Origin of the sequence: Cryobacterium zongtaii, assembly GCF_002909375.1 — a bacterium.
In the GTDB taxonomy this organism is placed as follows: Bacteria; Actinomycetota; Actinomycetes; order Actinomycetales; family Microbacteriaceae; genus Cryobacterium; species Cryobacterium zongtaii.
This window is the reverse complement of record NZ_PPXD01000021.1, coordinates 1-98,183: the sequence shown is the minus strand read 5'-3', so window position 1 is coordinate 98,183 and position 98,183 is coordinate 1. Positions and strand designations below refer to the sequence as shown.

89 protein-coding genes and 1 riboswitch are annotated in these 98,183 nt (G+C 68.4%); of the genes, 45 read left to right on the top strand and 44 right to left on the bottom strand.

The window, feature by feature from the left end; all coding sequences use genetic code 11:
* Together ribD and C3B61_RS13840 are read right to left on the bottom strand one after the other, a co-directional pair.
* Positions 1-642 (bottom strand): bifunctional diaminohydroxyphosphoribosylaminopyrimidine deaminase/5-amino-6-(5-phosphoribosylamino)uracil reductase RibD (ribD, locus tag C3B61_RS13845; RefSeq protein WP_244285940.1); only part of this gene is annotated, 642 nt, incomplete at its 3' end.
* A gap of 80 nt (positions 643-722) precedes the next feature.
* A riboswitch (FMN riboswitch) is annotated at positions 723-854 on the bottom strand.
* Between the two features lie 75 nt (positions 855-929).
* Entirely contained in the window at positions 930-1,832 is a 903-nt protein-coding gene (locus tag C3B61_RS13840) for a sugar-binding transcriptional regulator (RefSeq protein ID WP_088457859.1), read from the bottom strand.
* A 254-nt stretch (positions 1,833-2,086) separates the two neighbouring features.
* Here C3B61_RS13840 and C3B61_RS13835 point away from each other — a divergent pair, with 254 nt between their 5' ends.
* The 3 genes from C3B61_RS13835 (at position 2,087) to glpK (ending at position 6,266) form a co-directional block, all read left to right on the top strand.
* Complete coding sequence (locus tag C3B61_RS13835; RefSeq protein ID WP_103461217.1) at positions 2,087-3,808, top strand: glycerol-3-phosphate dehydrogenase/oxidase; 1,722 nt, start codon at positions 2,087-2,089, stop codon at positions 3,806-3,808.
* Between the two features lie 117 nt (positions 3,809-3,925).
* Complete coding sequence (locus C3B61_RS13830) at positions 3,926-4,675, top strand: MIP/aquaporin family protein (RefSeq protein ID WP_240632368.1); 750 nt, start codon at positions 3,926-3,928, stop codon at positions 4,673-4,675.
* 73 nt (positions 4,676-4,748) lie between these two features.
* Positions 4,749-6,266, top strand: a complete 1,518-nt coding sequence (glpK, locus tag C3B61_RS13825; RefSeq protein WP_088455236.1) for a glycerol kinase GlpK — start codon at positions 4,749-4,751, stop codon at positions 6,264-6,266.
* Positions 6,267-6,378: 112 nt separating this feature from the next.
* Here the strand turns inward: glpK and C3B61_RS13820 are convergent, their stop codons facing one another.
* The 10 genes from C3B61_RS13820 to C3B61_RS13775 all read right to left on the bottom strand — a co-directional run bounded on the left by C3B61_RS13820 (position 6,379) and on the right by C3B61_RS13775 (position 15,699).
* Positions 6,379-7,125, bottom strand: a complete 747-nt coding sequence (locus tag C3B61_RS13820; protein WP_103461216.1) for an HAD family hydrolase — start codon at positions 7,123-7,125, stop codon at positions 6,379-6,381.
* Positions 7,126-7,171: 46 nt separating this feature from the next.
* Positions 7,172-7,765, bottom strand: coding sequence for a GNAT family N-acetyltransferase (locus C3B61_RS13815; RefSeq protein ID WP_103461208.1), 594 nt, complete (start codon positions 7,763-7,765; stop codon positions 7,172-7,174).
* Complete coding sequence (gene trpS / locus C3B61_RS13810; protein ID WP_103461207.1) at positions 7,765-8,769, bottom strand: tryptophan--tRNA ligase; 1,005 nt, start codon at positions 8,767-8,769, stop codon at positions 7,765-7,767. Before trpS ends, C3B61_RS13815 begins: the two co-directional genes overlap by 1 nt.
* A gap of 52 nt (positions 8,770-8,821) precedes the next feature.
* Entirely contained in the window at positions 8,822-9,679 is an 858-nt protein-coding gene (locus C3B61_RS13805; RefSeq protein ID WP_088455239.1) for an exodeoxyribonuclease III, read from the bottom strand.
* 41 nt (positions 9,680-9,720) lie between these two features.
* Positions 9,721-10,794, bottom strand: coding sequence for a YihY/virulence factor BrkB family protein (locus C3B61_RS13800; protein ID WP_103461206.1), 1,074 nt, complete (start codon positions 10,792-10,794; stop codon positions 9,721-9,723).
* A 91-nt stretch (positions 10,795-10,885) separates the two neighbouring features.
* A complete protein-coding gene (locus C3B61_RS13795; RefSeq protein ID WP_088455241.1) occupies positions 10,886-11,647 on the bottom strand; it encodes a succinate dehydrogenase iron-sulfur subunit in 762 nt (253 codons plus the stop codon).
* Positions 11,647-13,461: a succinate dehydrogenase flavoprotein subunit gene (gene sdhA / locus C3B61_RS13790; protein WP_241990479.1), complete on the bottom strand. Its 1,815-nt coding sequence runs from the start codon at positions 13,459-13,461 to the stop codon at positions 11,647-11,649. Before sdhA ends, C3B61_RS13795 begins: the two co-directional genes overlap by 1 nt.
* A 26-nt stretch (positions 13,462-13,487) precedes the next feature.
* Positions 13,488-13,940 carry a succinate dehydrogenase hydrophobic membrane anchor subunit gene (locus C3B61_RS13785; RefSeq protein WP_088455242.1) on the bottom strand — a complete coding sequence of 151 codons (453 nt, stop codon included), beginning with the start codon at positions 13,938-13,940 and terminating at the stop codon, positions 13,488-13,490.
* Positions 13,941-13,953: 13 nt separating this feature from the next.
* On the bottom strand, positions 13,954-14,370 hold the full coding sequence (gene sdhC, locus C3B61_RS13780; RefSeq protein ID WP_088455243.1) for a succinate dehydrogenase, cytochrome b556 subunit: 417 nt from the start codon (positions 14,368-14,370) through the stop codon (positions 13,954-13,956).
* A 174-nt stretch (positions 14,371-14,544) separates the two neighbouring features.
* Complete coding sequence (locus C3B61_RS13775) at positions 14,545-15,699, bottom strand: glycosyltransferase family 4 protein (protein WP_103461205.1); 1,155 nt, start codon at positions 15,697-15,699, stop codon at positions 14,545-14,547.
* Between the two features lie 78 nt (positions 15,700-15,777).
* On the opposite strand from C3B61_RS13775, the gene C3B61_RS13770 reads away from it, so the two are divergent.
* From C3B61_RS13770 to C3B61_RS13740, 7 genes are all read left to right on the top strand, one after another.
* A complete protein-coding gene (locus tag C3B61_RS13770) occupies positions 15,778-16,899 on the top strand; it encodes a mannose-1-phosphate guanylyltransferase (RefSeq protein WP_088455245.1) in 1,122 nt (373 codons plus the stop codon).
* A gap of 206 nt (positions 16,900-17,105) precedes the next feature.
* Positions 17,106-18,206 carry a BMP family lipoprotein gene (locus C3B61_RS13765; RefSeq protein ID WP_103461204.1) on the top strand — a complete coding sequence of 367 codons (1,101 nt, stop codon included), beginning with the start codon at positions 17,106-17,108 and terminating at the stop codon, positions 18,204-18,206.
* A gap of 146 nt (positions 18,207-18,352) precedes the next feature.
* Positions 18,353-19,870 (top strand): ABC transporter ATP-binding protein, encoded by a 1,518-nt coding sequence (locus C3B61_RS13760; RefSeq protein ID WP_103430355.1) that lies wholly within the window; start codon positions 18,353-18,355, stop codon positions 19,868-19,870.
* Positions 19,867-21,135 (top strand): ABC transporter permease, encoded by a 1,269-nt coding sequence (locus C3B61_RS13755; RefSeq protein WP_103430354.1) that lies wholly within the window; start codon positions 19,867-19,869, stop codon positions 21,133-21,135. The genes C3B61_RS13760 and C3B61_RS13755 overlap by 4 nt, the downstream gene beginning before the upstream one ends.
* On the top strand, positions 21,132-22,430 hold the full coding sequence (locus tag C3B61_RS13750; protein WP_088455249.1) for an ABC transporter permease: 1,299 nt from the start codon (positions 21,132-21,134) through the stop codon (positions 22,428-22,430). Before C3B61_RS13755 ends, C3B61_RS13750 begins: the two co-directional genes overlap by 4 nt.
* The gene (locus C3B61_RS13745; RefSeq protein ID WP_103461203.1) at positions 22,427-22,879 is read left to right on the top strand and encodes a cytidine deaminase; all 453 of its coding nucleotides are present in this window, start codon (positions 22,427-22,429) and stop codon (positions 22,877-22,879) included. Before C3B61_RS13750 ends, C3B61_RS13745 begins: the two co-directional genes overlap by 4 nt.
* Positions 22,876-24,192, top strand: coding sequence for a thymidine phosphorylase (locus tag C3B61_RS13740; protein WP_103461202.1), 1,317 nt, complete (start codon positions 22,876-22,878; stop codon positions 24,190-24,192). The genes C3B61_RS13745 and C3B61_RS13740 overlap by 4 nt, the downstream gene beginning before the upstream one ends.
* A 171-nt stretch (positions 24,193-24,363) precedes the next feature.
* Here C3B61_RS13740 and C3B61_RS13735 read toward each other — a convergent pair whose 3' ends face one another.
* Positions 24,364-24,714, bottom strand: a complete 351-nt coding sequence (locus C3B61_RS13735) for a hypothetical protein (protein ID WP_103461201.1) — start codon at positions 24,712-24,714, stop codon at positions 24,364-24,366.
* On the bottom strand, positions 24,698-25,132 hold the full coding sequence (locus tag C3B61_RS19735; RefSeq protein WP_165791177.1) for a hypothetical protein: 435 nt from the start codon (positions 25,130-25,132) through the stop codon (positions 24,698-24,700). Before C3B61_RS19735 ends, C3B61_RS13735 begins: the two co-directional genes overlap by 17 nt.
* A gap of 260 nt (positions 25,133-25,392) precedes the next feature.
* Here C3B61_RS19735 and C3B61_RS13725 point away from each other — a divergent pair, with 260 nt between their 5' ends.
* Genes C3B61_RS13725 through C3B61_RS13715 form a run of 3 tightly spaced genes read left to right on the top strand, consistent with a single transcriptional unit; the run spans position 25,393 to position 27,289 of the window.
* Entirely contained in the window at positions 25,393-26,508 is a 1,116-nt protein-coding gene (locus C3B61_RS13725; RefSeq protein ID WP_370290221.1) for an adenosine deaminase, read from the top strand.
* Between the two features lie 29 nt (positions 26,509-26,537).
* The gene (locus C3B61_RS13720; protein WP_088455254.1) at positions 26,538-27,020 is read left to right on the top strand and encodes a PTS sugar transporter subunit IIA; all 483 of its coding nucleotides are present in this window, start codon (positions 26,538-26,540) and stop codon (positions 27,018-27,020) included.
* Positions 27,017-27,289, top strand: a complete 273-nt coding sequence (locus tag C3B61_RS13715; RefSeq protein WP_088455255.1) for a PTS sugar transporter subunit IIB — start codon at positions 27,017-27,019, stop codon at positions 27,287-27,289. Before C3B61_RS13720 ends, C3B61_RS13715 begins: the two co-directional genes overlap by 4 nt.
* Positions 27,290-27,333: 44 nt before the next feature.
* On the opposite strand, the gene C3B61_RS13710 is transcribed toward C3B61_RS13715, so the two are convergent.
* Both C3B61_RS13710 and C3B61_RS13705 read right to left on the bottom strand, forming a co-directional pair.
* Positions 27,334-29,055 carry a phospho-sugar mutase gene (locus C3B61_RS13710; RefSeq protein ID WP_241980300.1) on the bottom strand — a complete coding sequence of 574 codons (1,722 nt, stop codon included), beginning with the start codon at positions 29,053-29,055 and terminating at the stop codon, positions 27,334-27,336.
* 161 nt (positions 29,056-29,216) lie between these two features.
* Positions 29,217-30,050 (bottom strand): purine-nucleoside phosphorylase, encoded by an 834-nt coding sequence (locus tag C3B61_RS13705; protein ID WP_103461198.1) that lies wholly within the window; start codon positions 30,048-30,050, stop codon positions 29,217-29,219.
* A gap of 70 nt (positions 30,051-30,120) precedes the next feature.
* On the opposite strand from C3B61_RS13705, the gene C3B61_RS13700 reads away from it, so the two are divergent.
* Entirely contained in the window at positions 30,121-31,560 is a 1,440-nt protein-coding gene (locus C3B61_RS13700; RefSeq protein WP_088455257.1) for an NAD(P)H-quinone dehydrogenase, read from the top strand.
* Between the two features lie 110 nt (positions 31,561-31,670).
* Here the strand turns inward: C3B61_RS13700 and C3B61_RS13695 are convergent, their stop codons facing one another.
* Positions 31,671-33,434, bottom strand: a complete 1,764-nt coding sequence (locus C3B61_RS13695) for an acetyl/propionyl/methylcrotonyl-CoA carboxylase subunit alpha (protein WP_088455258.1) — start codon at positions 33,432-33,434, stop codon at positions 31,671-31,673.
* A 102-nt stretch (positions 33,435-33,536) separates the two neighbouring features.
* A complete protein-coding gene (locus C3B61_RS13690) occupies positions 33,537-34,196 on the bottom strand; it encodes a Maf family protein (RefSeq protein ID WP_103461197.1) in 660 nt (219 codons plus the stop codon).
* 41 nt (positions 34,197-34,237) lie between these two features.
* Between C3B61_RS13690 and C3B61_RS13685 the strand changes: the two genes are divergently transcribed.
* The 4 genes from C3B61_RS13685 to C3B61_RS13670 are packed head-to-tail and all read left to right on the top strand — an operon-like array spanning position 34,238 to position 38,648.
* Positions 34,238-35,551, top strand: a complete 1,314-nt coding sequence (locus tag C3B61_RS13685) for a class I SAM-dependent RNA methyltransferase (RefSeq protein WP_103461196.1) — start codon at positions 34,238-34,240, stop codon at positions 35,549-35,551.
* 31 nt (positions 35,552-35,582) lie between these two features.
* The gene (locus C3B61_RS13680) at positions 35,583-36,296 is read left to right on the top strand and encodes a response regulator transcription factor (protein ID WP_103430344.1); all 714 of its coding nucleotides are present in this window, start codon (positions 35,583-35,585) and stop codon (positions 36,294-36,296) included.
* Positions 36,283-37,590 (top strand): sensor histidine kinase, encoded by a 1,308-nt coding sequence (locus C3B61_RS13675; protein ID WP_244285939.1) that lies wholly within the window; start codon positions 36,283-36,285, stop codon positions 37,588-37,590. The genes C3B61_RS13680 and C3B61_RS13675 overlap by 14 nt, the downstream gene beginning before the upstream one ends.
* Positions 37,587-38,648 (top strand): hypothetical protein, encoded by a 1,062-nt coding sequence (locus C3B61_RS13670; RefSeq protein ID WP_103461195.1) that lies wholly within the window; start codon positions 37,587-37,589, stop codon positions 38,646-38,648. Before C3B61_RS13675 ends, C3B61_RS13670 begins: the two co-directional genes overlap by 4 nt.
* A gap of 238 nt (positions 38,649-38,886) precedes the next feature.
* Here the strand turns inward: C3B61_RS13670 and C3B61_RS13665 are convergent, their stop codons facing one another.
* Together C3B61_RS13665 and C3B61_RS13660 are read right to left on the bottom strand one after the other, a co-directional pair.
* Positions 38,887-39,126 carry an acyl-CoA carboxylase epsilon subunit gene (locus tag C3B61_RS13665; protein ID WP_103430341.1) on the bottom strand — a complete coding sequence of 80 codons (240 nt, stop codon included), beginning with the start codon at positions 39,124-39,126 and terminating at the stop codon, positions 38,887-38,889.
* 11 nt (positions 39,127-39,137) lie between these two features.
* The gene (locus C3B61_RS13660) at positions 39,138-40,673 is read right to left on the bottom strand and encodes an acyl-CoA carboxylase subunit beta (RefSeq protein WP_088457865.1); all 1,536 of its coding nucleotides are present in this window, start codon (positions 40,671-40,673) and stop codon (positions 39,138-39,140) included.
* A 185-nt stretch (positions 40,674-40,858) separates the two neighbouring features.
* On the opposite strand from C3B61_RS13660, the gene C3B61_RS13655 reads away from it, so the two are divergent.
* Together C3B61_RS13655 and C3B61_RS13650 are read left to right on the top strand one after the other, a co-directional pair.
* Entirely contained in the window at positions 40,859-41,692 is an 834-nt protein-coding gene (locus C3B61_RS13655; RefSeq protein ID WP_103461194.1) for a biotin--[acetyl-CoA-carboxylase] ligase, read from the top strand.
* A gap of 21 nt (positions 41,693-41,713) precedes the next feature.
* Entirely contained in the window at positions 41,714-42,271 is a 558-nt protein-coding gene (locus C3B61_RS13650) for a PH domain-containing protein (RefSeq protein WP_241990478.1), read from the top strand.
* Here C3B61_RS13650 and C3B61_RS13645 read toward each other — a convergent pair.
* Complete coding sequence (locus C3B61_RS13645) at positions 42,230-42,796, bottom strand: GtrA family protein (protein ID WP_088455265.1); 567 nt, start codon at positions 42,794-42,796, stop codon at positions 42,230-42,232. The genes C3B61_RS13650 and C3B61_RS13645 overlap by 42 nt on opposite strands.
* A 139-nt stretch (positions 42,797-42,935) precedes the next feature.
* On the opposite strand from C3B61_RS13645, the gene C3B61_RS13640 reads away from it, so the two are divergent.
* The 3 genes from C3B61_RS13640 to C3B61_RS13630 all read left to right on the top strand — a co-directional run bounded on the left by C3B61_RS13640 (position 42,936) and on the right by C3B61_RS13630 (position 45,987).
* Positions 42,936-44,072, top strand: a complete 1,137-nt coding sequence (locus C3B61_RS13640; protein WP_088455266.1) for a 5-(carboxyamino)imidazole ribonucleotide synthase — start codon at positions 42,936-42,938, stop codon at positions 44,070-44,072.
* A gap of 86 nt (positions 44,073-44,158) precedes the next feature.
* Complete coding sequence (gene purE, locus C3B61_RS13635) at positions 44,159-44,626, top strand: 5-(carboxyamino)imidazole ribonucleotide mutase (RefSeq protein ID WP_088457867.1); 468 nt, start codon at positions 44,159-44,161, stop codon at positions 44,624-44,626.
* Complete coding sequence (locus C3B61_RS13630; RefSeq protein ID WP_088455267.1) at positions 44,623-45,987, top strand: LCP family protein; 1,365 nt, start codon at positions 44,623-44,625, stop codon at positions 45,985-45,987. Before purE ends, C3B61_RS13630 begins: the two co-directional genes overlap by 4 nt.
* A gap of 23 nt (positions 45,988-46,010) precedes the next feature.
* On the opposite strand, the gene C3B61_RS13625 is transcribed toward C3B61_RS13630, so the two are convergent.
* From C3B61_RS13625 to rfbB, 3 genes are read right to left on the bottom strand one after another with little or no spacing between them, the layout of a single operon-like run.
* Positions 46,011-47,156 carry a glycosyltransferase family 4 protein gene (locus C3B61_RS13625; RefSeq protein ID WP_103461193.1) on the bottom strand — a complete coding sequence of 382 codons (1,146 nt, stop codon included), beginning with the start codon at positions 47,154-47,156 and terminating at the stop codon, positions 46,011-46,013.
* Positions 47,153-48,007, bottom strand: coding sequence for a dTDP-4-dehydrorhamnose reductase (gene rfbD / locus C3B61_RS13620; protein ID WP_103461192.1), 855 nt, complete (start codon positions 48,005-48,007; stop codon positions 47,153-47,155). The genes C3B61_RS13625 and rfbD overlap by 4 nt, the downstream gene beginning before the upstream one ends.
* Positions 48,008-48,017: 10 nt before the next feature.
* The gene (rfbB, locus tag C3B61_RS13615) at positions 48,018-49,004 is read right to left on the bottom strand and encodes a dTDP-glucose 4,6-dehydratase (protein ID WP_103461191.1); all 987 of its coding nucleotides are present in this window, start codon (positions 49,002-49,004) and stop codon (positions 48,018-48,020) included.
* A 76-nt stretch (positions 49,005-49,080) separates the two neighbouring features.
* Here rfbB and C3B61_RS13610 point away from each other — a divergent pair, with 76 nt between their 5' ends.
* Both C3B61_RS13610 and rfbA read left to right on the top strand, forming a co-directional pair.
* Positions 49,081-49,689, top strand: a complete 609-nt coding sequence (locus C3B61_RS13610) for a dTDP-4-dehydrorhamnose 3,5-epimerase family protein (RefSeq protein WP_103461190.1) — start codon at positions 49,081-49,083, stop codon at positions 49,687-49,689.
* A 3-nt stretch (positions 49,690-49,692) separates the two neighbouring features.
* Positions 49,693-50,559 (top strand): glucose-1-phosphate thymidylyltransferase RfbA, encoded by an 867-nt coding sequence (gene rfbA / locus C3B61_RS13605; RefSeq protein WP_103461189.1) that lies wholly within the window; start codon positions 49,693-49,695, stop codon positions 50,557-50,559.
* A gap of 75 nt (positions 50,560-50,634) precedes the next feature.
* Here rfbA and C3B61_RS13600 read toward each other — a convergent pair whose 3' ends face one another.
* Genes C3B61_RS13600 through C3B61_RS13590 form a run of 3 tightly spaced genes read right to left on the bottom strand, consistent with a single transcriptional unit; the run spans position 50,635 to position 53,544 of the window.
* Positions 50,635-51,603, bottom strand: coding sequence for an NAD-dependent epimerase/dehydratase family protein (locus C3B61_RS13600; protein WP_103461188.1), 969 nt, complete (start codon positions 51,601-51,603; stop codon positions 50,635-50,637).
* Entirely contained in the window at positions 51,600-52,616 is a 1,017-nt protein-coding gene (locus C3B61_RS13595) for a glycosyltransferase (RefSeq protein WP_241990477.1), read from the bottom strand. The genes C3B61_RS13600 and C3B61_RS13595 overlap by 4 nt, the downstream gene beginning before the upstream one ends.
* A gap of 40 nt (positions 52,617-52,656) precedes the next feature.
* On the bottom strand, positions 52,657-53,544 hold the full coding sequence (locus C3B61_RS13590) for a glycosyltransferase family 2 protein (RefSeq protein ID WP_103461187.1): 888 nt from the start codon (positions 53,542-53,544) through the stop codon (positions 52,657-52,659).
* A 323-nt stretch (positions 53,545-53,867) separates the two neighbouring features.
* Between C3B61_RS13590 and C3B61_RS13585 the strand changes: the two genes are divergently transcribed.
* The 6 genes from C3B61_RS13585 (at position 53,868) to C3B61_RS13560 (ending at position 61,905) form a co-directional block, all read left to right on the top strand.
* Entirely contained in the window at positions 53,868-56,030 is a 2,163-nt protein-coding gene (locus C3B61_RS13585) for a glycosyltransferase family protein (RefSeq protein ID WP_133160300.1), read from the top strand.
* A complete protein-coding gene (locus C3B61_RS13580) occupies positions 56,027-56,998 on the top strand; it encodes a glycosyltransferase (RefSeq protein ID WP_103461185.1) in 972 nt (323 codons plus the stop codon). The genes C3B61_RS13585 and C3B61_RS13580 overlap by 4 nt, the downstream gene beginning before the upstream one ends.
* Positions 56,995-57,840: a glycosyltransferase gene (locus tag C3B61_RS13575; RefSeq protein ID WP_103461184.1), complete on the top strand. Its 846-nt coding sequence runs from the start codon at positions 56,995-56,997 to the stop codon at positions 57,838-57,840. The genes C3B61_RS13580 and C3B61_RS13575 overlap by 4 nt, the downstream gene beginning before the upstream one ends.
* Positions 57,841-57,887: 47 nt before the next feature.
* Complete coding sequence (gene glf, locus C3B61_RS13570) at positions 57,888-59,054, top strand: UDP-galactopyranose mutase (protein ID WP_103461183.1); 1,167 nt, start codon at positions 57,888-57,890, stop codon at positions 59,052-59,054.
* 278 nt (positions 59,055-59,332) lie between these two features.
* Positions 59,333-61,015 (top strand): glycosyltransferase, encoded by a 1,683-nt coding sequence (locus C3B61_RS13565; RefSeq protein ID WP_165787879.1) that lies wholly within the window; start codon positions 59,333-59,335, stop codon positions 61,013-61,015.
* A complete protein-coding gene (locus tag C3B61_RS13560; protein ID WP_103461181.1) occupies positions 61,003-61,905 on the top strand; it encodes a glycosyltransferase family 2 protein in 903 nt (300 codons plus the stop codon). The genes C3B61_RS13565 and C3B61_RS13560 overlap by 13 nt, the downstream gene beginning before the upstream one ends.
* 718 nt (positions 61,906-62,623) lie before the next feature.
* On the opposite strand, the gene C3B61_RS13550 is transcribed toward C3B61_RS13560, so the two are convergent.
* Genes C3B61_RS13550 through C3B61_RS13535 form a run of 4 tightly spaced genes read right to left on the bottom strand, consistent with a single transcriptional unit; the run spans position 62,624 to position 67,802 of the window.
* Positions 62,624-64,864 carry a glycosyltransferase family protein gene (locus C3B61_RS13550; RefSeq protein ID WP_103461179.1) on the bottom strand — a complete coding sequence of 747 codons (2,241 nt, stop codon included), beginning with the start codon at positions 64,862-64,864 and terminating at the stop codon, positions 62,624-62,626.
* Between the two features lie 47 nt (positions 64,865-64,911).
* The gene (locus C3B61_RS13545; RefSeq protein WP_133160299.1) at positions 64,912-66,207 is read right to left on the bottom strand and encodes a hypothetical protein; all 1,296 of its coding nucleotides are present in this window, start codon (positions 66,205-66,207) and stop codon (positions 64,912-64,914) included.
* Positions 66,200-66,949 (bottom strand): ABC transporter ATP-binding protein, encoded by a 750-nt coding sequence (locus C3B61_RS13540; RefSeq protein WP_103461177.1) that lies wholly within the window; start codon positions 66,947-66,949, stop codon positions 66,200-66,202. Before C3B61_RS13540 ends, C3B61_RS13545 begins: the two co-directional genes overlap by 8 nt.
* Positions 66,933-67,802: an ABC transporter permease gene (locus C3B61_RS13535; protein ID WP_174776357.1), complete on the bottom strand. Its 870-nt coding sequence runs from the start codon at positions 67,800-67,802 to the stop codon at positions 66,933-66,935. The genes C3B61_RS13540 and C3B61_RS13535 overlap by 17 nt, the downstream gene beginning before the upstream one ends.
* A gap of 275 nt (positions 67,803-68,077) precedes the next feature.
* On the opposite strand from C3B61_RS13535, the gene C3B61_RS13530 reads away from it, so the two are divergent.
* A complete protein-coding gene (locus C3B61_RS13530; protein ID WP_133159725.1) occupies positions 68,078-69,859 on the top strand; it encodes a hypothetical protein in 1,782 nt (593 codons plus the stop codon).
* Between the two features lie 56 nt (positions 69,860-69,915).
* Here C3B61_RS13530 and C3B61_RS13525 read toward each other — a convergent pair whose 3' ends face one another.
* Together C3B61_RS13525 and C3B61_RS13520 are read right to left on the bottom strand one after the other, a co-directional pair.
* Complete coding sequence (locus C3B61_RS13525; protein WP_103461175.1) at positions 69,916-71,217, bottom strand: O-antigen ligase family protein; 1,302 nt, start codon at positions 71,215-71,217, stop codon at positions 69,916-69,918.
* Positions 71,214-72,527 (bottom strand): O-antigen ligase family protein, encoded by a 1,314-nt coding sequence (locus C3B61_RS13520; RefSeq protein WP_165787881.1) that lies wholly within the window; start codon positions 72,525-72,527, stop codon positions 71,214-71,216. The genes C3B61_RS13525 and C3B61_RS13520 overlap by 4 nt, the downstream gene beginning before the upstream one ends.
* Before the next feature lie 103 nt (positions 72,528-72,630).
* On the opposite strand from C3B61_RS13520, the gene C3B61_RS13515 reads away from it, so the two are divergent.
* Positions 72,631-72,942, top strand: coding sequence for a rhodanese-like domain-containing protein (locus tag C3B61_RS13515; RefSeq protein ID WP_088457870.1), 312 nt, complete (start codon positions 72,631-72,633; stop codon positions 72,940-72,942).
* The gene (locus tag C3B61_RS13510) at positions 72,939-73,238 is read left to right on the top strand and encodes a metal-sensitive transcriptional regulator (RefSeq protein WP_103461173.1); all 300 of its coding nucleotides are present in this window, start codon (positions 72,939-72,941) and stop codon (positions 73,236-73,238) included. The genes C3B61_RS13515 and C3B61_RS13510 overlap by 4 nt, the downstream gene beginning before the upstream one ends.
* 54 nt (positions 73,239-73,292) lie before the next feature.
* Here C3B61_RS13510 and C3B61_RS13505 read toward each other — a convergent pair whose 3' ends face one another.
* The 5 genes from C3B61_RS13505 to C3B61_RS13485 all read right to left on the bottom strand — a co-directional run bounded on the left by C3B61_RS13505 (position 73,293) and on the right by C3B61_RS13485 (position 79,230).
* On the bottom strand, positions 73,293-75,065 hold the full coding sequence (locus C3B61_RS13505) for an HNH endonuclease signature motif containing protein (RefSeq protein ID WP_103461172.1): 1,773 nt from the start codon (positions 75,063-75,065) through the stop codon (positions 73,293-73,295).
* 189 nt (positions 75,066-75,254) lie between these two features.
* Positions 75,255-75,698 (bottom strand): SRPBCC family protein, encoded by a 444-nt coding sequence (locus C3B61_RS13500; RefSeq protein WP_241990476.1) that lies wholly within the window; start codon positions 75,696-75,698, stop codon positions 75,255-75,257.
* Between the two features lie 8 nt (positions 75,699-75,706).
* On the bottom strand, positions 75,707-77,188 hold the full coding sequence (locus C3B61_RS13495; protein ID WP_103461170.1) for a phytoene desaturase family protein: 1,482 nt from the start codon (positions 77,186-77,188) through the stop codon (positions 75,707-75,709).
* Positions 77,189-77,974, bottom strand: coding sequence for a polyprenol monophosphomannose synthase (locus tag C3B61_RS13490; RefSeq protein ID WP_103461169.1), 786 nt, complete (start codon positions 77,972-77,974; stop codon positions 77,189-77,191). It lies immediately after the preceding gene.
* Positions 77,975-78,051: 77 nt separating this feature from the next.
* Positions 78,052-79,230 (bottom strand): acyl-CoA dehydrogenase family protein, encoded by a 1,179-nt coding sequence (locus tag C3B61_RS13485; protein WP_103461168.1) that lies wholly within the window; start codon positions 79,228-79,230, stop codon positions 78,052-78,054.
* A 127-nt stretch (positions 79,231-79,357) separates the two neighbouring features.
* Here C3B61_RS13485 and manA point away from each other — a divergent pair, with 127 nt between their 5' ends.
* Positions 79,358-80,641: a mannose-6-phosphate isomerase, class I gene (gene manA, locus C3B61_RS13480; protein WP_103461167.1), complete on the top strand. Its 1,284-nt coding sequence runs from the start codon at positions 79,358-79,360 to the stop codon at positions 80,639-80,641.
* Here the strand turns inward: manA and C3B61_RS13475 are convergent.
* A complete protein-coding gene (locus tag C3B61_RS13475) occupies positions 80,569-81,630 on the bottom strand; it encodes a GlxA family transcriptional regulator (RefSeq protein WP_103461166.1) in 1,062 nt (353 codons plus the stop codon). The genes manA and C3B61_RS13475 overlap by 73 nt on opposite strands.
* Before the next feature lie 89 nt (positions 81,631-81,719).
* Between C3B61_RS13475 and C3B61_RS19730 the strand changes: the two genes are divergently transcribed.
* From C3B61_RS19730 to C3B61_RS13450, 6 genes are all read left to right on the top strand, one after another.
* Entirely contained in the window at positions 81,720-81,863 is a 144-nt protein-coding gene (locus C3B61_RS19730; protein ID WP_165787882.1) for a hypothetical protein, read from the top strand.
* 51 nt (positions 81,864-81,914) lie between these two features.
* Positions 81,915-82,880 (top strand): UDP-glucose 4-epimerase GalE, encoded by a 966-nt coding sequence (gene galE / locus C3B61_RS13470; RefSeq protein WP_103461165.1) that lies wholly within the window; start codon positions 81,915-81,917, stop codon positions 82,878-82,880.
* Between the two features lie 147 nt (positions 82,881-83,027).
* Positions 83,028-83,363: a WhiB family transcriptional regulator gene (locus C3B61_RS13465; RefSeq protein ID WP_088455297.1), complete on the top strand. Its 336-nt coding sequence runs from the start codon at positions 83,028-83,030 to the stop codon at positions 83,361-83,363.
* Positions 83,364-83,458: 95 nt separating this feature from the next.
* A complete protein-coding gene (locus tag C3B61_RS13460; RefSeq protein WP_103461164.1) occupies positions 83,459-86,536 on the top strand; it encodes a glycosyltransferase family 2 protein in 3,078 nt (1,025 codons plus the stop codon).
* Positions 86,526-87,980 carry a DUF5719 family protein gene (locus C3B61_RS13455; protein ID WP_103461163.1) on the top strand — a complete coding sequence of 485 codons (1,455 nt, stop codon included), beginning with the start codon at positions 86,526-86,528 and terminating at the stop codon, positions 87,978-87,980. Before C3B61_RS13460 ends, C3B61_RS13455 begins: the two co-directional genes overlap by 11 nt.
* Positions 87,981-88,003: 23 nt before the next feature.
* Positions 88,004-89,104 carry an NAD-dependent epimerase/dehydratase family protein gene (locus tag C3B61_RS13450; RefSeq protein WP_088455300.1) on the top strand — a complete coding sequence of 367 codons (1,101 nt, stop codon included), beginning with the start codon at positions 88,004-88,006 and terminating at the stop codon, positions 89,102-89,104.
* Positions 89,105-89,133: 29 nt separating this feature from the next.
* On the opposite strand, the gene C3B61_RS13445 is transcribed toward C3B61_RS13450, so the two are convergent.
* Both C3B61_RS13445 and C3B61_RS13440 read right to left on the bottom strand, forming a co-directional pair.
* Positions 89,134-90,285, bottom strand: a complete 1,152-nt coding sequence (locus C3B61_RS13445) for a sensor histidine kinase (protein ID WP_103461162.1) — start codon at positions 90,283-90,285, stop codon at positions 89,134-89,136.
* On the bottom strand, positions 90,282-91,043 hold the full coding sequence (locus C3B61_RS13440; protein ID WP_208858825.1) for a response regulator transcription factor: 762 nt from the start codon (positions 91,041-91,043) through the stop codon (positions 90,282-90,284). The genes C3B61_RS13445 and C3B61_RS13440 overlap by 4 nt, the downstream gene beginning before the upstream one ends.
* A 109-nt stretch (positions 91,044-91,152) precedes the next feature.
* Here C3B61_RS13440 and C3B61_RS13435 point away from each other — a divergent pair, with 109 nt between their 5' ends.
* From C3B61_RS13435 to C3B61_RS13425, 3 genes are read left to right on the top strand one after another with little or no spacing between them, the layout of a single operon-like run.
* Entirely contained in the window at positions 91,153-91,821 is a 669-nt protein-coding gene (locus tag C3B61_RS13435; protein WP_208858824.1) for a glycosyltransferase family 2 protein, read from the top strand.
* Positions 91,818-92,459, top strand: a complete 642-nt coding sequence (locus C3B61_RS13430; protein ID WP_103461161.1) for a TIGR04282 family arsenosugar biosynthesis glycosyltransferase — start codon at positions 91,818-91,820, stop codon at positions 92,457-92,459. Before C3B61_RS13435 ends, C3B61_RS13430 begins: the two co-directional genes overlap by 4 nt.
* A complete protein-coding gene (locus C3B61_RS13425) occupies positions 92,456-93,148 on the top strand; it encodes a class I SAM-dependent methyltransferase (RefSeq protein WP_103461160.1) in 693 nt (230 codons plus the stop codon). Before C3B61_RS13430 ends, C3B61_RS13425 begins: the two co-directional genes overlap by 4 nt.
* Here the strand turns inward: C3B61_RS13425 and C3B61_RS13420 are convergent.
* Entirely contained in the window at positions 93,097-93,585 is a 489-nt protein-coding gene (locus C3B61_RS13420; protein WP_133160298.1) for a hypothetical protein, read from the bottom strand. The genes C3B61_RS13425 and C3B61_RS13420 overlap by 52 nt on opposite strands.
* Complete coding sequence (locus tag C3B61_RS13415; RefSeq protein ID WP_103461159.1) at positions 93,582-94,832, bottom strand: molybdopterin-dependent oxidoreductase; 1,251 nt, start codon at positions 94,830-94,832, stop codon at positions 93,582-93,584. Before C3B61_RS13415 ends, C3B61_RS13420 begins: the two co-directional genes overlap by 4 nt.
* A 111-nt stretch (positions 94,833-94,943) precedes the next feature.
* Between C3B61_RS13415 and C3B61_RS13410 the strand changes: the two genes are divergently transcribed.
* Positions 94,944-96,347: a glycosyltransferase family 87 protein gene (locus C3B61_RS13410; protein WP_165791176.1), complete on the top strand. Its 1,404-nt coding sequence runs from the start codon at positions 94,944-94,946 to the stop codon at positions 96,345-96,347.
* Here C3B61_RS13410 and C3B61_RS13405 read toward each other — a convergent pair.
* Positions 96,335-97,918, bottom strand: a complete 1,584-nt coding sequence (locus tag C3B61_RS13405) for a glycosyltransferase family 39 protein (protein WP_165791175.1) — start codon at positions 97,916-97,918, stop codon at positions 96,335-96,337. The genes C3B61_RS13410 and C3B61_RS13405 overlap by 13 nt on opposite strands.
* Positions 97,919-98,183 lie beyond the last annotated feature (265 nt).

The following is a 98,183-nucleotide window of genomic DNA, read 5'->3' as shown; positions in this document are numbered from 1 at the left end:
GTCGGCGGCGCGCGCGGTGAGCGACGGGTCGTCGGCCAGGGCGGTGCCGGTGCCCACCAGGATGGCGTCCGCGCGGGCGCGGCGCTCGTGCACGTCCCGCCGGGCGGCCGGGCCGGTGATCCACTGGCTGGTGCCGTCGGCGGCGGCGGCGCGGCCATCCAGGCTCGACGCCCACTTCACGGTCACGAACGGGCGGCCCAGGCGCGCAGAGACCAGCCAGTCGGCCAGGAAGGCCGCCACCTCGTCGGCGAGCAGGCCGCCGGCCACGTCGATGCCGGCCGCGCGCAGCCGGTCGCCGCCGCCCGACGAGTGCGGTCCGGGGTCGGCGACGGCGTAGACCACCCGGCCGATGCCGGCGTCGATGAGGGCCAGTGCGCACGGCCCGGTGCGGCCGGTGTGGTTGCAGGGTTCGAGGGTGACCACGGCGGTGGCGCCGCGGGCATCGGCCGGGTCGAGCCGGGCGAGGGCATCCACCTCGGCGTGGCAGGTGCCGGCGCCGCGGTGCCAGCCCTCGGCGATGATCTCGCCGGCCGGGCTGAGGATCACGCAGCCGACCCGGGGGTTGACCCCCTCGGCCGGGCCGTTGCCGGCCAGCTGCAGGGCTCGGCGCATCGCGCGCTCGAGCGTGTGCTGCTGGTGCATTCCCTGTCCCGTCGTTTGGGCGCTCCGGGAGGGGATTTCGCGTACGCGAAAACCGTCGACGGTCCACAACGAACCATCGACTCGTGCGCCTCCCATCCGGACTTTAACCGTCGGTGCTGGAATTTCACCAGCTCAACCGGGACCCGAAAAGCAGGTTCCAGCTCGCGGACTTTCACCGCCGGTTCGGATTCTCACCGACCCCGGAGCACGTATCTACTGTCAGTTATATCTCAACGCGTACCGGTCCGGCGTATTCCCGGCGTAACCCGACGACCTCCGCGGCTGGGTCAGGCGTTGGCGACCAGGGCCCGGGCGGTGCTCTCGTCCACGAACAAATCGGTGATCAGGTCGGCTTTCAACGCGCCGCGGAGGCTGGCAAGCTTGGCCGTTCCCGACACAACGCAGAGCCGTCGCGGGGTCTGCCTGAGTACCGTGAAGTCCGGGCCGGTGCCGCGGGCGTTCAGCTGGATGCCGTCGGTGGACCCGTCGGCCCGGTAGAAGATGGTGGCCACATCGCCCACTACCTCCGAGCGGCTGAGCGAGGCGTAGTCCGCCTCCTCGAGGTAGCCGCCGGCGTAGACGTGGCTGGGTACCTCGGAGAACGGCGAGCCGAGGCCGAACAGGGCCACGTCCATCCGGGACTGCATCTCGAGCAGCCGGCTCACGCTGCGTTCGCGCCAGAGGGCCTGCTTGGTGGCCGGGTTGTCGAAGAACGCCGGCACCGGGAACTGGTGGACGTGTGCGCCGAACGCGTAGCCGAACCGGCCGAGGATCTCGCTGGCGTAGCTGAGGCCGGTGGTGCGCATATTGCCGGCGCCGTTGAGCTGGATGATCTGCGACCCGTGGGTCTGCTTGGGTGTCACGTGACGGCTGATGGCGTTCATCGTGGACCCCCAGGCGATGCCCATCACCATGTTCGAGTCGAAGAACTGACCGAGAATCCGTGCAACCGAGAGGGCCACCCGCTCCAATCTGTCCACATCCGTGGCGTGATCGGGCACCGGAACGACGTGCGCGGTGATGTGGAAGCGCTCCTGGATGAGCAGTTCGAGGCGGCTCGGTGCGTCCAGCGGGGAGCGGATCTGGATGTCGACGAGGCCGGTCGCGCGGGCGTGACTGAGCAGGCGGGACACCGAGGAGCGGGAGGTGTGCAGCTCGTGGGCGATGGCATCCATGGTCAGGTCCTGCATGTAATACAGGTGCGCGGCCGTGAGGGCATCCCGCACCCGATCGGACTGCGCTGACTCGTCGACGAGGCTCACAGCCCCTCCTTGCACGTTTGTTCACCCGGCTTGACCGGATGTGATTGATCTACTCAAGCTTGATTAATCCATATGGAGGGCCCCCGCGCAAACCCGGCTGGGCCGTCCGCACCAATTCAGCCGAACAGCACAGGGTCATCCATCGGCCGAAGAACGAACAAAGGTAGTGAACAGTGCAGTCCATCCCCGTTTCCTCGCCCGCTGACTCCGCCCGATCCGCACTGGCCGCGCGTCCGTCGGCGAAGGTCCTCATCATCGGGGCCGGCATCAACGGCATCGCCACGTTCCGCGACCTGGCGCTGCAGGGCGTCGACGTCACCATCGTCGACAAGGGCGACTTCGTGTCCGGCGCCTCCGCGGCGTCCTCGCACATGATCCACGGCGGCATCCGTTACCTGGAGAACGGCGAATTCAGGCTCGTGAAGGAGTCGGTCACCGAGCGCAACGGGCTGCTCAAGATCGCCCCGCATTACGTCAAGCCGCTGAAGACCACGGTGCCGATGTTCTCCGCCCTGTCCGGGGTGCTCGCCGCGCCGCTGCGCTTCCTCACCCACAAGCAGGGCAAGGCGCAGGAGCGCGGCGCGCTGCTGATCAAGGTCGGCCTGGTGCTCTATGACTCCTTCTCCCGCGACGGCGGCTCGGTGCCCAAGCACGAGTTCCACGGCCGCAAGAAGTCGCTCGAACGCCTGCCGCGCCTGAACCCCGGCCTCAAGTACACCGCCACCTACTACGACGCGTCGATGCACGACCCGGAACGCCTCGCCCTTGACGTGCTCCGCGACGGTCTCGACACCGGCGCGCACGCCCGCGCCGCCAACTACGTCCAAGCTGTGGGCATGGATGCCGACGGCGTGCGCCTGCGCAACACCGTCACCGGCGAGGAATTCAGCTTCGCCGCCGACGTTGTCGTGAACACCTCCGGCCCGTGGACCGACCTGACCAACTCGGCGCTCGGCCAGGCCAGCACCTACATGGGCGGCACCAAGGGCTCGCACATCGTGCTCGACCACCCCGAACTGCTCGCCGCGACCGGCGGCGGGGAGATCTTCTTCGAGAACAACGACGGCCGCATCGTGCTGATCTACCCGCTCGCCGGCCGGGTGCTCATCGGCACCACCGATCTCGAGCACGACATGAGCCAGCCGATCCGCACCACCGAAGACGAGATCGACTACTTCTTCGACCTGGTCAAGCACGTCTTCCCCGACATCGTGGTGGACCGCTCGCACATCGTGTTCAGGTTCTCCGGGGTGCGTCCGCTGCCCCGGCACGATGACGAGGCGCCCGGCTTCGTGTCGCGGGACTACCGCATCGAGTCCAGCCCGTTGGGAGCGCGCCCCGGCACCCTGCTCAGCCTGGTCGGCGGCAAGTGGACCACCTTCCGCGCTCTGGCCGAACACCTCAGCGGTGACATCCTCACCCTGCTCGGCGTTCCGCGCACGGTGTCCACCGAGGGCCTCGCCATCGGCGGCGGCAAGGGCTACCCGGCCACCCCGGCCGCGCACACCGTCTGGCTCGCCGCCAACGGCGACGAGGTCGGCCGCCCCCGCGCCCAGGCCCTGCTCACCCGGTACGGCACCCGGGCCGGCGCGATCATCGACTTCCTGACCGAAGCCCCGGATGCGCCGCTTTCGCACAATCCGCTCTACACCCGCCGGGAGATCGAGTACCTGGCGCGCGAGGAGTCGGTCACCCACCTGATCGACCTGCTGCTGCGCCGCACCAGCCTGGCCTTCGTCGGCGGGCTCACCGTGGCGCTGCTCGACGAGCTGGCCGGGGTGCTCGCGCCCGTTCTGGGCTGGGATGCCGCCACCAGCGCCGACGAGGTGGCCCAGGCCAGCCGGGAGCTGCGTGAGGTGCACGGCGTCGACCTGGCCGCCACGGACGCGGTGAACGCGCTCTAGTTTTTCGAGGTGAGTTGCGGAGGACTTCTCCGCTCCTCACCGCTTGCTGCACGACGGTGTGCGCGGAACCTTCCGCGTGCGCTGAGAACACGAAAGGTCAATGTGGACAATCTCAGTGTGGTATTCCTCTCGGAGCTGGTGGGCACGGCCCTCCTGGTGCTCCTCGGCTGTGGCGTCGTCGCCAACGTCGCCCTCACGAAGACCAAGGGCTTCGGCGCCGGCTTCCTCATGGTCACCCTGGGGTGGGGCTTCGCGGTCTTCGCCGGTGTGATCGTCTCGTACAACTCCGGCGCCCACCTGAACCCGGCGGTGACGCTGGGCCTGGTGGCCTCTGGCGCGACCGAGTTCGGCTCCGGTGTGCCGGTGAACGTGCTGTCGGTGCTCGTGTACATCGCCGCCCAGATGCTCGGCGCGGTGCTCGGCGCTGTCGTGGTCTGGTTGGCGTACAAGCAGCACTTCGACCAGGAGCCCGACCCGGCGAACAAGCTCGGCGTGTTCGCCACCGGGCCGGCCATCCGTTCGTACGGCTGGAACCTGGTCACCGAGATCATCGGCACCTTCGTGCTGGTGCTGGTGATCATCGGCTTCAGTGACGGACGCCAGGGCGAAAACGGTGGCATGGCGGCGCTCGGTGCCCTGCCGGTGGCGTTCCTGGTGATTGTGATCGGCACCTCGCTGGGCGGGCCGACCGGCTACGCCATCAACCCGGCCCGTGACCTCGGCCCCCGCATCGCACACGCGCTGCTGCCGATCCCGGGCAAGCGCGGCTCCGACTGGGCCTACTCCTGGGTTCCCGTGGCCGGCCCGGTCATCGGCGGAGTGCTCGCCGGCTGGGCCTCGCTGGTGCTGCTGCCCATCCTCACCTGATCCTCCGGCATCCCGCCAGACCCTTTCCATCCCTCATCCCATTCCAACCACGTCCCGACACAGGAGTTCCGACATGAGTGACAAGTACATCTTCGCCATCGACCAGGGCACCACGAGCACCCGCGCCATCATCTTCGACCACGCCGGCTCGATCATCTCCACCGGCCAGCTCGAGCACGAACAGATCTTTCCCCGCGCCGGCTGGGTCGAGCACGACCCGATGGAGATCTGGGGCAACACCCGCCAGGTCATCGGCCAGGCCCTGTCCAAGGCCAACCTCACCCGGCACGACATCGAGGCCGTCGGCATCACCAACCAGCGCGAGACCGCCGTGGTCTGGGACCGCACCACCGGCCTTCCGGTCTACAACGCCATCGTCTGGCAGGACACCCGCACCCAGCCCATCGTCGACCGTCTCGCCGCGGATGGTGGCGGTGACAGGTTCAAGGCCACCGTGGGCCTGCCGCTGGCGACCTACTTCTCCGGCACCAAGATCGTCTGGATCCTGGAGAACGTGGAGGGCGCCCGTGAGAAGGCCGAGCGCGGCGACCTGATGTTCGGCACCACCGACTCCTGGGTGCTCTGGAACCTCACCGGCGGCCTGGAGGGCGGCGTGCACGCCACCGACGTCACCAACGCCAGCCGTACCCTGTTCATGAACCTCGAGACCCTCGAATGGGACGACGAAATCCTGGCTGCCTTTGGCGTTCCGCGCTCGATGATGCCGGAAATCCGCTCCTCCAGCGAGGTCTACGGCACCGTCAACGAGCACAGCCTGCTGCGTGAGGTGCCCATCGCGGGCATCCTCGGTGACCAGCAGGCCGCCACGTTCGGCCAGGCCGCCTTCGACCAGGGTGAGGCGAAGAACACCTACGGCACCGGTAACTTCCTGATCTTCAACACCGGCACCGACATCATCCACTCCAAGAACGGCCTGCTCACCACCCTGGGCTACAAGCTCGGCGACGCCGAACCGCACTACGCGCTGGAGGGGTCGATCGCCGTCACCGGGTCGCTCATCCAGTGGCTGCGCGACAACCTCGGGCTGATCAATTCGGCGAGCGAGATCGAGACCCTTGCCGCCACCGTGGACGACAACGGCGGCGCCTACTTCGTGCCGGCGTTCAGCGGCCTGTTCGCGCCGTACTGGCGCGCGGATGCCCGCGGCGCCCTGGTGGGACTGACCCGGTTCGTGAACAAGGGCCACATCGCCCGGGCGGCGCTGGAGGCCATCGCGTTCCAGACCCGTGAGGTCATCGACGCGGTCAACGCGGACTCCGGGGTGCCGCTGACCGAGCTCAAGGTCGACGGCGGCGCCACCGGCAACAACCTGCTGCTGCAGTTCCAGGCCGACATCCTCGGCGTGCCCGTGGTGCGCCCGGTCGTGGCCGAGACCACCGCGCTCGGCGCCGCGTACGCGGCCGGCCTGGCCGTGGGCTTCTGGAGCGGCCTGGGCGAACTGCGAGCCAACTGGCAGGAAGACGCCCGCTGGGAGCCCGACATGGAGGACGCCGAGCGCGAGCGCCTGCTGCGCAACTGGAAGAAGGCCGTCACCAAGACCCTCGACTGGGTCGACGAAGACGTCCTCTAGCCGACCGCCGCATCCGCCGCTCTTCCGAGCTGTGCGGGTGCGGCGCCGCTATGCGGGTGGCGCGCCACCCGCATAGCGGCGCCTGCCCCGCATATCGCGGCGCCGCCCCCGGCTAGCGCGGCGCGAGGAGCTGCGGCAGGGCGTCGAGGGTGGTGAGGCGGATGACGCCCAGCCGGCGGGCCTCGGCGAGGTCGTCCTCTGGCGGGCGAGGGCCGGCCGTGCCGACCCGGTCCAGCCACACGCCGGTCAGCCCAGCGGCGGCGGCGCCGATGGCATCGGTGCGCAGCCGGTCGCCCACGTACACGGAAGCGCCAGGGTCGGCGCCGAACAGGGCGCAGGCGTGCAGGAAGATCTCCGGCCGGGGTTTGCTCAGGCCGAACTCGGCCGAGGCCACCACGTGCTCCACCCGCGCGTCCAGGCCCGTGTCGGCCAGCTTGACGCTCTGGTAGGCGAGCTCCCCGTTGGTGATCAGGCCGAAGCCCACGCCGGGCATGCGCCGGGCCAGCTCGTCGAGACAGGGCAGTGCGTCTTCGTGCAACCGCCAGTGCGCCCGGTAGTGCACGAAATAGTCCTCGAACCAGGCACCGGCCTCTGCGTCGGTCAGAGTCACGCCGTGTGCGGCCGCGAAGTCGCGGGCCCTGGCGCTGCGCTGCCCCGCGAAGTCCAGATCGCCGGCGAGGTAGGCGTGATAGTGCTGCTCCTCGAGCGCGTTCCAGAGCGCCACGACGGCGTGCGGGTCGGCGGTCGCGCCCCGGCCGCCCTGCGCGGCGATGTGCCCGAGGATGCCGTCGGCCACGGCCGCCCGGTGCGCGAACAGGGTGTCGTCCAGGTCGAACAGCACCAGGGCGGGCACTGTCACGGCAGTCTCACCGGCCACAGGCGCCCCAGGGCGGGCACGGCGCCCGTCACGCGCCCACGACCTCGGCCGGCCAGCCCGCGGGCGGTGTGCGGTCGTCGGCGGCGCGGAGCGCACCCTTCCACGACGGCGGATGCGTCCCGTCGCGGTACGCGATTCCGGCGGGTCCCTGTCCGGTGTAACGGAACCCTGCCTTCCGGGCGGCCCGGGCCGACGCGAGATTGCCGGCGACGCACTCCCAGTGCACGCTGTCGCAGAGGCCGGTGCTGAAGCCCCAGTCCAGCACCAACCGTTGGGCCTCCACCATCATGCCCCGGCCACGGTGGGCTGCACCCAACCAGAACCCGATCGAACCGGCACGCTCCGCCGCATCCCCGGCCGGCACGCTCAGGCTGATCACGCCGAGAAGCTCCGGCGCCGCAGAACCGCGTACAGCCCAGGTGCATTCCTGGTCGTTCGCCCAGGCCGACGGCACGTACCCGCTGATGAAACCCGTCGCGTCCTCGAGCCGGTACGGCCAGGGCAGGCGGGCCAGATACTGCGGCATCACCTGGTCCTGGCAGTACTCGAACACCCGCTGGGCATCGTCCGGGCGCGGTTGGTCCAGCCGCAGCAACGGCGAGGACAGCTCGACGGGGTGCATCAGCGCCGCGCCAGGAAACCCATCCGGTCGAACGCGGTCGCCAGGGTGACATCGGCCACGGCGGCAGCCCGGTCGGCGTTGGCGGCGAGGATCCGGTCGAGTTCGGCCGGGTCGTCGAGCAGCTCGAGCACCCGGCCGCGGATCGTGCCGAAGGTCTCGGTGACCACCTCGGCCAGGCCCTTCTTGAAGTCGCCGTAACCGCGACCCGCGTACTCGTCCTCGAGGGACTGGATGGAGCGCTCCGCCATCACGGAGTAGATCGTGAGCAGGTTGGCGACCCCGGGCTTGTTCTCCCGGTCGAAGACCACACCGCCCTCGGCGTCGGTCACGGCCCGCATGATCTTCTTGGCCGTCACCGAAGGCTCGTCGAGCATCCAGATCACGCCGGCGTGCGACTCGGCTGACTTCGACATCTTCGCGGTCGGGTTCTGCAGGTCATAGATCTTCGCGGTGTCGCGGATGATGCTGGCCGTCGGCACCGTGAAGGTGTCGCCGAAGCGGGAGTTGAACCGGGCGGCCAGGTCGCGGGTGAGCTCGACGTGCTGGCGCTGGTCCTCACCCACCGGCACGATCTCGGTCTGGAACAGCAGGATGTCCGCGGCCATCAGCACCGGGTAGGCGAACAGGCCCACCGTGGTGGCGTCGGCGCCCTGCTTGATCGACTTGTCCTTGAACTGGGTCATCCGGCTGGCCTCGCCGAAGCCGGTGAGGGTGTTCAGCGCCCAGGCCAGCTGCGCGTGCGCGGCCACGTGCGACTGCACGTACAGCGTCGACGCGGACGGGTCGATTCCCGCCGCGATGTACTGCGCGGCCGTGGCGCGGGTGTTCTCCCTCAGCTTGGCCGGGTCCTGCGCCACGGTGATGGCGTGCAGGTCCACGATCGAGAAGAACGCGTCGTGGGTCTGCTGCAGTTTCTTCCAGTTCAGCAGCGCACCGATGTAGTTGCCGATCTGCAGCGAGTCTGCGGAGGGCTGCATGCCGGAGTAGAGGCGGGTCTTGGTCATGAGGGAGTGTCTTTCGTCAAAAATGAGGCCGCGCGAGCGGCGAAAAAGAGGATCAGATGGCGTAGTCGACGACCACGGGAGCGTGGTCGGACCAGCGCTGGTCGTAGGCATCCGCCCGGTCGACGGTGTAGTTGACGACGGATGCCGCCAGCGCGGGCGTCGCGAGCTGGTAGTCGATGCGCCAGCCGGTGTCGTTGTCGAACGCCTGGCCGCGCCAGGACCACCAGGTGAACGGCCCGTCCATCTCGCCGGCGGCCTTGCGGCCCACGTCGACCCAGCCCAGGCCCGCGCCGTTGTTGTAGTCGGCCTCGTCCTCGGCGCCGAGGATGCGGTCGAAGTAGGCGCGCTCCTCGGGCAGGAAGCCGGCCCGCTTGACGTTGCCCTTCCAGTTCTTGATGTCGAACTTGCGGTGCCCCACGTTGAGGTCGCCGAGCACGACGACCCTCTCGCTGTGCGCGGCCAGTTCGGGCAGCCGGGTGAGCATGGAGTCGAGGAAGGTGAACTTCTCCACCTGCTTGGGGGTGTCCACCTCGCCGGAGTGCACGTAGGTGCTCACCACGGTGACGATGGTGCCGTTGACCTCGTAGTCGGCCTCGAGCCAGCGGCCGGCGCTGTCGAAGTCGGGGTGGCCCAGTTCGACCCGGTGGATCGAGGCGGTCTTTCGGCTGGCGATGGCCACGCCGGCGCGGCCCTTGGCGGTGGCGGGGTCGTGCAGGATGTTCCAGTCCGGGCCGAGCAGACCCTCGATGTCTTCGGTCGAGGCGCGCACCTCCTGGATCGCGAGGATGTCGACGTCGCGGGTGGCGAGCCAGTCGCCCATGCCCTTGCGGAACGCGGCACGGATGCCGTTGGTGTTGATGCTGGCGATGCGCAAGGGGCGGGTGGTCTCGGATGCGGGAGAAGACGGCATGCGCCGATTCTACCGAGTGCAGCCGACCCGGGCCGGGGCGATTACCGTTCCGCGGGCTCGCTGACGCCGTATTTTTCGGCCCGCTGCTTGGCCTTCCGCAGCCGTCGGTTGCTGCCGGGTCGCTGCAACCAGGATGCGCTCTCCCGCGCCAGCCTGGCCTGCCGCAGCTCCACGGTGGCAGCCAGACGCAGCGCCTCCGCTTCCTTCTGGTCGGTCAGCTTCTTGGCCTCGTCGGCGCTCAGCGTGGACGGCGGGATGCCGGCGTCCTGCATGCCGACGGCGATCCAGGCCGCGGAGATCAGGGTGACCGTGGAGGTGAGGTTGAACCAAATCAGCAGACCGATGATCAGCGCGAAGCCGGCCAGCAGCGGGTTCCGGGCCGCGCCGCCGAGCAGGGCGGCGCCGAGTACCTTGAGCACACCCAGCGCCACGGCGCCGAGCACCGAGCCGACCAGCAGGTTCCGGAGCGGGATGCGCACCCTGGAGAGCACCCTGAACAGGGCGGCGAGGGTGATGGTGTCGATGATCAGCACGATCAGCAGGGCCACGGCCTGGCTCGACGCGACGAACCAGAACGAGTCGGTGCCCTGGCCGAGCAGGCGGAGGAACCCGCGGAGGAGTTCCGTGCTGATGATCGAGATGACGGCCGACACGACCAGGGCGAGGCCGAAGGCCAGGCCGAGGCCGAGTTCGCGCAGCTTGACCAGCACGAAGAAGGTGGTCTCCTGGCCCATCCCGAAGATGCCGCGAACGGCCTGGGAGGTGGTGTTCAGCCAGCCGAGGGTCGTCGCGAGCAGGCCGATGAGCGCGATGGCGCTGGCCCAGGTGAGGGCGCCGGTGTCGCCGAGGGTATCGGGGTCGATCACCCCACCCTCTTCAATCAGCCCGGGAACCGACTGGTTGATGATCACGAACAGTTGATCCATCAGGGCAGGATTGCTCGCCAACCAGATCCCGGCGACGGAGAAGACCAGCCACAGGGCGGCGAAGATCGCGAAGATCGCCTGGTAGGCCATGCCCGCGGCCAGCACCGGCCCGCGGCTCTGGTTGAAATGGGTGAACACTCGAACGGGGCGGGTGTTCGTGATGCGCGTGACGATGTCGCCGATCTTCATCGCTCCAGCCTAGCCAGCGCGCGCAGCCGCCCAGGGCGGTTAACGACGAACGGCGGCCCGTGGGCCGCCGTTCGTTAGGAGTCCGTAAGAGTTACGGCTTGCCACGCATGATGGCCTGTTTGACCTCGGCGATGGCCTGAGTCACCTGGATTCCGCGCGGGCAGGCCTCGGTGCAGTTGAAGGTCGTGCGGCAACGCCAGACGCCTTCCCTGTCGTTGAGGATGTCCAGGCGCACGGCGGCATTCTCGTCGCGGGAGTCGAAGATGAACCTGTGTGCGTTCACGATCGCGGCGGGCCCGAAGTACTGTCCGTCGGTCCAGAACACCGGGCAGCTCGACGTGCACGCGGCACAGAGGATGCACTTGGTGGTGTCGTCGAAGCGTTCACGCTGAGCGACGGTCTGGATGCGCTCCTTGCCGTCCTTGGGCGTGTTCTGTGCCATCAGGAACGGCTGCACCTCGCGGAAGGACGCGAAGAACGGCTCCATGTCCACGATCAGGTCCTTCTCCAGCGGCAGGCCCTTGATGGCCTCCACCGTCACCGGCTTGGTGATGTCGAGGTCCTTGATCAGGGTCTTGCAGGCCAAACGGTTCCGCCCGTTGATCCGCATCGCGTCGGACCCGCAGATGCCGTGCGCGCAGGACCGGCGGAAGCTCAAGCTACCGTCCTGTTCCCACTTGATCTTGTGCAGGGCGTCCAGGATGCGGTCCGTCGCGTACATTTCGACGTCGTAGTTCTCCCAGTGCGGGTCTTCGTCGATTTCGGGGTTGAAGCGTCGCACCGACAGGGTGACCGTGAACGAGGCGATCTCGTCGGGAACCGCGGGGGGCGATTCGAGGGTGGGGGTGCTCACTAGTACTTCCTCTCCATCGGCTGGTAGCGCGTAATGGTCACGGGCTTCCAGTCGAGCGAAATGTGGTCGGCAGCATCCGCGGACAGGGCGTCACCCGACAGGTAGGCCATGGTGTGCTGCAGGTAGTTGACGTCGTCGCGCAGGGGGTAGTCGTCGCGCATGTGGCCGCCGCGGCTCTCCTTGCGGTTGCGGGCGGAGTACACGACGACCTCGGCCAGGTCGAGCAGGAAGCCCAGCTCAACGGCCTCGAGCAGGTCGGTGTTGAACCGGCGGCCCTTGTCCTGCACGCCGATGTTCTTGTAGCGCTCGCGCAGGGTGTGGATGGTCTCGGTGACCTCACGGAGGGACTCGTCGGTGCGGAACACCTGCGCCTTCTCGTCCATGATCTCCTGCAGCTCCCGGCGGAGCACGGCGATGCGCTCGGTACCAGTGGAGGTGCGGATGGTGGTCAGGAGTTCGCGCACGAACTTGGCCGGGTCCTCGGGCAGCGGCACGAACTCGGCCGTCTTGACGTACTCGACGGCGTTGTTGCCGGCGCGCTTGCCGAACACGTTGATGTCCAGCAGCGAGTTGGTGCCGAGCCGGTTGGAGCCGTGCACCGAGACGCAGGCGCACTCGCCGGCGGCGTAGAGGCCGGGCACGACGGTGGTGTTATCGCGCAGCACCTCCGCCTTGACGTTGGTCGGGATGCCGCCCATGGCGTAGTGCGCGGTGGGCATCACCGGCACCGGCTCGGTGACGGGGTCCACGCCGAGGTAGGTGCGGGCGAACTCGGTGATGTCGGGCAGCTTGGTCTCGAGCACCTCAGCGCCCAGGTGGGTGCAGTCCAGGTACACGTAGTCCTTGTTGGGCCCGGCGCCGCGGCCCTCCGCGACCTCCTTGACCATGCAGCGGGCCACGATGTCACGCGGGGCGAGGTCCTTGATGGTGGGCGCGTAGCGCTCCATGAACCGCTCGCCGGAGGCGTTCCGCAGGATCGCGCCCTCACCGCGGGCACCCTCGGTGAGCAGGATGCCCAGGCCGGCCAGGCCGGTCGGGTGGAACTGGAAGAACTCCATGTCCTCCAGCGGCAGGCCCTTGCGCCAGATGATGCCCACACCGTCGCCGGTGAGGGTGTGCGCGTTGGACGTCGTCTTGTAGATCTTGCCGAAACCGCCGGTGGCGAAGATGAACGCCTTGCCGGAGAAGACGTGCAGCTCACCGGTGGACAGGTCGTAGGCGACCACGCCGGACGGCTGGTCGACGCCGTCGACGTTGGTCATGATCAGGTCGAGCACATAGAACTCGTTGAAGAAGTTGATGCCGCGTTTGACGCAGTTCTGGTACAGGGTCTGCAGGATCATGTGGCCGGTGCGGTCGGCGGCGTAGCAGGCGCGGCGCACCGGACTCTTACCGTGGTCGCGGGTGTGACCGCCGAAGCGGCGCTGGTCGATCTTTCCCTCAGGGGTGCGGTTGAACGGCAGGCCCATGTTCTCGAGGTCGATGACGGCGTCGATGGCTTCCCTGGCGAGGATCTCCGCGGCGTCCTGGTCGACGAGGTAGTCGCCGCCCTTGACGGTGTCGAATGTGTGCCACTCCCAGTTGTCTTCCTCCACGTTCGCCAGCGCGGCAGCCATGCCGCCCTGCGCTGCGCCGGTGTGCGACCGGGTGGGGTAGAGCTTGGAGATCACGGCGGTGGATGCGTTCGGTCCGGCCTCGATGGCGGCTCGCATGCCCGCCCCTCCAGCCCCGATGATCACGATGTCGAACTGGTGGTAGTGCACCCCGTCGACGATGGTGGACTCGGGCATGTTGGTCACAGGTGCATCCGTCATGAAAGTTTTTGCAGCTCCTCGAGGGCCTAAACGGCCTGGCAGAAAGTGGGCAGAAGGTCGGCGGGCTGGCCGGCCGGGCAGGCGTCGAAGGTGAACACCACGAGCGTGCCGAGAACGATCAGGATGACCACGGCGGCGAGGATCGACGATTTGAGGATGCCGCGGCTGATGCGCGTCGTGGCGTAGTCGTTCACGAGGGTGCGCATGCCGTTGCCGCCGTGGATCAGGGCGAGCCAGAGCATCGCCACGTCCCACCACTGCCAGAACGGGTTGGACAGCTTGCCGGCGACGAAGGCGAAGTTCAGCGCGCTGACGCCCTCGCCCACCATCAGGTTCACGAAGAGGTGGCCGAAGATCAGCACGATCAGCACGACGCCGGAGACGCGCATGTAGATCCAGCCCCACTTCTCCCAGTTCACGCCGTTCTTGCGGGGGCTGCGGGAGTACGGGCTGCGGGGGGCGACGATTGTCGAGGTCATTTTCGGTCGCCTCCTAGTGGCTGAACACGTTGATCAGGTGGCGGGGCAGGAAGGCGATCATGGTGATCACCCAGAGCCCGATCACGACGTAGAAGAGCACCCGCTGGTGCTTCGCGTTCCAGAAGTCGATGGCGATGATGCGCAGGCCGTTGAAGGCGTGGAACACGATCGCGGCGACCAGGCCGGCCTCGCCCAGCCCCATGATGGGGGTCTGGTACTGGCTGATCACGGCGTTGTACGCCTCGGGGCTGACCCGCACGAGGGCGGTGTCGAGGATGTGCACGAGGAGGAAGAAGAAGATCGCCACCCCGGTGATCCGGTGCAGGACCCAGGACCACATGCCCTCACGGCCGCGGTAAAGCGTTCCGGCCGGACGACGCGAGGTCGTCTTCCGCTGAGCTGTCAGGGCCTCTGCCGAATTCTGTGGCATGACCAACCCTCCCTGGCTGAGTCGTGACCCCTGCTGAACGAGGTGTCATCGTTGAACAAACACGTATCGTCAGTCTATATCTTGACGGCGAGATAAGTCTGGTTAGGGGTGCCTAACCGGGTGGGCAGCCGCCGGTGACCAGAGGCTTTATACCCGCATCAAGGCTAGTGCGGATCAGCGACGTTGCGCGGCCGGAACCAGGGTTTCCGCCCGCACGGCGAGGCTTTCGTCGATGACCTGCGTGTAGAACCCGAACAGCGTGGCGCAGACGGTTTCCCAGCTGCGGCCGAGCACCGCCCGCCGGCCCGCCTCGCCCATCCGGTGCCGCAGCGGAGCATCGGTGACCAGCGCGGCCACGTGCCGGCGCAGGTCCCTGTCGTCGTCCGGAGTGAACAGGAACCCGTCGGTGCCGTGCTCGATGAGGTCGATCGGGCCACCGGCGCGCGGCGCCACCACGGGCAGTCCGGCGGCGTGCGCCTCCTGCAGGGTCTGTCCGAAGGTCTCCTCTGTACCGGCGTGCAGGAACACGTCGAAGCTGGCGTACGCCGCCGCGAGCTCGGCGCCGGCGAGCCGGCCCAGCCAGGTCACCGGCATTCCCGCCAGAGCCTTGGCCACCAGGGGAGTGGACGGCCCGTCGCCGACCAGGGCGATGCTGATCCCGCGCAGGCCGCTGAGTGCCCGGAACCTTTCCACCTGCTTCTCCGGGGCGATCCGGCCGACGTACCCGATCACCACCTCGCCGTTGGGCGCCAGCCGCCGGCGCAACGCCGCCACCTCCGGGCCGTGCCGGGTGTTGGGGTGGTAGCTCTCCAGGTCCACGCCCCTGGTCCACCGGTCCAGGCGCTGCACGCCGATGCGGCGGAGGTCGCTCATCGACGCCGTGGACGGCACCAGGGTCAGGTCGGCGCCGTCGTGCACCCACTTCACGAACCGCCAGGCCAGCCCGGTCGCCTGGCCGAGGTGGTTGCGGCTGGCGTAACCGGCCACATCCGTCTGGAACACGGCAACGCTCGGCACGCCCAGGCGCCGGGCGGCCGCGATGCCCTGCGCGCCGAGGAGGAACGGTGACGCCGCGTGCAGCACGTCCGGCGCGAAGTCGGCCAGCAGCCCCAACACCCGCGGATTGGGCAGGCCGACGGGAAACTGCCGATAGGAGAGGGCGGGCACGGTGTGCACAGGAAAGCCGGCGTAACTCGGCGGGGCGCCGAACGGGGCGATCACCATGGCCTCGTGGCCCTGGCGGCGCAGCTCGTCGAGCACCTTGCAGACGCTCGTGGTGACCCCGCTGATGGTGGGGAGGAAGCTTTCGCTGACGACGGCAACCCTCATGCCGCCACAGTAGACAGCCCGCACGTCTGTGCGGTGAACCCTGGATGAACGGGGCCGACGGACCGGTAGTCTGGCGCAATGTCCCACTCCAGCGATGCCCTCGCCCGCTTCTACAGTGTGATCCCCGCCGGCGGGATCGGATCCAGGCTCTGGCCGCTGTCCCGCGCCGACGCGCCCAAGTTCCTGCACGACCTCACCGGCAGCGGGCAGACGCTGTTGCGCGCCACCTGGGACCGGCTCGCACCGCTGTCCGGCGACCAGCGCATCATGGTCGTCACCGGGCGGGCGCACCGGGCCGCCGTCGAGGAGCAGCTGCCGGAGCTCGGGGACCTGAACGTGGTCCTGGAGAGCGAACCGCGGGACTCCTCGGCCGCGATCGGCCTGGCCGCCGCGATCCTCGAACGCCGCGAACCCGGCGTGATCATCGGCTCCTTCGCCGCCGACCACGTCATCAAGGGCCCCGCGGCGTTCCGCCAGGCCGTCGTGGAGGCCATCGTCGCCGCCGACACCGGTCTGATCGTCACCATCGGCATCCAGCCCACCGAGCCGGCGATCGGTTTCGGTTACATCAAGACCGGCGCGGCCCTGTCCATCGACGGCGCCCCGAGCGCCCAGTCGGTCAATTCGTTCGTGGAGAAGCCCAGCCCGGCCACCGCCAAGCGCTACCTCTCCAGCGGGCAGTACCTCTGGAACGCCGGCATGTTCATCGCCCGCGCCGACAGGCTGCTCGAGGAGATCGGCGCGAGCGAGCCCGAGCTGCTCGCCGGGCTGCTCGAGCTGGCCGAGGCGTGGGACACCCCGCGCCGCGGCGCCGTCGTCGACCAGGTCTGGCCCAAGCTCAAGAAGATCGCCATCGACTACTCCGTGGCCGAGCCCGCCGCCGCGAAGGGCAAACTGGCCGTGATCCCCGGCCAGTTCGACTGGGATGACGTGGGAGACTTCGCGTCGATCGCCAAGATCCACGCCAACGGCCGCAAGCGCGACCTGGCGATCCTCGGTGAGGGCGCCCGGGTGCTGGCCGACTCCTCCAGCGGAATCGTCGTCAGCCACACCAAGCGCATGATCGCTCTGATCGGCGTCGACGACATCGTCGTCGTGGACACCCCCGACGCCCTGCTGGTGACGACAAGCGCCAACGCCCAGAAGGTCAAGGCCGTCGTCGACGCGCTGCGGCTCTCGGGCAGCTCAGACGTCCTGTAGCTGCGGGCGGCCTCGGCCGCGAGAGTTTCTCAGGAATAGGCCCGGTAGATGACCATTTGTGTCGGCGCGATTTCGAGAATGTCGCGGCTTGATAACCTTTTGGCTACAGTGTCGGTTTGCTCATCTGAGCAGGGCTCTTCTGGGTAACGTGTAGACCATATACCAGCCCGTGCGATCTCACGCCGGGCCTCATCTGGAGGTCAATCTTGACAATCACGACCCGCAAGGCAACGCTCGGCGGCCTTGCCTCACTCGGCGTTCTCGCTCTGCTCGCGGCGTGTGCGCCGGCCCCCACCGAGGACGGCGGCGGCGACGCTGCCACATCGGACTTCCTGCCCTGCATCGTCTCCGACTTCGGTGGCTTCGACGACAAGTCCTTCAACCAGTCCAGCTTCGAGGGCATCTCCCAGGCCTCCGAGGAACTCGGTGTCGAGTTCAAGCAGGCCGAGTCCACCTCTGAGGACCAGTACACCGGCAACGTGACCAGCATGGTCGACCAGGGTTGCAACTTCATCCTCACCGTCGGTTTCGCCCTGGCCAACGCCACCCGCGACGCGGCCCAGGAGAACAGCGATGTGCAGTTCGCCCTCATCGACTCCACCCTCTCCAACGATGACTTCAGCCCGCTGACGCTCGAGAACGTGAAGCCGGTCGTCTACGACACCGCGCAGGCCGCATTCCTGGCCGGCTACCTGGCCGCAGGAACCACCAAGACCGGCACCGTCGGCACCTTCGGTGGCATGCAGTACCCGTCGGTCACCATCTTCATGGACGGCTTCGCCGACGGCATCGCCTACTACAACACCGAAAAGGGCACCGACGTCAAGCTCACCGGCTGGTCGAAGGAATCCCAGGAGGGCCTGTTCGCCGGTGGCTTCGATGACATCAGCGCCGGCAAGACCCTCAGCCAGGGCCTGATCGACGCCGGTGCGGACATCATCCTCCCGGTCGCCGGCCCGCTCTTCCAGGGCACCGCACAGGCCATCGCCGAGTCCGGCAAGGACGTCGCCATCGTCGGTGTCGACAGCGACCTGTTCGAGACCACGCCCGAGTTCGCCGCGCTGTACCTCACCTCCATCATGAAGTCGATGACGGATGCGACCGACGCGATCATCACCGACGCGGCAAACGGCGAATTCAGCTCCGACCCGTACATCGGAACCCTCGAGAACGAGGGTGTCGGCCTGGCCCCGCTGCACGACTGGGAGTCCAAGGTCGACCCCGCCCTGGTCACCGAGATCGACGACCTCAAGGCACAGATCATCAGCGGCGACATCGTCGTGACCAGCGACGCCACGCCCAAGTAACACCCCGTTTCACCCAGCACCACCGTGTAGCAGTACCGCCCCACAGGGCACCGGGGAGGCCAGCCATGCTGGCCTCCCCGTTTCGTTGCGTGGTGTCGCCGGGGCGTAGAGCCACGCCCGGCCGGCACCTCAATAGAATCGACACTATGAAGCTCGAACTTCGCGGCATTACGAAGAGATTCGGTGCCCTTGTTGCCAATGACGACATCAACCTCACCATCGAGGAGGGAGAGATCCACGCCCTGCTCGGCGAGAACGGGGCCGGTAAATCAACGTTGATGAACGTTCTCTACGGCCTGTACCGGGCCGAAGAGGGCGAGATCCTCCTCGATGACGTGCCGCAGCACTTCGCCGGACCCGGCGACGCGATGGCCGCCGGCATCGGCATGGTGCACCAGCACTTCATGCTGATCCCCGTGTTCACCGTGGCCGAGAACGTGATGCTCGGCCACGAACAGGTCAAGGCCGGCGGCAGGCTCGACCTCGCCGCCGCGCGCACCCGGGTGCGGGAGATCTCGGAGCGTTTCGGGTTCGACGTCGATCCCGACGCCCTCGTGGAGTCCCTGCCCGTCGGTGTGCAGCAGCGGGTGGAGATCATCAAGGCGCTCTCCCGCGACGCGAAGGTGCTCGTCTTCGACGAACCGACCGCCGTGCTCACCCCGCAGGAAACCGACGAGCTGATGAACATCATGCGCCAGCTCAAGGCCGCGGGCACCTCCATCGTCTTCATCACGCACAAACTGCGGGAGGTGCGCGAGGTCGCCGACCGGATCACCGTCATCCGCCTGGGCAAGGTCGTCGGCACCGCCTCGCCGACCGCGAGCAACGAAGAACTCGCCACCCTGATGGTGGGCCGCGCCGTCGACCTGACCGTGGACAAGGCGCCCGCCACCCCCGGAGCTCCGGCGCTGGTGGTGACGAACCTCACCGTGATCGACCCTCTCGGCCAGATCCTCGTCAACGACGTCAGCTTCGACGTCAAGGCGGGCGAGATCCTCGCCATCGCCGGCGTGCAGGGCAACGGCCAGACCGAACTGACCGAGGCGCTGATGGGGCTGCAGCCCCGCGTCGTCGGCGAGATCAGCCTCGACGGCACGTCCCTCCGCGGCCACTCGGTTCGTCAGGTTCTCGACGCCGGGGTCGGCTTCGTGCCGGAGGACCGCACCAGGGACGGCCTCGTCGGCGGGTTCACCATCGCCGAGAACCTGATGCTGGACCGCGCCAACAAGCTCCCGTTCGTCAAGCGGTTCAACCTGCAGCTTTCCTACCTCGCCGACTTCGCCCGCACCAAGGTGGCGGAGTTCGACGTGCGGTCCCAAGGCATCGAGACGCCCGTCGGCCGCCTGTCCGGCGGCAACCAGCAGAAGGTCGTGCTCGCCCGCGAACTCAGCCGTGACCTGCGGCTCTTCGTCGCGGCTCAGCCCACCCGCGGCCTCGACGTCGGTTCGATCGAATTTGTGCACGAACGCATCGTGGCGACCCGCGACGGCGGCACCCCGGTCATCGTGATCTCCACCGAACTCGACGAGGTCGCCGCCCTCGCCGACCGGATCATGGTGATGTACCGCGGCCGCATTGTCGGCATCGTCCCCGGCGACACCCCCCGATCCGTTCTGGGTCTCATGATGGCGGGCGAAACCCCCGCAGAAGGAGCCGCAGCATGAGCGCCGCTCAGCAGCCCACCCCGACCCCGGCACCGGCGAAGTCGCCGGAACCGGACGAATCCTCCCGCTGGCACAACGTCTTCCGGGAGATCACCACCGGCAACGCCATCATCTCGGTGTTGGCCGTGCTGCTGGCCCTGCTCGTGGGCGCCGTGATGATCGCGTTCACGAACGCGAACGTGCAGGAGAGCGCGGGGTACTTCTTCTCCAGGCCCGGCGACATGCTCTCCGCCGCTTGGGATGCGGTGTCCGGGGCCTATTCCGCGCTGTTCCAAGGCTCGGTGTACAACTTCCGTCGTCCGAGCTTCGCCGACGGCATCCGGCCGTTCACCGAGACCCTCACCTACGCCACCCCGCTGATCGCGGCCGGCCTCGGTGTCGCGCTCGGTTTTCGGGTTGGCCTGTTCAACATCGGCGGTCGCGGCCAGATGCTCATCGCCGCGACCCTCGGCGGCTGGGTGGCCTTCGCGGTTGACCTGCCCGCCGGTATCCACCTGATCGCCGCACTCGTCGCCGGCGTGCTGGGCGGGGCCCTGTGGGGCGGCCTGGTCGGCCTGCTCAAGGCCCGCACCGGCGCGCACGAGGTGATCACCACGATCATGCTCAACTATGTGGCGTTCTACCTGGTCAGCTTCCTGCTGCGGGACGGGTTCCTCAAGACCCCGGGCTCGAACAACCCCAAGAGCCCGGCCAGCAAGGAGACCGCGGTCTACTTCGACCTGCTCGGCCCGGACTACAACCTGCACTTCGGCTTCATCCTGGTGATCGCCGCCACGGTGTTCACCTGGTGGCTGCTCGCCCGCTCCAACCTGGGCTTCAAGTTCCGCGCCGTCGGCGAGAACCCCAACGCCGCCAGGGTGGCCGGCATCAGCGTGCAGCGCATGTACGTCTACGCGATGCTGTTCTCCGGCGGTCTCGTCGGTCTGGCCGGCATCAACCAGGTGCTGGGCACCACCACCAGCGGCTTCGGTGCCGGCATCGACTCCGGGATCGGCTTCGACGCGATCACGGTGGCCCTGCTGGGCCGCTCCAAGCCGTGGGGCGTGTTCGCCGCGGGCATCCTGTTCGGCGCGTTCAAGGCCGGCAGCTTCTCGATGCAGGCCGCCGAGGGCGTGCCCATCGACATCGTGCTCGTTGTGCAGTCTCTCATCGTGCTCTTCATCGCCGCGCCGCCGTTGGTGCGCGCGATCTTCAGGCTCCCGGCGCCCGGAGCGCCCCGCCGCAGACCGGTTCCCAACGTTTCCCAGGAGGTGGCGGCGAAATGAGCACTATCGCTCCAGTGAACCAGCCCACCCAGCCCACCGGACCCGAGGAGGGTCCGGCGACCGCGGTCATCAAGAGCTGGAAGGTGCCGATCATCCTCGGCGTCTTCACGGTCCTCGGTTTCCTGCTGATGGTGGTCTTCGGCCGCACCGGTACCAGCACCATGGTGCTCTCCACCTCCAGCGACCTGATCCAGCTGCCCGACGTGCTGCTGCCCACCCTGCCGACCGGCATCGTGATCAGCATCCTGCTGGCCGCCATCACCGGGCTCAGCGCCTGGATGGTGCAGACCCGCCGCAAGGTTCCGCTCTGGCTGATCTCGGTGTTCGCCGTGCTGCTCCTGATCGGCTTCCTCACCTGGGCGTCCGCCGACGAACGCATCCCGGTGCCCGGCCTGCTGTTCGGCTCGCTGAGCCTGGCCGTCCCGCTGATCTTCGGCGCCCTCGGCGGCGTCATCTCCGAACGTGTCGGCGTGGTCAACGTGGCGATCGAGGGCCAGCTGCTGGCCGGTGCGTTCACCTCCGCGATCGTGGCCTCGATCACCCAGCAGCCGCTGCTCGGCCTGCTCGCGGCGATGGTGGCCGGTGTGCTGGTGTCGTTTGTGCTCGCGGCGTTCTCGATCAAGTACTTCGTCGACCAGGTCATCGTCGGTGTGGTGCTCAACGTCCTCGTCACCGGCCTCACCGGGTTCCTGTTCTCCGAGCTCCTCGCCCCGAACGCGGCCACGCTCAACCAGCCGCCCAAGTTCGAGCGCATCAACATCCCGCTGCTCAGTGAGATCCCGATCGTCGGGCCGGTCTTCTTCCGGCAGACCCTGATCGTGTACATCATGTACATCGCCGTCGCCGCGGTGTACTTCGGGATCTTCCACACCAAGTGGGGCCTCCGGCTCCGCGCGGTGGGCGAGCACCCGCAGGCCGCTGACACCGTGGGCATCAACGTCACCGGTACCCGGTTCTGGAACGTGTCCCTGGCCGGCGCCGTCGCCGGCCTCGGTGGCGCGTACTTCACCCTGGGGTCGGTGGGCGCGTTCGGTAAAGAAATGACCGCCGGTGCCGGCTTCATCGCCCTCGCGGCGGTGATCTTCGGCCGGTGGGACCCGATCCGGGCGACCCTCGCGGCGCTGCTGTTCGGCTTCGCCAGCAACCTGCAGAACGTGCTGAGCATCATCGGTTCGCCGGTGCCCAGCGAGTTCATGCTGATGCTGCCCTACCTGGTCACCATCTTCGCCGTGGCGGGCCTGGTGGGCCAGTCGCGGGGCCCGGCCGCATCCGGAAAGCCGTATATAAAATCATGACGAATCTGACTGCGAATTCCGGCGACACAACGCCCGAGTCCGGCGACATCGACTGGGGCGTGCTGCGCAGCGCTGCCACCGAAGCGATGACCCACGCCTACGTGCCCTACTCGAAGTTCCCGGTCGGGGCGGCCGCCCTCGTCTCCGACGGCCGGGTGATCAGCGGATGCAACGTGGAGAACGCCTCCTACGGGCTCACTCTCTGCGCGGAATGCGCGCTGGTGAGCGTGCTGCACCTCACCGGCGGCGGCCAGCTCGTCGCGTTCAGCTGCGTCGACGGCAACGGCAACACGCTGATGCCGTGCGGCCGCTGCCGCCAACTGCTCTACGAACACTCGGCACCAGGCATGCTGTTGGAGACCGTCTCCGGCGTGCGCACCATCGACGAGGTCCTGCCGGACGCCTTCGGGCCCCGCCAGCTCGCCGCCTACAGGGAAGACAACTCATGAGCTCCACCCCCGCCCGCACCATCGAAGCCTTCGACGCCGTCGACCTGATCCACGCCAAGCGTGACAAGGGCGAGCTGTCGACTCCACAGATCGACTGGCTGATCGACGCGTACACCCGCGGCTACGTCGGCGACGAGCAGATGGCCGCGATGACCATGGCGATCTTCCTCAACGGCATGTCCCGCCGGGAGATCCGCGACATGACCATGGCCATGATCAACTCCGGCGAGCGGATGAGCTTCACGGGCCTGGGCAAACCGACCACGGACAAGCACTCCACCGGCGGCGTCGGCGATAAGATCACCCTGCCGCTGATGCCCCTCGTCGCGGTCTTCGGCGCGGCCGTGCCGCAGCTCTCCGGCCGTGGCCTCGGTCACACCGGCGGAACCCTGGACAAGCTCGAGTCCATCCCGGGCTGGCGCGCAAACCTCAGCAACGAGGAAATGTTCCAGCAGCTGCAGGATGTCGGCGGCGTCATCTGCGCCGCAGGCAGCGGCCTGGCTCCGGCCGACGGCAAGCTGTATGCGCTCCGCGACACCACCGGCACCGTCGAAGCGATCCCGCTGATCGCCTCCTCGATCATGTCCAAGAAGATCGCCGAGGGTACCGGCGCGCTGGTGCTCGACGTGAAGTTCGGCTCCGGCGCGTTCCTGAAGGACATCGACCGGTCCCGCGAGCTGGCCCGCACCATGGTCGCCCTCGGCGAGGACGCCGGGGTGGCCACCTCCGCGCTGCTGACCAACATGAACGTGCCGCTCGGCCTGGCCATCGGAAACGCCAACGAGGTGCGCGAGTCCCTCGAGGTGCTCGCCGGCGGCGGCCCCGCCGATGTGGTGGAGCTCACCGTGGCCTTGGCCCGCGAGATGCTGGCCCTGGTCGGCCAGAAGGACGTCGACGTCGAGGCGGCCCTGAAGGACGGTCGCGCGATGGACAAGTGGCGGGCGGTCATCCGTGCGCAGGGCGGCGACCCCGATGCCGCGATGCCCGTGGCGCGCGAGACCCACGTGGTGCTCGCCGACCGTGACGGGGTGCTCGTCGAGCAGCAGGCTCTGCCGTTCGGTATCGGCGCCTGGCGCCTGGGCGCCGGCCGCGCCCGCAAGCAGGACCCGGTGCAGCACGCCGCCGGCATCGACCTGCACGCCAAGCCCGGCGACACCGTCCGCAAGGGCGAGCCACTGTTCACCCTCAGCGCCGACGAGCCGGAGCGCTTCGCCCGGGCCCTCGAGGCCGTCGAGGGCGCCTGGCGCATCGGCGACCCCGGCGAGCCCGTCCTCGACAGCGGCCCCCTGATCGCCGAGCGCATCGGTAACTAGCCCAGCACCCGCAGGCCCGGCCCCGCCGACTTGCCGCAAAAACCCCCTTCCGCCCCGCCGAAGGGGGTTTTTGGCGCAAGTCGCTGCCGGCGCATCCGCCGACGTGCCGCACATTGCCACTTCCCTCGCGGCGAAGCGCTCTTATGCGGCAAGTGGGTGAGTGCGCGCGCGTCACTCGGGGCGGCTGCCGGGGCGCCAGCCGCGGGAGCGCAGCGCCTGGTCGAGCCGGGAGAGGACTTCGGCATCCGGGGTTTCCTTGAGCACCCTGATGACCCGCCAGTCCTCGGCCATCACACCGTCCAACCTGTCGACGTCACGGGCGAACTGCACGTCGTCCGTACGGTGCTGCTCGCCGTCGTACTCGACAAGGACCCGGTACCGCAGGTAGACCAGATCGCCGCGCACCCGGCGCCGCTGGTATCGCAGCGGCAGGTATACGTTGGTCTCCGGTTCCGGCAGGCCCGCCCGCACGATCAGGAGCCGCAGCCGGGTCTCCTGCCGCGACTCAACTCGGGGTCTCACCCACTCCAGCGCGGCCCGTAGCCGACGGATGCCCCGGTGGCCGGGCCGCTCGGCCACCGCCGTCGGGTCGGCTGCAGACCGTGTGGCCCGCGATTCCGGCGCCCTGCGGCGCCCGGTCGGGGGCGATGACGCTCACATGCAGCCGGAGATCACGGGTGGCGTAGCGGGGCAGAGGCATCCCGAGCATCAGGGCAGCGGTGGCGTGGCTGAAGAAATGGCCGGTGGGCATCACCGCGGCGTAGGCCCTGGCCAGTTCCCGCACCCCGGTCGGGATGCCCGCGGCGACCCTCACGCCGTGGAACGGCGCCTGCAGGTCGGCCGCCTGCAACCTCCGAGGTGTCACCCCCGCCCGGCGCGCTTCCGCGACGGTGAACCCGTCGAGAGACAGGCTGCGGGGGAGCTCCGTTGGCTTGCGCATCCGCCCAAGATGTCATCCTTTGCCGCTGCCGGTCAGAGTTATCCACCGATGGCCCCTCCCGCGACGTGCGCCAAAGCTCCCCATGTGCGGATCTGAAGGGGCACTTTGGCCGAAGTGGGCGACCCGCGCTTCGCTGACTTGCGGCGAAGATGCGCTTGGAGTGCGCTGAAGGGGAATTTTGAGGCACGTCGGCGGGCCGGGGCGGATGTGGCGGCTTCGGGATACGCGCGGCGCGGGAGCGATAGATTGGGGGAGTGAATATCAGCTCCGAGGAATACCTGTTGCCCGGCAGCGGCGTGAGCATCAACGCCCTGCCCAAAGTCTCCCTGCACGACCACCTCGACGGCGGTCTGCGACCGGCCACGATCCTCGAGCTGGCCGCGCCGATCGGCCTGGAGCTGCCCGCCACGACCGAGTCCGGCCTCGCCGATTGGTTCGTCAGCCAGGCCACCTCCGGCTCGCTCGCGGACTACCTCAAGACCTTCGAGATCACCGTCGGCGTCATGCAAACCCACGACGCCCTCGTGCGGGTGGCCAGGGAGTTCGTTGAAGACCTCGCCCTGGACGGCGTGATCTACGCCGAGGTGCGCTGGGCCCCCGAGCAGCACCTGGCCGGCGGGCTCAGCCTGGACCAGGCCGTCGACGCCGTGCAGGAAGGCATCGCGGCGGGCATCGAGCGGGTCGCCCAGGCCGGCATCACCATCAAGATCGGTCAGCTGATCACCGCGATGCGGCACGCCGACAGGTCCCTCGAGGTCGCCGAACTCGCCGTGCGGCACCGCGACCTCGGCGTGGTCGGCTTCGACATCGCCGGCGCCGAGGAGGGCTTCCCAGCCGGCAACCACGCCGCCGCGTTCGACTACCTGGCCCGGAACCTCTTCCCGGTCACCGTGCACGCCGGCGAGGCCGACGGGCTGGACAGCATCCGCGGCGCCCTGTTCGACGGTCGCGCCCTGCGCCTGGGCCACGGCGTGCGCCTGGCCGAGGACATCGAAATCGGCCGGGAGGACCAGGAGAACACCTACGTGACCCTCGGCCCGCTGGCCCAGTGGGTGCGCGACAGGGAGATCCCTCTGGAGCTCAGCCCGTCGTCGAACCTCCAGACCGGCGCCATCGCCGCCTGGGGCGACGACATGCTCGACCACCCGTTCGACCTGCTCTACCAGCTCGGCTTCCGCGTCACCGTCAACACCGACAACCGGCTGATGAGCGCCACCACGCTCAGCCGCGAGCTGGCCCTGCTCACGGATGCCTTCGGCTACGACCTCGACGACCTCGAGGCCCTGCAGCTCAACGCGGCCTCCGCGGCATTCCTGCCGTTGGAGGAGCGCGAAGAACTCGCCGACGCCATCGTCGACGGTTTTGCCACCGCCTAGCCCGCCAACGCCCACGCTAGAAAGCAGCCATGTCCCTCCCACCACTTCCCCTTGACGCCATCGACGTCGGCCTGCACGTCCCCGACTGGCGGGCCGCCGTCGGCGCCGCCGGCGCGGCGCTGGAGCGATCCGGTTCCACCGCACCCGGCTACACCGAGCGCATGGTGGGCGTGATCGAGGAATTCGGCGCCTACGTGGTGATCGCGCCCGGGCTGGCCCTGGCGCACGCCCGGCCCGGCCCCGATGTGCTCACCGGGGGCCTGAGCGTCGTGACCCTCGCCGAGCCCGTGGCCTTCGGACACCCGCACAACGACCCCGTCAACGTGGTGCTTGGCCTGGCGGTGACCACGGGCGACGAGCACGTGCACTTCGTCGCCGAGCTCGCCAACGTGTTCAACGATTCGAGCATCATCCCGGCGCTGGCAGCGGCGCCGGACGCAGCATCCGTACGCTCGCTCCTGGGCATCGCGGCACCAACCGGCGCAGACGCCAGCACGGAGGAACACAAATGAAGATCGTCGCACTGTGCGGAGTCGGTATCGGCACATCCGCCATTCTCAAGGTCAACGCCGAACGCGCCCTCGAGCGCCTGGACATCGAGGCTGACGTCACCGCGGCCGACATCGCCAGCGTGAAGCTCGCCGCCGCGGACGCGCAGGTCATCCTCACCTCGTCCGAGCTGGTGCCGTCGATCGGCAAGACCAACGCCGACGTCATCATCATCGACAACTTCTTCGACCTCGACGAGCTGACCGCCAAGCTCGAGATCGCGCTCGGCTAGCCCGGCGCGGATGCCCGGCTGGGCATCCGCGTCCGCACCGCCGGTCAGCCGATCAGCGCTCGCATGCCCCTGTCGAGCTCGGCGAGGGCATCGGATGCGGCCTGCCGGCGTTCGGCGAGGCTGCCGACGCTGCTGTGCGTGTCGAGATACACCTTGAGCTTGGGTTCGGTGCCGCTGGGCCGCACCATCACCCGGGAGCCGTCGGCGAGCACGATCCGCAGCACATCGCTGGGCGGCAGGCCGTTGAAGCCGCCGGAGAGATCGTCGATGTGGTCCACCCGGCTGGTGCCGATCATGGCCGGCGGGCTCTCGCGCAAGCGTGCCATCACCCTCTCGATCTCGGTGAGGTCGGTGACGCGCACCGAGATCTGGCCCGAGGCGAAGTAGCCGAACTTCTCGGCGAACGCGTCGAGGTGGTCCGCTAGCGTCAAACCGTCGGCCTTGAGCTCGCTGACCAGCGAGAGCAGCGCCACGGCGGCGGAGATGCCGTCCTTGTCGCGCACGGTGCCGGGGTTAACCAGGTAGCCGAGGGCCTCTTCGAAACCGAAGATCAGGCCGGGAGCGCGGGAGACCCACTTGAACCCGGTGAGGGTGTCGGCGAACCGCAGGCCGTAGGCGTCGGCGACGGCCTTGAGCGCCGGCGTCGACACAATCGAGCAGGCCAGGGTGCCGTCGGCACCGCCGTCGCCCGGCGCGTTGGCGGCCAGCTCGGCGGCCCGCCAGCCCAGGATGGCGCCGACCTCGTTGCCGCTCAGGCGACGGTAGCCCTCCGGCGCGTCGGCGTCCGGGATGGCGATGGCGAGCCTGTCGGCATCCGGGTCGTTGGCGATGATCAGTTCGGCGTCGACCTCACGCGCGGTCTCGTAGGCGAGGTCCATCGCGCCGGGTTCCTCAGGGTTGGGGAACGCGACGGTGGGGAACGCCGAGTCGGGGGCGATCTGCGCGTCCACGAGGGTCGGCAGGGCGAACCCGGCGGCGTCGAGCACGCGGCGGGTGGTGTCCCACCCCACACCGTGCAAGGCCGTGTACACAACGCTCACCTGCGCGCGCGGCGACGCGCCGATGGCGGCGGTCGCATCCACGTAGGCCTGCACGACGGACTCCGGAGCGGTCTCGTACCCGGCCCGCGGCAGCTCGGTGACGAGCTGGGTGTCGGCGACGTGCTGGATCTGGGCGGCGATGGCGACGTCGTCGGGGGAGACGATCTGCGAGCCCTCATCGGAGTCGCCCAGGTAGACCTTGTAGCCGTTGTCGTTGGGCGGGTTGTGCGAGGCGGTGACCATCACACCGGCGCTGGCGCCGAGGTGGCGCACCGCGAAAGCCAGCACCGGGGTGGGCAGCAGGCGGGGCAGGAGCACGGCGCGCACGCCGGCGCCGGCCATGATCGCGGCGGTGTCGGTGGCGAAGACGTGCGAGTTGCGGCGGCCGTCGTAGCCGATGACTACGGACGGGATGCTGCCGGGCCGGCTGCTCGCCGCGGCGGCGAGGAGATAGGCGGCGAGTCCGGCGGCGGCCTGGCTGACCAGAACCCGGTTCATCCGGTTGGAGCCGGCGGCGATCTCGCCGCGGAGGCCCGCGGTGCCGAACGCGAGGCGCTCGTCGAAGCGGGAGTGCAGGTCGGCAACGGCGGCCGGGTCGCGATCCTGGGCCTGCTGGATCAGCACGCGCAGCTCCGCGCGGGTCTCCGGGTCCGGGTCCTGGGCGAGCCAGTCGGTCGCGGTGACCAGCAGCAGGTTGACCGGGTCGGTGGCCGTGGTGTCCAGCACTGCCGTGGCGGCTGGCACCTCTCCGGCCGTCTCGTCCGGTCCGTCGACGGTGTTCAGCACGGCGGTCTGCGGTTCGCGTTCGTCGTCGCCGGCGTGCGCGCCGCGTGGGAGGAGCGGCTCGGCGGGGGTGCCGGGCTGGGTCGGAGTCTCGTCGCCGTGGCTCACAGTGCGGCCACAATGCTGGCGAGGAGGGCGCTGATGGTGGCTTCGGCGGCCTGGCCGGCCTCGAGCACCTCGCCGTGACTGAGCGGGGTCTTTTGAATGCCGGCGGCGAGGTTGGTGATCAGCGACATGCCGAGTACCTCCATGCCGGCCTGGCGGGCGGCGATGGCCTCCAGCGCGGTGGACATGCCCACGATGTGGCCGCCGATGGCCTTGGCCATCTGCACCTCGGCGGGAGTCTCGTAGTGCGGCCCGCGGAACTGGCAGTAGACGCCTTCGTCCAGGGTGGGGTCGATGCCGCGGGCGAGGTCACGCAGCCGCTGGGAGTACAGGTCGGTGAGGTCGATGAAGGTGGCGCCCTCGAGCGGCGAGTCGGCGGTGAGGTTGATGTGGTCGCTGATCAGCACCGGGGTGCCCGGCTTCCACGTCTCGCGGATGCCGCCGGCCCCGTTGGTGAGGATCATGGTCGTCGCCCCGGTCGCGGCGGCGGTGCGCACGCTGTGCACGACCCGGCGCACGCCGTGGCCCTCGTAGTAGTGGGTGCGGGCGCCGATCACCAGGGCACGCTTGCCGCTCGAAAGCAGCACCGAGCGCAACATGCCCGCGTGGCCGGCCAGCGCCGGCGCGCTGAACCCGGTGATTTCCTGCGCGGGGATCGTGTGGGTGGTCTCGCCGATCAGGTCGGCGGCCTTGCCCCACCCGCTTCCCAGCGTCAGGGCGATGTCGTGATGGGCGACACCGGTGGCGTCGGCGATTTCTTGGGCGGCGGTGGCGGCCACGTCGAACGGGTTGGTTTCCGGCGCGTCAAGAGGATTGATCTCGGTCGTGAGCATCCTCCTACTCTAATTGCCTGCGGGGCAGCCGTGGTTTGGTGGGTCGCGCGGTGCAGGACAGAATAAGTGAATGCCTTACGAGTTCGAACGAAAACAACGCATCATTATCATCGGTGGCGGCCCCGGCGGATACGAAGCGGCACTCGCCGGCGCGCAGCAGGGCGCAGAGGTGACCCTGATCGAACGGGTCGGCGTCGGCGGTGCCGCGGTGCTCACCGACGTCGTTCCCTCGAAGTCGCTGATCGCCACCGCGGAAGCGTCGAACTCGATCCGTGAGGCCAACGACCTGGGCGTGCAGTTCTTCGTGCGCGACGCCAAGGGCAAGCCGCTGCACCCCGAGGTCGCGATCAACCTCGCCGCGGTGAACAAGCGCCTGCTCGCGCTGGCCAGGGAGCAGTCCGAGGACATGCGGGAGACCCTCGTCAAGGCCGGCGTCAAGCTGCAGAGCGGCCACGGCCGGCTGGACGGCCGCGACGCGGTCATCGTGTCCACCGGAGACGACGGCTCAGGCACCGATTTCGACCGGATCGAGGCCGACACCATCGTGCTGTCGGTGGGCGCGAGCCCCCGCACGATGCCCACGATGATGCCCGACGGCGAGCGAATCCTCACCTGGACTCAGCTGTACAACCTCAAGTCGGTGCCGAAACACCTCATCGTCGTCGGCTCCGGAGTCACCGGCGCGGAGTTCGCCTCCGCCTACCGGGCCCTGGGCGCCGAGGTCACCCTCGTCTCCAGCCGCGACCAGGTGCTGCCCGGCGAAGACGTCGACGCCGCCGCCGTGATTGAAAACGTGTTCAAGCGCAACGGCATGGTGGTGCTGAACAAGTCCCGCGCCGCCACCGCCGAACGCACCGACACCGGCGTGCTGGTGACCCTCACCGACGGCCGCACCGTCGAGGGCAGCCACTGCCTGATCGCCGTCGGCGCCGTGCCGAACACCCAGGGCCTGGGCCTGGCCGAGGCCGGCGTCCAGCTGGACGAGTCCGGCCACATCCGGGTGAACCGGGTGGCGCGCACCTCGATCCCGAACATCTACGCCGCGGGCGACTGCACCACGGAGATGCCGTTGGCGTCCGTCGCATCCATGATGGGCCGCACCGCGGTTTACCACGCCATGGGCGACGCGGTGAACCCGATCGAAATCCGCAACGTGGCGGCCAACATCTTCACGCAGCCGGAGATCGCGACCGTCGGCTGGACCCAGAAGGAGATCGAGGAGGGAGTGCGCCGCGGCGAGGTTTACAAGATGCCGCTCGAGTCGAACCCGCGCGCCAAGATGATGGGCATCAAGGACGGCTTCGTCAAGCTCATCGCCTCCCGCGGCACCGGCACCGTCATCGGCGGCGTCATCGTGGGCCCCAAAGCCAGCGAACTGATCTTCCCGCTCACCCTCGCGGTCGAGCACGGCCTCACCGTCGACGAGGTCGCCGAGGCGTTCACCGTCTACCCGTCGTTGACCGGGTCCATCACGGATGCCGCACGCGCGATGCACAAGGTGCACTACTGACCCAGCACCCCGGCCGCATCCGCGACTAACTGTCGCCAGTGCGGAAACCTGCGCCCGGTACGCCGGGCGCAGGTGTCCGGTTCGGGCACAGTTGCGCAGCTAGGGGGGTGTCAGCCGACGGTCATGAGCAGGTGGCCGGAGGAGACCGTCGAGCCGACAGCGGCGCCGATGACCCCGACCACGCCGTCCTTGTGCGCGGTGAGCGGCTGTTCCATCTTCATGGCCTCCAGCACCAGCAGCAGGTCGCCCTTGACGACGGTGTCGCCCTCCGTGACGAGGATCTTCACGATGGTGGCCTGCATGGGCGCCTTGACGGCATCGCCCGTTGCGGTGTTCACCGAGTGAGCGGCGGTCCGACGGCGCGGGGCCGGCCCGGCGGTCTTCTCCGACGCGGTACCGGGCAGCAGCTTGCTGGGCAGGCTCACCTCGATGCGGCGGCCGTCCACCTCGACGACCACGCTGTGCCGGGCGTCGGAGCGAGGACGGTCCTCGACGGTACCGCTCCAGGGGGCGATGGTGTTCTCGAACTCGGTCTCGATCCAGCGGGTGTAGATCGAGAACGGTGCACCGTCGGCGGGGGCGAAGGCCGGGTCGCGCACGATCATGCGGTGGAACGGCAGCACTGTGGGCAGGCCGGCCACCTCGAACTCGTCGAGGGCGCGGCGGGCGCGTTCCAGGGCCTGTTCCCGGGTGGCGCCGGTGACGATGAGCTTGGCCAGCAGCGAGTCGAACGAGCCGGAGATCTCGTCGCCGGACTGCACGCCGCTGTCGACGCGCACACCGGGGCCGCCGGCGGCCTTGAACACGTGCACCGGGCCGGGGGCGGGCATGAAGCCGCGGCCGGCGTCCTCACCGTTGATGCGGAACTCGAACGAGTGGCCGACGGCGATGGGGTCGTCGTAGTCCAAGGTGCCGCCCTCGGCGAGCCGGAACTGCTCACGGACCAGGTCGATGCCGGTGACCTCCTCAGAGACCGGGTGTTCCACCTGCAGGCGGGTGTTCACCTCGAGGAAGGAGACCGTGCCGTCCTGGCCGATCAGGAACTCGCAGGTGCCGGCGCCGACGTAACCGACCTCCCGGAGGATGGCCTTGGACGCCCGGTACATCTCGGTCGTCTGCGCCTCGGTGAGGAACGGTGCCGGCGCCTCTTCGACGAGCTTCTGGTGGCGGCGCTGGAGGGAGCAGTCGCGGGTGGAGATCACGACGACGTTGCCGTGGGCATCCGCGAGGCACTGGGTCTCGACGTGCCGGGGCTTGTCGAGGTACTTCTCCACGAAGCACTCGCCGCGGCCGAAGGCCGTGACGGCCTCACGCACGGCGGAGTCGAACAGTTCCGGTACCTCGTCGCGGGTGCGGGCGACCTTCAGGCCGCGGCCGCCGCCGCCGAAGGCCGCCTTGATGGCGACGGGCAGGCCGTGCTGGTCGACGAAGTCGAGAACTTCGGATGCGTCGGCGACGGGGTTCAGGGTGCCGGGCGCCATCGGCGCGTGCACCTTCTCGGCGATGTGCCTGGCGGAGACCTTGTCGCCGAGCTGCTCGATGGCCTCCGGGGACGGGCCGATCCAGATCAGGCCGGCGTCCAGGACGGCGCGGGCGAAGGCGGCGTTCTCGGCGAGGAAGCCGTAGCCGGGGTGCACGGCGTCGGCGCCGGAGCGGCGGGCGATGGAGAGGATCTTCTCGATGACGAGGTAGGTCTCGGCGCTGGAGGTGCCGTCGAGCCCGTAGGCCTCGTCGGCGAGACGGGCGTGCAGGGCGTCCCGGTCCTGGTCGGCGTATACGGCCACCGAGAGGATGCCGCTGTCCTTCGCCGCTCGGATCACTCTGACGGCGATCTCGCCCCGGTTGGCGATGAGGACCTTCGTTATACGCGACATAGGTACTGAGCCTATTGGTCCGAACCCCCGCAATTTTGGTTCTTTCCCACAAAAACCGCGGCAAGAACACTGCGTGGGGCTACAAAGGCCCCGAAAGAACGGTCAGTCCGGTAGGGCCGAAGTGCCCGTATTCCACAGGCTCGGCCAGTCATAGCCCAGCCGGAGCACCAATCTGCGCAGGGTCGGCAACGACAGTCCGACGACCGTGGACGGGTCGCCCTCGATGCGGCTGATGTACGGCGCGCCGAGGCTGTCGATGGTGAAGGCGCCCGCGACGAAGAGCGGTTCACCGGTATCGATGTAGGCGTCGAGCTCCGAATCGGAGAGGTCGTCGGCGAACGTCACGTCGGCGACGGCGACGGCACCGACGGCACGGCCGGGCCGACCGTCGATGTGCTCGATCAGCCAGTGGCCGGAATAGAGCTGCCCGGTGCGTCCGCGCTGGGTGTGCCAGCGCTCCCTGGCCCGCTCGCTGGTGTGCGGCTTGCCGTAGATCACACCGTCGAGGACGAAGACCGAGTCCCCGCCGAGGATCAGCCCGTCGATGCCCCGCTCGGCACCGTCGGCCGCGACGGCCTGGGCCTTCGCCCGCGCCAGCAGCTCGACCACGTGGTGCGGTGTCAGGGGCTCGCCCAGGCGTTCAGCCTCGGCCGCCGCGACGGCATCCTCGTCGACATCGGGCGAAATGGTGACGGGTTCGATGCCCGCCGCGCGCAGCAGCGCCAGCCGGGCGGGGGAGGTGGAGGCGAGGTAGAGGCGCATGGAACCCTTCAGGCGGCAGGCAGATGTGGGATGCTCATTCAATGGGCACCAACACTAATCGTCAGGCAAGTCAGAGCACTCCAGAGGGCGAGATCGGCACCGAACTCGACCTCGATATCACCAACGTAGCCCACGGCGGCATCTTCGTTGCCCGGCACGAGGGCCGTGTGGTCTTCGTCAGCGACACCCTCCCGGGTGAACGGGTGCGCGTCAGGCTCACCGACGCGAACAAGAAGAGCTTTTGGCGGGCCGAGACCGTCGAGGTCCTGGACGCGGCCCCCGAACGTCAGCCGCACATCTGGGCCGCAGCGGCCATCGACCGGGACCCTGCCGACCGTGCCGGCGGCGCAGAATTCGGCCACATCGAACTGGGCCACCAGCGCGAGCTCAAGCGCCAGGTCCTCACCGATGCACTGCACCGGATGGCCGGACTCGACAGCGATGTCACCGTCGAGGCCGTGCCGGTGGCAGCGGATGCCTCGCCGGGCGACGCCATGGACGGCACCGGCTGGCGCACCCGGGTGCGCCTGCATGTCACGGAGACCGGCATCGTCGGCCCGTACGCCGCCCGCTCGCACCGGGTGATCCCCGTCGACGACCTGCCGCTGGCCGTGCACGCCCTCGAAATGGCCGCGCCGCTGGACAAGCTGTTCGCCGGCGCCGCATCCGTCGACGTCGTCGCCCCCAGCGTCGGTGAAGTGCAGATCCTGGTCGCCGAGCAGGACGACAAGGGCCGCCGGCGCCGCACCGCGCCCAAACCGATCACCGAGCGGGTCGGCGACCGTGAGTTCCGGCTCGACGCCGCCGGTTTCTGGCAGGTGCACGCGCGCGCCGCGGAGACCCTGTTCGCCGCCGTGCAGGACGCCATCGACCCGGACCTGTTCGACCCCAAGGCCGCCAACCTCGACCTGTACGGCGGTGTGGGGCTCCTCGCCGCCGCCGTCGGCGACAGGTTCGGTTCCGACGTGCGCATCACCTCGGTGGAGAGCGACGCCCAGGCCACCGAGAACGCCGGCGCGAACCTCGCCGAGTGGGTCGGCGCCACAGCGCAGACCGGCAGGGTGGACACATTCCTGACCGGACTCACCCGCGACGCCGACGCTGCCGAACGGGCCCGTCTGCAGGCCGCCACCGTGGTGCTCGACCCGCCGCGCTCCGGCGCCGGCGGCGAAGTCGTCGACACCCTGGCGTTCCTCGCGCCGGCCCAGGTGGTCTACGTCGCCTGCGATCCGGTGGCCCTGGCCCGCGACGTCGCCCTCTTCGCCGGGCTCGGGTACACGCTGCGGAGCCTGCGCGCCTTCGACCTGTTCCCCAACACCCACCACGTCGAAGCCGTCGCCCTGCTCACCAGATAGCTAGTCTTAGCACCAAGAACGAAGACGAGAGATGACAACCGTGACCGTGACCGAGCCTGACACCGCGACCGACCTGGCCGACCGCCCCGTACGCGTGGGCATCGCCGACGACCATGAGTCGGTGCGGCTGGGCCTCAAGGCCGCCTGTGAGAACACCGGCTTCGAGGTGGTCTTCGAGGCCGCGACGGTACGCGAACTCGTCGACGGCATCGCCGGCCGCCCGGTGGATGTGATCGTGCTCGACCTGTCCCTCGGCGACGGGTCCCTCGTCACCGACAACGTGCACCTGGCCCGCGGCACCGGCGCGTCGGTGTTGGTGCACAGCATCGCCGACAGGGTCGCCCTGGTTCGTGAGGCCCTGGCCGCCGGCGCTGCCGGCGTCATCCCCAAGTCGTCGCCGACGACCACGGTGATGGCCGCCGTCGCCTCCGTTGCCCGCGGTGACGTGCTCAACAACCTCGAGTGGGCCACCGCCATCGACGCCGACCGGGACTTCGCCAAGGCCCAACTGGGCCGCCGTGAACGCGACGTGCTGCACCTCTACGCCTCCGGCCTGCCGCTGAAGATGGTGGCGATGCAGCTGGGCATCGCCCACTCCACGGCCCGGGAGTACCTCGACCGCATCCGCGTGAAGTACGTCGAGGTGGGCCGCCCGGCGCCCACGAAGGTGGACCTGTTGCGCAGGGCCGTGGAAGACGGCATCCTGCCGGGTCTCGACCTGGAAGGCGGGGATGGGCGCTCCTAGTCCGGCCGAGGTCTTACCGGTCCGGTCGTTCAGGCTGTCGCCGGGCCGGGTCGCACCCGAACAGCTCGGTGCCGACCTCCTCAACGAATCCAAGCAGCCGCGCAAACCCATCAGTCGCGCGCAGATCGAGCGGGTGGTGTCGCGGGCCGCCGGCGGTGTCGGCCTGATCTTCGCCCTGCAGACCTACCCGGCGATGCTCGGCCAGCTGGACAGCCTCAAGCCCGGTCTCGGAGTGGCGCTCAGCGTCGCGATCTTCGGCGGTCTGGGCGTGGCGACCATCGCCACGCTGGTGAAGAAATACGTCAGAGTCACCAGCGGAGTGTTCGCGGGGGTGTACCTCGTCGCCCTGATCGGCTGGCCGGCGATGCTGAACACCCCGGAAGGCACTCTCGAGGGCAAGCCCTGGCTCTGGTATCTCTGCACCGTCGCGACCGGTTTCGCCGCCGTCTCGTTCTCCAAGTGGTGGGCGATGATCTACACCTTCCTGGCCCCGATCGTCTACGGCATCGTGCGGGTGCTGCCCGCAGGCGGCGGCGCCGATCCGATGCTCGGCGCCCTCGACGCCGTCTACGCGATCATGCTCGGCCTGGTGATCCTGATCATCATCACGATGCTGCGTCAGGCCACCGCCGGGGTCGACATCGCGCAGACCAACGCGCTGTCCACCTACTCCGCCGCCGTGCGCCAGCACGCCACCGAGGTGGAGCGGGTTCAGGTGGACTCCCTCGTGCACGACAGTGTGCTCGCAGCCCTGTTGTCCGCCGCGGCAGCCGGCACGCCGAAGGCGGCCGAGCTGGCCGCCACCATGGCGGAGGACGCCATCGCCCGGCTCAACGAGGCCGGGTCGCTCCCCGCGACCGACGACAGCCTGGTTCTGTTCAGCACACTCAAGGACCGCATCCGCGCGTTCGCGGACCGGTTCGACGAGCCGATCGAGTTCATCGACTGCGAAGCAGAGAGGCTCACCCTGCCCGCGCATGCCGGCGAGGCCCTCTACGCCGCCAGCGCCCAGGCGATCGTGAACAGCATCCAGCATGCCGCTGTCCCCGGCGACCCGGTAACGAGGTCGGTGCGGATGAACTCCAATCTGCTCGGCGGCTGCGTCATCGAGATCGCCGACTCCGGTGTCGGGTTCGACCCCGCCACCGTGCCCAGCGAACGTCTGGGCCTGCGGATCTCGATCCGGGAGCGGGTCGCGAAGGCCGGCGGCGTCGTCCAGGTGAGCAGCGGCCCCGGCCGGGGCACCTCGATCCTGATCGAGTGGCCGCTGGGCGAGCGCGGTGGCCGGGCATGATCTCCGTCCCGCGCGGGCTGATCCTCTCCCTGGCCGCCCTGTTCTCGACCTATCACGTGATCCTGGCCCTCTATTCGCTGGATGTGCCGGCGTCGCCGGTCCCGGCGCTGATCGCGATCGTGCTCTACGCTGCGGCCACCGTGGCGAGCCTGTGGCCGACCAGTCCGGCCCGGATGTCGCTCTGGTTGGGGTTCTTCAACGTGGCCGTGTGCATCGCGGTGCCGTTGCTCGTGGGCAGCCAGCTGGACGGGTCCGTGGCCGACAACGGCTACGCCACCTGGTACGTGGCCGCCGTCGGTACCCTGATGACCATCACGGCCACGCGCCGGCGGGCGACCCTCGCCTGGATCGGGGTGGGCTTCCTCATCGCTCACACCGTCGTCTGGGCCGGCGCGGGCTCCCTCGCGTCGATGGGCGTCATCGGCAGCGCCGTGTGGGTGTTCGTGGCCGTGACGCTGGCCAGGGCGCTGGCCAAGGCGGGCCGGGACGCGCGCCAGTACGGCCTGGCTGAACGGGAGGCCACCGAGTGGCAGGCGGCGCAGGAAGCGCACCTCTACGAGCGCCAGGTGCGCCTGGCCCAGACCATCCGGTTGTCGGCGCCGATGCTGCGCCGCATCATCCAGGAACGCGGCACGCTCAGCGACGGGCAGCGCCTGGAGTGCCGGTACCTGGAGGCCGCGATCCGTGACGAGATCCGCGGGCGCCGGCTGCTCAACGATGCCGTACGGCATGAGGTGATGGCGGCCCGGCGGCGTGGCGCCATCGTCACCCTGCTCGACGAGGGTGGCATCGACGACCTGGCCGGCACCGATCTGGAGGTCGTGCTGAACACTCTGGCCGACGCCATGGCCGCCACGACGGCGTCCACGATCATCGCCAGGACGGCGGCCGACGGCTCGGGGACCGCCGTCACCGTGGTGGGCATCAACAGCCCTGACCCGCGACTGAGTGCCCTCGGCCAGGAATCGCCCGACGAAGAAGTGGACCTGTGGTTGGAGATCCCGCGGGCCGTGCACGCGCAGGGCGCTTCGGCCGGCCAGCCGACCCGCCGGCACTGACCGGACATGCGAAAGGGGACCCACCCGGGGGCGGATCCCCTTCCGACATTTCCGTGTCAGGGCGACAACCCGAATGTCGCCTAGACGCGCCCCCAACACATTCGCCTGCTTACCCTAGTCGGCGAATGATTGGTCGTGTTGCCCGAGAGCAACACCCAGCAATACCAATAGTGCCGACCCGGCGATCCCCTGAAAAGTCGTCATTTAGGGGGACAACCGAGGTGCGGCGTCAACCGGCTCAGGCCGTGAAGCCCCGCCAGCGCTCGTCGCCCCGCGGCAGCGGCGCCCTGATGGCCCGCTGGCTGTCCTGCCAGGGGCTCGCGGGGCCGTTCGGCGTGGCCCGCAGGTTGTCCGACTCGGCACGCAGCAGGGCCCGCAGGACGGCGGTCACCGCGGCGGCCTCCTGTTCGGAGACCCCCGTCGTGACGAAGGTGAGCTCGGCCGGGTCGAAGCCGGCGGGGTTCTCTGAGACTGTCATGGCAGCGCCGCCTACAGCGGGATGTTCCCGTGCTTCTTGGCGGGCAGGCTGGCGCGCTTGGTGCGCAGCGCCCGCAACGCCTTGACGACGGAGACCCGCGTCGCGGACGGTTCGATGATCCCGTCGAGCTCGCCGCGTTCGGCGGCGAGGAACGGGCTGGCCACGTTGTAGGTGTACTCATTGGCGAGCCGGCTGCGGACGGCAGCGACATCCTCGTTGGCCGCTTCGGCCTTCTTGATCTCGGAACGGTAGAGGATGTTCACGGCGCCCTGGCCGCCCATGACCGCAATCTCCGCGGTCGGCCAGGCCAGGTTGATGTCGGCGCCGAGCTGCTTGGAGCCCATCACGATGTAGGCGCCGCCGTAGGCCTTGCGCAGGATCACGGTGACCAGCGGGACCGTGGCCTCTGCGTACGCGTAGAGCAGCTTCGCGCCTCGACGGATCACGCCGGTCCATTCCTGGTCGGTGCCTGGCAGGAAGCCGGGAACGTCGACGAGGGTGAGGATCGGGATCGAGAACGCGTCGCAGAACCTGACGAACCTGGCGGCCTTCTCACCGGCCTGGATGTTGAGGGTGCCGGCCATCGCGTTGGGCTGGTTGGCGACGATGCCGACGCTGCGGCCCTCGATGCGGGCGAAGCCCACCACGATGTTCGGCGCGAACAACGGCTGGGTCTCGAGGAAGTCGCCGTGGTCGACGATGTGCTCGATGACGGTCTTCACGTCGTACGGCTGGTTGGGCGAATCGGGGATCAGCGTGTTGAGCTTGAGGTCGGAATCCGTGGTCTCGAGTTCGACCTCGCTGTCGAAGACGGGCAGCTCGGCGAGGTTGTTGTCCGGCAGGAAGCCGAGCAGGGTGCGCGCGTAATCGAGGGCGTCGGACTCGTCGCTGGCCAGGTAGTGCGCCACACCGGAGATGGTGTTGTGGGTCAGCGCGCCGCCGAGCTCCTCCATGCCCACGTCTTCGCCCGTGACGGTCTTGATCACGTCGGGGCCGGTGACGAACATCTGGCTGGTCTTGTCGACCATGATCACGAAGTCGGTCAGGGCGGGGGAGTACACGGCGCCGCCGGCCGCCGGGCCGCAGATGATCGAGATCTGCGGGATCACGCCGGATGCGGCGGTGTTGCGGCGGAAGATCTCGCCGTACTTGCCCAGCGCCACGACACCCTCCTGGATGCGCGCTCCGCCGGAGTCGAGGATGCCGATGATGGGCACCCCGGTCTTGAGAGCCAGGTCCATCACCTTGATGATCTTCTCGCCGGCCACCTCGCCGAGCGAACCGCCGAAGATCGTGAAGTCCTGCGAGTACACGGCCACCTGACGGCCGTGGATGGTGCCGGTGCCGGTGACGACGGAGTCGCCGTACGGGCGCTTCTTCTCCATGCCGAACGCGACGGTGCGGTGCCGCACGAATTCGTCGAGTTCGACGAACGAGCCCGGATCCAGCAGCTCGGCCACCCGTTCGCGGGCGGTCATCTTGCCCTTGGCGTGCTGCTTCTCGATGGCGGCCTCGCCGCTCGCGGTCACGGCTTCGTGGTAGCGCATCTTGAGGTCGGCGAGCTTGCCAGCCGTCGTGTACAGGTCGGGTCCGGTCGGGTTCTCAGTCACGCCGTTCACTCTACCGGCCTCACCCCGCACCGCCCCCAGAGCGTGTCGGCCCGGTGCCCCACCAAACCTGGGCAGAATTGCAGGAGTTATGATCCCCGCGGGGTGTGAGAAGAGGCGTCAGCATGGAATTTCCGATCAGCCGCGGCATCGGGGCACGGTTCGAGTACCTCGACGAGGCCGGCTCCACCAACGATGTGCTGGTGACCCGGGCCACGGGCCCTGATGGGTCGGCCTGGCCCGACCTGTCGGTCATCGTCACCGACAACCAGACCAGCGGCCGCGGACGGCTCGGCCGCACCTGGCTGGCGCCCAGCGGCAAATCGCTGGCCATCTCGGTGCTGCTGCGACCGCGGCTGGAGAGCGGCCCGCTGCCGCCGAACCGGTACGGCTGGTTTCCCCTGCTCGCCGGTGCGGCCATGACCCAGGCCGTGCGTTCGGTCGTGCAGGCCGCGGCGCCGCCGCCCGGCGACGAGGACGCACCCCGGCACGAGGTGACGCTGAAGTGGCCCAACGACGTGCTCATCGACGGCTACAAGGTCTCCGGCATCCTTTCGGAGCTGTTGCCGGATGCCAGCGGCCTGTGCATCGGCACCGGACTGAACCTGAGCCTGGACGAGCACGACCTGCCCACCCTCACGTCCACCTCGCTGATGCTCGTCACCGGCAGCATCCCGAACGCCGACGAGGTGCTCGCCGCGTACCTGGACGCGCTGCGGAGCCTCACCGCGAACTTCCTCGCCGCCGGGGCGGACCCCGTGGCCAGCGGCCTGCACGCCGAGGTGTCCGCCCTGTGCGGCACCCTGGGCGCCGCGGTGCGCGTCGAACTGCCCGGTGGGCAGGACCTTGTGGGCACCGCTGTCGGGCTGGACGGGGACGGCCGGCTGATCGTGGAAGACCAGACGAACGGCGAACTACAGGCCGTCGCCGCGGGGGACGTGACCCATCTGCGGTACTGAATCTGAGGTATTAATGGGTATATGACCAACCCAGCGCAAGTGATGCCCGGCGTGCCGACGACGGCGCCAGAGGTGGTCATCGCCCGGCTCCGCTCGCACGCCAGGGCGCTGTTCTGGCCCACCCTGTTCCTGATCGGCGCGTGCGGCGTGACCGGCTACTACTCCGGAAGCCTGGCCGAGCCGTGGCAGAACGTGATGCTCCTGGTCGGCGCCGGCCTGGTCGTCGTGCTGCTGTGGTTGTTGCCGCTGGTGTCCTGGCTCACCCGGCGGTACACGGTGACCAGCCGCCGGATCATCTTCGTGCACGGCATCTTCGTGCACGAGCGGCAGGAACTGCTGCACAGCAGGGGCTACGACGTCACCGTGCGCAAGAACTGGCTGCAGTCGCTCTTTCGGTCCGGGACGGTGCGGATCAATTCGGGGCTGGAACATCCGTTGTCGCTGCGGGACGTGCCGGACGCCGACCTCGTGCAGCAGGTGCTGCAGGACCTGATGGAGCAGTCACAGAGCGTGATGGCCTCGCGCCGGCAGGAGCAGTCAGCGCTCGGTGACGAATTCGGCCTCCGCGCGGGACTGTAGCCGCAGCGCTGCCGTGCTGGTGGTCACCGGACCGGTGGCCGCCGTGCCGGTGGGCACGGCAGTCGCGTCCCGGCGGGACGGTGAGAAGACCCAATACCTGTACAGGGTGAAGCGGAAGACGGCTCCGAGCAGCAGGCCGATCACGTTCGAGGAGATGTTGTCGGCGATGACGCTGGTGTAGCCGAGAACGTAGTGGCTCACCCACAGGCAGGCCAGCCCGATTCCCATACCGACGAGGCTGACCGCGAAGAACTCCAGGCCCTCACGCAGGGTCTGTGACCGGCGGTCCTTCGAGAAGGTCCAGTACCGGTTGCCGACCCAGTTGGCCAGGATGGCGAGGACCGTCGAGACGACCTTCGCCCAGATCGGGCCGGAGGCGAGGGCCTCCGGGGAGAAGACGGTGGCCCGCAGCAGATTGAACACTGTGATGTCCACCGCGAAGCCGACGAGTCCGACCATGCCGAACTTCGCGAGCTGGGTCGCGAACGCCAGCACCCGGTACCTGCTGAAGGTTGTTCTCGACATGCATCCGTCCGGCCGATAGGTGAAAATGGAACGTGTAGCGAGAAAACGCGCTTCTCTCGCAGTCTACGTCCCGGCATATTCCTCATCCTGGGAGTTCCCGGCCCCTCGGATGAACGGTCGCACAGAAATTGGTGAACAAATGAGAACGATCGTTGGTGTGATCGGCGGAGGCCAATTGGCCCGCATGATGATCCCCGCCGCGGTGAACCTCGGCCTCGACCTCCGGGTCCTGGCCGAGGCCGACGGAATGTCCGCGCACCTCGCCGCGGTGTCGGTGGGGGACTACCGCGACCTGGCCACTGTCCTCGCCTTCGCCGAGACCGTCGACGTGGTGACCTTCGACCACGAACACGTTCCGCAGGTGATCCTCCGCGAACTGGTGAACCGGGGCATCAGCGTGCACCCCGGACCCGACGCGTTGCTCTACGCCCAGGACAAGCTGCTCATGCGGGAACGCCTGACCGAGCTGGGCCTGCCCGTCCCCGACTGGGCGCGGGTGGCCGACGCGGACGCTCTGGCGCAGTTCCTGGCCGATCACGGTGGCCGGGCCGTCGTGAAGACAGCCAGGGGCGGCTACGACGGCAAGGGGGTGCGCGTGGTATCCCACGCCCACGAGGCCGACGACTGGTTCCTCGCGCTCGCCGAAGACGCCAACGGCGGCGACCTGCTGGTCGAGGAGCTCGTCGACTTCCGCCGCGAACTCGCCCAGGTCGTCGCGCGACGCCCGTCCGGTGAGATCGCGATCTGGCCCGTCGTCGAGACCGTGCAGCAGAACGGCGTCTGCGCCGAGGTCATCGCGCCGGCACCGAAGTCGGCTGGCCGGCTCAGCGCGCTCGCCGCCGACATCGCCGAGCGGGTCGCCGAGGGCATCGGTGTCACCGGGGTGCTCGCCGTGGAACTCTTCGAAACCACCGACGGCCGGTTGCTGGTCAACGAGCTCGCGATGCGGCCGCACAACAGCGGTCACTGGTCGATCGACGGCTCCACCACGAGTCAGTTCGAACAGCACCTGCGAGCAGTGCTCGACCTGCCGCTGGGCGACACGGCGCTCCGGGACCCCTGGTCGGTGATGGTCAACGTCCTCGGCGGCCCCGCCGAAGGAAGCATGGCGGCCCGGTACCCGGCCGCGTTCGCCGAGCAGCCGACGGTCAAGGTGCACAACTACGGCAAGGACCCCCGCCCCGGACGTAAGATCGGCCACGTGACGGCATCCGGGCCCGATCTGGACTCGGTCAGCTACCAGGCGCGTGCCACTGCGGCATATTTTCAGGACTAAAGCCTAAGATCGTCACCGTGCCAGACAACCTCGCGACTCCCGCCCCCGAGTCCGCCCCCTCCTCAGCCGCGCTCGTCGGCGTCGTGATGGGGTCGGACTCCGACTGGAACGTCATGAGCGACGCCGCGGCCATGCTGGCCGAATTCGGTGTCGCCCACGAGGTGCAGGTGGTCTCAGCGCACCGCACGCCGGAAAAGATGATGCGCTACGGCGCCGAAGCCTGGGGCCGCGGCCTCAAGGTGATCATCGCCGGCGCCGGCGGCGCCGCACACCTGCCGGGCATGCTCGCCGCGGTCACCACGCTTCCCGTCGTGGGCGTTCCGGTGCCGCTGGGACGCCTGGACGGCCTGGACTCACTGCTCTCGATCGTGCAGATGCCGGCCGGCGTTCCCGTCGCGACGGTCTCGATCGGCGGCGCGCGCAACGCGGCCCTGATCGCCATCAAGATCCTGGCGACGGCGGATGACGCGCTGCGCCTCAAGCTGCAAGGCTACGCCGACCAGCTGGCCGAGCAGGTGGAGCAGAAGAACACGGCCCTGCAAGCGAAACTATGACGAGCGCCAGCAGCCCGATCCGGCACCCGAATTCCGGCTCCAGGCAGGTCATGACCCGCCGGGCCTGGTGGCTCGTGGTCCTCAACATCCTTCTGCCCGGCTCCGCCCAGGTACTCGCGGGAAGCCGCGGCCTCGGCCGGTTCGGACTGCGCGCCAGCCTGAGTCTGCTCGGCCTCGGCGTGATCGCCGGCATCGTCTACGCGCTGAACCCCGAGATCCTGCTCACCGTGGCCACCAACTCGATCGGACTGTGGATCCTCGCCATCGTGATGGTGTTCTACGCCCTGGTCTGGGTGGTCCTGACCTTCGACACCATCCGGTTGACCCGCCTCGTGAAGGCCCGGCCCAAGGCCCGGCCGTTCATCGCCGGACTGGCGACGGTGGTGATGGTCACTGTGGCCGGAACCGCCTCCTACGGCGCCTACGTGGCCACGACGGCCAGCGGGTTCCTGTCGTCGGTGTTCGCAGCCGGCCCGTCGGAGCCGCCGGTCGACGGCCGGTACAACATCATGCTGCTCGGCGGCGACGCCGGTTCCGACCGGTTGGGCATGCGCCCGGACAGCACCTCGGTGGTCAGCATCGACGCCGAGACCGGCAAGGCCGACATCATCGGGATCCCTCGCGACCTCGAGTACGTGCCGTTCCCGGAGGATTCCCCCCTGTACGCCTCGTACCCGGACGGCTACGGCTACGACGGCGTCTGCGACGTGGACGTCTGCCAGCTCAACTCGATCTACACCGAGGTGGAGCTCAAGAGCCCGGAGATGTACCCCAACGCGGTGGCCGAGGGCAGCGAACCCGGCATCGAGGCCATGCGTGACGCCGCCAGCGGCGTCACCGGGCTTACCATCCAGTACTACGTGCTCATCGACATGCAGGGCTTCTCCCAGCTCATCGACGCCCTCGGCGGCGTGGACATCACCGTGGCGGAGCGGCTGCCCATCGGCGGTCAGGAAGACGACCTCAGCGACGTGGAAGGCTGGGTGGAGGCCGGTCCGCAGCACATGGACGGTTTCACCGCCCTGTGGTACGGCCGAGCCAGGCACGGCACCAGCGACTACGACCGGATGTCCCGTCAGCGGGTTCTGCAGGAGGCGATCCTGCAGCAGTTCAACCCGGGCAACGTCCTCACCAAGTTCCAGGGTGTGGCCCAGGCCGGCCAGGAGGTCGTCAAGACCGACGTGCCCCAGGGCATGCTCGGCTACTTCACCCGCCTCGCGGCCAAGACCAAGGAACTCCCGGTGGGCGCCGTCGAACTGGTGCCGGCCAACAACGTGGACCCGACAGACCCCGACTACGACTACATCGCCGGCCTGATCGACGCCGCGCTGAACCCGGTCACGGAGACCCCCGCGCCCTGAGCCGTTGATCGGGCCCGATGGGCTCAGAGGTCGGCGTGCAACTGCCAGACGCGTTCGGCGGTGTCCCGCCAGCTGAACGCCCTGGCCCTGTCGCCGCCGAAGATGCGCAACCTGTCGGCGAGGGCGGTGTCGCCAAGCACCCGGTCCAGGGCGGCGGCGAGCCGATCGGGGTAGCCCGCCGGGTCGTCACGCTCCACCACGAAGCCCGCATCGCCGGCGGCCTCGACCAGGGCCGGCGCATCCGAGTGGATCACCGGGGTGCCGAAGTGGAAAGCCTGGATGATCGGCAGGCCGAAGCCCTCCTCGAGGCTGGGGTAGACGAAGACCGACGCCCGCGAGATCACCAGGGCAAGCTGCTGGTCGGTCAGGCCGTCCAGCGCGCGCACCCGGTCGGGAGCGAGGCCGGCCTCGTCGGCCACCGACGCGAGAGTCAGCTCACCCCAGGAATCCGGTCCGACAACAAGCAGCGGCAGCTCCGCGGCGCCCGGACGGCCCAGGGCCGTGATGAGGGCGGTCACGGCGCGGCGCGGTTCCAGGGTGCCGGCGGTGAGGATGTACTCGTCGGGCAGCCCCAGGGCCACGGCCATGGCTTCGGCGGCGGCGGAATTCGTCGGCAGCACCAGGCCGCTGCTGACGGCCCCGCCGATCACCCGCACCCTGTCGCCGAAGTCCATGATCTCGCCGAGCTGGTCGGCGAGGGCGTGGCTGGGCACCACGATGGCGTCGGCGTGCTTGCGGGCGCGTTTGAGCATCAGCTTGGTGCGGGAGACGGTGGTCGGGGTCAACGACTCCGGATGCGTCCAGGCGAGCACGTCGTGCACCGTCACGGCGACCTGGGTCTCGTCCCTGACCCTGTCGTGCCGGTGCAGCGGAGCGAACAGGCCGGGGGCGTGCACGAGGCCGCGGCCGGCCGAGGTCGCCACACCGAGCTGCCAGGCCGCGGCGAGTTCGCGGCGCGCCAGCGCCATCTTGTGCAGGCCCGCCAGGCCGGGCAAGGCTTCGGTGATCTGGTCGTAGTGCTCCGCCGAGGTGGCGGTGACGATGCCTTCGACCGCACAGTCGGTTGGCGCCGTGGCGATCAGCGACCGGGTGAGTTCCTCGGTGTACCGGCCGAGCCCGCCGGGAACGGGCGAGACCATCTGGTCAACGATGACCCGGAGGGTGATCATGACGGGGTGAAAGCGCCGTGGGTCGCGGCGTCCTCGAGGGCCTCGGTCCAGGGCCGCATCGGGGCCAGGCCGGCAGCGGACCAGGCGTCGTGCCCGAGTACCGAGTACGACGGTCGTGGGGCCGGACGCACGAACGTGCGGCCGTCGGTGGGCAGCACCCGGTCAGGGTCCAGGCCCGCGTTGGCGAACACGGCCCTGGCGAACCCGAACCAGTTCGTCTGCCCGGCGTTGGTGCCGTGGTAGATGCCGGCTGGCGCGTCGGCGTCGAGCATCGCCACGATCTGGCGGGCCAGGTCGACGGTCCAGGTGGGTTGGCCGAACTGGTCGGCGACGACGGAGACGGTGTCCCGGCCCGCGGCGAGGGTGAGCATGGTGCGGCCGAAGTTGGGGCCGTGTGCGCCATAGAGCCACGCTGTGCGCACGATGTAGCTGCCGGCGGGGTTCTCGGTGAGCACGAACTGTTCACCGGCGGCCTTGGTGCGGCCGTACGCGTTGAGCGGGTCGATCGCGGTGTCTTCGGGGTACGGCGTGCTGCCGGTGCCGTCGAAGACGTAGTCGGTGGAGATCTGCACGAGCTTCGCACCGCTGGCGGCGGCCGCGATTGCGAGGTTGCGCGGGCCGATGGCGTTCACCGCGTACGCGGCGGCCTCGTTCTCCTCCGCCGCATCCACCGCGGTGTACGCGGCGGCGTTGATGATCACGTCGTGGCCGGTGACGGCCTTCTGAACGGCGGCGAGGTCGGTGATGTCCAGCTCGCTGCGGTCCACGGCCGTGACATCACGGTCGGAGAGGGCGTCCTGCAGGTCGCGGCCGAGCATCCCGGCCGCGCCGGCGATCAGATAACGGGTCATGTCAGCAGGCTCAGCTCAACGCCGCGCGGGCCTTGAGGGGTTCCCACCAGGAGCGGTTGTCGCGGTACCACTGCACCACGTCGGCCAGGCCCTTCTCGAAGGGCACCTCGGGGGAGTAGCCGAGTTCGGCCTGGATCTTGGAAATGTCCACGGAGTAGCGCAGGTCGTGGCCGAGACGGTCGGCGACCCGGTCCACGTAGGACCAGTCCTTGCCGGTGGCGTCCAGCAGCAGCTGGGTGAGCTCGACGTTGGTCAGCTCGGTACCGCCGCCGATGTTGTAGATCTCGCCGGCGCGGCCGGAGACCAGCACCATCGCGATGGCGCGGGTGTGGTCGTCTACGTGCAGCCAGTCACGGATGTTGTTGCCCTCGCCGTAGAGGGGAACGTGCAGGTCGTCGATGAGGTTGGTCACGAACAGCGGGATGACCTTCTCGGGGAAGTGGTACGGGCCGTAGTTGTTCGAGCACCGGGTGATCGACACGTTCAGGCCGTGGGTGCGGTGGTAGCTGCGGGCGAGCAGGTCGCTGCCGGCCTTCGACGCGGAGTACGGCGAGTTGGGCTCGAGGGCGCGCTCTTCGTTCCAGGAGCCTTCGGCGATGGAGCCGTAGACCTCGTCGGTGGACACGTGCACGAACCTGGGCAGGTTGTTGCGCAGCGCCGCGTCGAGCAGCTGCTGGGTGCCGAGCACGTTGGTCTCGACGAAGATCGAGGCGTCCCGCACGGAGCGGTCCACGTGGGATTCCGCGGCGAAGTGCACAACGGCGTCCAGCCCCGGGAACAGGGTGTCCAGCAGAGCGCCGTCGCGGATGTCGCCTTGGACAAAGGTGTAGCGGTCAGAATCGGCCACGGGGGCCAGGTTCTCCAGGTTTCCGGAGTAGGTGAGGGCGTCCAGGACGACGACTTCGGCGCCTTCCAGGCCCGGGTAAGCGTCCTGCAGGGTGCGACGAACAAAGTTCGAGCCGATGAACCCGGCTCCGCCGGTGACGAGGATCTTCATATATATACGTGACCATTCCGTTTGCGTAAAGGTGCCTCCGCGATTCTACTGGACGCACATTGCTAGGCTGGCAAACGTGCAGATTCGTGAACTCTCCGTCCCCGATTCCTACGAGGTGACCCCCAAGCAGTTCGGGGACGACCGGGGAGTCTTCCTCGAGTGGTACCGCTTCGACAAGTTGTCCGAGGCGGTCGGGCACCCGCTGGACCTGCGTCAGGCCAACACCAGCGTGTCCAGCCGCGGCGTCGTGCGCGGCATCCACTTCGCCGATATCCCGCCGGGCCAGGCCAAGTACGTCACCGCCACGCACGGTGCGATCATCGACTTCATCGTCGACATCCGGGTCGGTTCGCCCACCTTCGGCCAGTGGGACTCCGTACTGCTGGACGACGTCGACCGTAAGGCCGTCTACATTTCCGAGGGCCTCGGCCACGCTTTCGTCGCCCTGACCGACAAGGCCACCGTGAGCTACCTGGTCTCCTCCACCTACACCGCCGGCGCCGAGCACGGGATCAACCCGCTCGATGACGAGGTCGGCCTGATCTTCCCGTCCTCGGCCGGAGAGCTGCTGCTCTCGCCGAAAGACACCGACGCACCCAGCCTCGCCGAGGCCGCCGCGAGCGGACTGCTGCCCACCTGGGACGCCGCCCGCGCCTACTACCAGTCGCTCAACGAAGGGAACTAGACCATGCGCGGAATCATTCTCGCCGGAGGCTCAGGAACCCGCCTCTGGCCGATCACCAAGGGCATCTCCAAGCAGTTGATGCCCATCTACGACAAGCCGATGATCTACTACCCCCTCTCGACGCTGATGATGGCCGGTATCCGCGAGGTGCTCATCATCACCACCCCCGAGTACAACGACCAGTTCAAGGCCCTCCTCGGCGACGGGAGCGAGCTCGGCATCCGCCTCGAATACGCCGTGCAACCCTCCCCGGACGGCCTCGCGCAGGCGTTCACCATCGGTGAGGACTTCATCGGCGATGACAGCGTCGCCCTGGTGTTGGGCGACAACATCTTCCACGGCGCCGGCCTGGGCTCGGCGCTCCGCAACAACGCCGACATCGACGGCGCCCTGATCTTCGCGTACCACGTGTCCAACCCCACCTCCTATGGGGTCGTGGAGTTCGACGACGACTTCACCGCCGTGTCGATCGAAGAGAAGCCGACCAAGCCCAAGAGCAACTACGCCGTGCCCGGGCTGTACTTCTACGACAACTCCGTCGTCGAGATCGCCAAGTCCATCGAACCCAGCGCCCGCGGCGAGCTGGAGATCTCCACCGTCAACGAGCGCTACCTCAACCAGGGCAACCTGCACGTGCAGGTCCTGGACCGCGGCACCGCCTGGCTGGATACCGGCACCTTCGAATCGATGATGCAGGCCTCCGAATACGTGCGCGTCATCGAAGACCGACAGGGCCACAAGATCGGCTGCATCGAAGAGATCGCCTGGCGCGCCGGCTGGATCGACGACGCCCAGCTGAGCCGTCTCGCCGCCCCGCTCGCCAAGAGCGGTTACGGCGTCTACCTGAACGGGCTCCTGAAGAAGGACTAGCCAGCCCGCCGAATCACCTCAAAGGCCCCGTGGATGCGATCCACGGGGCCTTTGCGGCATCTCGGCAGCGGGGCGTCAGCCGCCGGACTGGATGTGGGCGAGGACGTCGTCCATAGTGGCCTTGATCCCCGCGGGCAGGCTGGTCAGCTGCCGCCGGTCCAGGTCGGGCCAAACCGTCGAGGTGATGCGCAGATCCAGGCCCTGCATCGAGGCCTCGGCCGAGTAGCCCAGCATCACATTCGGCTGGCCTTTGGCGAGGCTGCGGATCTGGCCGAGGAGGTTGCTGATCGTCACGGCCTGACCCGAGGCGAGGTTCTTGATCACCTCTGTGCGTCCGGTGGCGGCGGTGACCTCGAGCAGCCTGGCGACGCAGTCCACGACGAGTTCGGCGCAGTCACGCACGAAAATGTAGTCCCGCATGGTCTCCAGCGGCACGAAGATCGACGCCGGCTTGGGTGAGAACTGGGCCTTGGCCAGGTGCGAGATCAGGCCCTGCATCTTGCCCAGCTTCTGGCCGGGCCCGTACAGGTTCGCGATCCGGCCGGCGAGCACCGAGACCCCGCTGGCGCGGGAGAAGGCGAACAGGCTCGCCTCGGCGTCGAGCTTGAACCGTCCATAGCCCGAGATCGGCACCGGTGTGCTGCGCTCGTTGAACGGCGGATGCGCCGAACCGCCGTACACGCCGCCGGCCGAGGACGCGTAGAACACGGCGCCGGCGCCGGAGGTGCCCTGGTGGGCGGCGGCGGTGCCGACAGCGTCGAGCACCAGGCGCAGCTGACGCAGTTCCCGATCGATCGCAGCCGGGGGTGTGGAGGTGACGGCGTTTCCGGCCAGCCACAGCACCGCCCAGTTCGTGCGCTCGGTTGCGGCGGTCTCGAGCAGCCGGGTGGCGGTCGCCGCGGCGGCGGCCGCCAGGGCGTCGTCATCGGCCCACGGCAGCGGTTCTGCGTTCAGCAATACCCAGCCGGGGCGACGGCTGATCGCGGCGGCCGTGGCACCGCCAAGCAGGCCGCGGGCCCCGATCACCCAGACGTATGTGGTCACTTGGCCGCTTTGCGCGTCCGCCCGAGAGGCCCATCCGCCGGGTCGGTCGTGATGAGGTACGGCGGTTTGCCCATGGCCATGTTCACGTTGATGCCGATGTACTCGGCGATGATGCCCAGGGAGAACAGGATGAACCCGGCGCTCAGCAGCACCAGGACGCTGAGCGACGCCCAACCCTGGATGGCGATGTCACCGGCGAGCCGCTGGATGAAGATGACGACGGCGAAGATCACGCCGATCACGGCAAAGACCACGCCGAGCCCGCTGACGATCCGCAGGCCTCTGGTGCCGGTGGTGAGGATCATGCGCCAGAAGTGCGAGAACAGCCGGCGGGCCGAATAGCCGGAGCTGCGTTCGCCTTCTTCGCGCAGTTCGACCGGGGAGGTCGTGACGCGGGAGGCGACCCAGCCGATGGCGACGTCGAGGTAGACCCCGGAGCCGGCATAGGCGGCGACGCTGCGGCCGATGTTGCCGAGCATCAACCGGTAGCTCTGGTAGTCGGCGGCCGCGCCGGTGCCGGACAGCTTGGTGAGCAGGTATTTCGCGGTCTTCGAGGCGGCGTTGCGCACGGGTCCGTGTGGGGCCGGGTTGGTCGGCTTGGCGTAGACGACACTGGCCTGCTCGCGCATGGCGGTGTCAAGCATCCCGCCGATGGCGCGCGGGTCGTGCTGGCCGTCCTCGTCGAGGGTGACGATCCAGTCGCCACCGGAGGACGCCATGCCGGCCAGGGTCGCCGCGTGCTGACCGAAGTTCTTGCTCAGCCAGATGCCGCGGGCGAACGGAAAGCGTTCGGTGATGCTGCGGATGATCGACGCGGAGTCGTCCGGACCGTGGTCGAAGACCAGCAGAACCTCTTCAACCTGGAAGCTGTACCCGTCGGGGGTGATGCTCAGCCGGGTCAGCGGTTCGATCTCGTCGAGCACGCCGGTGAGGGTGCGTTCTCCCTGATAGACGGGGATGACGATCGAGATGCTGTGGTCGGCGACGTCGGGTTCTGCAGAGGGGAGTGTCACGGGTTCAGAACCTATCACACGGGCCGTTTCGTCGAACGGGTCAGTTGGCTGCGGCATCCGTCGTCACCGCCTTGGACATGCGACGACCGAGCCAGATGTAGGCGAGCCGGCGCAACTGGGCCATCACCCTGGCGCGGGCGTTGCCGATCCGCCGGTCGGTGCTGGAAACGACGTCGGGGCGGGTCTTCGCCATCCAGTTGTGGAACCCGATCGCCTGCTCGGCCTGCTCGGCGACCAGGCGCACGCTCCACTGGCTGTCGGAGATGCGGAAGCCGGCCAGGCTGCCGGGTACGCCGACGAACTTCCCTTCGAGCAGGACCATCGAATAGGAGGTCTCGTCGATCAGGTACGGCCAGCGCGAATCCCACCAGCCCACCTTCTCCAGAACGCTCCGGCGCATCATCACGCAGCCGGGTTCGCCGAAGATGTTGGTGCCCTGGGTGATGGTCTTCCGCACCGCGACGGCGCCGTCATGCACGCCGATCAGGCCGGCCAGGCCGCGGTTCTTCAGCACCGGTGCGCCGTTGGCGTCGACGATGTCACGCGGGGAGGCGGTCAGCACGGCGCCGGGCTCGTTCATGAGCGCGGCAACCTGCTGGGCGACGATGGTGGGGTAGAGCAGGTCGTCGCCGCAGACGAGTTTGATCAGCTCGCCGGTGGCCGCCTGGCTCACCCGGTTCCAGTTGCGTAGCGCGCCACCGCCACCCTCGGTGTGCAGCAGGGTGACGCGAGGGTCGGCGCTGTAACGCTGCATGACGGCCCAGGTGTCGTCGGTGGACGCGTGGTCGGAGACGATCACCTCGAGGTTCGTATACGTCTGGCCGAGCACGCTCTTCATGGTCTCGTCGAGGTAGTCCGCGTTGTTGTATGCGGGGATGACGATCGAGACGAGTGGAGACTTCGAGGGCACGGCTGCATCAGATGTCATGGTTAAAGTGTTGCTCGTTTCTTCGGAAGAACAGTGCCCTTACGATACCGGGTGGGCCTGAGAGGACCGTGCGTTGCGATTACCCAGCTGCCCTGCGCGACAATGGGTGAGCGGCTCGCTCCGCGGTGGCGCGGAATTTTCGATCTTCACCGCCTGCGTGGCACCCTGCCTGAACGCGGGTATGTGCGCCGTGACGCCGGATTCCGGCTGGGCGATCGCCGCCGAATAGAAGAGATAGGGCATTTAGTTTGGTCAAGTCGAGATACCTGTGGCCTGCCGTTGTGGTCGCTGCCGTCCTCCTCGGGGCGGCTCTCCCTCTCCTCGTGAACCGTGGATACTACTTCGTCGATGACACTCAGGCGGGCGCATTCGGCCAGTGGTACGAGATCGGTACCCGCATTTTGGAGGGTAATTGGTCGCTGATCAACCCCCTGGTCTGGCAGTCAGGTAACTACCTAGCCGAGGGGGCCTGGGGTATCTTCAGCCCTGTCCTGTGGCTAGTGGGTCTCTGGTCGCACTGGGCGGGTAACGCCCTGGTCTTCTCCACGGTTGTGAAAGTGATCTGCCTCGTGGCAGGCTCCCTAGGTACATACCTGCTCGCCCGCACTTTCCAGGTCACCAGGGCCTGGTCGGCCGCGGTGGCCGCCGCCGTTCCTTTTGCCGGTGTGACGTTTTACCTGGACGCCACAACCTGGGTCAACGGGCTGCTCGCGTGGAGCATGTGGGCGTTGGCCTTCGGCCTGACCCGCCGGGCGGTGTTCTGGGCGAAATCACCGACCCTGGCGATCCTCGCGTGCATCGGCACCGTCGGAATCGGCTACGTGCACGCGACGATCTTCCTCGCCATAGCCCTGCTCGCCACCATCATCGAGGCCTTCGTGGCCCGCCATCGGGCCTCGATCATCCGCGCATTCCTGATCGCGTTCGGTGCCGGATTCTTCGCCATCGTTGTGCACCTGCCCGGCCTGTTGACGGCATCCACATCCGGCCGCAGGCAGGACATCGTCAACACCGGCCTGCTTACGGTCGACTTGAGCGGTCTCGTCGCCTCCGCGACCGCGGTCGGGATCCCGCAAGTCGGCATGTACGGCGCTTACTTCCCATCGGCTCCGCTGGTCTACACGAGCTGGATGCTCCCGCTGTTCGCGTTCATCGCGTGGCGCCGGTTGATGCCTCTGCTGGCCACCCGGCTCAGTGTGGTCATGTTGCTCGGCGTGGCGCTGCTGGGCGTATTGTTGCCCAGCGACGTCGGCCCGCTCCGGATCCCGGTGCGCATGATGCCGTACTTCACAGTCGCGCTGCTCCTCATCCTGGCGATCGGCATGTCTCTCGCCAGGGTCGAGACCATCTCGCGGCGGCGTTTCCTCGCGGCCGCCGGCTACACCGTGTTCGCCGGCGTCCTCACGGTCTACCAGGGGCCGCAGCATGCGAAGGTCATCATGGCCGCCGTCATCGGGGTGGTCGCCGTGTTGTGGATTATCTACCGAATTGGCTCGCCCACGGGGCTGCCCGCTGTGCCGGCCCGCTGGCGAGATCGGGGCCGAAAGGCGCAGGGCTGGATCGTTCCCGGACTCGCCATCGCCGTCACGGTCGGTTTCATTTACCCCCAGCACGTGGTGCACCCCGCCGCGCCGCTACTGGACTACCAGGTCCCGCATCTTGTCGAGGACTACCGCGCGTTGCTGACCGAGGCCGAGGGCGACGTACTGGTCGTCGGCGGGCCGCTCAACTCCCAGATCAACTCCGCGGACTGGCCGGAAACGACCGTCGCCAACCTCTGGTATATCCCCGACGCACCCGTGCAGAACGCCTACACGTCAGTGTTCTACCCGGGCTATGGTGATGCCCTGTGCATGCAGTATCAGGGCGTCACCTGTGCCGACCTCCTGCCTAAGCTGTTCAACTCAAACACTGACACCGGCCAGGACCTCGCCGACGACCTCGGGGTCAGCTCGGTGCTGATCGTTAAGAGCACCGTCGACGAAGAATTATGGTCTGTCACCCCTGAGGGCTGGCATGTGGCCGCCGATACCGAGCTCACGAGGCTGATCGTGCGGGACGAACCGGTCGCGGGCGCGGGAAGCGTCGTGTGGCACTCGGAAGGTACCCAGGTGACCGTGCTCAACGAAGACGACATGGGCGTCAGCTTCCGTGTCGACGAGGTCGGCCCGGACGGCGGCGAGGTCGCGCTGAGCAGAATCGCCTGGCCGGGCTACGTCGTCGACGGTGGCACGCTTTCGACCGAGCTGGTGAACGACTTCATGATGGGGATCGACATCCCTGCAGACTCCGCCGGCGAGGTCGTCACTGTTGCGTTCCGTGCACCGGGCTGGCCGATGCAGGTTGCTTCCGGCATCTTGCTCGTGATCCTGCTGCTGGGATGGGGACTGATGAGGTTCCTCATCCGTCCCCGTCCTACCGCCCGCCGACCGCGGACAGGCTGGATCGGCGAGCTCCGCGACCCACTGAAAGAAGCGAACCGATGACCGCCCTACCTGCTGTGAGGGTCGTGGTCGTGGTCGTGGCCTTCAACCGTCGCGACCTGCTCCTGGAAAGCCTGGCCGCCCTGGCCGGTCAAACCCGCCGGCCCGATGAGGTCCTGGTGATCGACAACGCCTCCACCGACGGCACGGCAGAGGCCGTCCGCTCGGCGCACCCCGAGGTGACCCTGGTGGTGCTCGACCGGAACACCGGCGGGGCCGGCGGCTTCACCGCCGGCCTGGCCGAGGCCGTCGGGCCGCTCGGCGCGGACCTGGTCTGGTTGATGGACGATGACACCGTGCCCACCGAGACCGCACTCGCGGAGCTCCTGACGGCGCGCGCGCACGCTCCGGCGTCCACCAGGATCCTCGCGTCGACAGTGCACTGGACCGACGGCAGGGAACACCCGATGAACATGCCACGGGCACGGCCGTTCGCCGCGCGCCGATCCCTGGAGCGCGCCCGCGAGTTCGACTGCTACCCGGTTCGGTCGGCGTCGTTCGTGTCGGTCATGATCGACGCGCGCGCGGTCGCCGAGCACGGTCTGCCGGTCGCCGGGTACTTCCTCTGGAACGATGACTTCGAGTACACCGCCCGGATCCTGCGCGGGTCGACGGGATACCTCAGCCGACGCAGCATCGTGGTGCACAAGACCAAAGTCTTCGGCTCGACGAACATCGACCCCGGGCCCCGGTTCCGGCTGGAGGTGCGCAACAAGCTGTGGCTGCTGCGCCTCTCGCCGGCACTGTCCCCCTTCGAGCGGGTGCTCTACGCCGGCGCGACGGCCCGCAGCTGGATCAGTACCTTCGTGCATTCCGCAGACCGGGCCACGCTCCGGCACGGCCTCCGGGAGGGCCTGCGTGAAGGCCTCACCACCCGACCGGCCACGAACGCCCAGGTGCTTGCCGGGTTCGGCCGGGTGAGCGAGTCCGTGCAGGCGGCGGAGGCCGGTCCGGCCTGGGCGTCGTCGTGACGAGCCCCGGCCTGCCCTTCTCCCTGCTGCTGCCCGTCTACCTGGGGGACCGACCCGAGTACTTCACCCGGGCGTTCTCCAGCGCCGTCACCGACCAGACCCGTCGCCCGACCGAGGTGGTTCTGGTACGGGACGGCCCGATCAGCCCGGCACTGGCCGAGGCCATCAGCACGGCCATCGACGCCTCCCCGGTGGAGGTTCGCCGGGTCGACCTGGACGTCAACGTGGGTCTGGCCGTCGCGCTGACCCGCGGGCTGGCCGCCTGCCGGTTCGACGTGGTCGCCCGAATGGATGCCGACGACATCTCGCTGCCGGAAAGATTCGCCCGGCAGCTGCCCGCTATCGAAGCGGGCTGTGACCTGGTCGGAACGGGCATGCTCGAATTCAACGAGCTCGACAAGATCCTCGGCCGCCGGGTTCCGCCGGTCGGGCAGGCCGAAATCAGCCGCCAGGCCAGATTCCGCGACCCGTTCAACCACCCCACCGTGGTGTATCGCAAGTCGGCGGTCGAGGCCTCCGGCGGCTACCGCCATCTTCCGCTCATGGAGGACTACTGGTTGTTCGCGCGAATGATCATGGCCGGCGCCACCGTGCGCAACCTGCCCGAACCGCTGGTAATGTACCGGGTCGACTCCGGTGCATACGACCGGCGCGGTGGCTTTTCCCTGTTCCGCAGCGAGCTCGCCCTGCAGCGCCGACTGCTGGCGGACGGGTTCGTCACGCCCGGCCAGTTCCTCCGCAACGTGATCGTGCGCGGTGGCTACCGCTTCGTTCCGGTCGTCATCCGACGAGCGGTTTATCGCCGAATGGCCGTGAGCAAGCACACAGACACGCCCCAGTAGGATCGAAGTTTGGTCGAACTGGCCGCGCGTAAGTGAGGATGGGTGTTATGAACGTTGACCTTGTGGTTGTCGGTGCCGGATTCTTCGGCCTCACCGTGGCAGAGCGCTGTGCCAACGAATTGGGACTGCGGGTTGTCGTCATCGACAAGCGCGACCACATCGGTGGCAACGCATACAGCTCGGTCGAACCCGAAACCGGAATCGAGGTGCACCGCTACGGCGCCCACCTCTTCCACACCTCGAACAAGGTGGTCTGGGACTACGTCAACAGGTTCACCTCCTTCACTGACTACCGGCACCGGGTGTACACCACGCACAAGGGCGAGGTGTTCCCGCTGCCGATCAACCTCGGCACCATCAACCAGTTCTTCCACAGCGCCTATTCGCCCACCGAGGCCCGCGCGCTGATCAGCGAGCAGGCCGCAGAGGGCGAACTCGCCACGGTGAGCAATCTCGAGGACAAGGCCGTCGCACTGATCGGCCGTCCCCTCTACGAGGCGTTCATCAGGGACTACACCGCCAAGCAGTGGCAGACCGATCCGCGGGAGCTGCCCGCGGAGGTCATCAGCCGCCTGCCCGTGCGGTACAACTACGACAACCGGTACTTCAGCGACACCTATGAGGGACTGCCCGTCGACGGGTACACGGCCTGGATCGAACGCATGGCCGATCACCCCAACATCGAAGTGCGGCTGTCGACTGACTTCTTCGACCTCGACCAGGAAATCAACATCCGCGACGCCGTGGGCACGGTCCCCGTCGTCTACACGGGTCCCGTCGACAGGTACTTCGACTACTCGGAGGGTCCGCTGTCCTGGCGCACCCTGGACTTCGAGGAAGAAGTCATCCAGACCGGTGACTACCAGGGCACCCCGGTGATGAACTACGCAGACACCGACGTCGCGTACACCCGCATCCACGAGTTCAAGCACTTCCACCCAGAGCGGGACTACCCGAACGACAAGACCGTGATCATGCGGGAGTTCTCGCGTTTCGCCGAGGAAGCCGACGAGCCTTACTACCCGGTGAACACCGCTGCAGACCGGGAACGCCTGCTGCGCTACCGGGAGCGCATCGCCGAGCAGCCCAACGTGATCTTCGGCGGCCGGCTGGGCACCTACCAGTACCTCGACATGCACATGGCGATCGGCGCCGCATTGTCCACCTTCGAGAACAAGCTCCGTCCGCTTTTCGCCTCGGGCGCCACGAACTGACCCGGCTACACTGGCAAGGACAAGCATGACCTTCCTGATCCTCGCCGCCACGGGACCTCCCGGTTCCGCACCGCGGACCTGGGCCAAGATGCCGCCCCACTGTAATGGGCGACGACCCTTGCTTCACCACACTCCCGAACGCGCCGTTGACGACGTGCCCATCAAACGGGCCGGCATCCAGGCACCCGTGCCTGGAGCGGCCTGGCTGCGGGACGCGACGGTGCCAGAGCGCACACGTCGTTTCCTCGAGCCACGAGAAGCGAAAGTATCTTTTCACCATGTCTGACATCCTCTCGAACGTCCTCGGCAGGCCTGCCCTGTTCACCGCGGACCTCTCGCCGGAGACCGCCGAACGGCTGAGTGCAGCACTCAGCGCGCGCCAGCAAGCGTTATTGGTCTCCGCCGTGAACTTCCACGCACTAGACAATCCGGGCCTAGCCCTACGGATCGTTGTGCACATCGCCGGCGCGGGTGGGATGGCCCACCTGACGGATGCGGGTACTCGCCACACCAAAGTCACCACCGGGGCCACGAAGGTGGGGGAGTTCACCGCCCGGAGTTCGGTCTCGGGTTCACCGCACCCGCACTACACCCACCACCGCAAGGGCTGGCTGACCGATCCTGAAACCGGGGTGCGCAACATCGTTCTCGACGCCGAGCGCGAACCAGGTGCCCCATCGGCCAACGGGCGGGCCAGCCTCTACTGGAGGCTGCGCGGTGGCGTGGAACGCCGCTACCCGTTTGAGTACGACCGGATACGCCAATGGCTGCTGCGGGGCCGGGAATCTTCGCTCAATTCGGTGGTCGTGGATCGCCGGCTCGTAGACGTGACCGGCATACCCGCGGGCGAACCTGCGGCAGGCGGGGAAAGCGCCGTCATTTTTGGTGTGCACTGGCTCGAGTTGGGCGGTGCTGAGCGCTGGGCTATGGAGTCCATCGCACTCGCCACGGCCAAGGGTCTGCGCCCGATCGTCATCACTGACGTGCCGTCAGCGCATCCGTGGATAACACGCGCGGAACTGGGCGGTGCCATCGTCCTTGCCCTGACCCACCCCATCGAACAGCCCGAGCATTCGGAGCCGGTGCTCGAGGCGCTCGCCATGAACTTCGATATCCGGGGCGTGTTCGTGCACCACAGCCGGTGGGTTTATGACCGGTTGCCGTGGCTGCGCAATCGGCTGCCCGGCATCCAGGTGGCCTCTACCCACCACATTCTCGAATACAACGGCGGCGGGTACCCCGCCATCGGCGCTGCCTTGGACGAATTCATCGACGTGCACCACGTGATCTCCCCGCAGCTGGAGGATTGGCTGGTTCGGGTGCAGGGCATCCCCCCGGACAAGATCGCCCTTGCCCCCCTCATCGGGCTAACCACGACCGGAAGTGTCGCTGTCGCCGCACGCCCGCGCGCCGACGAGTCCGTCTTCACCCTGGGCTTCATCGGCCGATTCGCGGCTCAGAAACGCCCCTACCTGTTCACGAAGCTAGTCAGGGAGCTACACGCCATCGACGGGCTCTCCGTGCGCGTGGTCATCCAGGGCGGTGGGGAACTCGAGCACTTCCTTCGCCGCGACATCGACAGCCACGGACTGTCCGGCATCGTCGAGTGGGTCGCCGAGGGAGCGCCTGTGAGCAACACGCTCGCGCGGGTCGACTGCCTGGTCCTGAGTTCCCAGAACGAAGGACTCACCTTGACGACCCTCGAGGCGCTTGCCGCCGGGGTCCCCGTAATCTCGACCGACGTCGGCTCCCAGCGCACCGTCATCGTGCCGGATGCCCTCGTCGCCCGCGACCCAGGTCGTTTCCTGGCAGAGGCGAGCGCGATTGTCGTCCGGATGGCCGAGTCCGAGGTATACCGCGTCGACGTTTGGCGTCGAGAAGTCGCCCTGGCCCAGGAATTCACCGAGTATGAAAGCGCCCACGATTGGGCCGGAAAGCTGTTCGAGTTATGGATCAAGTAAGCGCCGTCGTCGTCACCTTCAACAGGCTCGCGAAGCTCAAGACGGTGATCGCCTCCATCGAAGCCCAGACCTTCGCGCCCACCCGCCTCATCATCGTGGACAATGCGTCGACCGACGGCACCGCGGAGTACCTCGGTCAGCTGACGACCAGCATCCCGCTCGAGGTGATGTCCCTGCCCACGAACACCGGCGGGGCAGGTGGATTCTCGGCGGGCATGGAACGCGGCTATCAGCTCGGCGCCGATTTCGTCTGGATCATGGACGACGACTGCTACCCGCAGCCCGACGCCCTCGAGAAGCTGCGTGACGGCTTCGTCGCCGCCGTCGCCGAGCTCGGCCCCGAGGTGCCGTTCTCCTGCTCGTTGGTCAACTACATCGACGGCGCCATCTGCGAGATGAACAATCCGGAGCCCACCTGGGACTGGGCCAGGCTCGTGTCCAAGGGTCAGCGTTCGGTGACGGTGAAGAGCTGTTCCTTCGTGTCGGTGCTCATTCCCCGTTGGGTGATCGAGAAGCACGGCCTGCCGTACTCCGAGTACTTCATCTGGTTCGACGACCACGAGTACACCCTGCGCATCACCCGAGCCTGCCCGGGTGTGCAGGTCCTCGACAGCGTTGTCGTGCACGACATGGGCGACAACAAGGGCGTCAACTTCGGCTTGATCGATGACGCCAATGCGTGGAAATTCGCCTACGGCATCCGCAACGAGGCGTCGTTCAGGCTGCACCACCAGAGTCTCTTCGCCTACCTGTATTTGTGCGCCCGGGTGGCCCTGATGATGCGGCGGGGCCGGGTCGCCGGCAAGCTGCAGCGCCGGATGTACGGTCGCCTGCTGGCCGGAATCCGGTTCAACCCGGCCGTCGCTTTCCCCGCAACTGCACGGAGATAGTGGCCGAAGTCCTCATCTGTCGGCGGAGTGTCGCTGTTCACCGTCCCGGGCGAACTTAGGGACTCCGATGCCTTTGGCTCGCGGCTCAGCTTCTGCCAGGCGTCCTGAGTGCGCAGTCGTCAGCCGGCTCCAGCTCGGCGGGATCCACCGGTACTAGCTGATCCGGTCGCGCAGTACAGTGCCGAGTAACTCCGCGTGCCAGACCCTTCAACTCCCTTCGCAGATGGGCAGTTTATGAGGTATCGGAGATCGCGAGAAATACGTCGACGCCCACATAGCCGCCGGTGACTCGAGTCGGCCAGAAGTGGTTCATGACTACCAGGACGACTGCCATATCGCGCAAAGCTTGGATGTCTGCCCGGACCGCGCGGGTGCGCAGATTCCGCGCGCTTCGATGCTGCGGTGCACTTGGGACGTGCCGTCGGGCAGACCTGATCCGCGTTTGCTCGACAACAGAGATTGTTTCCTCTAGTTCTCTGATCTGCAGTCGCTTCGACGCCTCTGGATTCGCGATGCCAGCCTTGCGGTGTAGGCGGGACGGGCCGCACACAGATCCTGGATGAGCGTGGCACGTCGTTAGAGACGGACTGGACAAGCAGGTGGTGAAACGTGGCGCGCGTCTCCGCCACTTCGAAGACACCCCGTAACAGGAGGCTTCACGATCAGTGCCAGCCGCAGCGGAGGTGCAGCGCGAAACTGTTGGCGGGCATTGTTACAGCTAGGCGGCGGTGCGGTTGGAGCGGCGGCGCAGGTGGCCGATCACGACGAGGATCGTCCAGATGAGGATGCCACCCATAGCGGTCAGCCAGGCCGTCAGCTCGATGGCCCAGCCTGGCGGCTGGAACGTCACGGTGACGATTTCACCCTCCGAGGACTGCGGGATATCCAGCCCAAGGAGAAAGCCGTCTACAGGCGCCGCAGTGAGCGTGGCGCGCTCCGCCGAGTATCCCGGCCAGGCCAGTCTGCTCAGGGCCACGGTCCCCCCCTCAGAGGCGACTGAGAGTACCTTCATCGTGACGGAGGTGTCGGTTTGGGAGAGCGTCTCGACGCTGGTGCCCTCGCTCGTCCACACGACGCCGCCGGCCGGACCTACAGGTTCGTCCCGGCTCCAGACTACGGTCAGCCCGGTATCCTCCACCAGACTCCAGCCCTCAGGGGGCGTGTCCCACGTCACCGTCTCATTCTCGGTCTCTGTGCCCGTGCCGGAGTCAGTCGCAGATTGCTCGTTCTCAAACGAGACTTTGAGGATCTGGATGTTGTCGATGGACAGCTGGTCAACAAGCTGCATACCCGTGGCATCTCGGGTCTCGAACAAAGTAGTCAAAAGCCCGGGGCAGGTGCCGCCCAGATACTGCAGGCACATCGTCGCGTTGTACTGGGAGAAGCCGATGAGCTGATACCGGTTTTGCACGGCGGCGGGGCTGAGGTACCACGTGTTCGCCATCAGGGTCTCCCGCCAAGCCGCAGGGTCGCTCTGGTAGTCCACGGGATCGCCCACAACAATGACGTCGCCGTCGATTCCGGCGAGGACTCCTTGAGGAATGCTGGTGTCGGCGGGGACATTGTTCATCGACAGAGGGCTGGAATGGGTGTCATAGTGCTGCGCAGCTGTGAGTACCAGGCTGCCGGCGACGACAACAGCGGCAACGGACGTCCAAGCTGCTGACGGTACGGCGTCGGCCCGGCGGATCAGCCACCAAATTGCGGCGAGGCCGCCAATCGCGATCGCGCCGGCCGCGAAGAGAGCGAGATAGTGCGGCGGCAATTGGGCCCATGAAAGGTATACCGCGGCGACGATGAAGAGTGAGGCCGCGACCAGGCGCTTGCGTCCGGGGTGCCTGATGGCGGCACGACTTAGGGCGACCACCGTGAGCACGATCAAAGTGAGGGCGAGATACGGCATGAACCGCACCGGGTACCGCAGGGGTCCAAGGATGGTTGGCAACAGTACGTACGCTAGCGCCAAGCCCATGACAATGGTCAGGTCGCGCACATGGGACCGGTTGGCCATGGCCTTGCGCCAGTCGACGAATAGCAGGACGGGAAGGAACCAGGCGACGTAGACGACCGGCGCGGTCGCCGTCGGACCGGTCCACCACCAAGATGCGACCTGGGGGTAGCCGGTAGCGATGGTGGAGCTGAGAAGACCGCCGAGATCGACACTCATCATGCCGTCGTTGCCCATGATGCTGACTGCGCGGTTGGTGACGGAGGCCGTCAGGACGCCGGGCAGGAAAACCGTGATGGCCACGAGAACGAGTGCGACCCCGACCCCGACAACACGGAGCGCCTCGGGCCATCGGCGCCGAATGAGGGAGTCGATACCTACGGCCAGCAATACGAACCCGATGGCGAAGGTGCCCTGCAGGTAACCGACGGTGACGATCAGATAGCCGACCAGGAAAGCCGGCAGGGGGTTGGCGGAGTGTTGTGTGAGCCTACGCAGCGCGACCCAGAAGTACGGAACTAGCGCCCAGACCAGGAGTCCGGTTACCCATGAGGGGGCATCGAAATACATGGTGAAGCCGTTCAACGTGACGGCGAACCCGGCGACGTAGGCCAGCGGGGGGGCGGTCTTGTACGAACGGGCGAGGAGATACACGCCGGTTCCGGCGAGCATGAGCATCAGAACCTTGAGCACAGTCATGAAGACGACGGCATTTGAGCAGAGGTACGCGGCGACGCCGATGAGCATGATAAGCGGGTTCCAGGTGCCCCATTGGCCTTCCGCCAAGTAGTTTCCACTAGACCACACCGAAGGATTCAGGACCGGGATCTTTCCCGCCAGTAAACTCTGCCCAATGTGGTACCACACGCCGAACGCGCCGTTTTCCGAATCATCCTGGAAATAGAAGCGTCGGTTCCAGATCAGTGGGATCACTGCGAGGAACCCCACTGTCACGGCTGTGAGTGCGAACCACTTGAGGTCGGCAAGCCTATGCGGGCCGGTGCGGTTCATGGTGATGGTGTCCTTTGTCAGTGAGGTTGGTGTCGTGGTGACTGACATCAGTCAGTGACCAGCGCGTCGGGGGCGACGGGTGCTACTTCGCCGTTCCGTGCGACGGCGAGATACACGCCGTGCAGGAGAACACCGGCGGCCGGTCCGACGAGCAGCGCGAGCATGGTGCGCTCGAGGAAATCGACGGGCAGCAGCAGGCAGACCACGGTGGTGAGGGCGGCGACGACCCAGCCGGCGGTGAAGGCGCTGTGCGCGTTGCGGGAGAGCACCGCGGGAGCGCTCACGCACAGCGCACCGACGAGCGCGGAGGAGGCCACGAAGGTTGCGATGACCCAGCCCTCTGGCACGCCCTGGCCGGGGAAGAGGAAGGCGAACACGGCGGGACCGGCCAGGAAGCCGAGGACGGCCAGGACGGCGCCCAGACCCAGGACCAGGGCCTCGAGCTGCAGCAGCGATCGCCAGAACCGGTCCAGTCGACCGCGGAAAAAGACGATGAGGAAGCTCTGCAGGGCCATCCCCACGACGATCAGCGGAGCCCGGGTCAGGGTGGCCGCGAGAATGACGAGGCCGAGTTCGGCGGCGGGCACCGCCGGTGAGGTGAGACTGAGCACGAGCGGGAACCCGCTGACCATCAGGCCCATCGACGCGGCGGCGACGATGGTGCGCACGACGTTCCAGGTGAGAGCAGGCAGCGCGACGTCCAGCTGGGTCTTGCCGACGACGCGGGACCTGGCGAAGGGCCAGATGGCCAGCACGGTGACGGGGAACGGGATGGCGACAGCCCACGCGAGCGGAACTGAACCGGGCAGGAAGGCCAGCGCGATCCCGATCAGCACCAGCCGCAGCACGCCTTCAACGACGATCAGGCCGAAGAGGGCCTTCCAGTGGCCGATGCCGTAGAGCGACCCGGCCAGCACCGCGAGGGGCACATAGGAGGCGGCGCCGACCGCCAACGGCACGACCAGCGACCAGCCGTCGGTGGGGAAGACCTGAGCCTGCCAGAGCGGGGCGGTGCCCAGCACGAGCGCCAGGACGACCACGAACGCGGCCACAGCGAAGACGCCTGCTCGGTTGCGGTAGCTGGTGTTGCCGGTGTCGCGCGGATGCGTCGCCCTGGTGACCTCCTGCTGGATGCCCGAGAGCGCCGCGGCGACGAGGAAGATGAACGACCAGAACACGGCGAACACGGCGTACGGGCCGACGCCGATCACGGCGGGCACCAGCCAGGTGATGACGTACCCCGCGATGCCCACGATTCCGGTGGCCGCGACGATGAGGATGAAGCCAGAGGACTTCTGGTCTGCTTCCTCGTCGGCGCTCTGGGCCGTCACAGCGTTACGCACCGTTCCCTTGCATCGAGGCGACAGCGTCGTTGACCGCGCCGTCGAAGCAGACCTTGCCGTCGCGCAGCACGATCCCCCGCTTGCAGACCTGGGTGACCATATCGACATCGTGGCTCACCACGAGCATGGTTTTACCCTGATCGGTGAGCTCCTGGATCTTCTTCTTGCACTTCTCGCGGAAAGGGGCGTCACCGACGGCCAGAACCTCGTCGACCAGCAGGATGTCCAGTTCGGTGTGGATCGCCACGGAGAACGCCAGCCTGACGAACATGCCCGACGAATAGTGCTTGACCTCGGTGTCGATGAACTCGCCGATCTCGGAGAATTCGACGATGTCGTTGAACCGGCGGTCGATCTCGTCCTTGTTCATGCCGAGAATCGCGGCGTTCAGGTACACGTTCTCCCGGCCGGAGAGATCGGGGTGGAACCCGGCACCGACCTCGATCAGGCCGGCGACCCGCCCGCGGGTGAGGATCCGGCCGGAGTCGGGTCGCATCACCCCGGAGATGAGCTTGAGCAGGGTGGACTTTCCGGAGCCGTTGTAGCCCAGCAGGGCCACGGATTCGCCCTCCTGAACGGTGAAACCGATGTCGGAAAGCGCGGAGAAACTTGTCGTCGTCTTCTTCTTCTGAAGCTTGGCGATGAACGATTCCTTGAACGAGTGGGTGTGCCGAAGGATGAAAGTCTTGTCGACGCTGTCGATGATGATGCGCGGCAGGGCCGGATCAGAGGTTCTGGGCAAAGTGCCCCTCCAGACGCTTGAAGACGAGTTGCCCGATAGCAAGGATGATGAGCGAAATCAGCAGGCCGATCAGGCTGAACGCGGCCAGGTGTGGCGGCTGGGGCAGGGAGCCCGTCGTGGTGCTGAACCAGAAGCCGGCGTGGAACAACTCAACGGCGGAGGTGAGCGGGTTGGAGAGGTAGAGGTTGAAGACCCAGGGTGAGACCTTGTCGGCGACCATCGTCCACGCGTACAGCACCGGAGAGGTCCAGGTCGCGAAGAGGAGGATCAGTTCGACGAGGTTCTGCGCGTCGCGGAACGCCACGTTGATGGCTCCGAAGAACAGTCCGAGACCGATGGCCAGGGTGACGACGATGAGCATGCCGAGGATGATGCTCGCGATGCCGACCAGGGTGGGTACCCAGCCCGCGAACAGGCAGACGATGACAAGGATCAAGACCTGCGGGAGGAAATGCACGAAGGCGACGATCACGGCAGAGATCGGGAACAGTTCCCGGGGCAGATAGATCTTCTGCACCAGGGCGGTGTTGTCGACGATCGACCTGGTCGCGTTGCCGAAGGCCTCGCCGAACAGGTTGATCGCGATCATGCCGGAGAAGAGATAGATCGGGAAGTTGTCGATCCCCTTGTTCAGGCCGAGGAAGAACCCGAAGACCAGGTAGAACACCAGGAACTGGGCGGCGGGCTTGACGTACGACCACACCCAACCGAGAACCGAGCCGTGATAGCGGGTGAGGGTGCCCTTCCGGATCAGCAGCCGCAGAAGGTATCGGTACGACAGGGCGTCGATGATTCCGCGGCTGTGGCCGGGGACCGTGAACTCGCTCAGGTCAGCAGGAAATTTTTGACTCACTCGAACTGGTTCCGATCACTTGACTGCGTCAGGGACTGTGTGCTCTCTCCCGCGCGGGGCGGCCGGAGAGCTCGCAAGATTGTAGCTGCACTTGTTCAGCGGATGGTGCGGGCGGCGGGCCTGGCGAGCCGTAGCGCATCCGCGGATTCGTGAAGTGCCAGCTTAGACTTCTCAGTCCCCGCTCCTGAAATCCCGTTATAGGGGGAAGCGCGGATCTCGATCGCCCGCTAAGTTCACCGACACAGCATCACACGTGGCACCGGGAGGGCGAACCAGTGGACTCTGAGCGGTCGGCGGGGACATCCGTACGCGGGTGGCTGGCGCGCGGCGCGAGTGTTCTGGTGGCGGTGGCCGTGTTCGCGGCCACGCAGGCCGGCATGTACCTGGCGAATCCCGGCTGGTCGATCAACCGGTTTCGCGCCTTCTTCGAGCACGATCAACTGGGCTACCTGGCAATTGTCACGAACTTTTCTGAGGGGCAGTTCCAGGACGTCGAGCCGGACACCGAGACCGGGTCGAACACGTACCCGCGGGCGTACTACGAGTTCGCGGGACTGGTGGCGCGGGCGTTCGGGCTGACGCCGATCACCGCGTGGAACGTCACCGGCCTGGTGGCGCAGCTGGTGCTGGTCGCCGTGCTCGCCACGGTGCTCATTACGGCCGGAAACCGGTGGTGGATGGGCCTATTGGCCCCGATTCCGTTCCTGCTGGGAACCTTCGCAGTGTTCCAGGGCGACGGCTGGTACACCGAATTGGCGTCCCATGCCGTGCTCTGGGGTCCGTTCGCGGTGCTGCATCCGCTCAACGGTGAAGCCGTCTCCCTGTCGATTGCGGGCATGGTGCTGCTCAGTCTCGGCTGGCTCTGGTGGTGGCCGCACGGAAAGCGCGTGCGCCTGTTCGGCACCATAGGGCTCAGCCTGGTGATCGGTCTGCTCGCAAACGTGCAGACCTACTCCTTCATCGCCGCGGTGTATTTCCTGGCCGGGGTCCTCGCCGTGCTGACCATCGTCAGCGGGCGCTGGCTGATTCTCGCTGTTGTCAGCATCGGCCTGATCCCGGTGCTCTTCGTCTGGGGTCCGCGGGTCGCCGCCGAGTTCGGCCAGCTGCCCGCCCTCGTGTTCGGACTGCTGCCGATGGCGCCCGGATTGGGGGTACTGATTGTGCGGACGAGGGGGGTCGTCGTGCTGTTTTTCGGTGCCGCGGCGCTCGGGGCCTCGCCGCAGATCGCTGCGACGGTCGGCGGGCTGGCCGCTGGTGACCCGTTCCTGTTGTACAGGGTTGCGTCGAATTCCCAGCTCGGGGTGCCGGCAGCCGCGGGCCTGCTGGGCGGCACCGTTCTGATCGTGCCGCTGGTCGGGATCGCTATCGCCGGCCTGATCCGGCGGCGACCCGAATGGGCCGCCTACGCGCTGGGCGGCGCGACGGCCTGGCTGCTGCTGGCGTCGAACGACCTGTGGGGCGCCAACGCGGAACCGTACCGGCTGTGGATCGATATGTTCTTCCTCATTGCCGCCACCATCCTTCCGGTGCTGGTGCTGGTGGCGAGGGACCTTCGGGCCCTGTCGGCGGGTCGGTGGGTGGGACTGGCCGGGTTCGCGGTGGTGGCCGTGCTGGCGTTCCTGTCGATGGGGGACTTCGTCCGCTTCGCCGGCTCGTTCCAGGCCAGGGCTCTCATGGACACGGACTCCGACCGGTACCGGGTTGCGGCCGGCCTCGCGAGGGAATCGGCTTCGGAGAGTCCGGGAACGCTGCTTATCGTGGGCCCGTGCCTGGATCCGCGGGTCGTGAAGGTCACCGCGGGGGTCCCCATCGCGTACTTCCACTACGGGATGGCGTGGCCGGAGGATTTCGGCGCGGTCAACGCCATCGTCGCCGCGGGAGGAGCCCTCGACCCGGTGGCGGCCCGGCAGGCGAGCGCGACCCTGGTGCTGACCGATGGGCGCTGCTCGAATGATTGGGCCGCACGGTACGCCGACATCCTGGTGCCGCAGTCGAGCGGGTCCTATGTCGCATCAGACGGTACGACCGCCACGCTGACCATCTCCACCATCCGCTGACCGGTGGGGGAGTCGGGCAGATCAGATCAGATCAGATCAGATCAGATCAGATCAGATCAGATCAGTTCGTTGCGCGGGCTGGGCGATAGCAGTCGGCGCCAGCTCTGGCCCTGCGCGGCCTTGACGGAGCAGATCAACAGCAGGAGCCAGCCGAACTCGACCAGCACGGTGCTCTCGGCCGCCGAGGTGACCAGAAGCACCACCAGGACCAGCGGCGACCAGACGTACACCACGGGCTTCTTGTTCGAGGCGAGCAGCCACGACCTGATGAAGGCCAGTGCCACCAACACCACGAACGAGAGGAACCCGACCAGGCCGACCTGGAAGTACACGTCGAGGAATGCGTTGAGGGCGGAGGAGTGCCGGCTACCGGTGACGAAGTCGAGCCAGCCGTACGGACTGACGTCCTGTGGCCAGATCCCGGTCCAGCCCCAACCCTCGAGTGGATGGACCTCCACCAGTCGCCACATCTCGCGCCACAGCGACGACCGGGTCTCGAATTCACTGCCGGCGTTGAGCAGGTCGATGATGCCGGTGCGGCCGACGAAGGCGAATAGGGCAGCGAGCACCGTGGCGCCGAGCAGGCTCAGCTGCAGCAGCCAGCGGTCCTCGGCTCGGGTGCGGCGCAGCCAGTACAGGGCCAGCGCGGCGATGCCGACGGCGCTCGCCACGACGACGAACACCGGGGAATGGGTCAGCAGCAGGCCGAGCAGGGCCAGCGCTATCGAGGCGGCGGCGCGGCCCGGTCGTACGGAGCGGGACCGCAACTCGATAATGAAGCTGATCGCGGCGATCAGGGATACCAGGCCGAGGGCGTTACGCGACCCGAAAACGCCCTGGATGGGGCCGAGCATGGTGATGTTGCCCTGCACGCCGAGGAATGCGATCGGTAGGTCCAGGAGCAGTCCGGAAAGCACTTCGAGGGCCAGGGACAGCCCGAGGAGCAGCCTGAGCACATCGCCGGTGGCTCGAACGATCTGAATGGTGTCGCGCACCAGGGCGACGTAGATCGCCAGGAACGCGAAGGCCAGCTGGTAGGCGACGCCGCTGACGGTCTGCAGCGCATACCCGCTCCACAGCACCGACAGTGCGCACCAGACCAGGAAGACCAGGATCGACAGGGGCAGCAGGCCGTGCCATTCGATGCTCTGCCGCCGGGCGATCATGGAGGCTGTCGCGAGCACGACCAGACACACCAGCGCGGCGAGCAGGCCCGGCCAGCCCATCAGGCTGCGCAGAAGGTGTGTTGAAAAGGCGAACCCGAGGATCAGGTGAGTGAGGGTGGCGCTGAACCGCGGCGATGCGAGCACCGCGGTGATGGCGTCGGGAACGTAGGGGGGCCGTGCGGGGCCGGTCATCGCCGGCCCAGGCCGAGCAGCTCCGCGTCTGCGCCGGCGCGCTTGGACCGCACGGCCAGGATCACGAGAAGCACCCAGCCGGATTCGACGAGGATCCGGCTTTCGGCCAGGCTCTGCGCGAGCAGCGCCACCGTGAGCAGGAGGGGCAGGATCGAGGAGACGGCGTAGGTTTCAGTGTCGGCGATGCCCAGGCGGGGCCTGTCGACGGCCAGGAACCAGGACCGCCACAGGGTCGAGAGGGTGAGCGCGGCGAAGATGATCAGGCCGAGGATGCCCAGTTGGAGCCAGACATCCAGCCAGGCGTTGTGGGCCTGCAGGTATTGCACGCCCTTGCGCACCGCGAGGCCGTCGAAGGGTTCGACCCACGGTACCCAGTAGCTCACCCAGCCCCAGCCCACGAGGGGGCGTTCGCCGGCGAGATCGATGACCCGGCCCCAGATGTCGAAACGTCCGGTCAGGTCTTCGCTCTTGCCGAGCATCGAAAGCAGTGCGGGCGAGAACGCGACGAGCCCGACCACCACGGCGGCCAGGACCGCGGCGGCGCTCAGGTAGAGCGGGCGCCGGCCCATCGGCGGCAGCCGACGGGCCCACAGCGTGAAGAGCAGGGCGATGGTGACGGCGAGGAGGGCGACGGACACTGTGGCCGACCGGGTCAGCCACAGCATGATCAGGGCCACGGTCACCCAGGCGATGCCGCGGCCGCGGGCCACGGTGCCGGCGAAGAGCTGCACGGCGAAGACGATCAGTGCCAGCAGGGCGATGAAGCCGAGCAGGTTGCGGCTGGCGACGATGCCCTCGATCGGGCCGCCTTCCAGCAGCAGTCCGCGCGACCAGTAGAACGCGGCCGGGATCTTGCCGGTGTATTCAACCCAGAACGGGAGCACCGCGTGGCCGATGAACACGGCGACGACGACCTCGAAGAGTATCGAGAGGCCGAGGATCCACCGCAGGGCGACCGCGAGTGTGCGCAGGAGCTCGGCCCAGGTGAGGCACAGCGCCAGGAACAGGGCGGTGATCGTGGTGATCCACTGCAGGGTGATACCGATCGCGCTCGCCCCTGGGTACGCCGACCAGGCGAGGGACACCGTGGCGACGAGCATGAACGCGGCCAGGGACTTCGGGAAGCCGCGCCAGGTCCACTCGGGCTTCAGGGAGACGAGGAGACCGATGCTGCCGACCAGAATGAACACGGCGATGGCGCCGAAGCCCCACCAGCCGAGCAGGTTTCGCCAGAACTGGCCGGCCAACACGCTGAAGAACACCAGGGTCGCGAACAGGCGAACTGTGAGGCGGCTCTGAACGGCGGGCATGTGTCTAGGGTACTGGGGCGACCTCCTCTCAACCTGCCCCCATCTTCTGATACCCTCAGGGGTATACCGTCGTGCCCCGCTCTCCGTTCCGAAGGGACCCCACATGACCGACATCTCGGTTACCGAACTCGCAGCCCTTTCCGATCCCGTCGTGGTCGATGTGCGCGAACCTTACGAATTCGAGGCCGGTCACGCGGCCGGTGCCATCCCCATTCCCCTGGGTGAACTGAGCGAACGGCTGGACGAGGTACCGCGGGACAGCCCCGTCTACGTCATCTGCGCAGCCGGAGGCCGAAGCCTGCAGGGCGCGGCATTCCTCGAACGCAACGGAGTCGAGGCCGTCAACGTGACCGGCGGCATGAACGCCTGGCAGCAGGCCGGCCTGCCCACGGCGCTGGACGGGATCCGGTCATGACCGAGTCGACTCCAGTGGCGACGGTCATAACCGACGACCAGCGTGCCGTGAACCAGAAGAAGGTGCTCAACCGGCTGCGTCGCGCGCAGGGGCAGCTGAGTGCGGTCATCACTGCCGTCGAGGCCGGTGGCAGCTGCAAGGATGTCGTCACACAGCTGGCCGCGGTGTCGAGCGCTCTCGACCGGGCCGGGTTCACGATCGTCTCCTCGGCGATGCGGGATTGCATCGCGGACCCCGACAACGCCGAATCACTCACCGTGGACGAGCTGGAGAAGCTCTTCCTCGCCCTGGCCTGACCTGACCTGACCTGACCTGACCTGACCCGGCACCCACGAGTTGAGGTGCCGTGGCTACTCGTTTTGTCGTCGGGTTTTGGGGTTGTGGGCGCGGTGTTGGGGTGGTTTTCGCCAGGTTCCGGTGGGGTCGATCCAGTGTGGGGCTTTGACTTCGGGCATGCCCAGGACCATGCGGATGTGCCATCCGGAGGTGTCGATGTTGTGGTGGTGATACCAACACAGCAAAACCCCGTTGCTCACGTTGGTGGGGCCGCCGTTTTGCCACGGTGTCACGTGGTGGACTTCGGTCCATTGGGGTGGGCAGGTGCAGCCGGGGATGATGCAGCCGCCGTCTCGGGCGGTGATCGCTTTGCGTTGCAGCGGGGTGAAGCAGCGGACTTTGTCGCCGAGGGCGAGGACGGCGCCGGTGCCGCCGAAGAAGATCGGCCGGAAGCCGCCGTTGTCGACCATCTGATTGATCGTTTTCATCGAGACGGGGCCCTCGACGCCGTCGATCCAACCGACGCCGACCCCGTTGACGAGGTCGGTTGCGTTCACGTGCACCATCACCGTCGGCGGGATTCCGCCCATGGTCGGGGTGCGGGGGTCTTGGGCGACCTGGACGAGGATGCCGCGGAGGATATCGGCGCGTTTCTGACCGCCGTCGCGTTCGTCGAGGATCTCGCCGGGCACGAGTTCGCCGGCCTCGATGCGCTTTTGTTCGTCCGCGGACGGGAACGCGGGTGCGCTGCGCGCGGACTGGAACGTGTTGAACAGGTTCTGCATGATGCCCTTGAGCTCCGGCGTCACCCCACCGCGCAGCGGGTGCAGGCCTTGGCTGAGCTTGCCGAACGAGAACGTGGACTTGGCCTCGAGGATCTCCGCGGTGGGCGCGGCACCGTCCGGGTTCAACACCGCCTGCCACGTCGCCGCCATCTCCCGAATCCGGTCCGCCGGGAAGGTGAACCCCGCCGACGCACCCAAACGCCGGACCGGCCCCGTGCAGGCAGGCCCGGCACCATCGGTATCGGTATCGGTGTTGGTGTCGCCGGGGCCGGGGGTGCGGGCGAACACGGACCCGGTCGCGGACTCCACCAGCTCGGCCTCACCACCGTCCACCAGCGACTGGTCGGCGTCGAAGCGGCCGTGCACCTTGTAGTCGGCCAAACCCTTCACGATGTTCTCCGCCGCATCAAGACCGATCTCCCCGGCCGCTAAGGCTGCGGCCACGAACGGGAACTCGGGCTCCAGCACCAGGCCGCCCAACATCCGCGGTGCGACCTTCTCACCCAGGCTCACCCGCCGTTTCATCTCCGGACCCGACATGCCCGTCAACCGAATCAGCAAATCCGTGGGGTGCGAGGTGCCCAACCGCCACGCCAACGACTCGGAACCCAACCCCGTACGAGCCCGGTAACCCACCACGGTCGCGGTGGCCACCCGGGCGGCGTCCACCGGCCGACCGGTGCGCTCGACCATCTGCGTCAACGCGACCACCTCCGGGTCACTCAACGCGTTCACGTCGATGGAGTCCATCACCGCCATCACCGTCCGCGCCGCATCATCCAGAGCCTGGAGCTTCTGACCGAACGCACCGGTATGCGCGCGCTGCACCCCCAGCAACTCGGCCGGATCCCGCCACTCGGGCCGCGGCTTAGACGGACCCCGAGTACGGCCGGCAGTTCCACCTGCGGCGGCGGCCTTCGTTTCGGTGCCGCTCAAACTGTGGGCATCCGGTGCGGGGAGGGGATCTGGGCCGGCCAGGCCCGTATTCCAGTCGTGCAGGTTCGACCCGGTGGGAGAAGTTCCCGTCGGTGCGGTGGAGCCACTATCCAGCTCGTCGTCCATACCCCCATTCTCTCACGAATCGTAACTTTATGCGAGGAAATGTCAGTAAAGTTTAGATGGAAATCGAATACATTTCTGCAGTGAAAAAGGTTGACTCACGGGGTCTCGGCGGGCTCGACCGACGAGACGGGCGCGTTCCGAGAACTCCTGACGGGCTCGGCTTCGGCGACGCGCCCGACGGCGGCGGGGCTAGTTGAACCCGGCGCCGCCCTCGGCGAGGAAGGCGAGCCGGCGCAACGTCTCTTCGTTTCGGATCTTGATGGCCGGTTCACGCAGGAAGGAGGGGGCGAACCGGGCGGGGCCGGCGGTGGCGTCCTCTGTGATGCGTACGACGCATCCGTCGCCGCGAGCCTTCACATCCAACGCCACGTGGGCCTCACCGAGCGGCCAGCCACGAGCCTTGAACAGCGCGTGCCGGGGTGGATCCCACTCCAGAACCGACGTGGTGTCGTCGATCAGGGCTGGCCAGACGCCTACAGAGTGGTAGATGACGCTTCCTGCGATCGGCCACGCCGGGTCGACGTCCCGCATCCGGGAGGCCCCGACGACCCAGCTCGGGTATAACCAGCCGTCCGCCAGAACGGCGAAGACGCTTTCGGGCGGGCAGTTCATGGTGCGATGGTTAACGGCCACGGTGTCACCTATTCCTGATTGGTCGGGGAGAGATCGGGGGCGGTACGCACCCCAAGGTCGTGACGAAGCGCGCTGAGGGCGGCGTGCCAGCCGGCCAGGCCGTGCACGCCCGGGCCCGGCGGTGTGGACGACGAGCAGAGGTAGACGCCGTCCAGGGGAGTGCGCCAGGGGTCCGGCGAGAGAACCGGCCGCCGCACGAGTTGGGTCATGCTCACCTCGCCGGCGGAGATGTCGCCGCCGATGTAATTGGGATTGTGCGCTTCCACGCTGGACGCGCTGCGAGCGGCGCTGGCCAGGATGGTGTCGCGGAAGCCTGGAGCAAAGCGCTCGATTTGGCGCACGATCGCCTCGGTCTGGTCGATGGCGGAGCCGTGCGGAACATGGGTGTACGCCCAGAGGGTGTGCTGACCGGCCGGGGCGCGACTGGGGTCGAGGCCACTGGGCTGGGACACGAGGACGTAGGGTTCCTCGGCGTGCCGGCCGCGCGCGACGGTGTTCTCGGCTCGCCGGATCTGCGCCCGGGTGCCGCCCACGTGCACGGTGCCCGCCGCCCGCAGTCCGGCCGCCTGCCACGGCACCGGGTCGGACAGCGCGAAGTCGACCTTGGCGACGCCGTTGCCGTATCTGAAGGCGCGCAGCCGCCGCGCGTATGCGGCGGGCAGCTCGCCCTCGGCGAGGCGCAGCAGCGCCCGGGGCGTCAGGTCGAGCATCACCACGCGGGCCGGCGGCAGGTCGCTCAGCCGCCGCACCTCGGTTGACGTGACGATCTCGCCGCCGTGGGCGAGCAGGTCGTCGACCATCGCGGTCACGATCGCGCCACTGCCGCCGACGGGGATCGGCCAGCCGCCCGCGTGCGCATAGGTGGCGAGGGTGAGGCCCGCGCCGGCGGTGGCGATGCTTGGCAGCGCCCTGATCGTGTGCGCGCTGACGCCGGTGAGCAGGGCTGGCGCCGTCTCGCCCGCGAAGCGCAGGTCCCAGAGGGGGCTGCCCTGCTCGAGAGCCCGCAGACCGAAGCGCAGCGCGGTTGCCGGATGCCTCGGCAGCCGCAGGAGCTGCGCACCGGTGAACTCCGCCACCCGCTCGGAGTGTGCCACCAGGGGAGCGAACAACCGGATCCAGGCCGCGCCGTCCCGGCCCAGCTCGGCAGCGGTGCGTTCCAGGCTGCGATAGGCCAGCCCGGCGGTGCCGCCCGGCAGCGGATGCCCGTAGGAGACCTCGGGGACGACCAGTTCGATCCGGTCCGCGAGCCCGAACCGCTTGAAGAACTCGGAGGCCAGCGCGAGCGGGTGCACGGCGGAACAGACGTCGTGGTGGAAACCCGGCAGGGTCAGCTCCGCGGTCGCGGCGCCGCCGCCGACGGTCGCGGACCTCTCGTAGACCCGCACCGAGAGGCCGGCCCTGGCCAGCGTGACCGCGGCAGCGAGCCCGTTGGGGCCGGAGCCGACCACAATCGCGTCCACCTCAGGCGCTCCCCGCCGCACGGTGACCATCTAACGGACCGTGGCCTGCGCCCGGCCGGAGCGGATCTTCGTGAAGCGACGCTGGAATCCCCACTGGGTGACCCGCAGCATGGCCTCGATCACGATGGCCTGGCTCATCTTCGACTCGCCGGCCTCCCGCTCGCGGAACTCGATCGGGAGCTCCACGACCGAGCGGCCCTGATCGAGCACCCGCAGGGTCATATCGACCTGGAAACAGTAGCCCTTCGACGACACGTCCGCGAGATCCATCGCCGCGATCGTCGCCGACGAGTAGACCCTGAAGCCGGCGGTGACGTCCTTGAGCGAGAGACCGAGCACCAGGCGAGCGTAGGTGTTCCCGCCTCGGCTGAGCAACTGCCGGTGCCGCGGCCAGTTGACCACGCTGCCACCGGGCACCCACCGGGAGCCGACGGCGAGGTCGGGGGCGCCGGGTTCGTCGGAGGCGACCCGGCCGATCATGTCGGGCAGGCGCTCCGGCGGATGTGACCCATCGGCATCCATCTCGATCAAGAACTCGTAGCCTCGCGCCAGTCCCCACATGAAGCCCAGCACGTAGGCGGAGCCCAGGCCGAGCTTGCCGGTGCGGTGTTCGACCTTGATGCGGTCGTCAGCCTCGGCCATCCGGTCCGCCAGGGCGCCGGTGCCGTCCGGGCTGCCGTCGTCGACGATCAGCACGTGTGCAGCGGGCGTGGCCGTCAGCAGGCGAGACACGATCTTTTCCAGGTTCTCGAACTCGTTGTAGGTCGGGATGATCACCAGACTTCCGGCGCCGCGGGCCGCTTCTGAGGTTCGCATGCGGGAGAGCTTAGTTCGCCAGTATGACTTTCTCGTCCGAAGTCCCGGTCAGGGCCAGCCGGACCCGCCCGGACCGGTCAGACGAACGCGGCCAGACCGGTGATGCTGCGGCCGACGATGAGGGTGTTCATCTCCTGGGTGCCTTCATAGGAGTAGATCGCCTCGGCGTCGGCGAAGAACCTGGCGATGTCGTAGTCCAGCACGATGCCGTTGCCGCCGAACAGTTCACGGCACCACGACACGGTCTCCCGCATCCGCGACGTCGTGTACGACTTCGCCAGGGCAGAGTGCTCGTCGCGCTGGGTGCCGTCGTCGAGCATCTGGGAGACCCGCACCACCATGCCCAGGCTGGCCGTGATGTTGCCCAGGCTCTTCACGAGCAGGTCCTGCACAAGCTGGTGGCCGCCGATCGGCTTGCCGAACTGCACCCGTTCCACGGCGTACGCCGCCGCGGCCTCGTAGGCGCCGATCGCCAGTCCCACGGCCGCCCAAGACACCTCGGCGCGGGTGAAGCGCAGCACCTTGGCGGTGTCGCGGAACGAGTTCGCGTTCTGCAGCCTGTTGTGCTCTGGCACCAGAACGTTCTCCAGCGTGATGTCGGCGTTCTGCACCGAACGCAGGCTGATCTTGCCCTCGATCTTGGTGGCCGTGTACCCGGCGGTGTCCGTGGGCACGATAAAACCCTTGACGGCGCCGTCCGCGGTGTCCTTGGCCCACACGATGGTGATGTCGGAGAAGGTCGCATTGCCGATCCAACGCTTCTGCCCGTTGAGCACCCAGGTGTCACCGTCCAGGGTCGCGGTCGTCCGCAGCCCCTGCGCGGAGTCGGAGCCGCTCAACGGCTCGGTTAGGGCGAAAGCGCCGACGACGTCACCCGTGGCCAGGCGTGGCAGCCAGAGGGCCCGCTGCGCCGCCGACCCGCAGGCGGCGATCGATCCGGCGACGAGACCGTTCTGCACGCCGACGAAGGTGGCGACGGATGCGTCCACCCGGGCCAGCTCGAGCGCCACGAAGCCGCGGAACACCGCGGAGTTCGGGAACGGCCGGGTTTCCTCCCAGCCGAACGAGTACGCGCCGAGGGCGCCGAGCGGCCTGATGATCTCGGACGGGAACTCGGCCCGCTCCCAGCATCCGTTCACGACGGGCCGCACGTCCGCCTCGAGATACGAGCGGATGCGCGCGAGCGCGGCCTTCTCGTTCTCCTCGAGGAGGTTCTCGTACCCGAAGAAATCACTGCTGAGCGGTTCGAAAGTCATCTGGCTCCCTTGCACTAGATGCCGGCCGCGCGAGCGCGTTGACCGGGACGTTCAGCCTAGAACTCTGCGCCGGGCGAAGGAAAGCGGTTGGTAGTTTGGTCTAAACCTCGAGGTTCAGGAGCCAAGCATGTTTGTGGGCATCAGCAACACACCGCGCGATTACGCCTGGGGCTCGCCGACAGCGATCGCCGACCTGCTGGGCCGGCCCGCATCCGGCGGCCCCGAAGCCGAGCTCTGGCTCGGCGCCCACCCCGGTTGCCCATCGGTGATCGCCGACCCCACCCTCACCGGGGGAGCGGCCAACCTCGCCGAGTGGATCGACCAGGACCCGGCAGCCGCGCTCGGTTCCGCGCACGCCGGGCAGGCGCGCCTGCCCTTCCTGATGAAGATCCTCGCCGCCCACGGCCCGCTCTCGCTGCAGGCGCACCCGTCGCCGGCCCGCGCCGCGGCCGGCTTCGCACTCGAGAACGCGGCCGGTATCCCGATCGACGCGGCCGACCGCAACTACCGGGACCCCTTCCACAAGCCGGAGATCATCTTCGCGCTCAGCGACACCTTCCAGGCCCTGTGCGGCTTCCGCGACCCGCGCCAGATCCGCTCGATCCTCGCCGAATTGCGCGCGTTGGACGCCACCATGGACGATCCCCAGCCCGCGGCCCTGCTCGGTCTGGAAAACCGTCTGATCGGCGACGACGCAATCCACGACGTCGTGGACTGGCTGCTGCGCGACGGTCGCGGCGGCGACACCGGCGAGGTGTCCTGGCTGGTCGAGCGAGTCGTGGCCCTCGCCGAGCAGGCCGCGTTCCTGATCGACGGCGGCGCGAGGGTGAGTTTCGCCGCCGAGTTCGACACCGTGCGCTCGCTCTCGGCCGCGTACCCGGGCGACCCCGGCATCGTCATCTCCTTGCTCACCAACCTGGTGTCGCTGAAACGCGGCGAGGTGCTCTTCCTGCCCGCCGGCAACATCCACGCCTACCTGTCCGGCCTCGGCGTCGAGGTGATGGCCGCGTCGGACAACGTGCTGCGGGGCGGCCTCAGCCCCAAGCACATCGACGTCGACGAGCTCCTCGACGTTCTCGACTTCGCGCCCCTGCCGGTGCCCTACCTGGCACCGGAGCCGCAGGCCGACGGCGTCGCCGTGTACAGGCCCGACGTGCCCGACTTCGAGTTGGCGCACATCTCTGTGCCGGCGGATGCGTCCGCCACAGCATCCGGCCCGGCCGGCGTGCCGATGCGGCAGCTGGCGCTCACCGGACCCGGCATCGCGATCTGCACGGCCGGCCGGTTCCTGGTCGCCGGTGCGGGCTCGTCGATCTCGCTGGCCAGGGGAGAGTCGGTCTACATCACGCCGGACGAGGGAGCGCTCACCTTCGCGGGTTCCGGCGAAGTCTTCCTGGCCACCACGCCGTAGTCCGGCCCGCCCGGAACCGTGCCGGCGTAGTCTGGCGCGGTCCGGCGCCGGCCGAAGGTGCGGCGGTACGCCGTCGGTGTGGTCTGAAGACTGCGCACGAAGTGGTGCCGCATCACACTCGCGGCCCCGAATCCGGTCTGCGCCGCGATGAGGTCGAGGGTCTCGTCGGTCTCCTCGAGCAGTTGCTGGGCCAGGATCAGGCGCTGCCGGTTCAGCCAGGCCGTCGGTGTGGTGCCCAGCTCGGCCCGGAACCGGCGCGCGAAGGTGCGCGGCGACATCAGCGCGCGCCTGGCGAGCTGGTCGACGGTGAGGTCTTGGTCGAGGCTCTGCAACATCCAGTCGGTGATCGTGGCGAAGGAATCGCTGCGCTGTTCGGGGATCGGCGCCTGGATGAACTGGGACTGACCGCCGTCACGCTGCGGCGGCACCACCATGCGCCGGGCGATCACGTTCGCAGCTGCGGCGCCGAGTTCCCGGCGCACGACGTGCAGTGCCGCATCGATGCCGGCGGCGGTCCCCGCGCCGGTGACCACGTGATTGTCGTCCACGAAGAGCACATCAGGGTCGACGGTGGTGTTCGGGTAGGCCAGGGCGAGGGCCTCGGCGTACATCCAATGAGTGGTGCTGCGGCGCCCGTCCAGGATGCCGGCGGCGCCGAGGATGAACGCGCCGCTGCACACGCTGAGCACCCAGGCGCCCCGCTGCTCGGCCTCACGCACGACGCGGAGAACGTCGGGGTGGATCTCGCTGCCGGCCTCGTAGGCGGGGATCGCGATGAGGTCGGCGTCCGCCGCCGCGGTGAGGTCGTCGCGCACCACGATGTCGAAGCCGATCTTGGTGCGCAGGGCGCCCGGCACCGCCGTGACGACGTGGAAATCGAAGGCCGGGCCGCCGTGTTCCGACCTGTCGATACCGAATACCTCGCAGATCACCCCGAACTCGAAGGGGGCCATGCCGGGGATGGCGACGCAGACAATCTTCTTCAGCATGGGGTCCTCGGAGACGATGGCAGGAATGTGCGGGTAAACGGCAACTCTGCCACTCGTGGCAGAAAGTCGCAAGACCTACCGTTAGTGCCATGATCCTGTTTCTGAGTGTACTGCTGGCCCTGTCCATCTGGGCCGTGGCGGCGAGCATCGTCACCATGCGCTCCGACGGCTACGGCGAGGCCGAACTGGCACGCCGTAACCGGCATCCCGAACCGTTCCCGCGCGGGCGATAGTGTGGTCTGAAGCGGCAGCACACGGTTGCCCGGAGAGCGCAGGGGCACCACATGGCTTGGCTTGTAACCGGAGGGGCCGGCTATATCGGCTCCCACGTCGTCCGCGCGTTCCTCGCCGAGGGCATCGAGGTCGTCGTCCTGGACGACCTGTCCAGCGGGCACGCTGACTTTGTGCCGGCCGGAGTTCCTTTCATCAAGGGAACCCTGCTCGACACCGAGCTGCTGGCGAAGACCTTCGCCGAGCACCCGATCAGCGGCGTCGTGCACGTCGCCGGATTCAAGTACGCCGGTGTCTCGGTGTCCCGCCCGCTGCACACCTACGAGCAGAACGTGACGGCGACCGCCCTGCTGCTCGCGGCCATGCAGGAGGCCGGCGTCGGCCGCATCGTCTTCTCCTCGAGCGCCGCCGTCTACGGCACCCCGTTCACCGACCTCGTCACCGAAGAGACCGCGAAGAGCCCCGAGTCGCCGTACGGGGAGTCCAAGCTGATCGGTGAGTGGCTCCTGCGCGACCAGGCCGTCGCCGCGGGACTGGCGCACACCTCACTGCGGTATTTCAACGTGGTCGGCTCCGGCAGCGCTGACCTGCGCGACACGAGCCCGCACAACCTCTTCCCGATGGTCTTCGAGGCCCTGATCGACGGTCGCACCCCGCGCATCAACGGCAACGATTACCAGACCGCCGACGGCACCTGCGTGCGCGACTACATCCACGTCGCCGACCTCGCGATCTCGCACGTCGCCGCAGCCAGGCGGCTGGACGCCGGCCTGACGATCGCCCCGGTCTACAACCTCGGCAGTGGCGAGGGCGTTTCGGTGGGCGAGATCATGAGCACGGTCGCGGCCGTGACCGGGATCCCGTTCAGCCCGGAGATCGGCCCGCGTCGTTCCGGAGACCCCGACCGCATCGTCGCGTCGGGCGAGATGGCCGCGCGCGACCTGGACTGGAAGATGCGACACACCCTCGAAGACATGGTGCGCAGCGCCTGGGAATCCCGGCAGGCATCCACCGTCTGATCAACGACACGATTCGGGCATAGTGGGCGAGTCTGAACTCTCCAGCCATCATTGAGGGTTTACGATCCGCGACTTGACGGATGTGAACTACACCGGTGTAATTAGTTCTAGCGCGAAAACGTGCGTGAGCTGATGGGTGGAGGCGATATGACGTTGTCTGAATATCGTTCTGGGGTACCTGAAGACTGGTTCGTCGATCCCGTACGCCTCGGCGTACCCGGCGTTCGCAAGGATCCGACGATTGTGGAGGGCGCGGACGACAATCCGCTCGCCTGGCAGTCGGACTCCCTGTGCGCCCAGACCGACCCAGAGGCCTTCTTCCCGGAAAAAGGCGGCTCCACCAGGGACGCCAAGAAGATCTGTGCATCCTGCGAGGTGCGCCCCCAGTGCCTGCAGTACGCCCTCGCCAACGACGAACGCTTCGGAATCTGGGGCGGGCTGTCCGAACGTGAGCGACGCAAACTCCGTAAGCGGGCGGGCTGAGCCCGATCCGCGGAGCGAGGCCGAACGGCCGGATTCAGGGCGCGCCTGACCGGTTCAGCGATCTTCACCGATAACCGACCTAGGCTGTTCCCGATATGCAAGCCAGAGTCACCGCCATCATCGTCGCCCGTAACGGCGCCTCGCACCTCGAGCGAACTCTCGAGGCCCTCCGCCGCCAGACCCGGCAGCCCGACACGGTCATAGCGGTTGACTGCGGTTCCAGCGACACCACCTCGGAACTGTTGGCTGCGTTCGGGCCCACCCATCTCATCTCAGCGGATTCCGCCCTGTCGTTCGGTGCCGCCATCAGCGCCGCCACCCGGGTGATGAGTCCTCCAGCCGGCGACCACGAGCTGCTCTGGCTCCTCGCCCAGGACAGCGCTCCGGCGCCCGGCGCCCTGGAGAGCCTCATCGGTGCACTGGAGGTCGCGCCGTCAGTGGCGGTGGCTGGACCCAAGGTCATGGAATGGGTCGCCGACGACTACATCCACGACTTCGGCGAGTCGATGACCCCGTACGGCGCCACCGTGACGCTGGTCGAGAGTGAGCTCGACCAGGAGCAGCACGACGGCATGAGTGATGTTCTGGCCGTCAGCGCCGGCGGCATGCTCGTGCGCCACAGCGTCTGGGACAAGCTCGGCGGCTTCGACCCCGCGCTTCCCATCGTCGACGACTCCCTCGACTTCTGCGTGCGCGTACGCCTCGCGGGCCACCGCGTCTCCGTGGTCGCCGCCGCCAGGGTCAGCTCGGCCGGGGACGGCGTTGCCGGCCCCGACGGTTCCTCCCGCGGCCGGGCCAGTCGTCGCCGGGCGCGCGCCGAACGGTCCGCTCAGCTGCACCGACGGCTGGTCTACGCCCCGGCCTGGGCGCTGCCGGTGCACTGGATCTCCCTGATCCCGCTCGCCTTCCTCCGCGCCATCGGAAACCTTCTGCGCAAGGAACCGGGGTCGATCCTCGGTGAATTCGCCGCCGCCTTCGCCGCCGCCTTCCAGGGCGGCAGGGTGCTCACCGCTCGGCGGCGGCTCGCCGCCACCCGCACACTCGCCTGGTCATCGATTTCCTCCTTGCGCGTGTCGGCCGCCGAAGTGCGCCGTCGGCACGCCCTCACCAGGGAAGCTGCCCTCACCGGACTCCGCGGGGACCGCCCGGAAATCCGGTTCTTCGCCGGCGGCGGGGCCTGGACCCTGCTCGCCGCCGCCATGGTCGGCGTCGCCATCCTGGCGCCGCTGATCGGAGCTCAGTCGCTCACCGGCGGTGGCCTGCTCCCGCTTTCGTCTACTGTCGGCGACCTCTGGGCCAACGTCGGCTACGGCTGGCGGGACATCGGCCTGGGCTTCACGGGGGCGGCTGACCCGTTCGCGGTGGTGCTCGCCGTCCTCGGCACCATCACCTTCTGGTCACCGTCCTTCGCGATGGTCCTCGTGTATCTGTTGGCCCTCCCGCTGGCCGCCGTCGGCGCCTGGATGGCCGCGACCCGATTGACCCACCGGGGTTCGATCCGCGCCGTGGCCGCCGTGCTGTGGGCGCTGTCGCCCACCTTCCTCACCGCTCTCGCGGCCGGCCGGCCTGCCGCCATCATCGTGCACCTGCTGCTGCCCTGGCTGTTCTTCGCCGGTTTCGCCGCCGCGCGGTCCTGGTCGGCATCCGGATCGGCCGCTCTGCTGTTCGCCGCGATCGTCGCCTGCGCGCCGTCCCTCGCTCCGGCGCTGCTGGTGGGCTGGCTGATCTGCGTGCTCGTCAGCGGCCGCAGCGTGATGCGATTCGTGGGGATCCCGCTGCCGGCGCTCGCGCTGGCCATCCCCCTGCTGTGGGACCAGGCGCTGCGCGGCAACTGGTTGGCGTTGCTGGCCGATCCCGGTGTTCCGGTGCCCACGGCACCCGTGCCCACCTGGCAGTTCATCCTCGGCTTCCCGGCCGGCGATTTCGGTGGCTGGACCCAGCTGCTGCCGCTCTGGGGCGGCGACGCTGCCGTGGCCGGTTACCTGGTTCCCTTGCTGTTGATCCCCATGGCCGTCCTGGCCCTGATGGCGTTGCTCCTACCCGGCGCCCGCGGCGCAGCGCTCGCGCTGGTCACCGCCCTGCTCGGGCTGGGCACGGCCATTCTCGCCGGTTCTTTGTCGGTGGCGGAGCTCGGCTCCCAGGCGGTGGGCATCTGGCCCGGCGCCGGACTCAGCCTGTACTGGCTCGGTCTCGTCGGAGCGGTGGTCTTCGCCGCCCGCGGCCTGCACCGCATGGCCATCGCACCGCTCGTGGTCACGGCCCTGGCCCTGGCCGTGGTTTCCCTGCCTCTGGCCGGGGCGATCCCGCTCGGCACCTCGGCCGTCGAGGAGGGCATCGGTCGCACGCAGCCCGCTTTCGTCACCGCCGAGGCCGCCGTCGAGCCCAGGGTCGGTACCCTGCAGATCGTGCCGCAGCCCGATGGCGGCATCCTCGCCACCATCGTCCGGGGCTCCGGCGTGCGCCTGGACGCCCAGTCCACCCTGAACAGCACGGCCGGCACTCTCACCGAGGAACAGACCGAGCTGGCCACCCTGGCGGGCAACCTCGCCTCACAGAGCGGACTGGACGCCTCGGCCGACCTGGCGAAGTTCGGCATTCGTTTTGTCCTGCTGCTGCCGGCCGCCGCCGAGCCCGCCGAGTGGGGTGACGACGTCGGCATCACGCAGGCGGCCAGCGACACGACCACCCGCACCACAACCTCCCTCGACGGCAACGCCGCCCTGGCACCCGTCGGTGATACCGCTTTCGGTCGGCTGTGGCGTTCTGACGTGCCGACCGACGCCGCCGTCAACGGGCAGGTCCCCGCTGATGCCGGCGGAATCTTCGGGCTGGTGACCGGCCTGATCGCCCTGTTCGTGATCGGCGCGACGGTGCTCCTGTCGGTGCCGACCGGGGCCGGTAGAGAGGCCGTCCGGCAGGCGCACCGCGAAGCGATCCGACGCGCATCCCGCCTGAGCAAACCGGCCAAGCCCACCCGGGTGGCGCGTCCGTCGCGGCCCGCGCGGCCCCGGCGCATGAAACGTCCGACAGGCCGGCGCGCCAAGGGCGTCCTCCCCAGCATCGAGGACTCGGCCTCGTCGACACCGACGGAAGCTCCGGCCGAGCCGGCCGAGGCCACTGACCAACCGTCGGCGGACACCAGCAGCCCGAAGGATTCAGACCATGGCAACTAAGCGCAGAGTCGCCGTCCTCGGCGCCAGGTATGCCGCGGGCCTGATCGGCATCGGAGTCGTCGTCGTCGCCGTCGGTGGTGCCGCGATCGTTCCCTGGCCCTCCCTCGTGAGCGACCCGCCGTCGACCCTGGTGACGCCGGTCGCGAGCGACCAGTTGCGGGTCTGCCCCGGCCCCCTCCTCACCCTCGCCGAAGACTCCACCCAGGCGGATGCCGCGACCTCCGTCGGCCCGTACACGGCCGTGTACGCGGCGCGCGGCACAGGCTCCGGCGCCGAAGAGGTACCCGTAGAGCGCACCGACCTCACCGCGACCGACAACTCGCAGGCACCACGCGACGGCGCCCCGAGCGTGCTGACCGTGCCGGTAGAGGCCGGCGCCACCGACGCCCCACTCGTCGCCGGTTCCCAATCACAGACCGCGACGGGCGAGTCCGTCGGCGGGCTGGCCGCGGCCGCCTGCACCGAAGCGTCCAGCGACTCCTGGCTGGTGAGCGGGTCGACCGACGTTGGCCGCACCAGCCTGGTGCTGCTGAGCAATCCCACCACCGTCGTGGCGTCCGTCGACCTCGCCGTCTACGGCGAAGCCGGCCCGGTGGATGCCCCCGGCTCCACCGGCATCCTCGTGCAGCCCGGTAGCCAGCGGATCGTGTCCCTCGCCGGGCTCGCGCCCAACCTGCGGTCCCCGGTCGTGCACGTCACGGCCACCGGTGGGCAGGTCGCCGCGGCCCTGCAGCAGAGCCTGGTCAGGGGCATCCAGCCCGGCGGGGTCGATCTCAGCGGGCCGACGACCACACCGTCCACGACCCAGACCATCCCTGGCGTCGCCGTCACCGCCCTGGGCGCAGAAGCCTCTGCCGATGTCGGTGCCGTGTCCGACGACACCCCGTCGGTGCGCGTGCTGGTTCCCGGCGATACTGACGCGACCGTCAGCGTCGGTGTGCAAAGCGAGGACGGTGCGTCGACGGGGACCTCCCTCGAGGTCGAAATTCAGGCCGGCATCGCCACCGAGATCCCGTTGAGCGGAGTCGTCGCCGGCAACTACACGGTCAAGCTGAACGCCGACCAGCCGCTGGTCGCCGCGGCCGTCACCACGACGGCCGGAAGCGCCGCCGCCGACTTCGCCTGGTCCGCCGCGGCCGCGCCCCAGGACGGCGACTTCCTGGTCAGTGTCGCCGACGGTCCGTCGCCGGCCCTGCACCTGGCCAACACCTCAGGTGCGGACACCGACCTGACCATCACCTCCGAAACCGGGTCGGTCATCGACGTGAGCGTGGCCGCCGGCCAATCCGTCGTGGTGGCGCTGGCCGGATCCCAGAGCCACGTGGTTACCGGCGGAACGGGCATCGCGGCGTCGGTCCGGTATACCGGTGACGGCCAGTCCGCGTCGTTCACTCTCAGCCCGATCGGGCCGCTGGCCGCCGCCATCCCGGTTTACTCGCACTGACCCCGTCCTCCAAGGAGCCCGCCGTGACCCAGACCAGCAACGCACCGGGCGCTAGGCGCCCGAGCGGCCGCCACCTCCTCGTCACCGGCGGCGCCGGCTTCATCGGCGGGGCAATCGTCGATGAAGCCCTCACGCGTGGCTGGCGGGTGCGGGTGCTCGACTCCCTCCGCCGTGACGTGCACGGCGGACTGCCCGCGGTCGATCCCCGCGTGGAGTTCGTGGTCGGTGACGTCACAGACACTGCGGTCGTCGCGCACGCATTGCGCGGCATCGACGTGGTCTGCCATCAGGCTGCCAAGGTGGGTCTCGGCGTCGACTTCTCCGATGCGCCCGACTACGTGCACAGCAACGAACTCGGTACCGCGGTGCTGCTGGCGGGGATGGCCGCGGCGGGGATCGACAGGCTGGTCCTGGCCTCCTCGATGGTCGTCTACGGCGAGGGCAGCTACCGCAGTGCCAACGGGGTGGCCCGGCCGGGCCCGCGCCGCGCCGCGGACCTCGACGCCGGCCTCTTCGATCCGACCGACGCCGCCACCGGGGAACCGCTGGAACCCGCGCTGGTGGCTGAAGACGACCCCCTGGACCCCCGCAACGTCTACGCGAGCAGCAAGCTCGGCCAGGAATACCTCGCAACGGCCTGGAGCCGCAGCACCACCGGCCGGGCAGCAGCGCTGCGGTACCACAACGTCTACGGCCCGGGGATGCCGCAGAACACGCCGTACGCCGGGGTCGCGTCCCTGTTCAGGTCCGCCCTGCAACGCGGCGAGGCCCCCACGGTTTTCGAGGACGGCCGCCAACGCCGCGACTTCGTGCACGTGCGCGACATCGCCTCGGCCAACCTCGCCGCGATCGACTGGACCGGCACCGCCCCGGCCGGAACCTTCCGCCCGTTCAACGTCGGCAGCGGCACCGTGCACACCATCGGTGACATGGCCGAGGCCCTGAGCACGGCCGCCGACGGGCCGGCCCCCGTCGTCACCGGTGAATACCGTCTCGGCGACGTGCGGCACATCACGGCGTCCTCAGAGCGAATGCGCACCGAACTCGGCTGGACGCCGTCGGTGAGCTTCGACGAGGGGATGCGCGAATTCGCCACGGCCCCGCTGCGGGCGGCCGTGGTCTGACTCCTCCGGCAGGGCCCCCGCGTCCGGGATCACACCCCGGCAGGCTCGGGGTGCCGGGGAAGAAGCACGTCGAACCGGCATCCGCCCGGCGTGTTCTGCACGGTGACCTCGCCGTGGTGCGCCGCCACGATACCGTCCACGATGGCCAGGCCGAGTCCCGCGCGGCCCTGGCTCGCCGACTCGGCCTCAGGGGTGCGCGGTTCGGTGCCCCGCCAACCGGGCTCGAACACCCGCTCGAGGTCCGCAGGGTCGATGCCTCCGGCCGAATCCTGCACCGAGATGACGGCGCGCCCGTCGGCGTGTTCGGTGACCGACACCACGATGGTGCCGCCGGGCGCCGACTGCTGCACCGCGTTCATCACCAGGTTGCCGACGGCCCTGGCCAGCTCGCGCGGGTCGGCCAGGATCGTCAGGCCCATGGCGCCCTCGAAGCGCAGGTCAAGCGATTTTGCCCGCGCGACGGGACCGAGGTCGGCCACGGTGTCGCTGATCAGGTCGTAAAGGGCAACCCGCGCCAAGTTCAGCCGGAGGGTGCCCGACGTGATCCTGGACAGCTCGAAGAGATCATCGACCATGCCGTTCAACCGGTCCACCTGGCCGCGGATCTGAACGTAGTAGCGGATGGGATCCTCGACCATGTCATCCTCCAGGGCCTCGGCCATCGCCCGGATGCCGGCCAACGGCGTGCGCAGGTCGTGGGAGATCCACGCGACCAGCTCCCGACGGGCCGACTCGATCTTGCCCTCACGGTCCCTGGATTCCCGCAACCGTTCCCCGGTCGCGGTCAACTGCTCGGCCAGAGCCGCGAATTCGGTATTGCTGTGCCGCTCCGCGGACGTGACGGGCTCGCCCCGGCCCAGGCTCGCCGCCGCCAGAGTGAGGTGCCGGCTGTCCCGCGCGATCCACCGTCCCAACAGACCCGCCATCAGTAACGAGACGCTCCCCGCCACCCCGGCGACGAAGTAGAACACCGTCAGGTCGTGATCCGACACGTACATCAGCGACGCGGCCGCGGCCATCCCGCTGACCACCGACACGATCGTGGCCAGGGCCACCACCACCAGCTGCAACACGAGCGAGTATCTGGCGAGCAGGCGCAGGCTGATCAGGCCAAGGGTGCCCACGATGAGAGCGCAGGCCAGTGCGATGACGAGCACACTCACCAGCCCGGGAACCGTCATCGGAGGACTCCCGGGTCCAAATCGCCGGCCCGGCCGGCGGCCAGGGGCTCGGGGTCGAACCTGTAGCCGACCCCCCACACTGTTTTCAACAGCTGGGGACGGGTCGGGTCGGCCTCGATCTTCTCCCGCAACCGGCGCACGTGCACCGTCACGGTGGACAGGTCGCCGAAGTCCCAGCCCCAAACCGACTTGAGCAGCTCCTCCCGGCTCAGCGCCCGGTGCGGACGACCGATCAGATGCGCGAGCAGATCGAACTCCCTGGCCGTGAGCACCAGCGCGGCACCGTGCATCCGCACCTCGTGCGCCGCCAGGTCCAACGTGAACGGTCCCGCCTCGACGGTCCCGCCGCGCGCCGGTTCGGCGACAGTGCGGCGCAACACAGACTGCACGCGCAGCACGAGTTCGCGGGGTGAGAAAGGCTTGGCGAGGTAGTCGTCGGCGCCGGCCTCCAGCCCGTCGATCCGGTCCTCCTCTTGGTTGAGCGCGGTCAGCATGATCACGGGAATCGCCCAAGTGGTCTTGATGCGGCGGCAGACCTCGATGCCGTCCAGCAGGGGCAGCATCCGGTCCAACACCACGAGGTCGGGGCGCTGGGCCTCGGCCTGGCGGAGGCCGAGGCGCCCGTCCGGTGCCCGATCCGCAAGGAATCCTGCCGCCACCAGGTAGCGGCAGACGATTTCGGAGACCGTCGGGTCGTCATCGATGACCAGAATGCGGCGTTGAGTGTCGGGGGGCCCGGTCGTCGGCGAGGGGTTCACCCTTGAAGGATAGGCGCTCCGGCTCCGCGGCGGCTCTGCCACAGATATTTCCCCAGTCCGTAACGTTTGCTGCGGAGTGTCGGCGCGCCCCCCGACCTAGGGTCGAGGGGTGAGCGAAAACCTGGTCGATGTCGTGATGCCGTGCCTGAACGAGGCGGGGGCGCTGCCCTGGCTGCTGGCCCGGCTGCCGGAGGGGTACCGGGCGATCGTTGTCGACAACGGCTCGACGGATGACTCGGCGCGCATCGCCGAGGCGGCCGGGGCCCTGGTCGTGACCGAGGCCCGTCGGGGGTTCGGTGCGGCCGCGCACGCCGGGCTGTTGCGGGCGACTGCTCCCATCGTGGCGTTCTGCGACGCCGACGCGTCGATGGATCCACGCGACCTGCCACTCGTGGTTGACCCGGTGCGAGCCGGCGAAGCCGATCTGGTGCTCGGCCGGCGCCGTCCGACGACAGCCGGATCATGGCCCGTGCACGCCCGGATAGCCAATTCCACTCTTTCTTGGCGACTGCGCCGAACAACAGGTGTGAACATTTACGACTTGGGCCCGATGCGGGCCGCCCGGAGAGACGCCCTGCTCTCCCTCGACCTTCAGGACCGGCGCAGCGGCTACCCGCTGGAGGTCTTCCTCAAGGCCGCTGCACGAGGTTGGCGCATCCGCGAGGTCGATACCCCGTACGCCCCCAGGGTCGGCCGCAGCAAGGTCACCGGCACAGTGCGCGGCACCCTCACTGCGATCACCGATATGTCGCGGCTCCTGAAGGAGGCCAGACGATGACCACCCTGATCGTCATCGCCAAGGAATGCCTGCCCGGCAAGGTGAAGACCCGGCTGCACCCGCCGCTCAGCCTCGAGCAGGCCGCGGAGCTGGCCGCCGCAAGTCTCAACGACACCCTCGCCGCCGTCGCCGCGCTGCCCGCCACACGTCGGGTGCTTGCGTTCGACGGTGCGGTGGCGCCCGCCGCCGCCGCCGGCTACGACATCCTGCCCCAGGTGGCCGGTGGCCTCGACGAACGCCTCGGCGCGATATTCGACGGCTGCACCGGACCCGCCGTGCTGATCGGCATGGACACCCCCCAGGTGACCGCCGACGTGCTCGCCCCGCTGTTCGAGGACTGGCCCGACGACGTCGACGCCTGGTTCGGCCCCGCCGCCGACGGCGGATTCTGGGCCCTAGGCCTGCGTCACCCCGACGGCGACCTGATCCGCGGCGTGCCGATGTCCCAGAGTGACACCGGCATGCACCAGCTCGCCCGGCTCCGAGACGCGGGGCTTCGGGTGCGCCTGCTGCCGACCCTCACCGACGTGGATCACATCGAGGACGCCCACGTGGTGGCCGCTCTCGCCCCGCACAGCCGGTTCGCGCTTGCACTGGCCGGCTTCGGCGCACTCCAGCTGAGCGAGGTGACCCGATGACGCTCCTCGCCGGCCGCGCCGGTATCGAGGCGGACCCCACGTTCGGCTCCGGCGGCACCGAACCGTACGCGGCCGCACTGCGCGACGAATCCGCGGTGCTGTACCTGCGCAACACCGCGGCGCAGGCCCCGGCGGCGGCTCCGATGGATGCCGGCCGCTGGAGCGCGGGCGCCGACGCCACCGACCTCGACGTGCTGACCGGCGCCGCCGGGCCGGTGCTCGACATCGGCTGCGGCCCGGGCCGGATGGTTCGGGCGGCCATGGACCTGGGCTTGTCGGCCCTCGGTGTTGACGTATCCCCGACCGCGGTGCGCATTGCCACGGAGGCGGGCCTCACGGTGCTCAACAGTTCGGTCTTCGCCCCGATGCCGCTCGAGGGCGGCTGGGGCACGGCCTTGCTCCTGGACGGGAACATCGGCATCGGCGGCGACGCCGGGGCGCTGCTGGCCCGGTGCGCCGAGCTTCTCGCCGCAGACGGCGCGCTCGTGGTCGAGGTCAGCCAGGATCCCCATCGCGACCATGCCTTCGAGGGCACCCTCGAAGACGCCCAGGGCCGCAGCAGTGGCGTGTTCCCGTGGGCCGAGATCGGTATCGTGCCGCTCCGGGCGCGCGCCGAAGAGGCGGGGTTCCGGGTGGATCAGGACTGGATCCGCGACGGCCGCTGGTTCGCCCGCCTGGTGCGCACGTAGAGCCATACGGAGATCAGGGCGCTGGCCACCGCGAGCGTGAGCCAGAACAGGCCCAGGTTCCGCGCGTAGTCCAACGGCAGGATGGTGGGGTTTTTGGGCCCCAGGCCTTGCGCGGCAATGGCCGGCAGCACGATGAGCGTCATCAGTGACCCGAGCACGATGGCGGCCTGAACGGTCACGATGATGGCGCCGGCCAGCCGGTGCCCGGCGCGCCGGGTGAGGACTCCGAGCCCGAACACCAGAGGCGAGATCACGGCGTCGTGCAGCACGATGGCCGCGCCGATCCAGAGAGCGACTCCCGGCAGCCGCCGCAGAGCGACGGTGTCGACCATCAGGTACCCGCCGAAGGCGAGTCCGAGCGCGCCGACGACGACGAGAACCACTCGCGCCGCCCGCATCCGGCTCGATGGCAGGGCCGGGGATGATGTTGTCATCATGCGTCGATCGCCTCGATCCGGCTGAGCCACTTGGTCTGAAGAACGCCGGGCCGGCCCGGCGCGATCATGCGCGCCGGATAGCCGTGCTCGAGGTCGAGGATCTCGCCGTTCAACTCGAGGGCGACCAGGGTGAGCGGGTCACGCACGTACTCGCTGCCCATTTCGGTCTGTTTGAAGCCGCCGCGCTGCTCCAGGCTGATCAGCCTGAGGTCGGACTCGGGGGAGCCGCCGGCAGCGTCGACGAGGTCACGCAGGCGCACACCCCGCCAGGCGGCCATCTGGCTCCACCCCTCCACGCAGGCGATGGGCAGGTCGACATCGGTCTGCGGGAGTGCGGCCAGGTCGGCCCGACTGAACGAACGTTCGGTGTCGCCGACCGCCAGGGTGAGTACCCAGTCGGCCGACAGGGCCGCCGTGGCCACCTTGGCCTGCGCCGAAGTGCGGTTGACGGGCACGCCCTGCTGGCCGACGCCCTTCTTGCGCGGTCCGAACACGTTGACGGCGTCCAGCGGCGCGAAGGTCTGGCCGGCCGTGAGCCCGACGACGGCCGCGACGGCCAGCGCCACGGTGGCCAGGAACCCGCGGCGGCTGGTGCGGGCGGGGAGCTCCGGGGTGCTGTCGATGTAGGCGAGCACCCGTCCGGTGAGGCCGCGAGTGCGAGACAACCCCTCGTCATCGGCTGACGTTGCCTCGACGGTGTCGACGGGGTGGCGTTCTTCGGGTCCGGGAGCCGGTTCGGCTCGCCAGTGCGCCGCGATCAGCGGCAGTTTCACGCCGATGTGCACCAGAAGCGAGCCGACGATCACGAAGGCCAGCGCGAAGTGCACCTGCTTGAACGGGAACGGGAACGGGTACCACTGGTACGTGTTGAGCAGGCCGATCGTGATCTCCACCAGTGAGGCGCCCACGAAGAGCGCGATCGATGCCCGCTCGAGGAAGTTGGCGAATGAGGTGACCGGCGGGTACTGGAACAGTTGCGGGAAAACCACATAGAGCTTGGCCAGCAGCAGCGGGAAGCAGGCGATCCCGGCGATGATGTGGGTGCCCTGGCTGACCTGATAGAGGCCAACAGGTCGGGTGGGGAAGGTCATCCACGGCAGTGGCTGCTGCAGGAAATGGCTGAACAGGCCGGTGCCGAAGCAGAGCAGGAAGGCCAGTCCGAGGAGGCGGCCGATGACGGTGGCCATCCGCGGGTTTCGCACCGGAGAGGCGAGCTGGGCCCTAGCCTCGTACATCAATCGGCGCATAGTCCATTCCACCACCTCATCGACGCCGGGAGCCTCGGTAATCCTTACGGTTCAATGACGCCGCCACCAGCCCGTCGGGGCGCCCGTCGACGGGTGCGGGAGGATGGCAGGGTGCGTATTGCCATTGTCTCGGTCCTCTTGGCCGCCAGCGCTGCCCTCACGGCGGGTATCGTGCTGGCTTTCGACCTGTTCAGGCCGCACCGGGACACCGTGCCTCTGCTGCTGGGCACCGTTGTGCTCTGGCTGCTTTTCGCCGCGGCCTTGGTGGTCCTGCGGAGGGTGCGGGGCCGGGCCGTCGTGGTGCTCGTGCTCGCCGGATCCGTGCTGATCGGTGGGGCCGCGATGGTCGGCCCGCCGAACACCAGCACCGACTCCGCGCGCTACGCGTGGGACGGCATCGTGCAAAACGCCGGCATCTCGCCGTACGCCTATGTGCCCGCCGACGACAGACTAGACGAGCTGCGGCCGGACTGGCTGTTCCCGGCGCCGGTGTCCGGCGCCGGCGGGCCGGACTGCGTGGGCGAACGAATCGAGACCGTGGACCGGGGTGCCGGCCTGCCGCTCTGCTCGGCGCTGAACCGCACGACGGTGCCCACCATCTATCCGCCGGCCGCCGAAATCTATTTCGCCGCCGTTCGGGCCGTCGTCGGGGAGGACGCGGGCTATTGGCCGCTGCAACTGACCGGTCTGCTGCTGAGCGTCGGCATCACCGGGATGCTGCTGGTCGGCATGCGCCGCCGCGGCATCGACCAGCGCTATGCGGCGGTGTGGGCCTGGTGCCCCCTGGTAGCGACCGAGGGCGTCACCAATTCGCACGTTGATCTGCTGGGGGTGGCCTTCGTCGTCGCCGCCGCGTTCTGGGTCAGCAGCGCGAAGTATGTCCGCGGCGGCATCCTGCTCGGGATGGCCATCGGGGTCAAGCTGATCCCGGCCATCGCCGCGCCTGCCATGCTCAAACGACAGGGCTGGAAGGTCGTCGTCGCGGCGATCGTGACCTTCGCGCTTCTGTATCTGCCGTATGTGCTGGCCACCGGCATTGGCGTGCTCGGTTACCTGCCCGGCTACCTCACCGAGGAGGGCTACGAGGACGGGTCCAGATTCGCGCTGGTCTCCCTGATCGCGCCGGGCGGATCGGCCATCGTCGTCGCGGCGATTCTGCTGGCCGGTCTGGCCGCGTTGACCATCTGGAAGACCGACCCCGAGCGTCCCTGGCTCGGCCAGCTCGTGATGATCGGCGGCACCCTTCTGGTCCTCAGCCCCCGGTACCCCTGGTACGCGCTGCTGCTGTTGCCGTTCATCGCGCTCAGCGGTCGGTGGGAGTGGTTGGCGATTCCGCTCGCCCTGACCTTGCGTCTGCTGGTGCCCACGCTCACGGTCAGCAGGGTCTCGCTGGGCATCGCGCTGGTGCTGATCGTGGTCGTGTCGGTGCGACGCGCCGGTCCGGGCGCGCTCGACCGGTGGCGGCGCGCGCTGACCCGAATCCCCGCCGCGCTCAGGAACGGTCAGCGCACGTAGCGCAGAACGTTGACGCCGGTCAGGCCCCATTCCTCGTCGAGGGCATAGCCGAGCGTGCCGAGCTTGGCGGTGACGCTCGGGCGCCAGTCCTGCTTGTCGCTCGTCACCAACCAGACCGCGTCGACGCCGTCGAACCGGTCGGTCACGGCATCCAGCGGGTACCGGGTCTCCCACAGCCCGCCGGTCTGGGCGGCCGGGGTCTTCAGCTTTACGTCGATCAGCCCCTCGAACGCATCCGGATACGAATACGCGATCACCCGGGTTGTCGCCGCCGGATGCTGGCGCACCGGCCCGTAGATGATGGCGGCAGTGTCGTCGGGGCGCGCGGCCCGTTCTGTGCTGATGAGGTCGGCGACCTCGCTCCAGGACGAATTCTGCTTGGCCTCCGGCTGTCGCTGTGCGACGAACTGCGGAGCGGCCAGACCGGCCAACGCGACGAGGGCGGTGACGATCAGCCAGCGGCGCCGCAGCAGGTCGAGCGCCACCCCGATCAGGATGGCCACCGCCGGCGCGCTGAACGTGAGGTAGCGAGGGGAGTACAGCGGCGTCGCCATCGCCGACGCGACGATGACCCCGAGTGTGGGCACGACCAGCCACGGTACCGCGATCGCCAGTAGCGACGGATTTCGGGACTGCTCCTGCGACACCGCGAAACCGGTGGCCCTGGTCCGGCGGGCCGCGACGACCAGGGCGACGACACCGACAACCATCAGGGCCCAACCCGCCACCGCGAACGGCCGGTTCAGGTAGAACCACTGGGTGACGAAGACGCCGTTCCAACTGCCCCAGCTGATTGGGGCGATCCAGCTCACCTGGCCGGACTGCCCCACCACGGCCAGGGCAAACGGCACCAAGAGCGCCCCGGCGGCGAGCGAGGCGACGATCCAGCCGAACAGCGACGCGCGGGCGGCCCGATTCCGCCGCCGGCCGGCCCACACCGTCCACAGCGCGGTCAGCCCGTGGGCGCCGACCAGGAAGGCGAGGTAGATGAAGGTGACGGTGGAGACAACGGCGACCGCGCCGTAGAGCGTCCACCAGAGCACGCGGATGCGCCGCGGCGCCGGCCCGCGGCGCCACGCGGCGAGGAAGATCAGGGTCAGCGCCACCGCGAGTGCGGCGGTCAGCGCATACGACCGGCCCTCGGCGCCCATCCAGGTCACCCTGGGCAGCAGGCAGAAGGCGACGCCGGCGAGTATCGCGGCGCGACGGCCGGCCCGAGAGCGAACCAGAATGACCGTCAGCGCGGCAGCGACCCCGACGCAGACGGCGCTCGGCAGGCGCAGCGCGAACGGCGAGTAGCCCACGAGGTCGAGCCAGAGGTGCATTCCGGCGTAGTACAGACCGTGCACGGCATCGATGCTCACCAGCATCCGGCCCAGCTCCGGCCAACTGCGCATGGTGGCGGAAACCGTCGCCGCCTCGTCGAACCAGAGAGAGGGCTGCCACGACCAGGCCAGCGTCAGCAGGGTGCCGAACAGCCCGACGAGCAGAGCGTCACGCCCCGACGAGCGGACCGGGATGCGCATGGTACGAATCGGTGCGCGGCGAAGTGTTGTGGTGGGGGCGGTCATGGTCGAGCGTTCTCCCATTCGTACCCAGTCATGTCGATCGGCGGCCGATGCGACCCCCTGTCGAGGGTAGGCGACTTTTCCCGGGAATCTACCCGGAGGCACATATCGTCGTGTAGCCCCTCAGAGCCCCGTTCACGGGTACGGCCCGCTTTCGCGGTCTGGGCGGGCGGTCTGGGCACGGGGTGCGTGGTGCTTGTGGCGCGAAAAAACGGCCGAGCTGGTGCTCGGCCGTTTTTCGTGTGGTGCGGGGGTGTTACTTGGTGTT

Excerpts from the sequence above, each read along its gene's own strand:
- C3B61_RS13840 (WP_088457859.1), bottom strand. The coding sequence starts at position 1,832 with ATGCAGGACCTGACCATGGATGCCATCGCCCACGAGCTGCACACCTCC.
- glpK (WP_088455236.1), top strand. The coding sequence starts at position 4,749 with ATGAGTGACAAGTACATCTTCGCCATCGACCAGGGCACCACGAGCACC.
- C3B61_RS13815 (WP_103461208.1), bottom strand. The coding sequence starts at position 7,765 with ATGCACCCCGTCGAGCTGTCCTCGCCGTTGCTGCGGCTGGACCAACCG.
- trpS (WP_103461207.1), bottom strand. The coding sequence starts at position 8,769 with ATGACCAAGACCCGCCTCTACTCCGGCATGCAGCCCTCCGCAGACTCG.
- C3B61_RS13805 (WP_088455239.1), bottom strand. The coding sequence starts at position 9,679 with ATGCCGTCTTCTCCCGCATCCGAGACCACCCGCCCCTTGCGCATCGCC.
- C3B61_RS13800 (WP_103461206.1), bottom strand. The coding sequence starts at position 10,794 with ATGAAGATCGGCGACATCGTCACGCGCATCACGAACACCCGCCCCGTT.
- sdhA (WP_241990479.1), bottom strand. The coding sequence starts at position 13,461 with ATGACGGATGCACCTGTGACCAACATGCCCGAGTCCACCATCGTCGAC.
- C3B61_RS13785 (WP_088455242.1), bottom strand. The coding sequence starts at position 13,940 with ATGACCTCGACAATCGTCGCCCCCCGCAGCCCGTACTCCCGCAGCCCC.
- sdhC (WP_088455243.1), bottom strand. The coding sequence starts at position 14,370 with ATGCCACAGAATTCGGCAGAGGCCCTGACAGCTCAGCGGAAGACGACC.
- C3B61_RS13775 (WP_103461205.1), bottom strand. The coding sequence starts at position 15,699 with ATGAGGGTTGCCGTCGTCAGCGAAAGCTTCCTCCCCACCATCAGCGGG.
- C3B61_RS13770 (WP_088455245.1), top strand. The coding sequence starts at position 15,778 with ATGTCCCACTCCAGCGATGCCCTCGCCCGCTTCTACAGTGTGATCCCC.
- C3B61_RS13760 (WP_103430355.1), top strand. The coding sequence starts at position 18,353 with ATGAAGCTCGAACTTCGCGGCATTACGAAGAGATTCGGTGCCCTTGTT.
- C3B61_RS13755 (WP_103430354.1), top strand. The coding sequence starts at position 19,867 with ATGAGCGCCGCTCAGCAGCCCACCCCGACCCCGGCACCGGCGAAGTCG.
- C3B61_RS13750 (WP_088455249.1), top strand. The coding sequence starts at position 21,132 with ATGAGCACTATCGCTCCAGTGAACCAGCCCACCCAGCCCACCGGACCC.
- C3B61_RS13745 (WP_103461203.1), top strand. The coding sequence starts at position 22,427 with ATGACGAATCTGACTGCGAATTCCGGCGACACAACGCCCGAGTCCGGC.
- C3B61_RS13740 (WP_103461202.1), top strand. The coding sequence starts at position 22,876 with ATGAGCTCCACCCCCGCCCGCACCATCGAAGCCTTCGACGCCGTCGAC.
- C3B61_RS19735 (WP_165791177.1), bottom strand. The coding sequence starts at position 25,132 with ATGCGCAAGCCAACGGAGCTCCCCCGCAGCCTGTCTCTCGACGGGTTC.
- C3B61_RS13720 (WP_088455254.1), top strand. The coding sequence starts at position 26,538 with ATGTCCCTCCCACCACTTCCCCTTGACGCCATCGACGTCGGCCTGCAC.
- C3B61_RS13715 (WP_088455255.1), top strand. The coding sequence starts at position 27,017 with ATGAAGATCGTCGCACTGTGCGGAGTCGGTATCGGCACATCCGCCATT.
- C3B61_RS13705 (WP_103461198.1), bottom strand. The coding sequence starts at position 30,050 with ATGCTCACGACCGAGATCAATCCTCTTGACGCGCCGGAAACCAACCCG.
- C3B61_RS13700 (WP_088455257.1), top strand. The coding sequence starts at position 30,121 with ATGCCTTACGAGTTCGAACGAAAACAACGCATCATTATCATCGGTGGC.
- C3B61_RS13695 (WP_088455258.1), bottom strand. The coding sequence starts at position 33,434 with ATGTCGCGTATAACGAAGGTCCTCATCGCCAACCGGGGCGAGATCGCC.
- C3B61_RS13690 (WP_103461197.1), bottom strand. The coding sequence starts at position 34,196 with ATGCGCCTCTACCTCGCCTCCACCTCCCCCGCCCGGCTGGCGCTGCTG.
- C3B61_RS13685 (WP_103461196.1), top strand. The coding sequence starts at position 34,238 with ATGGGCACCAACACTAATCGTCAGGCAAGTCAGAGCACTCCAGAGGGC.
- C3B61_RS13680 (WP_103430344.1), top strand. The coding sequence starts at position 35,583 with ATGACAACCGTGACCGTGACCGAGCCTGACACCGCGACCGACCTGGCC.
- C3B61_RS13675 (WP_244285939.1), top strand. The coding sequence starts at position 36,283 with ATGGGCGCTCCTAGTCCGGCCGAGGTCTTACCGGTCCGGTCGTTCAGG.
- C3B61_RS13670 (WP_103461195.1), top strand. The coding sequence starts at position 37,587 with ATGATCTCCGTCCCGCGCGGGCTGATCCTCTCCCTGGCCGCCCTGTTC.
- C3B61_RS13665 (WP_103430341.1), bottom strand. The coding sequence starts at position 39,126 with ATGACAGTCTCAGAGAACCCCGCCGGCTTCGACCCGGCCGAGCTCACC.
- C3B61_RS13660 (WP_088457865.1), bottom strand. The coding sequence starts at position 40,673 with ATGCGCTACCACGAAGCCGTGACCGCGAGCGGCGAGGCCGCCATCGAG.
- C3B61_RS13655 (WP_103461194.1), top strand. The coding sequence starts at position 40,859 with ATGGAATTTCCGATCAGCCGCGGCATCGGGGCACGGTTCGAGTACCTC.
- C3B61_RS13650 (WP_241990478.1), top strand. The coding sequence starts at position 41,714 with ATGACCAACCCAGCGCAAGTGATGCCCGGCGTGCCGACGACGGCGCCA.
- C3B61_RS13645 (WP_088455265.1), bottom strand. The coding sequence starts at position 42,796 with ATGTCGAGAACAACCTTCAGCAGGTACCGGGTGCTGGCGTTCGCGACC.
- C3B61_RS13640 (WP_088455266.1), top strand. The coding sequence starts at position 42,936 with ATGAGAACGATCGTTGGTGTGATCGGCGGAGGCCAATTGGCCCGCATG.
- purE (WP_088457867.1), top strand. The coding sequence starts at position 44,159 with ATGGGGTCGGACTCCGACTGGAACGTCATGAGCGACGCCGCGGCCATG.
- C3B61_RS13630 (WP_088455267.1), top strand. The coding sequence starts at position 44,623 with ATGACGAGCGCCAGCAGCCCGATCCGGCACCCGAATTCCGGCTCCAGG.
- C3B61_RS13625 (WP_103461193.1), bottom strand. The coding sequence starts at position 47,156 with ATGATCACCCTCCGGGTCATCGTTGACCAGATGGTCTCGCCCGTTCCC.
- rfbD (WP_103461192.1), bottom strand. The coding sequence starts at position 48,007 with ATGACCCGTTATCTGATCGCCGGCGCGGCCGGGATGCTCGGCCGCGAC.
- rfbB (WP_103461191.1), bottom strand. The coding sequence starts at position 49,004 with ATGAAGATCCTCGTCACCGGCGGAGCCGGGTTCATCGGCTCGAACTTT.
- rfbA (WP_103461189.1), top strand. The coding sequence starts at position 49,693 with ATGCGCGGAATCATTCTCGCCGGAGGCTCAGGAACCCGCCTCTGGCCG.
- C3B61_RS13590 (WP_103461187.1), bottom strand. The coding sequence starts at position 53,544 with ATGACATCTGATGCAGCCGTGCCCTCGAAGTCTCCACTCGTCTCGATC.
- C3B61_RS13580 (WP_103461185.1), top strand. The coding sequence starts at position 56,027 with ATGACCGCCCTACCTGCTGTGAGGGTCGTGGTCGTGGTCGTGGCCTTC.
- glf (WP_103461183.1), top strand. The coding sequence starts at position 57,888 with ATGAACGTTGACCTTGTGGTTGTCGGTGCCGGATTCTTCGGCCTCACC.
- C3B61_RS13565 (WP_165787879.1), top strand. The coding sequence starts at position 59,333 with ATGTCTGACATCCTCTCGAACGTCCTCGGCAGGCCTGCCCTGTTCACC.
- C3B61_RS13560 (WP_103461181.1), top strand. The coding sequence starts at position 61,003 with ATGGATCAAGTAAGCGCCGTCGTCGTCACCTTCAACAGGCTCGCGAAG.
- C3B61_RS13550 (WP_103461179.1), bottom strand. The coding sequence starts at position 64,864 with ATGAACCGCACCGGCCCGCATAGGCTTGCCGACCTCAAGTGGTTCGCA.
- C3B61_RS13525 (WP_103461175.1), bottom strand. The coding sequence starts at position 71,217 with ATGACCGGCCCCGCACGGCCCCCCTACGTTCCCGACGCCATCACCGCG.
- C3B61_RS13520 (WP_165787881.1), bottom strand. The coding sequence starts at position 72,527 with ATGCCCGCCGTTCAGAGCCGCCTCACAGTTCGCCTGTTCGCGACCCTG.
- C3B61_RS13515 (WP_088457870.1), top strand. The coding sequence starts at position 72,631 with ATGACCGACATCTCGGTTACCGAACTCGCAGCCCTTTCCGATCCCGTC.
- C3B61_RS13510 (WP_103461173.1), top strand. The coding sequence starts at position 72,939 with ATGACCGAGTCGACTCCAGTGGCGACGGTCATAACCGACGACCAGCGT.
- C3B61_RS13505 (WP_103461172.1), bottom strand. The coding sequence starts at position 75,065 with ATGGACGACGAGCTGGATAGTGGCTCCACCGCACCGACGGGAACTTCT.
- C3B61_RS13495 (WP_103461170.1), bottom strand. The coding sequence starts at position 77,188 with ATGGTCACCGTGCGGCGGGGAGCGCCTGAGGTGGACGCGATTGTGGTC.
- C3B61_RS13490 (WP_103461169.1), bottom strand. The coding sequence starts at position 77,974 with ATGCGAACCTCAGAAGCGGCCCGCGGCGCCGGAAGTCTGGTGATCATC.
- C3B61_RS13485 (WP_103461168.1), bottom strand. The coding sequence starts at position 79,230 with ATGACTTTCGAACCGCTCAGCAGTGATTTCTTCGGGTACGAGAACCTC.
- manA (WP_103461167.1), top strand. The coding sequence starts at position 79,358 with ATGTTTGTGGGCATCAGCAACACACCGCGCGATTACGCCTGGGGCTCG.
- C3B61_RS13475 (WP_103461166.1), bottom strand. The coding sequence starts at position 81,630 with ATGCTGAAGAAGATTGTCTGCGTCGCCATCCCCGGCATGGCCCCCTTC.
- C3B61_RS19730 (WP_165787882.1), top strand. The coding sequence starts at position 81,720 with ATGATCCTGTTTCTGAGTGTACTGCTGGCCCTGTCCATCTGGGCCGTG.
- galE (WP_103461165.1), top strand. The coding sequence starts at position 81,915 with ATGGCTTGGCTTGTAACCGGAGGGGCCGGCTATATCGGCTCCCACGTC.
- C3B61_RS13465 (WP_088455297.1), top strand. The coding sequence starts at position 83,028 with ATGACGTTGTCTGAATATCGTTCTGGGGTACCTGAAGACTGGTTCGTC.
- C3B61_RS13460 (WP_103461164.1), top strand. The coding sequence starts at position 83,459 with ATGCAAGCCAGAGTCACCGCCATCATCGTCGCCCGTAACGGCGCCTCG.
- C3B61_RS13455 (WP_103461163.1), top strand. The coding sequence starts at position 86,526 with ATGGCAACTAAGCGCAGAGTCGCCGTCCTCGGCGCCAGGTATGCCGCG.
- C3B61_RS13445 (WP_103461162.1), bottom strand. The coding sequence starts at position 90,285 with ATGACGGTTCCCGGGCTGGTGAGTGTGCTCGTCATCGCACTGGCCTGC.
- C3B61_RS13430 (WP_103461161.1), top strand. The coding sequence starts at position 91,818 with ATGACCACCCTGATCGTCATCGCCAAGGAATGCCTGCCCGGCAAGGTG.
- C3B61_RS13425 (WP_103461160.1), top strand. The coding sequence starts at position 92,456 with ATGACGCTCCTCGCCGGCCGCGCCGGTATCGAGGCGGACCCCACGTTC.
- C3B61_RS13420 (WP_133160298.1), bottom strand. The coding sequence starts at position 93,585 with ATGATGACAACATCATCCCCGGCCCTGCCATCGAGCCGGATGCGGGCG.
- C3B61_RS13415 (WP_103461159.1), bottom strand. The coding sequence starts at position 94,832 with ATGCGCCGATTGATGTACGAGGCTAGGGCCCAGCTCGCCTCTCCGGTG.
- C3B61_RS13405 (WP_165791175.1), bottom strand. The coding sequence starts at position 97,918 with ATGACCGCCCCCACCACAACACTTCGCCGCGCACCGATTCGTACCATG.